Origin of the sequence: Agrobacterium burrii (assembly GCF_017313405.1) — a bacterium.
GTDB lineage: Bacteria > Pseudomonadota > Alphaproteobacteria > Rhizobiales > Rhizobiaceae > Agrobacterium > Agrobacterium burrii.
This window is the reverse complement of sequence record NZ_JAFLNA010000005.1, coordinates 284394-382187: the sequence shown is the minus strand read 5'-3', so window position 1 is coordinate 382187 and position 97794 is coordinate 284394. Positions and strand designations below refer to the sequence as shown.

Sequence of the window (97794 nt, the reverse complement as noted above, 5' to 3'; positions counted from 1 at the left end):
AAACTTGTTCGTTGTCTTGCTCATATCGGCTCCACTCTCTCAGAAGTTGGAGCCTCTGGCAAACCCGGTGCGGTTCAGGTTTTCGGACTTCTCGACGGCGAGGCCTCCGTATCCTACAATGGCTACGAAAAGTTTAGGGAATGTATCGATCCGTTTTTCGATGTGGAAAACCTCGAAGGAATTATGTTCCTAGCTGAGCACGAAGCCGAAAATATCCTGATTAACTACGCTGACATCGTGACGTATATCGAGAATGACGTGTCACTCCATGGTTTGGGCAAACGCTCGGCGTCGGACATCGACGACGGCATAGAAGAAATAGTGTACCCGCAATACTGGGCCGCTTTGTGCAAATACGTCAGCTATGAGAGGCACAAGGCGAAGCTAATGAGCGGCGCACTTGCCAACACGTTCTATGCAGATGCGTCCTCCTGGCGATCGATGAAGTCGATCAAGGATGCTGTAACTTCTAAGAACGGTGATTGGCGCGATTTCATGGTCCGGTTCAAAGAGATGCGCAATAGGACGGAAGGCTATCTGAACCAACTCGGCGATGAGGAGCGGAAGAAGGCTAGGCGACGTCTGGCAGACGGAAAAATCGCGCTGGCTAAGATTCAGAGCGTTTTTGGCCTTAAGGCGACATGGCAGGGCCATCTGGTTAAGGAGGTAGCTGCGAGTGCTTATTCAACCGACTTCCGCAAAAGCCTGTTCGACAAAACTGGAATAAAGACTTGAGGTGACAGCAAAGGCTGCCTGCCGCCTGTCAGAAGCCAATGATCGTTCGCTAGCACCGTGCCTCTTCTCCGCACTGACGTCGGTGCTGGTCGGACGTTTGCATCCTCCCAATCGAAACCAAAACCTTCGTTTCATAAACTGGACGTGCATGTCCGCAAGGTGCAACAGCGGGTCACATAAGGGTATACCTTCATGTGACGAGTCGGTAGTTACAGCCACCCATGTAACATCTGGGTTGACAGCGACTATTTGTGACAGGGTAGCGTCAAGCCTAAAGCTTGAGGTGACACATGGCTCGTATAGGGTACGCCCGCGTTAGTACGCTCGATCAGGATCTAGAAATTCAACAACAGCGGCTTATAGCCGAAGGCTGCCAAATCGTCCGGTGCGAAAAGGTTTCCGGTGAAAGCCGTCAAGGCCGAACCGAGTTGGCAACAATCATCGAGTTCTTGCGCGAAGATGACGAACTGATCGTCACACGCCTTGATCGCCTCGGCCGTGACACCCGTGACGTTTTGAATATCGTCCACGAATGCGAACAGCGCGGCGCATACGTCACTGTCCTCGAGCCACACGTCTCAACAAAAGGCGAAATGGGAAAAGTTATTTTGACCGTGCTCGGCATGGTGGCTCAGATGGAGCGACGATTCATCAAAGAGCGACAGCGCGAGGGCATCGAACGCGCGAAGAATCTTGGTATATACAAAGGTGGCAAGACACGTATCGACAGCAACCTCGTTGTGCAACTTCATAAACTTGGCGCTGGGCCAACTGCAATAGCGCGGGAGGTAAAGTGCTCACGCATGCAGGTATACCGGATACTATCGTCTTTAGTGCACCTCTGAAGGTGGCAAATCCGTTCCGCAAAACTAGACGCATGCCGTTAAGCAACGAGAAAGTGTGCCTGTTATTTTTTTGTACTTTTCAAGGTTGTATTTGTTTGCTATGGCCGCAGAGAATACACCCTGAAGATGCTAGTTTACTAAAAAAACAGGTTCCGGATGAATTCTCAGTTGCCCGCCCTCTCTTTTCAGACAAGCTTTACCTGCGTCCATCATCACAAGGGTTTGACGACAGGACTCAGGGTTCCCTCCTTTTTCGCTCGAATCGCATTTACCTTGGTTATGGCGGGTACAATTTCATTCGCAACCGTTCCGAGCTGGGCGCAAGAACCAACGACTAAAGGGCAAACCGACATTCGTGCCCCTTCCGATGTTCGGGTCGAGCATTTCGACGACTGGACGTTGCGATGCGTTGCACCGCCTGCGACAAATGGAAAACCAGCAACGTCACCCGCCTGTGAAATCGCTCAGCAACTCATGGTCAGCCAGAATGGCAAGCCTCTTGAGGTCCTAAACCTTGCCGTTTCCCGCGCCAACGACAAAGCAGGAAAAGCGGATTGGGCGCTGGTGGTTTTAACGCCGCTCGATGTTCATCTCGCATCGGATTTTGGTTTCGCGGCCGGCACAGCGAAACCTTCCCTGTTGAAATACCGCAACTGCAATCATCTTGGTTGTTTCGTCATCGTTCCGCTAGACCGCGACCGCCTCGCCCAGATGAAAAAAGCAGCCGACGGAACCGCCTATTTTCGCTTGCTCAACAGCCAGACCGTGAAGGCGTCTTTCTCACTGAAGGGGTTCACCAAAGCATTCGATGCACTGGCGTCGGGAGCAGTTCCTAGCACACAGGCGGTGAATGACGATAAGACTGCTCCTTCCAAGGCCGTGGATGGCGGCAATTGAAGGTCTTGCGTAGCTCCAGCCGTTTTTCCGGCCTTGCGTTATCCGCCGCGCTGCTTTCGCTCGCCGTGAAAACAGCGCCTGCCCATGCGCAAGGCGTTACAAACGACGCGGCACGTCAGGCGAACCAGATCGAAAGACAGCAGGCCGAACAGGATCGGCTTCGACAAGAAGAAATGTTGCGCAAGACCACGCGTGCGCCGCAGGGAAGGCCGACAACCGCTCCCGATACCGCCTCCTCCGCCCCCGGCGAAACTTGCCTGCCGGTCAGTCGTATTTCGGTAAGTGGAACAACGCTCGTCCCCGCCGCGACCGTTACGCACACTATACGCCGGTGGGAAGGACGATGCCTCGGGCTTGCCGAACTAAACAGCGTGCTGGAGGCACTGACCTACCTTTACGTCGAACGCGGCTATATCGCCTCGCGCGCCTATCTGCCGGAACAGGATTTGTCCGACGGTTCACTGGATATTTCCGTGATCGAAGGGAGCCTCGAAGATATCACCTTGAATGGCAAGGCACCCAGCGATAACCGCATCGCGACCGCATTTCCCGGCATACGTGGCGAGCCGGCCAATCTGCGCGATATTGAACAGGGCCTCGACCAGATCAATCGGCTACGCTCCAGCAAGGGCAAGATCGCGCTGCAATCCGGCAAGGGTCAGGGGGGCTCGGTTCTTGATGTGGCTGTAGAGCAGGCGCGTCCATGGCATGTAAGCCTGTCGGCGGACAATCTCGGCGGCAATGCGACCGGCATCTATCAGTCACGTGCGGATTTCGGGCTGGATAACATCTTCGGTGTCAACGACGAATGGCTCTTCGGCTACCAGCGCTCGATGGATCACCATCCGCTTTTTCTGTCGAGCGATCGTCCCAACAGCAACACGCTGACAGCAGCCGTTTCCGTACCTTACGGCTATTGGACTTTTGGGATCAATGGTTCCTGGAGCAACTACCACTCTACCCTTCAAGGGCCGCTATCCGCCATCGAGACATCCGGTGGTTCGCATTCGGTGGCTCCCTACGTCTCGCGCGTCCTTCACCGGGATCAGACATCGAAGACGTGGATGACCGGGCGTCTGACATGGAAGGAAACTGAAAACTTCCTGCTCGGTAGCCGCATCGACGTCTCAAGCCGTGTGCTTTCCGTCGCGACGGTGGAGCTTGGCCACTCCCGCCAGCTCCTCGGGGGACAGGCAAGCGTCAGCTTCGGCTATAATCGCGGTCTGGATATTTTAGGTGCATTCGACGATTCCACCGCACCTGCAGGTTCCCCGAAAGGCCAGTTCGAGACGCTTTCAGCTTCGCTCGGATATTTCCGGACGCAGGAGCTCGGGGCGGCGACGATGATCTTCAACACCAGCGTTACCGGCCAGTGGACCGACGACCTGCTGTTTGGCTCAGAGCAAATGTCGCTTGGCGGTTATTCAACAGTACGGGGTGCGCGCGAGGCAATTCTCTATTCCGGCAAGGCAATCCTGATGCGCAACGAACTTTCGGTTCTGTTACCGGAACTCAACGATGCCGAGGCCACCCGGATCATCGGACGATTGGAACCTTACGTCGCGCTGGATCTGGGACATAGTGCTGCCGACCCGTCCGGAACCGCACTCGGCGGAAATATCATCGGTGGTGCGATCGGTCTCCGAAATCGCGGCGGCCGCATCAATTTCGATGTGTCCTATGCCGACATTCTTTCCATGCCCGACCTGCCCAGTAGCCTTCGCCCGTCGTCAGGACTGGTACAGGCACGCCTGTCGGTTTCATTTTAGACTGCGAACTCTGCGCGTTCGTTCACTAGCCACCTTAGTATGGAGCAATGGCATGCCAAAATCGAAACTCGAAAAGCAGCGCAGAGTTGAACAACCGAACTCGCGTAGTTTGCGGTTTGGTATCATCGCCCGCAAATCCGTTGCGCTGACACTTAGCGCTATTCTTGCAACACAGCCGCTGATGTTGAAAGCGCAGGAAATCCGGGCTGATCAGGCAGCGGGCTTCGCAAACCAGCCCGGTATCGGCGCAACCGGCAATGGCGTTCCGCTGATCGATATCGTCACACCGAACGCTGCCGGCCTGTCTCACAATAAGTATGGCGACTTCAATGTCGGCCCGAATGGTGTCATCCTCAACAACTCCAATCAGGATTTGTTGCGCTCACAGCTTGGCGGCCTCATCCAGGGCAATGCCAATCTGCGCAATTCCGGCCCGGCCAGTGTCATTCTAAACGAGGTAACCGGCTCCAACCGCTCGCTTCTGCAAGGAGCTGTGGAGGTCCACGGCGGCGGTGCCAATGTCGTGATCGCCAATCCGAATGGGCTCACCTGCAATGGCTGCGGCTTCATCAATACACCACGCGTGACCCTATCGACCGGCACGCCGGAACTGGGACCAGACGGATCTTTGTCCGGTCTACGCGTAAATGGCGGTGACGTCCGCATCGGCGCAAATGGTGCCGACCTCGGCTCGGTCAATATCTTCGATATCGTTTCGCGCAAGATCGCCGTCGATGGCCCGGTCAGGGCTGGCGGCGAACTCAATCTCGTTGCGGGCCGCAACAGCTACGCCTATCAATCCGGGCTGGTGACACCAATGGCATCCGATGATGACGAACCGGCAATCGCCATCGATTCCTCGCTGCTGGGCGGCATGTATGCCGGCAGCATCAAGATCATTTCCACCGACAAAGGTGCCGGCGTCAAAATGTCCGGCGATATGGCCGCCAATGCCGGGGCAATGACGCTCAGCGCCGACGGCAAGCTCACACTCGGAAAAGCGCAAGCCAAGCAGGCAATCACAGCCAGATCCGCCAAGCAGGCGGTTACGGTTGAAAGCACGCTGTTCTCAGACGAAGCCATCGTGCTCGAAGGGTTGAGCGGCGTAAAACTGGCCGATAACGCCCTTGTCATCAGCAAAGGCAACGTCTCACTCAAGGGGGAGACCGTGTCGCTCGGCACGGATGCACTCGCGGCATCGGGAACTGACAGCGCCGGGCAGCAAACAGCCACCGGCACCCTGAACGTCGTGGCTTCGACACTAGAGGCAGGGAAGGGTCAACTTGCTGCCGGGGGTCTGCTGACAATCAAGGCTGATAACATCAATCTGACGCGCACAACCGATACCGGGCGCGACACGCTTCGGTCACTCTCTGACATCACGCTTGAGACAGATAACATTGTTGCAGTAAACGGGCGCATCACGGCTGGCGGCAATCTCACCGTTACATCAGTCGACCGTCTGACGATCAATAGCGGCCGTTACGTTTCGGGCGGCGCGCTTCTCGCAGAAGCTGCAAGCCTCACCTCCAGTGCCAGCCTCGCGGCGAAATCGTCGGCAACACTCAGAACTATAAGCGGCAATCTGGCAAATTCAGGCGAAATCGCCGGAAACGACGGTGCCATCCTCTCGTCAAAAGGGGACATCGAGAATTCGGGGCGCGTCGTTTCCACGGACAAGGTCACACTGACGGCGGATGGCGCGCTTCGAAACACGACGGCCGGACTTGTTGCCGCCAATGCAGGGGTGAAAGCGTCCGCCGGATCGATCATCAACGACGGTTCCATTGCCGCACAGGGAGGCACGCTCGACGTCGCCGCACAAACCGACATTACCAATGCCGGTACGCTGTTAAGCACCGCCTCCGCAACCGTCTCAGCCGGCGGGAATATCGGCAGTTCGGGTGAATTGCTGGTCGAAGATGCACTTTCATTGCAAGCCGCCAGTGGAACGATCACTAGCAACGGCACCATCAACGCCGGACGCGTGGATATGGAGGCGGCAGGGCTTGTTAATCAGGGTCTTTTGACCGCTCATGACCAGTCAATCGTCGCCGCTCTTTCCGGCAACTTCCAAAACTCCGGGAAAATCTCCGCGCGGAACGGGATCGGCCTTTCTATCGATGGCGATGCCACCATTTCCGGCAAGATAGAATCAAATGGCGCGCTGACACTAACGGGCCGAAACGATGGCCGGGCTGGAAACGTCAATGCTCAGGCAGGTGCGGTGCTTAACGGCAGCAGCGGGCTGGCGCTGCGGGCGGCATCCCTTGCCAATGCAGGTTCGGTCGGCTCAGCGAACGGGCCACTTCTCGCCGAGCTTGCGGGCAACCTTTCCAATACCGGACTGCTCTATTCCGGCACCTCCTCGGCCTATTCTCTGGATGGCAGCTTCACCAACATCAATGCCGATGTGCTGTCAGAGACCGATCTTGTCATCAAAGGTCTGACCGGCCTGCGCGCTGGTGCTTTGGACAACCGTTCCGGCACAATCGAGGCGGTGTCCGGTAACATGGCCCTGAACGTCGCTTCGCTCACCAACCGGAGGGAGGGCCTGACCGCGACCATTGATGAGACATCGCAATCCTCGGCATCCGGATCAACCACGACGACCACCGTTACAAAACGGGAAAAAGCAACGGCGAACGGACCCGCCTCCCAGCTTCTGGCGGGAGGCAAGATCGAAATCGACACTGGAGCGCTGACCAACAGCTACAGCCAGATCGCTGCCAATGGTGATATCGCGATTACGGCTGCTTCGATCATGAACGAAGGTCGTGACCTGATCGAAACCATCGAAACGACGGCGGTGACAGAGCACTCTGAACGCTATTGCGCGCGAAGAATTCTCGGCGTCTGCGTCGACCGCAAGACGCGTTACTGGACGACCACAGAGTCAGGCACATCCTCACGCACCTACGATTCCGTGTTCGGGACCATCGAGGCCGGCGGCACTCTCAGCGCCAATGTCAGCGGGTATCTCAACAACAACGCCGTGCGCGGTCAGGCAAGCCAGATCGGGCTTTCATCCGGTGATCGGGCATTGTCGGTCGCCGACGTCGCTTTCGCCTCGCAGGCAAGCAATCTTGCAAACATCTCGGCGCTTGATGTCAGCGTCAATTCGTTGATCGGACGGCAGGCCACGTTCCAGACGATTGCGGCTCCCAACATGCCGTTCCTGATCGAAACCCGATCCGAGTTCATCGATGCTTCCAAGTTCCTTGGTTCCGATTACTTCCTCAGCCACATCGGCGGCTACAATCCTGACCTGCCACTGAAGCGACTGGGCGATGCTTACGTCGAATATCGCCTTATCCGCGACCAGATATTCAATCTGACCGGTAGCCGCTCCTTCGGTTCCAGCCTCGATCCCTATCAACTCATACAGGCGCTCTATAACAACGCCATCGATGCCCAAAAGGAATTGGGGCTTACCTTCGGCGTCGCGCTGACACCGTCACAGATTGGTGCGCTGACCAAGGACATCGTCTGGCTGGAAAAGCAGACGGTGAATGGGCACGAGGTCATGGTCCCCCGCGTCTATCTGTCCCATTCGACTGCGGCCAACACCAGTCTGGCCAGCGCGCAGATCAAGGCCGGTCAGGCGACAATCGAAACGGCGGCGCTGACAAACTCGGGAACGATCTCCACCGTCGGCAACCTCTCCATCGATACCTCGGCGGCCCTCTTCAACAATGGAGGAAGCCTGTTTGCGGGCGCTGATATCGTCATCGATGCCGGCAGCATCTTCTCTAACCGTTCCGGCACGGTTTCGGGCCGCAACGTCACCGTTGAGGCAGACGCCGTCGTCAACGACACGGCGAAGGTTCGTGATGTCTATGCCAACGGTTTTGCCGACCGTGCCCAGCAAACGGCTCGTATCGAGGCACGTGAGGACCTGCTTCTCAAGGCATCCGGGTCGATCGTTTCCGAAGGCGGACAGTTTGTTGCCGGCGATGACATGACGCTGGATGCGGGCAGCGCGATCGAGATATCGGCGCTCGAACTGGAACGGTCCCGCGACGACAAGATCAAGGGCGGGTATGACCGGGCCTATAGCCTGACCAACACGCTGGCGGAACTACAGGCGGGCGGCAATCTCCTTATCGATGCCGGTGACGATCTCGCCCTTCGAGGCGTGACGGTGACGGGTGGCGAAGACGTCACCGTTCAGGCTGATGGCGACGTGACCATCGCCTCCGTGCAGAATCGCGAAAGCCGCGACCTGAAGCTCGACATCAAGACGGGCGGCTTCCTCGGCACCGAAACCAATATTCGTCGCCAGTCCTCTTCCGTGGACACCGAAGCGACGACGATCACGGCAGGAGGTGACCTCTCCGTTATCTCGGAAACCGGCGATGTGACGTTGCAGGCACCGCAGATAAAAAGCGGCGGAGAAACCCGCCTCGAAGCGGAAGAAGGCAAGGTCGCCCTTCTCACAAACACCGACCAGAGCTTCAAGCAGGATTTTAAGCGTGAGGAAGATCTGTTCTGGTGGAACGAGCGTGATCAGGGCAAGGCCGAAGAAACGATCCGCCATGTCGAGATCGAGGCAGGTGGCGGCCTGAAGATCGATGCCGGCAACGGGATTGTCATCGAATACCACAAGACCGGCAATCTAGAAGCCTCGCTCGATCAACTCTCGCAGTCCCCCGGCCTTTCCTGGGTCGGAGATATCCGCAACGACCCGGCTCTCGCCGGCAAGGTGGACTGGAAGGCCGTCGATGCTCAGTTCCAACAGTGGGACTACAAGTCTCAAGGACTGACTGAGGCCGGTGCGGCGCTGGTGACACTCATCACGGCCGCTCTCACAGGACCAATGACGGGCTTCACGTCAAGCCTTACCAGTTCCGTTGCCGGTTCACTTGGCTTGGCCGGCAATGCAGTTGCCGAAGCGGCTATTCAGGCGGGACTTCAAACGCTCATCAACAAGAGCGCAGTGGCACTGGTCAACAATCAGGGCGACATCGGTGCGGCCCTAAAGGAACTCGGTTCGTCTGCCAATATCCGCGCGTTGCTCACCTCCATGGTGGCTGCAGGACTGACGGTTCAGCTGGCCGACATGGCTGGTCTTGGGAATGAGCTCCCGGCAAACGCACCGTTGGCCGACCGGATCACCCAGGACATTCAGCAGGGCCTTATTCGCGCCACCGTCAAGGCGGGTGTTTCTACCGCCATCGAAGGCGGCAAGCTCGACCGAAACCTGCTTGATGCATTCAGGCTCGAAGCCGCAGCGGTTCTTAGCGAAAACATCGCGCAGGAAATCGGCAAGGCGTATCATACAGGAGAAATCGATAAGGTTTCCCAGATGATCGCACATGCGGCGCTTGGTTGTGCGGCTGGTGCAATTGCCGCTGGCGACTGCAAGTCTGGAGCGATCGGCGGCGTTGTCGGTGAAGTTACCGCAGAGCTGATTGAAAAGAGTATCCACAATGCGTTGACAGAACGCGATCTAACGCGTGACGAAGCGATAGTGCTCGTCAACAATTGGCGTGCAAGCGGCGTGGATGTCGCACGCGTCGCTGCTGGTCTTGCCGCCGCCCTTGCCGGAGGTAATGTTGATACCGGAGCCGACGCGGGCGGAAATGCCGCCGAAAACAACGCCTTCTGGATCCCTGTCATAATCGTAATTGGCGTTATATTAGAGGTGACCGACAAGGTTCTTGTGGCGTCGGATGCCGTTGATATCACCGTCGCAACGTACCAGTGCAACGCTGGCAGCCAGTCCGCATGCGATCAAGCCGTCTCCATGGCAAAACAGGCAGCGGTAGATGCAGGCATAGAGCTAACAATCGGTAGCGTCATTCCTGGGTCGAAGGCGGGTGCTGATCTACTGCGATGGGTTCGAAAAAATGCTGATGCCGATACGGTAAGAGCAATTGAAACTGCAACCGAAACAGCGTCAGCAAGTATCGGGGGTAAAACATGCGTTTACAGTTGCGTTGTAGATGGCGCGACAAGATATGTTGGCATCACAGATGATATCGCGCGCCGAGGCGCAGAGCATCTGCGCGAAAAGGGAATAAAGATCACGGAAATTCGCGGCTTGTCGAACCTTTCACGGGATGATGCCAGAGCAGTTGAGCAAACCCTCATTAATTATTACGGTTTAGGCAAAAATAATGGCGACCTGCTCAACAAAATAAACTCGATTTCGAAAACAAAAAATCCAACGGCCTACGAGCAAGCCCTAGTCCGTGGCAAAGAGCTTCTCGACAGAGTCGAATACCAATGGACGAAATAGATATGTTGCAACGTAAAACAGTGAAAATCGGCGATGTCTTCCAAATTCTGACTTCAGAAGGGATTTGTTATGGGCAGGTTACCCACACCCATCCGAAATGGAAATTTGTTGTCGCTGTCTTTAGACAGTTCTTTGCAAAAGAGCCGGAGGATTTTTCTTCTTTGGTCTGCCAAGATCCGCAATTTATCACAACATTTCTTATACAAGATGCAGTTCGACAAGGGCTATTTACGCTAGTCGCAAATGTTCCGGTTTCAGAAAAATTAGAGAATTTCCCGATTTTTCGTGGAACCAATAATCTCAAAGGGGACGATACTCTTTGGTTTTTCTGGGATGGAGAAAAAGAATGGCGGGTAAAACGCCCTCTCACGAACGAGGAAAAGAAATATCCAGAAGGACCTTCTCTTCCTAGCGCTCCACTACTCATCGAGATGATTGAGAAAAACTATCGAGTTGAAAAAGACTACATATAATTTACTTTTTCGACTGCCAGATGAAATTACAACTACGACCGGAGAAATATCAATGTCGGTGTAGCTTTCACTTTCTCGCCTTGAACCCTCAGCAAGGCCTCTCAAACATTCAACGATGCAAACTTGCCAATTGGTCAGAGCTTTTAGTGTCCGCTCGCGCCTTATCGAGAACGTCGGCCCACCACTGCATCATCTTCACTCGCTCGTCCCAATATGTGGCCCGATTGTAGATACGTCTAACGGCCCGCGTATCGAGATGCGCAAGCTGAGCTTCGATAGCATCGATGCTGAACTCTCCAGACTCGTTCAATATGCTGCTGGCGGAAGAACGAAAGCCGTGCGCGGTATGCTGGGCCTCAGTCACCCCCATGCGCCGCAGAGCTGAATTCATGGAGTTCTCGGATAGAACCTTCTTGCCGGACATCATTGAAGGGAAGACATAGGGCTTATCGTCAAACAGCTCCTTCATCTCCGTGAGAACTTCCACTGCTTGTGTTGAAAGCGGCACATGATGCTCTCTGCGCATTTTGGTTTTCTGTGCGGGTATGGTCCAAACTAACTTATCAAAATCTAACTCCGTCCACTCCATCGAGCGCGTCTCACCGGGATGGGCAAAACACAAGGCTTGGATTTTCAATGCGGCAACCAAAGAAGGCCAGCCCTCGTAACCGTAAATCGCACGCATCAGGCCGCCCATCTCAGCCTTCGTCGTTAATGCGGCATGGTTGACCGGCACGTGGCGTTGGAGAGCCCCCCGTAGCGCCGACGTCGGGTCGTTCTCGGCCCTTGACGTTGCGATGGCATATCGGAACACACGACCAATGGCAGCGCGCGTTGCCAATGCACTTTCCACTCGCCCGCTCTTTTCGATGGTGGTCAACACCGCAAGAACATCACGCGCGGTAATCTGGGTGACCGGATAAGGTCCAAGCTTTGCTGCGAGATCCTTCAACATCCATTTATTCTTCGTGATGGTCGGCTCTGCACGCTTGTCGCGTTTCAGCTTCTCAATGAATTCATCCGCAATGACACCGGTCCAAACCTTCAGCCAGCTTCTTCTTGGCCTCGTCGCGCAATCGACGGGCATCCGCCAGCCCAACCGTTGGGTACGCCCCAATCGTAAGAGTTTTTCGCTTTCCGAAAAAATCGTAATCGAAGCGCCAAGACTTTCCCCCAGCAACCGAAATGTAGAGGTAAAGCCCCTTCTCATCAGACAGCTTGCACGGCTTGCTGTCGGCTTTGGCATTCTTAAACCTGAATGTCTGTCAGTGCCATTTTACGGTATCGGCTTCCCACCACGATGACGAATACCGTGATTTTTACCGACAAAATTGCTGGATGTCACTGCATACCGTTGCACGATCTTACGCGCACACGAGGCAAAAGCGCTGAAAAATCAGCGCTTGTTGGACGTCGTTGATCTTGTTGGAAAGGTCGCTGGAGCGGGTGAAGGGAATCGAACCCTCGTATTCAGCTTGGGAAGCTGCTGCTCTACCATTGAGCTACACCCGCACCGTGAAATAAGACATCGGACAGTTCGCATCGGGTGTCAAGCACCCGGCAGGCTCATTATTCCGCGCGGAAATGCTTGGAAAGTTTCAGGCCCTGCGCCTGGTAGTTGGAGCCGAGACCCGTGCCGTAGAGGCCCTCTGGTTTGTGCAGCATGTGCTCGTAAACCAGACGGCCGACGATCTGGCCGTGTTCGAGGATGAAGGGCACCTCGTGGCTGCGCACCTCCAGCACGGCGCGGCTGCCGGTGCCGCCGGCCTGCGCGTGGCCGAAGCCGGGATCGAAGAAGCCGGCGTAGTGCACGCGGAACTCGCCCACCAAGGGGTCGAAGGGGGTCATTTCAGCCGCGTAGAGCGGAGGAACGTGCACGGCTTCGCGCGAAACGAGAATGTAGAACTCATCCGGATCGAGGATCAGTTCGGCGCGGCCGCGCGCATAAAGCGGCTCCCAGAAATCGAGCACGTCGTGCTGGGCCTTTTTGTCGACATCCACCACCGCCGTGTGATGCTTGCCGCGATAGCCGATCAGCCCATTGTCGCCAAAACCCTTGAGATCGATGGAAAGGGCGATGCCGCCACCGGTGACGTTGGGCGTTTCGCTGGCAACCAGCGTTTCCGTTTCGTGCAGCTTCAGAAGCTCATTTTCGTTGAGCAGCGAATGGCCGATGCGGAAGCGGATCTGCGACAGGCGCGAGCCGCGGCGCACCACCACTGGGAAGGTGCGCGGGCTGATTTCCAGATAAAGCGGGCCGGCATATCCCGCCGGTATCTTGTCGAATTCCTGCGCGTTGTCGGTCATCACGCGGGTGAAAATATCGAGACGACCGGTCGAGCTTTTGGGATTGGCCGAAGCCGACATCTCCGCCGGCAGTTCCAGGCTTTCCATCAGCGGAACGATATAAACGCAACCGGTTTCCAGCACTGCGCCGTTGCTGAGGTCGATCTCGTGCAGGCTGAAGCGGTTGAGCTTGTCGATGACGCGGGTTCCAGGGCCGGGCATGAAGCTGGCGCGCACGCGATAGGCTTTTGAACCCAACCGCAGATCGAGGCTGGCGGGCTGCACCTGGTCAATATCGAGCTCGGCCTCGCTTTTCAGCTTGCCGCCCGCAAACAGCGCCCGGATAGCGCCATCCGCCAAAATGCCCGTGGTTCTCGTCATGGTCATCATTCCTTTTGACCGCGACAAAACCAAAAGGAAGGCATTGACGCAAGCGGGTAACGGCAGTATGGCAATCTTATCCCGTGGTGATTTGGCCGGTCGGCTTGCAGCCACGTTAAATAAGTGGCTAAAAAGACCGGGTGCTTGGAACCGGTCTGCTTTTGCGGCCGGTTTTTTTGTTTTGAAGGTGATCACATGAGCAATAAATGGCGCCCGGCAACCCAGCTCGTTCACGGCGGTACGCTACGCTCCCCCTATGGTGAAACGTCGGAAGCAATCTATCTGACCCAGGGTTTCGTCTACGAAAACTCCGAAGCCGCCGAAGCGCGCTTCAAGGGTGAAACGGACGGCTTCATCTACGCCCGTTATGCAAGCCCGACCAATGACATGTTCGAAAAGCGCATGTGCCTGCTGGAAGGTGCGGAAGATGCGCGCGCGCTTGCCTCCGGCATGGCCGCCGTCACCGCCGCCATCATGTGCCAGCTGCGCGCCGGCGACCATATCGTTGCCGCACGCGCCCTTTTCGGCTCCTGCCGCTGGGTGGTTGAGACGCTTGCTCCGAAATACGGCATCGAATGCACGCTGATCGACGGCCGCGATCTCGGCAATTGGGAAAAGGCGATCCAGCCGAATACCAAGTTGTTCTTCCTTGAAAGCCCGACCAATCCGACACTCGAAGTGGTGGATATTGCCGGCGTGGCGAAGCTTGCCAACCAGATTGGCGCTAAAGTCGTGGTCGATAATGTGTTTGCGACGCCGCTCTTCCAGAAGCCGCTCGAGCTCGGCGCCCATATCGTGGTTTATTCGGCGACCAAACATATTGATGGTCAGGGCCGTTGCCTCGGCGGCGTGATCCTTTCCGACAAGAAGTGGATCGAGGAAGAGTTGCAGGACTATTTCCGCCACACCGGTCCGGCCATGTCGCCGTTCAACGCGTGGACGCTGCTGAAGGGCATCGAGACCCTGCCGCTGCGCGTCAAGCAGCAGACGGAAAATGCCGCAAAGATCGCCGATTTCCTCGCCGATAGCGGCAAGGTCGCCAAGGTCATCTATCCCGGCCGCGCCGATCACCCGCAGGCCGATATTATTGCGCGGCAGATGTCCGGCGGCTCGACACTGGTGGCTTTCGAACTGAAGGGCGGCAAGGATGCGGCTTTTGCGCTGCAGAACGCGCTGGAGATCGTCAAGATTTCCAACAATCTGGGCGATGCCAAGAGCCTGATCACCCACCCCGGCACCACGACGCACAAGAACCTTTCCGATGAGGCGCGCGCGGAACTGGGCATTTCCGGTGGAACCTTGCGTCTTTCCTGCGGTATCGAGGATACGGACGACCTGCTGGAAGATCTGGCGAAGGGGCTGGCAGCCGTTTCCGCCTGAAAATTCAATCCATAAGCGCCATGGCCCTACCCTGCGTCGGGCCATGGTGCAGCCGGCACCGCAAGGGGCAAAATCCTGTGGCGGGCAACCAATATTTACCTTTACCGTTATCCCTAACGGTGGAAAACGGCGCAACAACAGGTGGCGCCTGCCCGTCAAGCCATTCATTTTCTTGACGATCGCCAGAGCCTATAGTGTAGGATAATGGCAGCAGGCATAATATCGAGGTGTGGCGCGTATGTATCGTGCTCTGACAAGGGATATCGAGGTAACGGTCGATCCGTATTATCTCGAAGAACAATCCGACCCGGATGACGATCGTTACGTCTGGGGCTATAAAGTCGTGATCTCGAACAACTCCGACATGACGGTGACACTCGTCAATCGCTATTGGCATATCACCGATCAGAACGGCCAGGTGGATGAAGTATACGGACCGGGCGTCGTCGGCGAGCAGCCGCACCTGAACCCCGGCGACAGCTATGAGTACTCCTCCGGCTGTCCGCTGGATACGCCTTCAGGCCTGATGTTCGGCCATTATGAAATGGAAACGGAAAAGGGCGAGGTGTTCAATGTCACCATACCCGCCTTTTCGCTGGATTCGCCCGGGCTTTTGCGGGTGTTGAACTGAGACTCCCGAGCAGTTGAGAAGCCGCACCTTTTAAGGGCGCGGCTTTTTTATTCAGACGTTTTCAAACTCGCTGACATCGTAGCGATAGGTGGTGGAGCAGAACTCGCAGGTCACCGCGATTGCGCCGTCTTCCTCACTCGCCTTGATCTCTTCAGCGGTGAAGCCGGACAGAACGCCCTTGATCTTGTCCCGCGAACAGCTGCAACGATCGAAAATGACCTGCGGATCATAGATGCGCACGCCACTCTCATGGAAAAGCCTGTAGAGCAGACGCTCCACCGGCACCTGCGGATCGGTCAACTCGTCGGTATCCACCGTGTTCAGCAGCGACACCGCCTCAGTCCAGGCATCGTCCTCCGCCACGTCGTAATTGCCCTCGTCGCCGTCGCCTCCGTGAAGGTCGCGCATGCGCAGACGCTCCGGCGCCTGGGGCAGGAACTGGGCAATCACGCCGCCGGCACGCCAGCCATGGCGCGGCTTGCCTTCACCGTCACGGTCGAAGAACTCGGCAACGCCGAGGCGCACGCGGGTTGGAAGCTGTTCCGACTGACGGAAATAAACCCCGGCGATTTCTTCCAGCGACGAGCCATCCAGTGGAACGATGCCCTGATAGGGCTGCATACCCATACCCTGATCGATCGTGAATGCGAGAATACCGTTGCCCAGCAATTGCTCGGGCGAGGTGGCGTCGGCAGCGATCGCCTCGGCCAGTCGCTCTTCATCAAAACGGGCATAGGCGCGCATGCTCTCCGGCGCGGTAAAATCCGCCACCAGAAGATCGACCGGGCCATCGCCCTTGGTCTGCACGGTCAGCTTGCCGGAAAACTTCAGGGATGTGCCGATCAGCGCCGTCAGAACCGTCGCTTCCGCCAGCAGGCGGGCGACAACTGTGGGATAGTCGTGCCGTTCGAGGATGGCGTTCAGCAGCGGCCCGACCTGCACGGCGCGGCCGCGCACATCCAGACCTTCGACCTGAAAGGGTACGACCTTGTCGTCGCCAGCAAGAACGAGATCGTCCAGTTCAACCGTTACATCTGCCATATCATAACTCCCTGGCGCAGCCGTTGCGCCGCTACCGTCCAAAAGTCCGGCTTTTTGAATGTGCTTTTTTCGCTTGTCGCACAGAGATCCGGGAAGCGAAACCGCCTCCGGGGGAAATCCTGCAAATCTTGATGATGGCCCGCCAGCAAAAAACCGACGAGCCTCTTCGAAGTCCCACAGATGGTAATGTATGCAGCCAAGTTCAAGCACCCGGCCAGGCCTCGGTCGAAACCGGCGCTGGTCGTCAGATGACGCCCATGCACCAGGCGATAACGGACTTCTGTGCATGGAGCCGGTTTTCCGCCTCATCGAAGACCACCGATTGCGGCCCGTCGATGACGCCATCCGTCACTTCCTCGCCACGATGCGCCGGCAGGCAGTGCATGAACAGCGCATCCTTATCAGCCTTGGCCATCAGCGCTTCATTCACCTGATACGGCTGGAAGATGTTGTGGCCGCGCGCCTTGTGTTCCTGATTCATGGACACCCAGGTGTCGGTGACGATACAATCAGCCCCGGCAACCGCCTTGTCGGCATCATGATAAAGCGCGATCTCGCCGCCATTGTTGCGCGCCCAGTTCAGGAACTTGTCGTGCGGCTCAGAGCCCATGGGCACCGCCATATTCATGCGGTAACCGAAGCGGGCCGAGCCTTCAACGAAAGAATGCAGCACGTTATTGCCGTCACCGGTCCAGGCGATTGTCTTGCCTTTGACCGGGCCGCGATGTTCCTCGAACGTCAATATGTCCGCCATGATCTGGCAGGGATGGGTGTCATCCGTCAGGCCGTTGATAACAGGCACGGTCGCGTGTTCGGCAAGCTCAAGCAGGCGCGAATGATCCGTGGTGCGGATCATGATGGCGTCGACATAACGCGACAGTACCTTGGCCGTATCGCCGATCGTTTCGGCGCGGCCGAGCTGCATTTCCGTGCCCGACAGGAAGAGTGTTTCGCCGCCGAGCTGGCGCATGCCGACATCAAAGGAGACGCGGGTGCGGGTGGACGGCTTTTCAAAGATCATCGCCAGCATCTTGCCGGCAAGCGGCTTTTCAGCCGTGCCGGCCTTGGTGGCAATCTTGCGCGTGTGCGCATCATCAAGAATCGCCCGCAAATCCTCCGACCCGACGGCCGAAAGGTCTAGAAAATGTTTTGGTGAAGCCATTTCAAACAGTCCCATGCTCGCGAGCCTCCGGAAAGAGGCCCGCCCTTGATTGGTTTCAGGCGATTTTCGCCTGTTTCGCTGTCAGGGAGGCGGCAGCCGCTTCCACTCGCGCCAGCCCTTCGCGGGCCTCTTCCGCCGTGGTGACGAGCGGCGGCAGAAGACGGATGACGTTGTCACCTGCCGGCACGCCGAGCAGGTGCTCCGCGCGCATGGCCTGCAGCAAATCGCCCGAAGGAACCTTCGCCTTGATGCCCATCAGCAGGCCTTCGCCACGGATTTCCTCGATCACATCAGGATAACGATCCTTGAGCGACGCCAGCCCCTGACGGAAGACCAGCGCGACATCACGAACCTTTTCCAGAAAACCGTCGGCCAGAACGACGTCCAGCACGGCATTGCCAACTGCCATAGCCAGCGGATTGCCGCCATAGGTGGTGCCGTGCACACCCGCCGTCATGCCAGAGGCGGCGTCCGCTGTCGCAAGGCAGGCCCCTAGCGGGAAACCGCCGCCGATACCCTTGGCAACCGCCATGATATCCGGCGCAACGCCGGTCTGCTCATAGGCAAACAGCTTACCTGTGCGGCCGACACCTGTCTGGACTTCATCGAAAATCAGGAGCAGGCCGTGCTCGTCGCACAATCCACGCAGGATTTGCAGGAATTCCTTGCTCGGCGCGCGAATACCACCCTCGCCCTGAATAGGCTCGATCAAAAGCGCTGCCGTCTCAGTCGTGATGGCGGCCTTCAAGGCATCGATATCGGCGAAAGGAACCTGATCGAAACCTTCGACCTTGGGGCCAAAACCTTCGAGATATTTCTGCTGACCGCCGGCAGCGATCGTCGCCAGCGTGCGGCCATGGAAGGCGCCTTCGAAGGTGACGATGCGGAACTTTTCCGGATGACCCTTTGAATAATGATAACGGCGCGCCGTCTTAATGGCGCATTCCAGCGCTTCAGCACCGGAATTGGTGAAGAACACCTTGTCTGCGAAGGTTGCCTCCGTCAGCCGCTTGGCGAGCTTTTCCTGCCCCGGCACTTCATAGAGGTTCGAGACGTGCCAGACCTTCTCGGCCTGCGTCTTGATTGCTTCCACGAGGTGCGGATGGGCGTGGCCCAGCGAATTGACCGCAACACCGGCTGCAAAATCCAGATATCGTTCGCCACTCTCCGTGAACAGCCAGACGCCTTCACCGCGCTCGAAGCGCAGGGGGGCTCTTGAAAACGTATCAAACAATGGCGCGCCGGCTTCGGCCATGGCTGTATCACTCCTTGCGCGGATGCGCTGTCATAAGGTTGTCAATAGGCTCGCGGGGTTATCCCTCGCCTGAAAATCAAAAATGCCGCCTCGCGGCGGCAGGGGCACTATTGTCAGTTCGTTTGCCGATGTCAACAAAAGTCCGCGTTTCCCGGGCTTCTCAAGCACTAGTAGGCAGCCGCGGGAGAGCCCCAAGGTGTTGCCTTTCTGACTCAACACCCCAGCAAGTTGGGGAAAACCGGAAAATCGATTCCAGATGATTCCCGCGACTCTTGCCACGGAGTCGGGCTGGCACTAGGTTAATCGCTAATTACTAGACTGCATTGCGGCGGAACTAGTCACCTAAAATCCGGTAGGAACCACGCTTGCGGCACACCCGCGAGACGGAGATGGATTCTGCCGAAATATACGCGACAAGCGGAGAAGCGGCATGAACTGGACAGACGAGCGGGTCGAGAAACTCAAGAAATTGTGGGCCGAAGGACTTAGCGCCAGCCAGATAGCAGCACAGCTGGGCGGCGTCAGCCGTAATGCCGTGATTGGCAAGGTCCACCGTCTCAATCTGCCGGGACGCGTCAAGGCTGGCGGACCGGTCACTTCGGCACGCTCCGCGCCCAAGCGCACAGCAGCACCTGCCCCGCGCGCGACAAATTTCGCGGGCCGCGTCAATGCGGCGCCGGCCCGAATTCTCACCCGTTCGAACGCGGCAACAGCGCTGCACGAAGAAATCGGCATCGAGACCGCCGAAGTTCTCGACTACGTTCCTTCTTCCAGAAATGTCGTTACGCCGATTTCCCGTCGCCTGACGCTGACGGAACTGACGGAGCGCACCTGCAAGTGGCCGGTCGGCGACCCGTTGAAGGATGACTTCCACTTCTGCGGTTGCGAGGCGCTGGAATCCTCGCCCTATTGCAAGTTCCATGCGAAGCTCGCTTATCAGCCGGTCAGTGAGCGCCGTAAGGCTTGAGTGTTGCGGCACGCATTCAGCACTCAAAAACTACGGGCCTTCTGGCCCGTTTTTTTTGACAAAATCAGGCCGGTTGGGAAATACGCCAGTGGCATGCCTGACCGTTTCCGCCATCACCGCCGTGTCTTGCCACACAATCCGGATACCCGCGGGCCGTCGATTGGCCGTTCAACGGATGGAGTTTCATTTTTAGGGAATGTTCAAAACCGAAAGGCCCGAAACCGGAATGGTGTCGGGCCTTTTTGATTTTTGGTCGGATTTTGTGCTCACTGAAGCTGCAAACCCGGCTTCGCTCAAGCTTCCATCGAATACCCGGCACCGCGGACGGTGCGGATGACATCCTGCATGTGAGAAAAATTAAGCGCCTTGCGCAGGCGTCCGACGTGAACGTCAACGGTGCGCTCATCGACATAGATATCATGACCCCAGACGCCGTCCAGCAACTGCGAGCGGGAGAACACCCGACCCGGAGATGTCATTAGGAATTCCAGCAGGCGGAATTCCGTCGGCCCAAGACGGACTTCGCGGCTTTTGCGGTGAACACGATGGGTTTCGCGATCCAGTTCGATATCGCCGCATTTCAGCACCGATGAAAGAACCTCGGGACGGGCGCGACGCAGCATCGCTTTGACCCGGGCCATAAGTTCCGGCGTCGAAAACGGCTTGACGACATAATCGTCGGCGCCGGTGGCAAGACCGCGCACCCGCTCGCTTTCTTCACCGCGCGCTGTCAGCATGATGATGGGCAGGCGTTCGGTTTCGGGCCGCATTCTCAGGCGCCGGCACAGCTCGATGCCGGAAACGCCGGGCAACATCCAGTCCAGGATGAGAAGATCCGGAATACGCTCCTGCAGCCTGATTTCCGCCTCGTCGCCACGGGGTATCGTGTCGACGTCATATCCCTCAGCCTCGAGATTGTAACGAAGGAGGACGCTCAACGCTTCCTCGTCTTCCACAACTGCAATCTTGGGCACCATATGCTGAACTCCGCAAGCTTCTGCTTGTCTGTTATTCGGTCACAGAACCGAGTGTGTTGGAACTATCGTCCTTCGGACGCTCGCCCTCCGGCTGGCTGCCGGTGGCCATGTAATAAATTGTCTCAGCGATATTCGTCGCATGATCGCCGATACGCTCAATGTTCTTGGCGCAGAACAAGAGGTGCGTGCAGGTGGTGATGTTGCGCGGATCTTCCATCATGTAAGTCAGAAGCTCACGGAAGAGCGACGTGTACATGGCGTCGATTTCCTCGTCACGCTCGCGGATGGCGTTGGCCTTCTCGGCGGAACGCGTGGAATAGACGTCAAGTACTTCCTTGAGCTGCACCAGCGCCAGTTCCGACAGATGTTCGAGACCGCGGGCAAGCTTGCGTGGCACGCCGGTGCCGGCAACCGCGATAACGCGCTTGGCAGTGTTCTTGCCAAGGTCGCCGACGCGCTCGAGATCGCCGGCAATACGCAGCGTGCCGATGATTTCGCGAAGATCGGCCGCGACAGGCTGCCGTCTGGCGATGGTGACGATGGCCTTGTCGCCGATCTCGCGCTCGGAATGATCGAGGATCGCGTCGTCGGAAATAACCTTCTGCGCCAGCGCAGCGTCGGAATTGACCAGTGCGCGCACGGCATCCGCGCACATCTGCTCGGCCAGACCGCCCATTTCGGCGATGCGGCGGGTCAGGAACTTCAATTCGTCGTCATAAGCGGACAGAATATGCGAATGGGTCGTTGTCTGTGTCATGGTCTAATCCTCCGGCTTGGCCTTCATGCACGTACACGCCAGCGGGGCACGGCAAAGGCACCAGTCTTGTTCGGTTTCGATAAAGCGCCGGCCGGAAATCAGCCGAAGCGGCCCATGATGTAGTCCTGCGTGCGCTGGTCGTCCGGATTGGTGAACATCTTGTCCGTTTCGTTTTCTTCGACAAGATGACCAAGGTGGAACATGGCGGTCCGCTGGGAAACACGTGCTGCCTGCTGCATGGAGTGCGTGACGATAACGATCGTATAGTTGGCGCGCAGTTCGTGGATCAGTTCCTCGACCTTGGCGGTTGCGATCGGATCGAGCGCCGAGCAGGGCTCATCCATCAGGATAACTTCCGGGCTGACGGCAACCGCGCGCGCAATACACAGACGCTGCTGCTGACCACCGGAAAGGCCGGTGCCGGATTCATGCAGTCGGTCCTTGACCTCATTCCACAAACCAGCCTTCTGCAGGCTCTGTTCGACGATCTGGTCCATATCCGCCTTGTTGCGGGCAAGACCGTGGATGCGCGGACCGTAGGAGATGTTCTCGTAAATCGTCTTCGGGAACGGGTTCGGCTTCTGGAACACCATGCCGACGCGGGCACGCAATTCCACGACGTCGATCGCCTGGTCGTAGATATCGTCGGTGTCGAGGGTGATCTTGCCGGTGACCCGGCAGCCATCGATCGTGTCGTTCATGCGATTCAAGGTGCGCAGGAAGGTGGATTTACCGCAACCGGACGGACCGATGAGCGCAGTCACCGTGTTCTCGCGGACATTGAGGTTAACGTCGTAAAGCGCGCGCTTTTCGCCGTAAAAAACCGAAACGTCCTTGCCGATCATCTTGTATGTAACTTCATTCATTTTCTTGTCCAGCGCCTTTTCAACTGCTGCTTCCGACAACATGTTCATTGCTCAATCTCCCTCTACCAACGCCGTTCGAAGCGGCGACGCAACAGGATTGCGCCAACATTCATGACGATGAGGAACAAAAGCAGGATGATGATAGCGCCGGATGTTCTTTCGACAAAGGCACGTTCAGCTTCGTTCGCCCACATGTAAATCTGCACCGGCAGCGCCGTGGACGGATCCATCGGCGTTGTCGGATAATTCGCGACGAATGCCACCATGCCGATCAAGAGCAGCGGCGCCGTTTCGCCCAGCGCATGGGCAAGGCCGATGATGGTGCCGGTCAGAATGCCCGGCATTGCAAGCGGCAGGACGTGATGGAAGATCGTCTGCATCTTCGAGGCGCCAAGACCGAGTGCTGCAGCGCGGATCGACGGCGGCACGGCCTTCAAAGCGGCGCGGGTCGCGATAATGATCGTTGGCAACGTCATCAGCGTCAGGACGAGGCCGCCGACCAGAGAGGCCGAGCGTGGAAAGCCCATGAAGTTGATAAAGACGGAAAGGCCAAGCAGACCGTAGACGATCGAGGGAACAGCCGCCAGATTGTTGATGTTCACTTCGATAAGGTCAGTCAGGCGGTTCTTCGGGGCGAATTCCTCGAGATAGATCGAGGCTGCGACACCGATCGGCAGCGAAAGCACCAGCACGATCATCATCATGTAGAAGGAGCCGATGAGGGCAACGCCGACACCCGCCGCTTCCGGACGGCTCGAATTGCCGTTGACGAAGATCCCGGTATTGAAATGTTTGCCGAGCTGGCCGCTTTCGGCAAGCTGGTTCATCCAGCCGAGCTGCTGGTTCGAGATACGGCGGTTGGCTTCATCCACCGTCAGATCGACCTGGCCCTTGAAGGCGCTGTCGACATCGCCCGATGCCAGAAGCGTGACAGTGCGCGTGGTACCGATGACGGCAGGATCAGCAATGACGATGTCGCGCAGCTGGGTGCGGACGCTGTCGGAGATCATGACGTTAACGGCGCGAAGTCCGGCCCGGTCCGTTGGCGCGACGCCGAGAACCTTGGCGACCGCATCGCGGGCGAGGACGGGATAATTGGCCGTCATCAGCTTTGCGGGATTTGCGGCCCGTTCATTCTTCGGATCGATGATCTGTTCGGAAAATTCTACCGGAACGGTGATCATCGTCTGCTGGAAGGCGGTGTATCCTTTGGATACAACCGAAAAGAGCAGAAGAAACAGGAAGATAAGGCCGAACGAGATAGCTGCCATTCCATAAGCACGGAAACGGCGTTCGGCGGCGTAGCGGCGCTTGATGCCGATATCACGGCGCGTGGCCCGGTTCGCGGCGGCAGCGCCGGTTGTGGGAGAAACGATGTCGGTCATTCATATTGCTCCCGGTATTTGCGCACAATGTAAAGCGCGTAGATATTCAGGCAAAGCGTGATGGCGAAAAGCGTGATGCCCAGTGCGAAGGCGACCAGCGTCTGCGGCGAGGTGAATTCAAGGTCGCCGGTCAGCTGGCTGACGATCTTGACCGTCACGGTGGTCATGGGTTCGAAGGGGTTGATCTGCAGGCGGGCAGCAACGCCGGCGGCAAGAACCACGATCATGGTTTCGCCGATCGCACGCGACGCCGTCATCAGCACAGCACCGACGATGCCGGGAAGTGCCGCGGGAACAATGACCCTCTTGATGGTTTCAGAGCGCGTGGCACCGAGACCGAGAGAGCCGTCGCGCAGCGAGCGCGGTACGGCGGTGATGATATCGTCCGACAGCGAAGAGACATAGGGGATCAGCATGATGCCCATGACGAAGCCGGCGGTGATAACGCTCTGCGCCTGGATGAAGTTGGCGTAGTTACCGGTCGCGATGCCGCTGATCTGCGTGGAAATGTCTCGCAGGAAAGGACCGACCGTCGTCAACGCAAAGAAGCCATAGACGATCGTCGGAATACCGGCGAGCACCTCGAGCAGCGGCTTGACCACGGAGCGAACGCGCGGCGTCGCGTATTCCGACATGTAGATCGCCGCGAACAGTCCGACCGGCACGGCGACCACCATGGCGACGAGACCGATATAGAGCGTGCCGGCGAGCAGCGGGATCAGACCGAACTGGCCGGAGGAATCCGTTGAGCCAGCCGCCGCAAAACGCGGATCCCACACCGTTCCGAAGAAGAACTGGTGTGCCGGAACCATGTTGAAGAACTGGATGGCTTCCGTCAGCATCGACAGGACGATACCGATCGTCGTCAAAATCGCGATAGACGATGCGACGAGCAGAGAGGCAAGAATGACCCTTTCGACCTTGTTTCGCGCCCGGAAGCGCGGAGCGATCGAACGCAGCGCATAAGCGGCGCCACCGAACGCGGCCGCCAGCACGACGGCGATCATCGCAATGCGGCTGGTGGAGGTCATTGCATTCAGCGTGTGGGCGGCCTCGATCATGAAGCGTTCGGGATCGCCGGCAATCGCCACACCCTTCGATGCCAGAAGCGGCCTTACCGCAGCCGTATCCGCATCGACCTGCGCGGTTTCTTCCGTTGTCAGGCGCTGAAGACCACGGGCGATGGAGCTCACCATGCCGTAGGTCAGGCTCTGCTGCGCCTCGGACTGGGCACGCACGTCTTCAGGGAAATCGCCTCGTACCGCCGAAGTGACGACCAACGGGCTGATAACAAGCCAGATACAGAGAATGAACGCCGCGGGCAGCACCGCCCAGACGACAGCGTAAGAACCGTGATAACCGGCACGGGAATGCATGCTGGAGGGACGCCCGCCAGACAAAGCAATGGCGCGGCGGCTACCGAGCAGATAACTGCCGATGCCGATCAGCGCCAGTATCAGCAAAAGGATCGATGTGTTCATTAGAATTCCCTCGGCGTGCCTCAAGAGCACGGTGCGATATCGGGCAAATCAAAAAGTCATCAAAACGAGACCGCTGGACCATCCAGAGATGCCTGCCTTTTGACTGTATCAAAGTCTGGCAAGCGTCAAGGTTGATACATCCTATCCATCTGTAATCCATAAACAATTATGTGGATGGCGATGAATCGGAACTGTCAACCGGAGACAATCGCCGAAGCGGAGAGGCACCGGGCGGAACAAGGGGCGCGGCAAGCCGCGCCCCTCATTTTTATTACATGGAAGCGCCGGCCGTGAACTTGGCGCGGATTTCTTCGCGCTCCTTGTCCGGAGCGGCAACCAGGCCGTAGTTGGCGAGCGGGGACTCAGGGCCGATCATCGCGTCAGAAACGAAGAATTCGACATATTCCTTGAGGCCCGGGATGACGCCCAGGTGAGCCTTCTTCACGTAGAAGAACAGCGGGCGCGAAACCGGGTACTTGCCGCTGGCAACGGTTTCCGTGGACGGAACGACGCCCGAAACAGTGGCGACCTTCAGACGGTCAGCGTTGTTTTCATAGAAAGCAAGGCCGAAAACGCCGAGGCCGGTCTTGTTGGCGTCGATGCGGGCCAGCGTTTCGGTGTAGTCGCCGTCGATGTCGACTGCAGCGCCGTCCTTGCGGACTGCAACGCACTTTGCAGCAGCCTGCTTGGCATCGGTAACAATCTTCTTGATGGCGTCGGTGGCGCCGGCTTCCTTGCAGCCGTCAGCCATGATCTTCTCTTCGAAGACTTCGCGGGTGCCGTGCTTGGAACCCGGGATGTAAGCGGCGATCGCTACATCAGGCAGTTCCTTGTTGACTTCCGACCACTTCTTGTTGGGGTTGGCAACGAGCTTGCCGTCCTTGACGATTTCAGCGGCGAGCGCAAGGTACAGGTCCTTCGGCTCAAGCTTGATGTCCTTGTTGGAAGAGTCCATTGCGAAGACGATACCGTCGTAACCGATCTTCACTTCCTGAACGTCGGCAACGCCAGCAGCCTTACAGGCGGCCAGTTCGTCGCTCTTGATCGGGCGCGAAGCGTTGGCGATGTCGATGGTGCCTTCACCAACGCCGGAGCAGAACGCCTTCAGACCACCGCCCGTGCCGCCGGACTCAACAACCGGAGCCTTGAAGTTCGGGAAGGTTTCGGCAAAGGTTTCAGCAACGATCTTGGCATAGGGCAGAACCGTGGAAGAACCGGCAACCTGGATCTGGTCGCGAGCAGCGGCGGCGCCAGCGAAGGCGACAGAAGCCACCAGAGCTGCTGCGGAAAATTTAAGGATGTTCATTTGTCTCTCCCGTCGTGGGCTTGTTTGTGGACGCGGCCGATAGCGGCACTCGCTCAAAGCATGCGCTCGGCGATCTTTTCTTAACCACCGTAGCCACATCCTTTTATGTCACTTCCGTGAAAGATTTGTGACAGTCTAAATTATTGATTTAATTTATAGAATTTTACGACATTAAAAGCAGACAGATATTTTATGTCAGAATCTGACCGTGAAGTCCGTGCCGTTGCCCAATTCCGATTTAATGATGAGGCGAGCGCGGTGGCGGGTGAGGATGTGCTTGACGATGGCAAGCCCCAGACCCGTTCCCTTTTTGGAGCGGCTATCGGCGACACTGACGCGATAAAACCGCTCCGTCAGACGTGGCACATGTTCGGCGGGAATGCCTGGCCCCTTGTCGATGACGCTCACTTCCACCGGCTTGCCGGGTTCGGCGCGCAGCCAGACATCCACGACCTTGCCCTCCTGCCCATATTTACAAGCATTTTCAACGAGGTTCTGAAATACCTGCACCAGTTCGTCGCGGTCGCCCTGCACTTCCGCCGGCCGATCAGGCAGATGCAGGGTGATCTCCACATCCAGTTCATTGGCGAGCGGCAACAGCGCGTCCCGCACATGACCGATCACCGAGACCAGATCGACCTTCTGGTCCGGCGCGATATTCGCTCGCAGCTCCAGCCGTGAAAGCGACATCAGATCATCCACCAGCCTGCTCATGCGGGTTGCCTGATCCAGCATGATGGCGAGGAAACGTTCCTGTGCTTTCGGGTCGTTGCGAGCCGGACCCTGCATGGTTTCGATGAATCCGCGCAGCGAGGCGAGCGGCGTGCGCAATTCATGGCTGGCATTGGCGACGAAGTCGCTGCGCATCCGGTCGATGCGGCGAAGCTCCGACACATCGCGGAACGACAATATGTAAAATGGCGGGCCGGCCACCTCCCCCGCATCCGCGCGAGCAATGCGAACGATGAAGACCCGCTCGGATGGAAAACGCTCCGAATGCTCGACCTGATTGGGCTGGCCGGTGGTGATGGTTTCGCGGATGACATCCAGCAGGCCCGGAGATCGCAGGCGGGCGGAAATATGCGCGCCGGGCGGAAGCAGGCCGAAAGCCCGTTCCGCCGCACCGTTCTGAAACAGCACGCTGGCATTCTTGTCGAGAATGAAGACCGGCGTATCCAGCACCGCAAGGCCAGCCCTGACGCCGGAAATGACACTTTCCGCCGGCGCTTCCGGTTCATCCGTTTCCGTAATCGCATTTTCATCCGTCTTCGGGGCCGCCGGCCGTTCCCGAACGGCGAGAATGGCGATGATGGCGCAGAGCCAAAGGACGGCCGGCATATAGGGCGTATGCAGTTCCGAAACGGCCACGATGGCCAGCATGCTGACGACGAGAACGGGCAACCAGTTTCGGCCAAGCTTTCGTCCCAAAAGCTTTAATCCACGATCGCCTTCCATGACTGCCATTTCAGCCTGCTTTCCACTTTCACCTGACAGCGCATCGAATTCTCATAGGCCAGCTTCATGACAGAGATTCATCACCGCGCATTTTTCACAACGTATATGCGCAAAATCTGTGCCGCAATCGTCGCCGATGCCGCACCATGGCCAGCCCCTGCTCTTTCTCTTGAATTCTGCCGGTGGATATGAACTCATTGGCGGTGAGTTGCCTTTACACAACAATAGCCGGAGAACAAATATGGCCGAAGACACCAAGAAGCGATCGGTGGAGCTTACCATTGGCGGCAAACCGCGCAGCTTCGACATCGACGATCCGGTTCTTCCCGACTGGGTGGAGGACAAAAAACTCTCCGCCGGCGACTTTCCCTACGACAAGAAGATGAAACGGGAAGACTACGATGCCGCGCTGGAGGCGCTGCAGGTGGAGCTGGTGAAGGTGCAGTTCTGGCTGCAGGCCACCGGCAAACGGGTGATGGCGGTTTTCGAAGGCCGCGATGCGGCGGGCAAAGGCGGCGCGATCTTCGCGGCCCGGGCCTATCTCAACCCCCGCTACGCCCGCGTCGTGGCGCTGACCAAACCGACGGAAACCGAACGCGGCCAATGGTATTTCCAGCGCTATATCTCACATTTTCCGACTGCCGGTGAATTCGTTCTCTTCGACCGTTCCTGGTACAACCGCGCAGGCGTCGAGCCGGTCATGGGCTTCTGCACCCCGGAAGAACACAAGCGCTTCCTCAAGGAAACACCGCGGCTGGAAAAGATGCTGGTGCATGAGGACATCCATCTTTTCAAGTTCTGGCTCGACATCGGCCGCGAGACGCAGATCGAACGCTTCCATGATCGCCGCCACAGCCCGCTGAAATGCTGGAAGCTTTCGGACATGGACATAGCAGCGCTGACGAAATGGGATGATTACACGCAAAAGCGCGACGAGATGCTGGAAAAGACCCACACCGACGCCGCTCCCTGGACGGTGGTGCGCGCCAATGACAAGCGCCGCGCCCGGGTGAACCTCATCCGCCACATTCTCGATGCGCTTGACTATGACGGCAAGGACAAGAAGGTGATCGGCGAGATCGACGGCAAGATATTGGGGTCGGGTCCGGAGTTTCTTAAATAGAACAGGAAGACGATGGCAAGCGCTCCTGACGGCGGCGCTTGCCATTCTTCCTATAAGTTATACATTGATCGGTGTTTTTATACATTGATCGGTGTTTTCGATGGAAAATATTATTTTATTGATACTCTATGTATGTGTGAACACGTACTTTTTTGTATCCATTACAATATCTGACATTCGAGATATTATGTTTTACAGGAAGCACAATTGGGACTTTAGTATTGATAGCCAGCCGAAATGGAAGTTGTACGAAGGGGAGTCAGATAAGCAGACTTCAAACAAATCAAGAGTAATATTTTCGCTTCCAATTAATATTTTATGTTTAATTTTTAATTGTTTTGGAATTTATTTTCTAATAAAAGAATACTTATAAATATAAAATATACATACGATGCTATCTAATAGTATTGGAAAGAATTTCAGTTGGAATCATAATAAAGACTATCCTATCCTAATTTACTGACCAGGCAGAATCCGCACCGAGTAAAGATTGACCGGGCGGCTGTTGCCGTCGATATCGCTGTTGATGAAGATTTTGCCGGGTGCGTTGGGCGCGAGCGAACGCTCGAATGTCGCGTTCAGCAACATATCCGCCCGTTCAGCCGTGGCCGTAAAGCGGTGGCGTGAGCAATCTCCAAGCGTGGCGAAATCGCAGGCGACGGAAACCTGCGTCTGCCGGTCGCTGGATGATTGCAGCGTAATGGATATGGTCGAGGACTTGCCCGCCATGTCACGCATGACTTCCACCGGAACCTCGACGCTGACCGCACCATCCTGCGAAACACTTCTCGACGTTACTTTTATCGCCTTGCCGGCAGGTGTGGCGATGTTTTCGACCGTCGCACGCGGGCCTGCCGAAACTCCGGCACTGCCGCGCTCGGCATTAAAGAGTTCCACCCAGTCGTCGGAAAAACCACGGCCGGCGGAGAGGCTCGGTGCGGGCTCCGCGCCGTTGAAGTCCTCTGCCTGGACCTGGGCCGGCGGATTGGGCACGCTGGTATCGCGCTGCGCGGGCGACAACAGCAGGCCGGACGAATAGACCCACCAGGCGCCAAAACCGATAAAGGCGAGAAGCGTCACGTATATGAAAAGCCTTGCAAAAAGCCCGCGGCGCTTGCGGCGGCCAACAGCGCCTTCCGGGCGGAAAGCAAGCGAGGCATCGCCTGCGCTGGAGCCTCTCTTTGATGGCTTTGCATTGCGCAGACCGGCGCTTGGAGGCTCCACGGCAGCGGTGGCGCCCCGCCGCGCGTCACGCGTTTCGCCACGCAGTTCCGGCTCGATGGCCATATCGCCGTGGTGCTGCGACTGCGAAACGGGATCGACCGAGGGTTCATCATGGGCGACACTTTCCGGCAGTGGCGGCCGCAATTGCTGCTCCACCCTGTCCAGAAGCCGGTTGCGCTCTTCATTCTCAATCACATGAATGAGGCTTTCGAGCCGCTGACGTTGCTGGGCGACGACCTGTGGTTCGTCTATGCCCTGCTTGCGCAGGCCCGCTTCCAGCGCCTGGCGGGATGATTGGTAAATCCGTGCACGAACTTCGGCGTTCGATCTGTCCGATTTTTCCAGAGCATTTCTGATTGCCGTTTCCAGTCCGCTCACGACCGATCCTTGTTCTATGCGCTTTGCAAAAATATGCGGCGCTGCGTCATTGGTTTACGATTCGGTAACGGCTATGCCGCGCCTCCGCAAGCATCGTTTGATATAAAGACCGGATTGCCTTGGGGAAAATCGATCCATTGTGGCGCTGCGACCGCAGGTTTGCGACGCTGGTACGGCGCCGTTTTCGCTTTCAATCCGTCGCCGAACACGATATTAGCTTACGTGCGCGTAAACGTAATTCATGGGAGGAAACATGCTGCCGTCCGTGCTGAAAGACAATCTGCGTCTTCCGGTCGTAGCGTCACCGCTATTCATTATTTCGCATCCGCAATTGACGCTGGCGCAATGCAAGGCGGGTGTCATCGGCGCTTTCCCGGCGCTGAACGCGCGGCCTGAAAGCCAGCTGGACGAATGGCTGGCGATGATGACCGAAGAGCTTGCCGCACACAACAGCGCCAACCCCGATCGTCCAGCGGCGCCCTTCGCAGTCAACCAGATCGTGCATATGTCCAACCGCCGGCTGGAACACGATCTCGGCCTCTGCGTCAAATATAAGGTGCCGGTGGTGATCTCCTCGCTCGGCGCCGTGCCGGAAGTTAATGCGGCCGTCCATTCCTATGGCGGTATCGTGCTGCACGACATCATCAATGATCGCCACGCCCGCTCCGCCATCCGCAAGGGCGCGGACGGGCTGATTGCGGTGGCGACCGGCGCTGGCGGACACGCCGGCACGCTTTCGCCCTTCGCCCTCGTGCAGGAAATCCGCGAATGGTTCGATGGCCCGCTGCTGCTGGCCGGCGCCATCGCCAATGGCGGCTCCATCCTTGCCGCACAGGCCATGGGCGCAGACATGGCCTATATCGGCTCGCCCTTCATCGCCACGCAGGAGGCACGCGCTTCCGACGGCTACAAGCAGGCGATCGTGGATGCCCAAGCGAAGGACATCGTCTATTCGAATTATTTTACCGGCATACACGGCAACTACCTGAAAAGCTCCATCGTCGCCTCTGGCATGGATCCCGACAACCTGCCCGAAGCGGACCCTTCCAAGATGGATTTCGAAACGGCAACCGGCGGCGCAAAGGCCTGGAAGGACATCTGGGGCGCCGGCCAGGGTATTGGCGCGGTCAAGGCGGTGGAACCGGTGGCGGATCTCGTCGATCGACTGGCACGCGAATATGAGGCGGCCAGACACCGCATCTGCGCGAAAGCCTGAGGCATTCATAAACAACGGACAGGCAAAGCTTTTTCTCGGAATTTTCAAAACCAGCACATTCAAGGCTTGAAATCCGTCGGCATTGCCTGTATCAGCCCGCCATGAAGCTGATCCGTAACAAACGGGTCACAATCGGGCCGCTTTAGCTCAGTCGGTAGAGCACGTCATTCGTAATGACGGGGTCAGGTGTTCGAGTCACCTAAGCGGCACCATTTTCCGAATAAACAAGAAACCTTATCCCATCGATAGGCTCGACGGCCCCGATTTCGCACGGCTTCACGTGGCGATTGAGGCTGCTCAGAAGTTCTGATGACCATTGAGGATTGTCGCCCGCCGGATTTTGTCACTCAGACCTCTTCAGCCAATTATTGACTGCCGGTCCGACGATGTGTATCAATACACATATGAAAAGTGGCGATATCATTTCGGCATTGGCGGCAGATGGCTGGTATGAGGTGAGCACCAAAGGTAGCCACGTCCAGTTCAAACACCCAGCCAAACAAGGCCGCGTGACCGTTCCTCACCCGAAGAGGGATTTGCCGATCGGCACACTCAAAAGCATTGAAAAACAATCCGGACTGAAACTGAGGTAGAACCATGAGTAATTATATCGGACTGATCCACAAGGACGGTGATAGCGATTACGGCGTTTCTTTCCCTGACTTTCCGGGCGTTGTGACCGCAGGCACCGATCTTGATGATGCGCGCCGCATGGCGGAAGAAGCTTTGGCGTTCCATGTTGAAGGTATGATCGAGGATGGTGAAGCCATTCCCGAACCATCTTCTCTCGATACCGTCATGGCTAACGCGGAAAACAGTAATGGCGTCGCCATCCTGGTCGCTCTCAAGGCGGAGAGCAAGAAGTCTGTTCGTCTCAACATCACACTCCCGGAAGACGTTCTGAAAGAGATTGACGCGTTCGCGGAGGCCAAAGGGCTGACGCGGTCCGGCTTCCTGGCGCGGGCAGCTAAACATGAGATGTCGAACGCAAGCCGCGACGATCATCGGTAGGTCCGTTTGGCTGACGTGCGATCGTCACGGCAAAAGTGTTTGAAACCAAACAGCCCGCCACACGTTGATCGGCAAGTCACTCTCAACCAGAAAGCCAGATATCGTGGACGTCATTCGCATTCTTATCGCCATCCTTCTGCCGCCCGTCGGTGTGTTCCTTCAGGTCGGGCTTGGCCTGCAGTTCTGGCTCAATATTCTCCTGACGCTGTGCGGTTATGTCCCCGGCATCATTCACGCCATCTGGGTGATCTTGCGGAAGTGAAATTCCGGCCCGCGATGGGACGTCCTCAACATTTTAGTACGTGATTAAATTCACATTATCTCCGGAACCTCGTCTTCTCCCTCACGTTAAGGTGATGACAAGCAGCCAAGGAGAAAATCATGAACCAGATCATCTACATCGTCGGCCTCGTCGTTATCGTACTGGCGATCCTGTCGTTTTTCGGCTTTCGTTGATCCCCGTTGTCAATTCACTCGCTTGCGCATATTCTAAACAGCAGTGACACACGGCCGCGCTCATGGGTTGCTCCGCTGTCGGGTGTATTTCGGGATCGCGTTGCTCTGGGAGGTGCACGATGAAGAACGAGAGATGGACAGAACCGGTCGAGGTCAATCTTGAGGCGAACGGCAAGAGTGTCGTCGCCGGCCCCTCTGAAGCACTGACTTTGCTCACGGAAGGCTGGCCGAAGATTGGTGGGTTGAGCTTCGTGAGAGCCAGAAGCGCCTGCCGCGCCGCCCTTGACGGGCGCAAATCGCCGGAGGAAGCGCGCAAATGTTTCACCGATGCGGTTTCCGAGATGCAGAAAAACCCGCATTAAATTGAGATAAAACGAAAAATGGCTCCGTCATGGAGCCGTTTTTCCGTATGTCGCGCTTCCGGAAATTGTCCGGAAACGCTTTGTCTTGGGTGCGATCAAAAGCCGCTGCCTCTTACATCCAGTAAGGCGCGACGCCGTAATAGTCATGAACCTTGCGGTCCTTGGCGGTCAGCAGATCGTTATCATCGAGATTGGCGAAATGCGGCGCGTTTTCGATCTCTTCCTTGGTGAGATCGATGCGGTAGCCATCAAGCTCCTCGTCATAGTGCAATTTTTCCCAGGGGAGCGGATAATAATCGTCGCCAATGCCGAGGAACCCGCCGAAGCTCAAGACCGCATAGGCAACACGGCCGCCGCGCTTTTCCAGGAGGATGCGCTGGATCGAGCCGATATGTTTGCCGTCAGCACCATAAACGCGGGTGCCTTCGACCTTGTCGCTGGCGATCAGGCTCAGTGTATCCTTGACATAGGGGTCCTGTCCGGCGCGGGGTTCCTGATGCAATGTCATCTCTTCCTCCTTGATTTTCCTCGTTGGTGTCACGTCCTGTAAACCCTGCGACGGGGAAATCGTTCCGAGGTGTTTCAAGCGCTGCGGCAGGTATTTTTTTGAAAGAGGACGGAACAAAAAGGCCGCCTATTGGCGGATTTTTTGCCAAACTGAGGGGGAAACCCCGACCATCTTGCGGAAGACGCGGGAGAAATGCGCCTGATCCGAAAACCCGCTGGCAATGGCGATGTCGGTCAGCGCCATGTCGGTTCGCATCATCAGTTCCTTGACGCGATCAATGCGCGCCTGCATCTGCCATTGATGCGGTGGCACGCCGGTAGACGCCTTGAAGGCGTGGCTGAAATGAGATTGCGACAGGTTGGTGAGTTCCGCCAGCTCCTCCAGCCGGATCGACCGCAGGCAATGTTCGCGGATGTAATCGGTCGCCGCCCTTAATTGCCAGGCGGCAAGCTTGCTGCGTTTCTTGACCGGCTCCCGCTTCACCTTGAGGAAATCCGTCAGCAGCGCCAGCACGAGGCTCTCGCCATAAAGGTCATGCAGGGGGTCTGGATTATCGCATTCGGCGGCGATCAACCGCGCCAGCGCCAGCAGGCGCTCATCCTCGAACATCAGATGCGGATCGAGCAGGCCGTGCGGGTCAAACCCCTGCACCAGCCGCGCGCCCAGCAAACCCGCATCGAAATGCAGATCGAGATGGCGCACGAAGGACACATTGCTAAGTTCCGCATGCACATCCAGATCGGCGGGCACGAAGGAAATCCGGTTCGCCTTGGAGGAACCGTAATTGTCGCGGCGGGAGCGGTTCATCATGAACCGGCTGTCATCGCTCCCGTCCATATCCAGCAGGAAAACAAACCGCGGGTCCTTGCCGACATAACGGCCGCCCGCTTTCGGGGCGCAGCGCACGTCCCAGAGATCGGCGACGATGCCGTTCCATACCCTGGAGCGCGGGCCGCCGATGACGGCAAAGCCCTCGATCTCATTTTCCATCCGCACGCGGAAAGCCATGGCCTCTTGATCCCGCAAGGCGCAAAGGCGCCTCTATAAACATGATAAATCTATTCATGTTTATAGAGGCAAACTATATTTCCCGCAACTCTTCGCCGTTGAAGGCAGTTTACCACTTCTTGGCAAGCTTGAAGGTGATGGTACGGCTGTCGCCCCAGCCGCAGACCGAGACACCGGCGCAGCTCTTGACATATTCCTTGTCGAAGACATTCGCGACGTTGACGGACGCCGTCCAGTCGTTCTTCTCGTAGCGGATTGCGGCATCGAAGACCGCGGCATCCGGAACGCGCAACGTGTTTGCCGCATCCGCCCAGGATTTACCCTGATAGCGCACACCACCGCCGATGCTGAGGCCTTCAAACGTATCATCGGTGAAGGCGTAGTCCACCCACAGGGACGCGGTGTTGGCGGGCACGATCCATGGGGATTTGCCGATCAGGTTGGGATTGGCATCACGGGTAATCTCAAGATCAGTATAGGAATAAGAAGCAAGGGCCTTCCAGTTGTCGGAAAGATTGGCCTTGGCTTCCAGCTCGAAGCCGGTGGATTCCACCTGTCCGAACTGCCCGCTCGTGGTCACGCCGCCAGTCGTATAGGACACGATGGCATTGTCCTTGACCAGCTTGAAGACGGAGGCAGTGATGCTGCCATCAAAGAAAGTTGGCTCGTATTTGATACCTGCTTCGAACTGGTGCCCCTCCTCCGGTGCGGCCGGGGTGCCATCGCCAAGCGTATCGATCAGCGGATTGAAGAAGGTGGCCCCCGAGACATAGGGTGTCAGGCCATTGTCGAATTCATAAGCGAGGCCGGCCCGGCCGCTCAGCGCATCGTCATTGGAGCGGAAAGAAGCGCCTGCCGGCAGCCTGTTGTTCAGCTCCGTATCGACATAATCGTAACGACCGTTCAGCGTCACCAGCCAGCCATCACCGAAACGCAGCTGGTCCTGCGCGTAGATGCCGATCTGCTGCTGGGTCACGACATTGTCTGCATAAACGAAATTCGTTCCCTGCGTCGAGCCATAGACCGGCTTGAGCGCGCCGATCGCATTCGATCCGCAGCAGGCCTGCACCTGATCCAGCTTGTAGTATTTATAGTCGAGACCAACGAGCAGCGAATGGCTGACCGCACCGGTTTCAAACTGGCCTTCAATGCGGTTGTCAACGCCGAAGCTGTCCGCCTTCGACAGGCCGTCATAACCAAAGCGGGTCAGCATATAGTCGTTGGTGGTGGCATCGAGGATCGGCTGGCCGTTAGCGTCGGCATTGGCCCAACCGCCCGGATAGGGTCCGGTCTCGTGCTTGTAGAGGTGGCCGTAACGGGCGTTCTGGCTGATCTTCCAGCCATTGTCGAATTCATGGCTGACTTCGTAACCCACCATGGACTGGTAGACGCGGCCATTGTCGAGGTCCGGTTCGCCATAAAAGGCCTTGCGGTCGAGCTTGCCGAAAGGCGCATCGACCACGGTGCCAACATAGGGCAGGAAGCCGTTGCCGACATGCACCTGATCGAGCGCCGAGAAATATCCGTAGAGCGTGGCGCTTGTCTGCGCATCCGGCTCGAAGGTGATCTGCGGCATGATGAAGCCGCGCAGGTCCTCTGAGTAATCGGTGTAATTATCGCCGCCGGAAACCTTGCCGGTGACGCGGTATTTCCACACGCCCTCAGCATCTACCTTGTCGCCGAGATCGAAACCAAAGAAGGCATTGCCGAAATTGTTGATGCCGATTTCCGTTTCACGAACCGGCGTATCCTGGGTCTGCTTGCGGACCAGCTGCACGATACCGCCGGGATTGGCGCCGCCATACAGCACCGAGGCCGGCCCTTTGAGAACCTCCACCCGCTCCAGACCATAGGCATCCATCTGGAAACCGCCGAAACCATAGCTGAACAGGTTGAGCCCATCGAGGAAAACGCCGGTCTGGGTGGCCTGAAAACCGCGAATGTAAAACCAGTCGGTATCCGGATCGGTGCCGAAGGGCTCCGCCGTCACACCGGGCGTATAGCGCAGCACCTCGTCGATTTTCGTCACGGCGCCGCGATCATCCATTTCCTTGCGGCCGACGACGGATACGGATTGCGGAATGTCTTTCGTTTCCGTGTCGGTCTTCGAACCGGTGGCGCTTTTCTTCGCGACGTAACCCCGGACCGGACCCGTGGCATTTTCCGCCCCCTGCCCTTCGACGGTGATTTCCCGCAGAACGGTCGTTTCCTGTGCGTGGCCCATCACCGGCGCCATCAAAACAACGGCAGCCGTTCCCAAAGCCAGGCGGCCCAAAAACATCCTATGCAAATTTTTCAAGATATGCCCCGAAACAGATCGCGGACGACGGTCATAGCCGGCAGGCCGCAGCACTTCAATTAAGATGAGTATTTACATCAGGATTAAGGCGGGATGCTTGTCGTTTTCCGGGAGGATTTGAAGCTTATTGGCCTCTCGCACTGTTTTGTGCCCGTCATCTATGTGGCGAGACCCAGCCATCAACCTTTGCGTCGGCCGATCCTTGCAAGCAGCATGACGGGAAGGATGCCGATGACGACAATCGCCAGTGCGGCGATTGCCGCCTCTTCATAGGTGCCGCGCGCCGCTTCGCCGTAGAGATGGGTCGCGAAGGTCTCGAAATTGAGCGGCCGCAATAACAGCGTGGCGGGGAGTTCCTTGACACAGTCCACGAAGATCAGCAACGCCGCTGCCGCAAGCGATGCCTTCGAGAGTGGTAGGTGGATCTGGCGGAATGTCTGGGTTGCGGATCGCCCGAGTGTTCGCGAAGCATGATCGAAGGATTGCGGGATACGGCTCAAGCCCGCATCGACGCCGCCGGCTGCAATGGTGAGGAAACGTGCCGAATAGGCATAGATCAGGGCTGCACCGCTGCCGATGAAAATAAGGCCGGTGGAGATGCCAAACCAGTCGCGCATGGTCTGGTCGACAAACCTGTCGAAACCACCGAGCGCAATCAATACGCCGATGGCAATGACCGTGCCGGGGGCTGCATATCCCACCGTGGAGAGGCGAAAGGACCAGAGCGAGAGACGCCCCGGAGCAAGGCGCATCGCGTAAGCAACTGCAAGGCCGAGAATGAGGGTGATTATCGTCGCCATCCCGGCAAAGACGATGGTGTTCAAAGCCTCCTCGGTAAAACGGGCCGACAGGCCGCTGAAGCGGAATCGTTTCCATGCTTCGATGACGAGATAGCTCGCCGGCGCCACAAAACCGATCAGGACCGGCAGGCTGCCGAGTGTAAAAGCGCCGCAGGCCTTGAGGCCAGTAAGGCGCACCGGCTCCAGCTCCCGGCTTTTCTGCGCGGAAACCGAATAACGCTGCTTGCGCCGCGCCCAGCGTTCAAACGCCACGAGTGCGACAACGATGAATAGCATGGAAAGCGCGATCTGCGCCGCACCCGGCAGATCGGATTTCGTGACCCAGGTGGTATAGACCGAAACGGTGAGGGTGCGGACGCCCAGAAATTCCGACGCGCCGATATCGTTCAGCGCTTCCATAAGGGCAAGGCTGACACCCACCGCGATTGCCGGGCGCGCCAGCGGCACCGCCACTTTGAAAAAAGCCGCCCGTCTGGAAACCCCAAGCGTGCGGGCGGCCTCCAGCAGATTGCCAGCCTGTGTGAGGAACATGGCGCGGACCGGGATATAGACATAGGGAAACAGCACGAAGCCAAGCAGGATGATACAGCCCGTCATCGACCTTATATCTGGCAGGCGGAATTCACGCGGGCTGGAATAACCGAGCAGCCAACGGATCACCCCCTGCACCGGCCCGATGGGGTGCAGAATATCCAGATAGGCATAGGCGACAATATAGGTGGGCATGGCCAGCGGCAGCAGCAACGCCCATTCCAATATCCGGCGACCGGGAAAATCATAAGCGGTGACCAGCCAGGCCGAACAGGTTCCGATGATACCGGCCAGCAGGCCGACACCGGCCAGAAGGATGACCGTGTCCGGCAGGGCGGTCAAAAGAACGCTTGCGCCGAGATGCGCCCACAGGCCTGCCGAACCCTGCACAGCCTGGGAGACGAGCGCAACAACCGGCACCATGGCGCCGCAGACCGCCACCATGGACAGGAACAGCCACCAGAAGGCGGATGAAAACCTTGGTCTCGCGCGGGACGTCAATGGCTGGACGGCGTGTGGATTCATGAGCTTCTTGAAAATACAGGGAAAGGCGCCCGCGGGTGCGAACGCCTTCCATCTTGTTGTTGCCAAGTGGCCTTTACTTGTCGAAGCCGACCTTGTCGACCAGCTCGCTCGCCTGCTTGCGGTGCGAGACGATTTCCGTCAACGGCTTGTTGTCGATCTTCAGGGTGCCGAAGGAGGCGACGATCTCGTTGAGAGCCGCACCCTGCTTGACCGGATATTCGTAGTTGGCTTCAGCATAGATCTTCTGGGCTTCGTCAGAGACGAGATATTCCAGAAGCTTGACGGCTTCAGCCTTGTTCGGAGCGTTCTTGGCCACAGCCGCGCCCGAGATGTTGACCTGCGTGCCGCCATTCTTGAACGTCGGCAGAACCACCTTGATGGCGTCGCCCCACTTCACCTGCTCTTCGCCGCCCTTGCCCGAGCGCATCAGGCCGACGTAATAGGAGTTGGCGATACCGATATCGCAAATGCCGCCGAGGATGTCCTTGGCAACGTCACGGTCGCCGCCGCCTGCCTTGCGGGCCAGATTGTCCTTGACGCCGGCAAGCCACTTTTCAGTGTCGGCTGCGCCATAATGGGCGATGTAGTCGGCGAACAGTGCTGTGTTGTAAGGGTGCTGGCCGGCGCGAATGCAGACCTTGCCCTTCCACTTTGCGTCGGCGAGATCTTCATAGTTGAAGGATGCGAGATCGACATCCTTCGCCGCATAAAGAACGCGGGCGCGCATGGAAAGCGCGAACCAGTGACCCTTGGCGTCGCGAAGTTCAGCCGGGACAGCCTTGGTCAGGGTTTCGGATTCGACCGCCTGGGTAACGCCCTTTTCAGCGAGATCAACGAGATTGCCGGCATCAACCGTCATCAGGACGTCAGCAGGCGAGCTTGCGCCCTCGCTCAGAACGCGCTCAGCCAGACCGTCCTTCAGGAACACGGTGTTGACCTTGACGCCGCTCGACGCGGTGAAGGATTCCAGCAGGGGCTGGATCAGGCCCGGCTCTCTGGTGGTGTAGATGTTGAGTTCCGCAGCGCTGACCGAACCGGCTGCAAAAGCAACGGTGCTGGCAAGCAGAGCAAGTTTGGCAAATTTCGTCATGGTCGTCTCCCTCTTCGATTGCAGGCAATATAGAGGGAGCAAACATCATACATGATGGATCAAATCAAGTTTTATTTAGCCGTTTTCAGGCGGGATTTGATCACCAAGAGTTGAAAATAGAGCGGAAATAAACATGCAAATCCGCTCATTCAACTTCAAGTAAATATCAGGACGCCCTTGGGATCGATGCCGAAACGCACGGCACTCGTTTTGGCGCGCGTGCGCTGCATCGTCCTGACACGCAGGTCTCCCGGCAGGCCTGGCACGGCGATGCCGAGTTGCTCGATCTCGCCGAGGAAAACGCGGCTCGATATTTCACCCGCGATCCCCTCTTTCGCCGTGCTGTCCTCGATGATCGAAATTGCGTTGGGGCGCACGTAGGCGACGGCGGCAAGACCTTCCGGCAGGTCGGAAGCGTCGCCCAGAGGCCCAAGCGGCGTTTCAACGCGCCCCTGCCTCACCCGGCCTTCGATCTTGTTGAAGGCGCAGAAAAAATCGGCGGCATAGCGGCTTTTGGGATGGTCGTGGATTTCGTAACCCGTGCCGCTCTGCACGATACGCCCGCGCTGCATCAGCACCACACGGTCGCCTGCGGACAGCGCCTCTTCCGGATCATGGGTGACCATGATCGCCGTCGTGCCCAGTTGCCGCAACAGACCCAGCGTCTCCTCGCGCACATTGTCGCGCAATCCCCTGTCCAGATTGGAAAAAGGTTCGTCCATCAACAAAAGGCCGGGCTGCGGCGCAAGCGCGCGGGCAAGCGCCACACGCTGCTGCTCGCCGCCCGAAAGCGTATGCGGGTAACGTTTTGCAAGCTCCTGCAGATGAACATGTTCAATCATCTCGGCGGCGCGGCGGCGGGCTTCCGTCTTTGGAAGGGCTCTGAGGCCGAACATCACATTCTGCTCGACGGTGAGATGCGGGAACAGCGCATAGTCCTGAAAGACAAAACCGATATTGCGTTTTTCCGGCTCAACGAAAGCAGTCGAACCGGCAACGACCGCACCATTCAAAGAAACGCTGCCATGGTCTGGCGTCTCCACACCCGCAACGATGCGCAGCAAGGTCGATTTTCCACAGCCCGACCGACCAACCAGACAAATAATTTCGCCGCGTTCGACGGACAGGTCGATATCGGACAAGACCTCCGTATCACCGAATCTTTTCCCAATCGATTTCAGTTCAAGCGCTGCGCTGCCTGCCATGTCCAATCCTGCCCTGCTTTGCGAATTATGTTGATCGCTCAAATCAGGATTAAAGTCAAAAAATCGCACATAACCCCTTTCCATTCACGAGGGCGCGAGATGTGCGGCAGCAATATTGACGTTTACGTTAGAGTTAAATAGGCTTTACCGATATGATGGACGTCAGGGGATTCCGCGTCTATCATTCGTCACCGGGGAGCGGGAGGAGCGGTCGATCCGGTGGCGCACATGTGGTTCCTTCTATCTCGCCGATATGCGGCTGGTTGCGGGAGCTTCATGATCATCACGAAGCCTAAAGCGCCCTTGATGCATTCCACCGAATGCACGGCGCGAAAAAGACTCTGGGAGGAGAAGCATGAGTGAATTGTCCCTGGGACAGCCGGAAAATGTCAGCGTAGAAAAGCGTTGGCTGTCGTCCTATCCGCCGGGCGTCCCTTCCGAGATCCCCGTATCGGCCAACGCCTCGCTTGTAGACCTTCTTGAAAAGAGCTGCGTAAAATTTGCCGACCGCAAAGCCTTTTCCAGCATGGGGAAATCGCTGACCTACCGGGAGCTGGACGCTCAAACCCGCGCCGTGGCCGCCTGGCTGCAATCCAGAGGGCTGGAAAAGGGCGATCGGGTTGCGGTGATGATGCCGAACATCCTGCAAAATCCCGTCGCGGTTTACGGAATCCTGCGGGCGGGCATGATCGTGGTCAACGTCAATCCGCTCTACACACCGCGCGAACTGGAACACCAGCTGAAGGACTCCGGCGCAAAGGCGCTGTTCGTGCTGGAAAACTTCGCCCATGTGGCGCAGCAGGCGGTGCCGAAAACCGCCGTGCGGCATGTCGTCGTCGCAGCCATGGGTGATCTTCTCGGCTTCAAGGGACATATCGTCAATCTTGTCGTTCGCAAGGTGAAGAAGCTCGTGCCCGCCTATGCGATCCCCGGCTCGATCAGCTTCAAGGCGGTGTTGAAGGAAGGCCAGGGATTTTCCCTGAAGTCCGTCGGCCTCACGGCTCAGGATATCGCCTTCCTGCAATATACCGGCGGTACGACGGGCGTCTCCAAAGGCGCGATCCTTACCCACGCCAATCTTCTGGCCAACAAGGCGCAGATCAGCCTGTGGCTGGACGCCGCCTTCAGCAGCCGCAACGATCGTCCCGAGGTTCTCAACTTCATCTGCGCGCTGCCGCTATGCCACATTTTCGCGCTGACGGTGAATTCGCTGATGGGTATCGCGCTCGGCGGCCACAATCTGCTGATCGCCAACCCGCGCGATATTCCCGGCTTCGTCAAAGAACTGTCGCATTATCAGCCGCATATTTTTCCGGGCATCAACACGCTTTTCAACGCGCTGATGAACAATGAGGATTTCCGCAAGCTCGACCTGTCGTCGCTCATCCTCGTTCTCGGTGGCGGCATGGCCGTGCAAAGACCGGTCGCGGAACGCTGGCTTTCCGTGGTGGGCTGCCCGATTGCGGAAGGCTACGGTCTCTCCGAAACATCGCCAGTGGCGACGGTCAATCGCCTCGATTCCCAGGAGTTTAGCGGCACAATCGGCCTGCCGCTTTCATCGACGGAGATCGACATTCGCGACGACGATGGCAACAGCTTGCCTATGGGTGAAGTTGGCGAGATTTGCATTCGCGGCCCGCAGGTCATGGCCGGTTATTGGCAACGGCCGGATGAAACCGCAAAAGCCATGACCGCCGACGGCTTCTTCCGCTCCGGCGACATGGGGTTCATGGACGAGCGCGGTTACACCAAGATCGTCGACCGGAAGAAGGACATGATCCTCGTCTCCGGTTTCAACGTCTATCCAAACGAAGTGGAGGAAGTGGCGGCCAGCCATCCGGGCGTGCTGGAATGCGCCGCAATCGGTGTTCCGGACGAACATTCCGGCGAAACCGTCAAGCTTTTCGTCGTCAAGAAGGATCAGTCGCTGACGGAAGCGGAACTCAAGGCCTTCTGCGCCAAGAACCTGACAAACTACAAACGGCCAAAGATCATCGAGTTCCGCACCGAGCTGCCGAAATCCAATGTCGGCAAGATTTTGCGGCGCGAATTGCGCAATCTGAACTGAGCGCTTGAAGCGAATGACGAGAGCCGGGCGACCGGCTCTTTTCTTTTATGCCCGCCCTTTTCTTTATCAAAGTCGCCTTGATTTGGCCGCCTGAAAAAGAATAGTTTCCTCATCCTTCCACGGAAGCCGAGGAGCACATGATGCAGGCCACCATCGAAAAACTCAAAGCAACGGCAAGCAGCACAGCCGCAACCGATCTTCGCGCCGCGTTTGCGGCCGACGACAAGAGATTCAGCCGTTTCAGCGCCAAATTCGATGACCTGCTGATGGATTATTCCAAATGCGCCGTCAACGAGGAGATCGTGACGCTTCTCGAACAGCTGGCCCGCGACGGCGGCGTCGAGGCCAAGCGCGAGGAGATGTTCTCCGGCAAGGAGATCAACTTCACCGAAGGCCGCGCGGTTCTCCACACCGCCCTGCGCAACCGTTCCAACCTCCCCGTTCTGGTTGACGGCAAGGATGTGATGCCTGACGTGAACGGCGTTCTGGCCGCCATGGGCAAGTTTGCCGATGCAATCCGTTCCGGCTCCCTGAAAGGTGCTACCGGCAAGAAGATTACCGACGTCGTCAATATCGGCATTGGCGGCTCCGATCTCGGCCCCGTCATGGTGACGCTGGCGCTTGCGCCTTTCCATGACGGTCCTCGGGCACATTTCGTTTCCAACATCGACGGCGCACATATTGCCGATACGCTGAAGCTGCTCGACCCGGAAACCTCGCTCTTCATCGTCGCATCGAAGACCTTCACCACCATCGAAACGATGACGAATGCCGCCACCGCGCGCCGCTTCATCGCCGAGAAGCTGGGTGAAGAGGCCGTAAAGCACCACTTCGCCGCCGTTTCCACCGCGCTGGACAAAGTCGCCGCCTTCGGTATCGAAAGCGACCGCATCTTCGGTTTCTGGGACTGGGTGGGTGGTCGTTATTCGATCTGGTCGGCAATCGGCCTGCCGTTGATGATCGCCATCGGGCCGGACAATTTCGGCAAGTTCCTGGATGGCGCGCATGCGATGGACAAGCATTTCCGCGAGGCGCCAATCCGCGAAAACCTGCCGATGCTGCTCGGTCTCATCGGGTTTTATCACCGCAACGTGCTGAATTATTCGACACGGGCGATCCTGCCCTATGACCAGCGGCTGTCGCGTTTCCCCGCCTATCTGCAGCAGCTCGACATGGAATCGAACGGCAAGGGTGTTACCATCGACGGCACGCCGGTCGAAGGCCATTCCGGCCCGGTTGTCTGGGGCGAACCCGGCACCAACGGCCAACACGCCTTCTACCAGCTGATCCATCAGGGCACGAGCGTCATTCCGGCGGAATTCATGATCGCCGCCAATGGTTTTGAACCTGAATTGCGCCACCAGCATCAGCTTCTCATCGCCAATTGCCTGGCGCAATCGGAAGCCCTGATGAAGGGCCGCACGCTGGCCGAAGCCAAGGAGCAGCTCACCTCCAAGGGCATGGACGACAAAAAGGCCGATTTCATCGCGCCGCACCGCGTCTTCACGGGCAACCGCCCCTCCATCACCTTCGTCTACGACACACTGACGCCTTTCGCGCTTGGCCGCCTGATCGCGCTTTATGAGCACCGCGTCTTTGTGGAAGGCGTGCTGTTCCGCATCAACTCCTTCGACCAGTGGGGTGTGGAACTCGGCAAGGAACTGGCGACCGGCTTGCTGCCCGTCGTCGAAGGCAAGGAAAGCGCTGCCGGCCATGACAGCTCGACGCAGGGTCTGGTAAAGGTGCTGGCCGGTCTGGCGGGGTAAAATCCCCGCACACTTGATCTCAGGAAAGCCGGAAGGACACTTCCGGCTTTTTTAATGCGGCGGCTTCAAATATAAAGCGCCGCCATCTTGCGCCACGCACCCGCCCGGTGGGCGCGCCCCTCCCAGACATGCATCTGATGGCCCACCTGCTTGTCGGATAGAACCCGGCTCAGATGATGGTTGTTGTCCAGAAACGGGTCTGCATCGCCGATGGTGAACACCATGTCGATGCGGCGCAGGTGTTCGAGCCGCCGCGGGCAGGCAAGTCCCGGCAGGAAATGGCTTGGCATGTGGAAATAGACGTCATCGTCGTAATAGCCGTCGAACAGGTCGCCGAAGGACTCCACCTTCATCGTCAGGTCGTAACGGCCGGAAAAGGCGACGAGTTTGCGAAACAGATGCGGGTGGCGAAAAACGAGACTGGCGGCCTGAAACGCACCGAGGCTGCAGCCATGAACGATGGTATCGGTATGGGAATTTTTCTCGGCCATCAGCGGCAGTACCTCGCTGAGAATATAGTCTTCGAAGGCGGCATGACGGCGGATGCGGTCGGCCGGGTGATGATGGGCCGCATAAAAGGTCTCTGTGGCCAGCCCCTCAATGCAATAAAGCTGGAGATGGCCTGCCTCCAGCTTGTCGGCCAGACTACCGACAAGCCCCAGTTCTTCATATTCGAAAAAACGCCCGTCCCGGGTGGGAAACATCAGCACCTTGGCGCCGGCATGACCGAATATCAGGAGCTCCATGTCGCGATGGAGCCTGTGACTAAACCAACGGAGATATTCGCGTTTCATGGCACCTTGAAAAACCGTCTGACCTTGTCCTTATGGACCGCATCTTGCGATGCGCTGTCAGGGTAATCGAAATGCCCGGCGTCGAGGATGAAGATTTCATTAAATTTTGAGTGCGGCAGCGCATTGGCCACTGCGAACTGGCAGGGCGGGGCCACCGATGGATCGAAAAGTGCCGGCGCAACCAGCATCGGCACTTTTATGCGGGCGGCGGCACAGGCGGCATCGAAGAAACGCAAGGTTTCGAGGACATTCGGATGGGCCTTCTGGTATGACTGAACCGAATTCGCACTGCCAACGGTGGGCAATGTCAGCCAGAACGGCCTATGCCCGAATGTCGGCACCACCAGATGGCCGCGGTCGATGCGCTCATCAAATGGTATCGCCAGCGCTCCGATGCCGCCGCCGAAACTGATGCCGCTATACCCCACCTGCCCTTCCAGCCAGGGGTAAAGGCTCACGAGCGTCGAAACGGCAACCCACAGATCATCGACACAACCGCCGATGATGTAATCGTCTTTCCTGTCGATATTGTAGAGAACATGAAGCGCCGATTCCGAAGAAATCGGCGGACAGGCGCTTAGCGAGAGCCCGCGAAAACAAAGAAACAGCACGGCCGTTTCTTCCACCGGCACTTCGAAATCAGGCTCGGAGCGCCCACCATAACCATGGCCGACGACGAGGCCGCGGCGCACCTGGCCTTCGCGCGGCAAAAGCATCCAGCCACCGATGCGGAAACCGCCGGTGGAGGTGTAGGTGACATCAAGCACATGCCAGCGCGGATGGCTGAGCCTGCTTTTGCGCAGCACCGGCCGCGGATCCGTGGCGAGCGCGCGACGATAACGCTTCTGCCAGAAGTCATCAAAACCCGGTGGCGCTTCGGGCGGGGTGATGGCCAGCAACTGTTCGCGCTGCATGCCGTAGCTTGGGTCGAAATCGAAAGGATGGATATTGGGAACACTCATGCGACGCATGTTTCGCGAAAAACCGGCGGACACAAGGTTTTTGATCTTCGAATACCGGTTTTTTAGGGTATTGATCGCGCGCACAGCGGCTGTGCCGAAAATGCCCCGCCTCAAACAGCGACATCCTGACCTTCGGGCAAGGTCCAAAGCTGTGGGTCCGCATTGATTGCGGCTACAACCGCCAAAGCTCTTTCGCGGCATCCGGGCGTTTCACCAAGGGCCATATGTTCGGCCTCGATTCCCACCAGATAATCGGCGACTTCAGCGGCAGCGATACCTCTGCGCAATTGGCCTGCGGCCGCAATCAGGTAGTTGTCGTATTCATCCGCAAAACACAGGTTGCCGGCGTCGTTCCAGCTTTCTCCCGCCGGCATAAGTCCAATTGGGTCCCACACGGACCAACCAATATCCCGCAACCGCGAAAGCCTGATCCTGGGTGGTGGGGTCAACGGAGCCATAGTCTCATCCGCGGCGATGCAAATTGGGACGAGAATACGCCCCCGTCCTCAGAACCACAATATTCCGGACGCAGATCAAGCGTTAGACAGCCATGCTCAAAGCCCGATTTCATGCGCAAAAGGCGGATTTGCGCCAGCCCGCGAGACAGTGACCGCAGCGGCTTTTGCACCCAACGCCAAAGCCTTCCTGATCTGCTCTTCATTGAGCGCGGCAACCTGCGCCTTGGTCAGAAGGCCCTGCATTTTCAGCGAGGCGAGAATGCCGGCGTCGAAAGTATCACCGGCACCGACGGTATCAACGACTTCGACCCGTTCGGAGGCCACTTCCACCTTGAGATTGGCAGTATAACCCACAGCCCCCTTGGCACCCCGGGTGACGACGACCAGTTTCGCGCCATGATGCAGCCAGTGGCGGGCGAGCGTATCCTCATCGCCTTCCAGACCGAACCAAGCGAGGTCCTCATCCGAGAACTTCACAATATCCGACATGGCGGCCATACGGCGGATGCGGGCCATATGCGACTGCTTGTCCTTGATGAAACCGGGGCGGATATTCGGGTCGAGCGAGATGACGCGGCTTTCATGCTCGCGCGTCATCAGCGCCTCATAGGTGCTGCCGCAGGGTTCGGGAATGAGGCTGATCGCGCCGAAATGCAGCGCCTCGCAATCGGCACCCAATGCCGGAAGCTCCGCCTCGGTGATCATCCGGCCGGCGGTATTCTCGTCATAAAAAGCGTAGGTGGCATGGCCATCGATCAACTTGACGAAAGCGATGGTGGTCGGCCGCGACAGCGTTGCGCAATAGCTGAAATCGACATGGCTTGCCCGCAGGGTTTCCCGCAGGATATCGCCCATCATGTCATCGGAAAGACCCGTAAAGAAAGCGGAAGGGACGCCGAGACGCCCCAGCGCAATTGCCGTGTTGAAGACCGCTCCGCCTGCATAGGGGGCAAAACCCGCCTCACCCAGCGTCGTCTGCCGGGGCAGCATGTCAATCAGGGCTTCACCACAACACAGGATCATTACGGTCCTCCTCAAAACAGCAAATCAAATGAACTTAAATCGATTTAGACGAAGATCGATCGGAAGGCCAGCCACAAGCCGACTGGCCGCATCCGAAATCACGATTGCGGCAATTCGCTGACGCCGCCGTGCTTCGCCGACCACGGCAGCGGGTTGTCGAGGAAGGCTTCAACCCCCGACAGCGTCTTTTCATCGAACAGTTTTTCAGCCCGTGCGACAGCCAGAACATCGCGCCAGGTCGTCAGATAGTGCAGCTTGACATTGCCATTGGCGAAGCGCGCTTCGGCCTCTTCAAAGATGCCGTAATAAAACAGTGCAATGCCGTGATCGACAATGCCACCCGCCGCGCGAATGGCGTCGATGAAGGTGAACATTGAGCCGCCGGCCGTCGTCAGATCTTCAATGACGAGAACGCGGGCGCCTTCCGGCATGTGGCCTTCGATCTGGGCGTTGCGGCCGTGGCCTTTCGGCTTCTTGCGGCAATAGATCATCGGCAGGCCAAGGCGCTCAGCAAGGAAAGCGGCAAAGGGAATGCCCGCCGTTTCACCACCGGCGACACAGTCGAATTTCTCGAAGCCGGCCTCGCGCATGACAGCCGCCGCCGCGAAATCCATCGCCGCCGAGCGGATGCGCGGGAACGAGATGAGCTTGCGCATGTCGATATAAACAGGGCTCTTCATGCCCGAAGCGAAGGTATAGGGGCTTTCGGAATTGAAGTGGACCGCCTTGATTTCCCACAACATCTTCGCAACCAGTTCCGCGACGACGGTGCGGTCGGTGAATGTGAAATGGTTCATGGGCGTTCTCCTTTTCGGCCTTGGTTTATCGCTCCGAAAACCGGGGCTGGTTTTCGGAAGCACAACATCTCGGTTCAGCATTGCAAGCATCCTCGGGCGGCACCGGAATTTATGGGCGGATGCCAGAGGACCATAACAAAACCGCCGGCAATGCCGGCGGTTTTCAATAAATCAACTTACGTCCCAATGGAGCGGGAACATCGGGTCGAATACGGTCACCGGCCCGGCGCCCGTCTCGATCTTTTCGGGGAAGGAAACCGCTTCCTCACGTTTCACCAGCGTGATCGTCTCCTCATTCGGCGCGAGCCCATACCAAGCGGGACCGTTGAGCGAGGCGAAGGCTTCCAGTTTGTCGAGGGCATTTTCGTCCTCGAAGACATGGGCAAGGCAGCTCATGGTGTTGATGGAGGTATAGATACCGGCGCAGCCGCAGGCGCATTCCTTCAGCGGATCGACATGCGGGGCGGAATCCGTGCCGAGAAAGAAGCGCGCATCGCCCGAAGTCGCGGCTGCACGCAGCGCCAGTCGGTGCTCCTCGCGCTTGGCGACCGGCAGGCAATAATAATGCGGCTTGATACCGCCGACCAGAATGGCGTTGCGGTTGATGATGAGATGGTGGGTGGTGATGGAACCGGCCAGATTGGCCTTGGACGACTTGATGTAGTCCACGCCGTCGCTGGTGGTGATGTGCTCCATCGTCACCTTCAGTTCCGGCAGGCGCTGGCGCAGGGGCTCCAGAACCGTATCGATGAAGACCTTCTCGCGGTCGAAAATATCGACCTCCGGCGTCGTCACCTCGCCATGCACGCAGAGCGGCAGGCCGATCTTCGCCATGCGTTCCAGCACCGGCATCGCCTTGTTGAAATCGCGCACGCCACCGTGAGAATTGGTGGTCGCACCCGCCGGATAGAGCTTCACGGCGGTGATGAGGCCGCTTTTTTTGCCCTCTTCCACATCGTCGGCAACAGTATCCTCAGTGAGGTATAGGGTCATCAGCGGCTCGAAACGATCACCCGCCGGGATCGCCTTGACGATGCGTTCGCGATAGGCGCGGGCATCGGCGGTGGTGACGACCGGCGGCACCAGGTTCGGCATGATGATGGCGCGGGCGAAATGACGGCTCGTATCCCCGATCACCCCTTCCAGCATGGCGCCATCACGCAGATGCAGGTGCCAGTCATCAGGGCGGCGCAGGGCGAGCGACTTCATCGGGATACCTCGGAGCATGATGGAATTGCGCCCGCTTAGCATCTTTTGTCGCGGGAAAACAGCCGCCAGAGGTCATCGGGCGGCTGTAAATATCATTTTTTTGAAGCCTGCCTCAGATGCCGCCCGCTTCAGGACCCCATACATCCGTCATCGCGAACCCGTCCGCAAAGGGGTCGAAGGGATCGAGACCGACCTGATGAAGGCCGAAGGTAAAGCCACGCCCGGCAATGGTGGGAATGACGGCTGGACGGCCCGCCACCTCGGTGACGGCGGAGAGGCCGACGTCGAATTCCGAACCGATAATCGAACGGGATTTATATTCGTCTCCCACCTTCACCTTGCCGCGCGCATAAAGCGTGGCGAGATTAGCGGAATTGCCGGTGCCACAGGGGGAGCGATCCGCCCTGCCCGGCCACATGGTGGTGCAGGTACGGATCGAACCATCGGCATCCACATCGCGGAACATCACATAGGCAACGCCTGATATGGCGGGGATTTCCGGATGAACGACCGTCATTTCACGGTTGACGAGGTCCTTCAGAGTCATGCCGGCGGCAACGAGTTTCGCGGCATTGGCCTTCTCGATGGTGAGGCCGATCTGGCGAACATCGACCAGCGCGTAAAAAATACCGCCATAGGAAATATCCATCGTTACCTTGCCCCATTCGGGGGTGTCGATGCTGACATCCAGCTCATGCACGAAGGACGGCACCATGGTCAGCTTGACCTTTTCGCAGCGCCCGTCGCGGCAGGTGGCCGTGGCCTTCACCAGACCGGCCGCCGTTTCCAGAATGATGACGGTTTCCGGTTCCTTCATCTCCACCATGCCGCTTTCCAGCAGAGCTGTGGTGGCGCAGATGGAATTGGAGCCGGAGCTGGCATGCGCCTGATCCGGCTGGAGAATGACGAAAGCGGCATGTGCATCCGGATGCTTCGGCGGCAGGAGAAGGTTGACCGAGCCCATTGGCGTGCCGCGCGGCTCCAGCGTCAGGAAGCGGCGCAGCGCCTCCCCCTGCGGGTCCGTATTCATCCAGTGAAGTTGCTCAGCGACGGTGTTGCCGGGAATTTTCGGTGCGCCACCAGTGACGACACGGCCGATTTCGCCTTCGCAATGGACATCGAGAAGCTGAAGGGTGCGTTTCCAACGCATGGGGTCTTACTCCGGAAGTTGGGTGTTGACGCGACCATACAGATAAAAATACAAGCTGTATACAAATCTGCGGGAGCGTAATGACAAAAACGCTTAGCGTTTTCGTCGCCCTCGCACGCATCGTAGTTTATCGGTTCCGGCACTCTGTCCGATTGCGATTGGCGGCGGCATCGCAATTCACTCTCGAACTCTGAACCGTCTGATCATCCACCACGGAGCCGGCGGTATCGCCCACCGATCCGACGGTATTTTCGACGGAGCGGCCAAGCCGCTCGACCTGCCTGCCGTAATTTTCCCGCGTGCGCGGATCGAAGACCGCAATCGGTGCGCTGACCACCACGCTGGCTGCCGTTCCGACGGTTTGCGCAGCACCGATGCTGACCGCTCCCAGCGCCTCACCCAGACCGACATCGGAATCCGTCACCGTCTGGCCGGCGATGAGGCGGTCGCCGATCAGGCGCACGACCTCGGGGCTTTCGGCGAATTTACCGTGGTTCAGGCGGTCGCCGGATTGCAGCTTGGTCAGATCGAGAACGGTGATGCCGGCCTTTTCCAGCTGGCTACGATAGGGCTCGACGGAGGGATCGATCTGGCCGAGACGATCGACATTGCCGGAAATGCGGCGCGACAGGCTAAGCGCGCGGTCATCCTGCGACACGAAAAGGGTGAATTTCGGTGGCGTCTTGCCGAGACTTGTGAACTGCCGGCTGAACACGTCCACATCGAGATCCGGCGCGGCCAGAATGACATTGCTGATCTTCGGATCGACGCGACCGTTGCGGATGGCCATCTGGCGCAACGCTTCCACTGCAAGCCAGGTGCCCATGGAATGCGCCATGACGGTGACCTCGCCGATGGACTTGTCCTTGGCCAGACGCGTCAGCATCTCTTCCAGCGCATCGCGGGAGTAGTTGGTGCTTTCCTTGTCGTAATTATAATCGAAAATGCTGGCTCGCGACGGCCAGGTGAACACCACTGGCACGACATCCGTGCCGGAATCATGGACGATCTGGGCGAAACGGTAGACGGAATCCTCGTAACGATTATTGAAACCATGCACGAAGACCAGCACGCGGCGGTCCTTCTGGATATGTTTGTTGATCCAGCTTTTCGTCTCCGCTTCGGAGCGAATGGGCTCCACCGCCACCGTGGTGAAGTCCTTCAGCGGGTTTGGCGGCAGCTTCTTCGGCCATTGCACCTGCCCGACCTTGCGGTTGGCGGCGGGCGGAATGGAAACCGTTACCGCATCGACCTTCAAACCGGTCCCACGCTCCCCGCCGAAAAGCACGGCGGCGTTTTCCGAAGGTGCGCGCGTGGTGGCGACCAGAAGGTTCACCGATGAAGTTCCCGCCACCGTCTGCCCGGTCGGCGTCATGACCCCGATGGGACGCCCGCCGCAACCGGCGAGCAGGGCGACAATCGCAATTACGGCCACGAAGCGAATGGGCATCACATCACTCTCCTACAACCCAGAGGCAGCCGGATAACAGCCAGGGGGAGAGAATTTTCTACCGGAGGCGGAACTGCCGCGCCAGCAACCAAAGCGGAGCAGCGGACACTTTCCGCCCCGGTGTGTCCAAACAGACCCAATTGCCGGCCGACAGGCCGGAAACTCGACGGCCGGCAAGAGCGCGGGACCTATTACTGCGGCAGCATCGTTCCTCTTTCCCGAAGCGCATTGTGCCAGGACAGCGCCTCCTCGATGAGATGCGGCGTGTGCCCGCCCCGTGCCGCCGCCCGCTGGTAATAATCCGTCAACGCATCGCGATAGCTGGGATGCACGCAATTTTCGATGACCACCGTCGCCCGCTCACGCGGAGCCAGCCCGCGTAGATCGGCCAGACCGATTTCGGTGACGAGAATATCCACATCGTGTTCGGTATGATCGACATGACTGACCATCGGCACAACGCTGGAAATCGCCCCGCCCTTGGCGATCGACTTGGTGACGAAGATCGACATATAGGCGTTGCGGGCGAAATCCCCCGAGCCGCCAATGCCGTTCATCATGTGCGTTCCGCCGACATGGGTGGAATTGACGTTGCCATAAATATCGAATTCCAGCGCCGTGTTGATGCCGATGATGCCGAGGCGGCGGATGACTTCCGGGTGGTTGCTGACCTCCTGCGGGCGAAGGATCAGCCGGCTCTTGTAGTCGGCCAGCCGTGGCATGACCCGTTCGTTCATGGCGGAGGAGAGTGTGATCGACGAACCGGAGGCGAAGGTGAGCTTTCCGGCATCGAAAAGCTCGAAGGTCGAATCCTGCAGGACTTCCGAATACATTTTGAGATCGTGAAACGGCGTATCGATGAAACCATGCATCACCGCATTGGCAATGGTGCCAATGCCGGCCTGGAGCGGCTGGAGTTCGTGGGTCATACGGCCATGACGAACCTCGTTCAGCAGGAATTCGGTGAGATGGCCGGCAATCGCCTTGGTTTCGTCATCCGGCGGCAGCACTGTCGAAAAGCTGTCGCTCTTGTCGCTCAGCACGATGGCAGCGATCTTTTCCGGCGGCACCGGAATGAATGGCAGGCCGACACGGCTATCCGTCGCCACGACGGGGATGGGCATGCGGGTCGGGCGTTTGGCGGGAATGAAGATGTCGTGCAATCCCTCCAGCACTTCGGGCTGCGACAGGTTGATCTCAACGATGACCTTATCGGCCAGAATGGCGAAGCTCGCGGAATTGCCGACCGAGGTGGTGGGGACGATGCCGCCTTCCGCCGTGATTGCCACGGCCTCGACAATGGCGACGTCAACGCCGTGAATCTGGTCGCCTCGCAGTTGTTCGACTGTTTCGGAAAGATGCTGATCGATGAACATCACCCTCCCGTCATTGATCGCCTTGCGCAAAGCCGGATCGGACTGGAAAGGCATGCGGCGCGCCAGCATGCCGGCCTCGACCATGGTCTTATCGAGATCGTTGCCGAGGGAAGCGCCGGTCATCAGGGTGATCTTCATGGGATGCGACTTGGCGCGTTCGGCGAGCGCCAGCGGCACCGCCTTGGCTTCGCCGGCGCGCGTGAAGCCGCTCATGCCGACAGTCATGCCATCCTGAATGAGACTGGCGGCCTCTTCAGCGCTGACGATCCGGTTCAAGAGGGACGCGTTGCGGATACGCTTTTCAAGCATGCACTTCTCCATGATCTGCACTCACGATGGCACGTCATCAAGCTGGCCACCTCTTGGGCGACTATGGCGTGCAGTTTCATCGATGAAACTGACATAGATCAAGGGCGCGGCCGGGACTACGGCCTTAGTCCATCAATCTTGCGCAACAAACCGCAAGTGGTGCATCGGCGCTACAGGCTGCGGGGTCTTCGCGACATCGCAGCCTCGCCAATCGGCGAGCCTTCCGCAGCATCGTATCGGCGGCGAAACAGGATGAGGCGGGCGACCGCCCCGTCCTGTCGCCAAAAATCCCTCGCGATCAGGGGCCTTCGCAGATGGGTGCCTGACCAAGCACAACCTGCCCCACTTCGGCATCATAGGCGCGCAGGCCGAATGTACCCGTTGTGATGACCCGGTAACAGGGGTTGCCACCCGTCCACAGCGGATCGAGAACGTCGATATCGGTGATGAAACGGTGGGCGCAGGCCTGACCCGAGCTGTAGGCTATGCCGTCGGCTGTCGTGCCGGCCATAGGCACATGGATATGGCCAAAGATGATATGACGCACACCGGCCGGGTGAGCCGCGAGGCGGCGCATGATGGCGCCATCATCATGCATGCCGATATGTTCGAAATGGCGGATGCCGCAATCCATCGGCGGGTGGTGGATGAACACCGTGACCGGCAGTTCGCCCGCGCTTTCCAGCGCGCTCTCCAACCATGCCAGACGATCCGCGCCATACCTGCCGCCGATGACATCGGCTTCGTGGCTGTCGAGAAACAGCAGGCGGCCGAATTCGGTATCGATGAATGACTGGATATAGCCATTGTCGTCGCGCGGCTGTTCCGGGAAAGCTGCAACGAATTCCGGACGACGGTCGTGATTGCCGAGCATCAGCCGCACGGGGACGGAGACGGGTGCGAGGATGCCGCGCAGCAGCTCATAGGCTTCCGGCTCGCCGTAATTGCAAAGATCGCCCGTCATGACAAGAAGATCGGCGTCGGCGTGTTTTTCAACAATATCGGCCACTGCAGCGCGCAGCTGCTTTTCCGGGTCGACGCCGTTTACGGCAATGCCGGGCGGCACGAGATGGGTGTCGGTGATCTGGATGATCTTCATTGTCAGTCTTTCTGCGCAAAATGGCTGCGGGAACGGATTTCCCCGCAGCCTCTTTCAGGGGGCTTATTTCAGCAGGGCGTTTGTCTGTTCGACAACCTGCTTGAGACCGGCTTCCGGCGTCACCTCACCGCGCATGACGGTGCCGATGATGTCGCGCTGGGTGCGCCAGATACGAACGGAATCGCCACCCGGATAACCGGCCCAGGGAAGCGAACGGTCAGCCTGCAGCGAAGCGGTCTTCACATTCGGGTTCTCGACATAATAGGGAGCGAGGAAGTCCGGACCCGTTGCCAGCTTGTTGGTGGGCAGGTAACCGGTGATGCGAACGATGGTGTTCTGCGCTTCCGGACCGGTGATCCACTTCAGGTATTTCCAGGCAGCATCCTGCTTGGCTTTTTCCTGCGTCAGGATAACGGCAGAGTTGCCGCCGGTCGGCACGCCGCCCTTTTCCTTGTTGTCGAGCGGGAAGGTCGCCGTCTTCAGCTTGAAGCGGTCGCCAACCAGACCCTGGATCGTCTGAACGTGGGCCGGGGTAGAGAAGATGAAGCCGGTGAGGCCTGCACCGAACTGCTGGCGGGACTGATCCCAGTCGAGCAGGTTCTGGCCACCTTCGGTAACGAACTGGCGAGCCATCTTCAGGGCGTTGAGGCCGATCTCATTGTCGAAGGCAACGGTCTTGGTCTTTTCGTCAACGAGCTTGCCGCCCTGTTCGAACACCAGCGCCTGCCACAACCAGTCATCCGGCCAGCCGTTGATGTCGTAGCTCATGCCGGCAAACTTGGCATCGAGAGCCTTGATCTTCTTGGCGAGAGCGATGAGCTCCGGGAAGGTGGTCGGCATCTTGTCCGGGTCGCCACCAGCCTTGGTGACGAGGTCGGCGTTGATGTAGATGATCGGCGAGGAAGCGTTGACCGGCAGGCCGTACTGCTTGCCGTCGATCTGGCCGAGAGCGGCCATCTTCGGGCTGTAGTTCTTGTCGAGGAAAGCCTGACCGCCTTCAGCCTGAATGAACGGGCCGAGATCGGTGATCTGGTTGCGCGGTGCGAGCGTGTGAACCAGTTCCGCCGTCAGGTTGTAACCCGAGAAATAAACATCCGGCAGATTGCCCGTGACGGCGGAGCGCAGAACCTGCTGCTGACCTTCGTTGTAACCGGCAGCCGGGGCAAGGAAGTTGATCTTCACGTCCGGGTTCTTCTTCATGAATTCATCGGCCAGCGGCTGATGGAACTTGGTGAAGCCCGGCAGGTTGTAGAGAACGTTCAGCGTGATTTCATTGGCCAGAGCCGGCTGTGCAAGGCCTGCAAAAGCCATGCCGAGGGCCAGACCGCTTACCACAGCGCGTCGGTTGAGTTTCATATCAGTCTCCAGAAAGGTTGGGAGGAGGAGTGTGAACGGCGTCACTTGACGCCGGTCATGGTAATACCGGCGATGAAGTGCCGCCGTGCGAGGAGGAAGCACAGCACCATCGGCGCGGTAATCAGTGTGGCGCCCGCCATCAGCGCGCCGTAGTTCGCGCCGGATTCAACATCGGCAAAGAACATCATGCCAAGCGGCGGCGGGGCGAGATTGGTGTCGGAGACCACGATCATCGGCCAATAAAGGTCGTTCCAGTGGGCAACGAGCGAGAAGACCGAGAAAGCGGCAAGCGAAGGCAGCGAGCCACGCAGGACGAGCCCCCAGCAAATTTCCATTTCCGAAAAACCATCCATGCGTGCCGCCTCGATGATTTCATCCGGGTAGCTGCGGAAGGACTGGTTGAACAGGAAGATGGCGAAGACCGAGAGAAAGAACGGCATCATCATCGCGAAATAGGTGTTGAGGAGCTGGGTTTTCGCCAGCCCGACGAAAAGCGGCAGCGCCAGCGCCTGAATGGGAACGCAGAGCGCCGCGATGACGAGGCCCAGGAGCAGCTTGCGGCCCGGAAACCTGAGCTTCGCCAGTGCATAGGCCGCCGGAACCGAGGTCAGCACCTGAACAATGAGGATGCCGACGCAAACGATGACGCCGTTCAGCATGAAGCGCGCCATCGGCACCTGACCCGCCGCCCGGGCATAGTTTTCCACCGCGTCGAATTTTTCGGGGATCGGCCAGAGCGAGACGTTGAATATTTCCGCCGGTGAGCGGATCGACGTCAGCATCATCCAGTAGAACGGCAGGAGCATCACGAATGCGCCGAGCGCCAGCACCAGATGCGGGAAATATTTGCGGAGAGCGGCCATCAGTAATGCACCTTCCGGTCCATATGCAGCGTCTGGCCTATCGACAGGACCAGCACGATTGCGAGGAAGATAATGGTCAGCGCCGCCGCATACCCGGTGTTGGAATATTCGAAACCCTCAAGATAAAGATCGAACAGCAGGGTTTCCGAACCGAAACGGCCCTTGGTCAGCACAGCCACCGTCTCGAAGACCTTGAAGGCCGAGATGGATGTGGTGACCACCACGAACATGGTCGTTGGCCCAAGCATCGGCCATGTCACCGTCAGGAACCGGTCTATGGGGTTTTTCGCGCCGTCAAGCCGCGCCGCCTCGTGCAGATCCTTCGAAATGGCGGTGAGGCCGGCAAGGAACAGCACCATGTTGAAGCCCAGAACCTGCCAGATGCCGATCAGCGCCATGGTGGGAATGAGGAGGACGGGATTGGAAAGGAAGGCGACGGGTTCGAAACCCAGCCATTTGATCGCCGCATTCACCGGGCCAAGCGAAGGGTGCAGCAGGAATTGCCACACGGTCGCCATGGCGACGAGGGTTGCAGTAACGGGAAGGAAATAGGCGACTTCCCAGAAGGCACGGCTGCGCTTGCGATTATAGACGAGCAGGGCCACGCCAAGCGCCAGAAACACGCCGAAGGGGATGACGATGACCGCGTAGATGGCCGTGTTTGTCAGAGCGCGCAGGAAAACCGGGTCCTGAAATGCTTTTACAAAGTTGTCGAGGCCGACGAAACGCGTGGAGAGCGCGCCGAGCTGGTAATCCGTGACGGAAAAACCGGCGAGAACCAGCATCGGAACAATATAGATGGTCAGAAGCAGCAGGCTTGCGGGGGCGGCAAACATCAAGCCGCGCCAGATCATCCGCCGGTCCGTCTTCGACAGGCTCGGACGGGATTTGGCACGCACGGTCGTGGAAGCATCAACAACCGTCATGCCGGCACCCGTTCACGCACCGTCGTCTTGCGGCGCAAGCCATCGGCGGCGAAAAGATGAGCGCGTTCCGGCGCAAAACCGAGGTTCAGCACACCATGCGCATCGGCCTCCAGCGCCTCACCGGCACCCTGACGCAGGGTGATGGCGACCGTCTCGTCGCTGAGAAGACGGCAGCTGACGAAGCGATCCGCCCCATGGGTTTCGCTGCGGACCACCCGCACGGCAAAACCTTCGGCACCCGGACGCAGATCTTCGGCGCGCAGGCCGAGGGTGGCCGGGCCAGCGTCGCGACCTGCGGTGTCGATGCCCAGATCACGACCGAAAGCGGCGATCTTGCCGAGCGTATCGATTTCGACCGGCAGCAGGTTGATCGACGGCGTACCGATGAAGCGAGCGACGGTCAGCGTTGCAGGCTTGCGGTAAAGCTCATCCGGCGTACCGAGCTGCTCGATGCGGCCTTCCGACATCAACGCGATGCGGTCGGACATGGTCATGGCTTCGATCTGGTCGTGGGTGACGTAGATAAAGGTCGCACCCAGCCGCCGATGCAGCCCGGCAAGTTCCTCACGCATATGGGCGCGAAGCTTGGCATCGAGGTTGGAAAGCGGCTCGTCCATCAGGAATGCAGCAGGCGAACGCACCAGCGCCCGGGCAAGCGCCACGCGTTGACGCTGACCACCGGAAAGCTGCGCCGGTCTGCGCTCCAGCAAATGCGCGATCTGCAGGGTCTCAGCCGCCTGTTCGACAGCGGTACCGATCTCGCGGAGCGTTTCAGCCGGTGCTACCAGCCGTCCGATCAGCGGCAGGCGAGCGGCGAAAGGCAGACGCCGCATGCGCAGCGGCGTCGCAATATTCTGGCGGACATTCATATGGGGGTAAAGCGCGTAGGACTGGAACACCATTGCCAGATTGCGGTCGCTCGGATCGATCTCCGTCACGTCCTGCCCGCCGATCGAGACCGAACCGCGATCCGGCGTTTCCAGCCCCGCGATGATGCGCAGCAGCGTGGACTTGCCGCAGCCAGACATGCCGACGAGGGACAAAAACTCTCCGGGACGGATGGAGAGATCGATCTCTTTCAGAACATCGTCAGCCCCGAAGCCTTTGCCGATTCCTGAAAGCTCAAGTGATTGTGGCGTCATTCTGCGCTCCTTTTCTGAAGCGCATATGCTTATATTGTATGACAATATGACGAAGGTTTGGGGAAAGTTCGGTGACATCAAAAAGCCCGGCAAACCCGGGTCGCTGCCAAGCCTTGCAGTATAGGCTTTCACTAAAACCACTAATATTTAGGGGTTTATTCCCAAATATCCGAATTCGTAGATTATCCGGCTGAAAACCAGCTTCGCCGCGCCCGTGTGCCCGGCGTTTAAACCGTGGCGAGAATCACATGTGCCTGAATTTTGGCGGCGACCTCGCCGCTGCCATGCCGTGCTTTGATTGCAGATGCGGCGCAGTTTGTCGCAACGTCCAGTTGTCCCGGCGCTCTGGCTTCTATTTCAGTGCGAAGAACAGTTCCGTGACAATAGGCCATGGCCGGAATACGCGATGACGAGGCGCGGCTTTGCGCCGCTATCGTCTCGATCACCACCCGAGAAAAACCGGCATTTTCCAACTCGCGACGTATCAAGGCCGTATCGTGATAACCATGGGGAGTGCGGACCATGAAACGCGGCGGATCGTCGGGAAACATCTCCGCAAGGGCGTTCGTCACGTCATTCGCCAGATGATTCTCCTCAATGCGGTCCCACACGTTAAATAAATAATGTCCGCCGGGCTTCAGCACTCTCATCGCTTCGCGGTAGGCGGAAAGGCGGTCGGTGAAAAACATCGCGCCGAACTGGCAGAAGACGAGATCGAAAGCCGCGTTTTCAAATGGCAACGCCTGAGCATCGACCTGCCGCCAATGAATGCGGTTGTCGGCCGGCTGTCGCGCCGCGGCAAAATCAAGCATCGGCTGGTTAAGGTCTGTAACGACATAGTTTGCGGCGGGGGGCAATCTGGGCGCCAGTTCGCGGGTGACAACCCCGGTACCGGCAGCGACTTCCAAAATATCGATTGGCATCAATGCCGCCGCCCGCCGCGCCAGATCACGGGCGAACGGCTCGAAAATCAATGGCACCATATAGCGGTCGTAGTTTTCCGGGATAGAGCCGGTAAATACCTTGTCCGTTTCCAACATGGCTTTCACCTGAGGTCATCTAGCGACCTGCGACTTTAGCACATTTTCGGGAAATTCGGAATCTGCGAGCTTCTAAGACGGTGACGAAGATGCCGGTCCTGCGCCATGCGACAAAGTACCAGCGGGCACCGGGCGTATCATTATATTTTATGGGAAGAGAAATGGCGCACCCGAAGAGATTCGAACTCCTGACCCCCAGATTCGTAGTCTGGTGCTCTATCCAGCTGAGCTACGGGTGCGTGCCGTTCCGGTCGTTTCCGGTGGCGTGGCGATCCTCTAAAACGTCCTCATTCCGATTGCAAGCGATTTCGTTTCGAAATTGTCATTTTTCCGCAGCAATTCATTTATGTCATTGATTATAAATGAAATTCCATAGGGACCGTTTTTGAAGCGGCGCACACCGACCTTTTTCCAGCGAGCGCGCCGATGACTGAGACTCGTTGGCTCAGGGAGTTTTCAGGCGGTTCTGGCCGCCTGCACAGTGGCGGCGCGGTCAGTGATCTCAATGCGGAACTGCGTGCCTGGGCCGGGCTTCTCGACAAGCGCTATGGTGCCGCCATGGGCAAGCACCAGTTCGCGGGCGATGACGAGGCCGAGGCCGGTACCGCCGGAGCGGGCAGACCCGCGGAAAGCGGAAAACAGGTTCTCTTTTGCTTTACGCGGCATTCCCGGCCCGTTGTCGTCGATGACGATGCTGACGACACTGCCGGCCCTTTGAGCAGCAATGGACAGATGTCGTGGCGCGGCGTTTGTCGCATCCGATTGCAGGGCCTGAACGGCGTTGCGACAGAGATTGTGGATCACCCGGAACAGTTGCTCGCCATCCGCGTCGACGGTCAGATCGGTGGGCACGCTGTCGTGAAACTCGATGCCGCTTTCCGGCTCGAGCGCCAGAATATCGCGCACATCCCTGACCAGAAGGCATAAATGAACCGTCTTGCGTTTCGGCGCACCCTCCGTTGCCTGCCCATAGGCCAGAACTTCACCCGTATAGGCCACGGCGCGGTCGATGGTGCGCAGCAGTTTCGGGGCAAAACTGCGGACCATCGGGTCCTTGGCATCCACCAGACGGTCCGACATGAGCTGCGCGGAAGAGAGGATATTGCGCATGTCGTGGTTGATTTTCGAAACGGCGAGGCCGAGATCGACGAGGTTCTTCTGTTGACGCAGGGTTTTCTGCAGTTCCGTCTGCATGTCGGCGAGGTGACGTCCCGCAACCGACAGTTCGTCAGTTCCTTCTTCCGGCACGAAGATACGCTCCGGATTGCCCGGATCTTCCGAGAAATGCTGCATGCCAAGCGTCAGCCGGCGTATAGGCCGGATCATGATGCGGTTGATGGAGATAAAGATGAGGCCTGCCGTGACGAGTGACAGGACGATGGAGATCAGGAACACATTGCGGGCATAGGCGAGCATGGCCGCCCGCAGCTTGTTTTCACCGAGCACCAGTTCGATGATGGTGTCACTATCGCCGACGACGTCGAAAACGCGGATGACGCGGTTGCCGCCGAACAGCAATGTGGAAAACGCATCCCGCACCGCTGCCAGCTGCGAAACATCGGAAAGATCATATTGCTCGTCCACCCCGGGCGGCGTTTCCGCCACCGCGAGCAGGCGCGAGGTGCCGTCCTTGCGCAGCGCAATAAGCTTTGCCCCGGTTGCCATCAGCGTGTCGTTCTGCACGCTTCGTGGCAATTCGGCCTGCAAGCCGTCAATCACCGCGCCGGCGGCAGCCGCCGTATTCAGGCGGTCGCGCAGCCATGAAAGTCGCATATTGGCGACGGAAGGCACAAAGATCAGCACTTCGGCGATCATCACGAAAATGACCGTGAGCAACAGCAGGCGCCCCGAAAGACCAGCGGTCAACCCCGGCATGCAGTGCACGGGATTGTCCTCTGTGCGGTCCAAGCTGTCTACGCCTTTAGATAACACCTGGCCCTTATCCTATGCGCGCCGCCGCTTCGGTTGAACGGCTGGGTTTATATGCACGCATGATAATAGGACCTAACTGACATTTTTCCAATGCACTGCAAAATAAACGTTTTCATCGTCGAAAAAAAACAAACGCCGCCCAAAGGCGGCGTTTTAAATATAGGGGGCCTTACGAGAAACAGTCGATCGGCTTTCTCAGAATTCCTGCCAGTCGCCATGCGCCGGCGTGGCGGCCGGCTGGGCATTGAGGGCGCGGCTGACGCTGTTCATCAATTTGCGGGCCGGAGAGGCCACGGCCGCCGCTCTGCCGGATACCGCCACAGGTCGCATCGGCTGCTCGATCCGCGTGCGGAGCGGAGCATCCTCAGCGCCGACCTTGAAGCGTGACACAAGGGTCACGAGATGTCCCGCTTCATTGCTCAGCTTGTGGGTTGCGGCCGACGTTTCTTCCACCATGGCGGCATTGCGCTGCGTCACCTGGTCCATCTGGTTGATCGCCGTATTGACCTCGTGCAAGCCGGTGGACTGTTCCCGCGCCGCCGTGGCAATCGAATGGATGTGGTCATTGATGGCGAGGACACGGGTCTCGATCTCGCTCAAGGCGCTACCCGTTTTCTGCACCAGCGATACGCCGCGTCCCACTTCCTGGCCGGATTTGGTAATCAGCGCCTTGATGTCCTTTGCGGCGGTTGCGGAACGCTGCGCCAGTTCGCGCACTTCCTGGGCGACGACGGCAAAGCCCTTGCCCGCCTCGCCAGCGCGGGCGGCTTCCACGCCCGCATTCAGTGCCAGAAGGTTGGTCTGGAAGGCGATCTCGTCAATAACGTTGATGATCTGGCTGATCTCACGGGAAGCATGCTCGATACGATCCATGGCGGAGACGGCATCGCGCACGACATTGGCGGATTCTTCCGTCTTCTGCTTGGTCTCGGCCACCATGGTGCTGGCTTCCTGCGCACGATCAGTGGAATTGCGAACAACGGCGGTAATCTCGTCCAGAGCGGCGGAAGTTTCCTCCAGCGCTGCAGCCTGCTGTTCCGTCCGCTTCGACAGGTCGTCGGCCGCAGAGCGCAACTCGTTTGCGTTGCCGCTGATGCCTTCCGTGCTGCTACGCACCTCGCGCATCGTTTCCCGCAGCTTCGATAGCGTCTCGTTGACGTTGGCCTGCAGTTCGGCAAACACGCCGCGGAACTCACCGTCCATCTTTTCCGTCAGGTCGCCGCGTGCCAGACCCTCGATGACACGGCTGGTCTCGGAGACGCCATTGTCGACGCCGGTGAGCAGCGCGTTGATCGTTGCAGCGAAACGGTTGAGGTTTTCGTCGCCGTAATCCTTGTTGATGCGGCGGCTGAAATCGCCTCCCGCAGCTGCGTCGACGACGATGGCCATGCCGGCCTGCAGATCGTCGCTCTTGGCGCGCATGGCGGTCTCCTGCGCATTCATGCGGCGCATTTCGAGGCCGTTCTTCTTGAAGACTTCAACGGCCGCCGCCATTTCGCCGATTTCATCGTTCCGGCCGAGATAGGGCACATCCGCATCCAGATTTCCGTCCGCCACGGCGTTCATCACTTCCGAAACACTGCGGATGGGCGCGCTCAGCTGCCGCGTACCGATATAAAGACCGAAGGCCGCGCCGGCCAATATGCCGCTGCCGGTGACGATGATGACCAGCCAGAATGTCGTCGTTACAAAACCATCGATGCCGGCCTCGACAGCCTCAAGTTCGGCAATGTCATTCTTTACGACTGCATCGATTTCCGCCTGATAGGCTTTGCGGTTGGCCCGGTTTGCGTCGTTGTTGCCCTGCAGGTTGGCCGCCTGTGGGCTGGCCTCACGGGCAAGCCGCGCGGTTTCCAGGCGAAACGTCTTGAATTCCTTGAAGCGACTGGAGAGGTTATCAAAGGTCGCCTTCTGTTCCGCCGGAACGAGAGGGGTCCATGTGCCGATCAGCTTTTCCATGGCGTCGAGGTTCTTGACGATGCCATCCGCGAAGGGCGCGGCCTTTGTTATATCGGGGGCGGCATATACGCCGCGCGCCTCCATAACGACCGCGGTGACCAGCCGGTTGAGGGCCTCGCCCTTATAGGCGCGCTCCGCCGCCTTTTCATATGCGACCGTACGCACCCGGAATTCGCTGACGGCATAGATGGACAGTCCACCGATGGTGCAGGCCACGAGGCTCATCAGCCCGACAAGAAGATTGATACGACCGCGAATTCTCAATTTCATTCCCCCAACACACGCCAGCCGCACGACGAAAAACAGGAAGCTGGCATAACTTTTCGCATCACAACATTTATCAATGCTGCGTTAAGAAAGAATTTCGGATTTTACCGATTGCGCGTTGGAATCAATCTCTATTGACAGTCGGCGAAGGAGATGGCGGTGTGTTTTCCGCAAAAGGTGAACTGCGAAAACCCCTTCGGCAATTGACTTTGCTCGGCCTATGCCCTTATAAGCCGCGCACGCTCGGCCATTGAAAGCTCGCCCAGGCGGGGTTAGCCGTGCAAAAAACGAAACGCTCTTGCAAATAATTGCAAATTCAAGAAGGGCCGCACACCGCGGTATTAAATAAATGTCGAAGCGTACTTACCAACCGTCCAAGCTTGTTCGCAAGCGCCGTCATGGTTTCCGTGCCCGCATGGCTACTGCCGGCGGCCGCAAGGTTCTCGCAGCTCGCCGCGCACGCGGCCGCGCAAGTCTGTCGGCTTAATTGCCGAGCCTGTGGCCCGATGAAAGTCGCGGGCACATGAGCGAGACTAAAAAACAGCCCGGCCGGCTTAAAAACCGGTCGGAGTTTCTTGCCGTTCAGGCGGGGGAAAAACGGCGGGGAGGCACCTTTCTTCTGGAAGTGCTTGACCGGAAAACCCCGGAAACCGAACCTCGGGTCGGTTTTACCGTAACAAAAAAACAAGGCAACGCGGTCGAGCGAAATCGCATGCGCCGCCGTCTCAAGGAAGCCGTCAGGCTTTCCGCCGGGGTCGCAATGAAGCCCGGTCATGACTATGTGATTGTCGCCCGCAGGGACGTGCTTAGTACGGCCTTCCCGAAACTTCAGTCTCTCCTTACCGAGCGCATTGAAGGAACGGCGAAACCGAAACGGTCCCAGGAGACCCGCTCCAGGAAAGAATGATGGAAAAGAACCGCAATTACTTCATCGCGATAGCCCTTTCGGTTGTCATCGTCCTCGCCTGGCAATTCCTTTACATGAATCCGCGCATCGAGCAGCAGCGCCGCGCCGAAGAGGCCCGCCAGGCGCAGCAGCAGACGACGCAGCAACAGCCGGCACCCGGTGCCGCACCAGGCGCAACTGTAGAAGGCGCGCCGCCCGCCTCCTCCACGCAGGCCGCCGCCACGGCGACCCGTGAGGAAGCGATCGCCAAGACCCAGCGCGTCGCCATCGACACCAACGCCATCGCCGGTTCGATCAACCTGACCGGCGCCCGCTTCGATGACATCCGGCTCAAGGGCTACCATGAGACCGTCGATGACTCGAGCCCGATCATCACGCTGTTTTCGCCCTCCGACACCAAGGACGGTTACTTCACCGAGCTTGGTTATGTCGGCGCTGCCGAAGTCGGTGGCGTTCCCGGCCCGACGACGGTCTGGACGCTTGCGAGCGGCGACAAGCTGACGGAAACCACACCCGTCACGCTCACCTACACCAACGAAAAGGGCGTCGTTTTCTCCCGTACCGTGTCGATCGACCCGCATTACATGATCTCGGTCGCCGACAAGGTCGAGAACCCCGGTCAGGCGGCTATTTCCTTCGCCACCTACGGCCGCGTGACGCGCAACAACAAGCCGGCGATCCCGCCCGTCTTCGTTATCCATGAAGGCTTTCTCGGTGTCTCGGGCAAAGATGGCAGCCTGACGGAAGAGAAATACAAGGACGTTGAAGAGGCGCCGGTAACGGTTGCCAAGGCGACCGGCGGCTGGCTCGGTATCACCGACAAGTACTGGGCGGCGGCCATCGTTCCGCCGCAGACGACGCCGTTCGAAACCCGCTATTCGCATATCACGGGCAATCAGCCGAGCTATCAGGCCGATTTCAAGAGCGACACGATGACGGTCGAACCCGGCCAGTCCATCGAGCTGAAGAGCCTTGTCTTCGCCGGTGCCAAGGAAGTGCCGCTGGTCGACCGTTATGAAACCGAATATTCCATTCCGAAGTTCGACCTTCTGATCGACTGGGGCTGGTTCTACTTCATCACCAAGCCGATGTTCAAAATGATGGATTTCTTCTTCCGTTATTTTGGCAATTTCGGCGTGGCGATCCTGCTCACCACCATCGTCGTCAAGGCGCTCTTCTTCCCGCTCGCCAGCAAGCAATATGCTTCCATGGCGAACATGAAGCGCGTGCAGCCGAAGATGGAAGAACTGAAGGCCAAGCATGGCGACGACCGCATGGCCATGCAGCAGGCGATGATGCAGCTCTACAAGGAAGAGAAGATCAATCCGGTGGCCGGCTGCTGGCCGATGCTGCTGCAGATCCCGGTCTTCTTCGCGCTCTATAAGGTCATCTACGTCACCATCGAAATGCGGCATGCGCCGTTCTTCGGCTGGATCCACGACCTTTCCGCGCCCGACCCGACGTCGCTGTTCAACCTGTTCGGCCTTCTGCCCTATGACGTGCCGCACTTCCTGATGATCGGCGTCTGGCCGTTGATCATGGGCATCACCATGTTCCTGCAGATGCGCATGAACCCGACACCGCCCGATCCGACACAGGCGATGATCTTCACCTGGATGCCGCTGATCTTCACCTTCATGCTGGCTTCGTTCCCGGCTGGTCTGGTTATCTACTGGGCATGGAACAACACCTTGTCCATCAGCCAGCAGGCCCTCATCATGAAGCGCCACGGCGCCAAGATCGAACTGTTCGATAATCTCAAAGGGCTGTTCAAGCGAAAGTCGGTGCAATCGAAATGAGTGACACCGGCCCGGCAACCGAAAAGCCCCTTTTCGGGCGACCCTGGATATTCATTCGCGGCGTTCCCGCGATGAAGTTCCTGCCGCCCGAAGGCCCGCCGGAGATTGCATTTGCGGGACGTTCGAATGTCGGCAAGTCCTCGCTCATCAATGCATTGGTGGGCCACAAGGGACTTGCCCGCACCTCGAATACACCCGGCCGCACGCAGGAACTGAACTATTTCGTTCCGGAAGGGTATTCCGGCGAGCCCGGCGACCTGCCGCCCATGGCGCTGGTTGACATGCCCGGTTACGGTTACGCGCAGGCACCCAAGGACCATGTCGATGCCTGGACGAAGCTCGTCTTCGATTATCTGCGCGGCCGTGCAACGCTGAAGCGCGTTTACGTGCTGATCGATTCCCGCCATGGCATAAAGAAGAACGACGAAGAGGTTCTGAGCCTGCTCGACAAGGCAGCCGTATCCTATCAGGTCGTGCTGACGAAGACCGACAAGATCAAGGATGTCGGCGTTCCCCGGCTGATCGGTGAGACACTGGAGAAAATCCGCAAGCGCCCCGCCGCCTATCCAGAGGTTCTCGCCACCTCGTCGGAAAAATCCTTCGGGCTGGACAGCCTGCGCGCCGAGATCGTCAGAACCGTCTCGCTTTAAGAGGCTCGGCCCTTATCTTCAGGCGATGGTAAAAAGCAGAACGGCGGTCCACAGCATCGCCGTCAACGCCAGAAGCCGCCAGAAGCGCACCGAATGCCAGACCTCCAGAAGCATGGCGGCGAACATGCTGCCATTGCGCAGCGGTTGGGCTCTGAAGGGCAAGCCCAACCGGGCCGGATCCCTTTCAAGCAATGCGGCGACGGTCACCTTTTCCCGATACTCGGTTTCCGCCAGATTATCCCGCCAGCGCCTGACCATCGCGGCGAACTGGCGGTCGCGTTTGACGCGTTTGGCAAGCTCCGCCATGCTTTCCGGCGGCAGCGCGCCCAGCACATATTCGCCAGCGAGCACTTCGTCCCGCAAACCGCTTTGCTTGTCTCGATCCGGTGCCGTCATAGGTCTTCAAACTCCTCGGTCGTCCAGGCAACATCGTTTCACGATGCGCGACACATCCCTGTCGCCCTGCTGAATAACCCCTCCCCTGCCGCAAACAAGGCTGGTCCGATTGGTGCTTTATGTCAATCTTATTACGCGCTTTGAGCCGCCCAAAAACAGAATTTTACCAGGGGCCGACACAATGTGGCCCGGAGGTTATTTCATTCGTCAAAAGCAGACATCCGCCTGTCCTTGCAAAGGCGCCGGCATGTCCGATCCATGCATCCTGCACTGCAAAAATCGATTCCGATTTCTGCACCGATGCTGTAGAGCGATGAAAGGCTCTTTTGGGCCGCAACCACAGACCGAGGTTTTTCCATGACTTCTTCCGAAAGCGAAACTCAGGCGCGGCTGCTTGCACAGGCTCTGCCCTTCATGCAGAAATATGAGAACAAGACCATCGTCGTAAAATATGGTGGTCATGCCATGGGGGATTCGACACTCGGCAAGGCTTTCGCGGAAGATATCGCCCTGTTGAAGCAGTCCGGCATCAACCCCATCGTCGTCCATGGCGGCGGCCCGCAGATCGGCGCGATGCTGACCAAGATGGGCATCGAATCGAAATTCGAAGGCGGCCTTCGTGTCACAGACGCCAAGACGGTCGAGATCGTCGAAATGGTTCTGGCCGGTTCGATCAACAAGGAAATCGTCGCGCTCATCAACCAGACGGGCGAATGGGCGATCGGCCTGTGCGGCAAGGACGGCAACATGGTCTTCGCCGAAAAGGCGAAAAAGACCGTCATCGATCCCGACAGCAATATCGAGCGTGTTCTCGATCTCGGTTTCGTCGGAGAAGTCGTGGAAGTTGACCGCACGCTGCTCGACCTTCTCGCCAAGTCGGAAATGATCCCGGTCATCGCCCCCGTCGCTCCCGGCCGAGATGGCGCTACCTACAACATCAACGCGGATACCTTTGCCGGCGCCATTGCCGGCGCGCTCAATGCGACGCGACTGCTGTTCCTGACCGATGTGCCGGGCGTTCTTGATCGCAACAAGGAACTCATTAAGGAACTGACGGTTTCGCAGGCGCGCGCGCTCATCAAGGACGGCACAATTTCCGGCGGCATGATCCCGAAAGTCGAGACCTGCATCGAGGCCATCAAGGCCGGCGTGCAGGGCGTGGTAATCCTCAACGGCAAGACCCCGCATTCCGTGCTTCTGGAAATCTTCACGGAAGGTGCCGGCACGCTGATCGTGCCCTGATGCTATTTAATGTGGCGGACGGCCAGCCTGTCCGCCACAGACGACATTTCAGCCGAACACCAGAAGCGACAGCACACCGACGACAATCAGCAGGCAGCCGGAAAGTTCGAGCCTGTTGATCTTTTCCTTGAAGAACAGCACGGTCGAGGCGAAGGCGAAAAGCATTTCCACCTGCGCCAGCGCCTTGACCACGGCGGCCTGTTGCAAGGTCATCGCCGTGAACCAGCCGAAAGACGCCGTGGCACCCACGAAACCGACCGCAAGCGACGGTTTCCACGCCTTTGCGATGCGCCGCAATTCGTCCCTCTGCCGCCAGACGATCCACAAGAACATCGACACCGTCTGCATCACGATAACGATGACGAGGGTATAGCCCGCCTGCACCACCGCATCCGGCGTTGGCAGGCTGGGCGCAAGGGACAGCGATGCCGAACGATAGGCAACCGATGACAGGCCAAAAAATGCGCCCGAGGCGAGGCCTATACCAGCGGTGCGGCTGAAGATGGAGGTGAGAATGGAAGCAGGGGTCACTTCCGTGCGCGCAACCGAAATCAGCATGACGCCGGCGACCGAGACGGCGATAGCCACCAATGTCCCGCTATTGACGCTTTCACCGATAAAAATAAGCGCAAACAGCGCTGCCTGCGCTGGCTCCGTGCGGGAATAAGCCGTTCCGACAGCAAAATTGCGGAAGGAAAACAGGTGGACCAGCAGGAAGGTGGCGGCGATCTGCGCCATGGCGCCGACCGTTGCCCATACAGTGAAAGACATGTTCGGCACAGGCAGCGGCCGGCCTAAACCGAGATGCAGAAAGGCGAGATAGGCGAGAGCAAAAGGCATTCCGAACAGGAAGCGCACAAAGGTTGCGCCCGTAGTGCCCATCATGCCCTTGAGGTGCTTTTGCAGGGTCGAGCGCAGGTTCTGCAAGAACGCGCTTGCGAAGGTTATGCCTATCCAGAGTTCCATGCTCTTGGCGGTATCATGCGCTGGAGGCCCCAGCCAAGCCCGATTTTCTCAGCAATCGTCGTCTTTTCGATTTTCTTCGGCATTCGAAACGGGCATAAAGCAGGCCATGGACACAAAGCCGAAAAACCTGCCCGATGCCGCCGATTTCGCCCATGTGAGCGAATGGGTCTTCGATCTCGACAACACGCTCTATCCGCATCACGTCAATCTGTTTTCCCAGATCGACCGCAACATGACGGCCTATGTGGCGGAGCTTTTAAAGCTCGATCCGGAAGAGGCTCGTGTGCTGCAGAAGCGTTATTACCATGATCATGGCACCACGCTTCAGGGGCTGATGATCAATTACGGCATTAGCCCGGACGAGTTTCTGGAACGCGCGCATGCCATCGATTATTCGGCGCTGCAACCGCATCCGGAACTTGGCGAGGCGATCAAGGCGCTGCCTGGCCGCAAGTTCATCCTGACCAATGGCAGCGTCAAGCATGCACAGGCGGCCGCCGGCGCACTCGGCATTCTCGACCAGTTCGAGGATATTTTCGATATCGTCGCTGCCGGTTATCTGCCGAAGCCGGCCAGCGCGACCTATGAGAAGTTCGCAGCACTTGCGAAACTCGACACGAAAAAAGCAGCCATGTTCGAAGACCTGCCGCGCAATCTTGCGGCTCCCAAGGCGCTCGGCATGAAGACCGTGCTGCTCGTTCCCTCCAATCTCGAGGGTGTCATCATGGAGCGCTGGGAAATTCCCGTCGAGACCGATGCGCATATCGACTACATCACCGACAATCTAACCGGCTTCCTGACGAAAACCATCGCCGGCTGACCGCGGTAGCGGAGTTACATCGCAACATTACCGAAGCTTCATCCACCTTACCGATGTTTAAGTGGTGAGGCTCGGTGGAGGTCACTATCTTTTCTTCAGGGACACCAAAGAAAGGTAATGACGATGATGACCAAGCGAAAAATCGCCCTCTCTGCTCTTGGCGCAGCCCTTGTGCTCAGCACGGCCGCGACGGCCAGTTTTGCCGCACCCGGCAAAGGCCATAAGGATCGCATGCCGATCCGCCAGGAAGTCGCCTTCGTTCACCTCTTGAAGATTGCCGATACCAACAAGGACGGCAAGATTTCGAAGGAGGAATTCGCCGCACGGCAGGATGCGCTTTTCACCGAGATCGACAAGGACAAGGACGGTTCGATCACGCCGAAGGAAATGCGTGAATATCGCCAGGCGAAAATGGAAGCTTTCCGCGCCGCCAATCCGCGCCCCGAGCGTGAGAATGCCAAAGCCGACGAAGGCAAAGGCCCCGAAGGCAAGCGCGCCGAACGCGAACATGGCGGCCGTTCCGGTCATCAGGGCTGGGGCAAGCATGGCGGCAAGGGTGCAGGCCTGGGGATGCTCCGCTGGGCCGATACCGACGAGAACGGTCAGGTCAGCAAGGCCGAGTTCACCGCAGCCGGCGAGAAAATGTTCGAACGGCTGGACAAGAACAAGGACGGCGTCATCTCCATTGATGACATGCCGGACCGCCCGTTCCTTTGATCCGATAATAATAAAGCCCGCTCAAAAGGCGGGCTTTTATCTTTGTTTTGTCGCATCTCCGGACGTAAAACCGCTATGCACTTTTACTGGAAATGCTTCAACTGTTTGTTTTTACGCATTTCCGGACGGAAAACCGCTACGCACTTTTCCTGGAAATGCTCTAGTGCAGGCTGACGGTTTTGAGATCGTCTTCAGCCGCCTTGAAGAACGTGCTGGAACGGTTATCGGTCAGGAGGATCGGCGTGCCATCCGCGCCAAACAGCGCCCAGAGATCCAGCTGCGGATCGAGATCAGGCGCTTCCGGGAAACAGCGGCTGACGTCTTCCGCACGGATCTTGCGGATATATCCCACTTCTCCCTCGCCGATATGGGCGAGCTGGGACCGGGTGAGACGCGCATGCGCTTCTTTTAAAAGCATATTTCAGCCTCCTTCTTCACGCCGAGAGATTCATGTCCGATTCCGGCGTTCACGTTCTACTCTGAGACGGAAATATTAATTTTCTTTACCACGTTCGAAATTTCAGGCCGCACCAGATCGATGGAAAGAAGGCCGTTGCGCATGCGCGCTTCCCTGACCTGCATGCCATCGGCAAGCACGAAGACCCGCTGGAACTGGCGCGCCGCGATACCCCTATAGAGAAAATCGCGCTTTTCCTGCTCCTGCTGGCGACCGCGAATGACAAGCTGGTTGTCGGCCGTCGTCACATCCAGATCGTCCTGCGAGAACCCGGCAACCGCGATGGTGATACGCAGCCGCTCCGGCACGTCTTCGCCGCCGGGTAGTCGTTCGATATTATAGGGAGGGTAGCCGTCATTGGCCTTCGCCATACGCTCCAGCGTTTTTTCCATGGCATCAAAACCCAGCAGAAGCGGGTGGGTGAATGGCGTCATGCGGCTCATATCTTTTCTGTCCTTGCAACCAAGCGACGTTTCCCGGTCCCGCTTTCGGCAACCTTGCCGGTTAGTCGCACCGGCTGAAACAATATGGGAAGCCGAGCCGCGATGCGCAAGACGGACAGCCGATGCAATGGCAGGTCCCGAGGAATGAGGCTTGACAAGTGAGTATCCGCCGCTCGAAAAAAGCACTCATCTCAACGGCGGGCAAGACATGGCAGAACGCAGAAAAATCATCATCGACACCGATCCGGGCCAGGACGACGCAGCGGCAATCATGCTCGCTTTCGCAAGCCCGGATGAAATCGACATTCTCGGATTGTGCGCCGTTGCCGGCAACGTCCCGCTGAAACTGACCAGCCGTAATATCCGCATCATCTGCGAATTATGCAACCGCACCGATATTCCCGTTTATGAGGGCGCGGAAAAGCCGCTGGTGCGCAAGCCCATCACCGCCGAGCATGTTCACGGCAGCACCGGTCTCGACGGCCCTGATCTCGATGAGCCGGCAATGGAGGCACAGAAGCAGCACGCGGTCGATTTCATCATCGAAACGCTGATGCGGGAACCCGCGGGCACGGTGACGCTCTGCACGCTCGGCGCGCTCACCAATGTGGCGCTGGCGCTGCTGAAAGCGCCTGAGATCGCCGACCGCATCAAGGAACTGGTGATGATGGGCGGCGGCTTCTTCGAGGGCGGCAACATCACGCCCGCGGCCGAATTCAACATCTATGTCGATCCGCAGGCAGCCGATATCGTCTTCCGTGCCGGTATTCCTGTTGTCATGATGCCGCTCGACGTCACCCATAAGCTCCTGACCACCAAGGCGCGGGTCAGCCGCATTCGTGACATCGGCACACGTCCGGCCATCGTCATGGCGGAAATGCTGGAATTCTTCGAACGTTTCGACATCGAGAAATACGGTTCGGACGGCGGCCCGCTGCACGATCCGTCCGTTATTGCCTATCTCATCAGACCCGAGCTGTTTCAGGGTCGCGAGTGCAACGTCGAAATCGAGGCCACTTCCGAACTGACCATGGGCATGACGGTGGTGGACTGGTGGCGCGTGACCGAACGCCCCGCCAATGCCCGCGTGATGCGCAACGTGGATGCGGACGGTTTCTTCGAATTGCTGACGGAACGTTTTGCCCGGCTCTGAACGGAACGCGGGCATGAAAAAAGGGCCGCGGGTATCGCCAGCGGCCCTTTTTATTTGAAGTGGGAAAACCCGTCAGAATTCCGTCCAGTCATCCTGCGCCAGTGCGTTTGCACCGCTGGTTCTTGGGCGGGGACGCGATGCCGTCGAGCGGGCCGGTGCTGCGGCCAGAGCCGAGGGGGCACGCATGGCAGCAGCCGCGGAGCGCAACTGCTGGCTGGGTTGACCACCGGACACGGCGAAACCGGCAACAAGCGATTTCAACGTTTCGGCCTCGCCATTCAGCGTCACGCTGGCCGCCGTGGTTTCTTCCACCATCGCCGCATTCTGCTGGGTGACCTGATCCATCTGGGTAACGGCAGAATTGATTTCCTTCAGACCTACCGCCTGTTCGCTGGCGGAAGCGGAAATCTGCCGTATCAGCTGGTTGATCTGCAAAACCTGATCGGCGATATTCTTCATCGTCTCACCGGCCTTGCCAACCAGCTGGACGCCCTCGCCCACCTGCCTTGCCGAGGTGTTGATCAGTCCCTTGATCTCCTTGGCGGCGGTTGCAGACCGTTGCGCCAGTTCGCGCACTTCCTGCGCGACTACCGCAAAGCCCTTACCGGCATCACCCGCACGGGCCGCTTCCACACCGGCATTCAACGCCAGAAGGTTGGTCTGGAAGGCGATCTCATCAATCACCCCGATGATGCGGGAAATTTCCGCCGAGGATTGCGCGATGCCCTGCATGGAGTTGACGGCCTGCTGTACCACTTCGCCCGACGTGCCGGCATCATCGCAGGCATGGCTGACGGCTCCGGCGGCCTGCGCGGCATTTTCCGCGCTGGAATTGACCTGCGCTGTCAGCTGGTTGAGGGCGGCTGCGGTTTCTTCCAGACTTGCGGCCTGCTGTTCCGTGCGGTGCGAAAGGTCACTGGCGGCGCGGGTGATCTCACCGGTGCCATTGCCGATGGTGACAACCGTCGCATTGACCGTGGAGACGGTTTCCTCGAGGCTTGCCAGCGCCGAGTTGAAATCGCTACGTAGTTTCGCATAGTCGCCGGGGAACTCGTCCTCAATCCGGTAGGTCAGGTTGCCCTGCGAAAGCGCGTTGAGACCGGAGCCAAGCACGCTGACGATATGCTGCTGCATGCGGCTGTTCTCCGTGCGCTCGGATTCCGATCGCTGACGCGCCGTTTCCGCATCACCACGCTGGACAGCGGCATCCGCTTCCATTTCACGAATGCCGGCGAGTTTTGCGCGGAAGCCTTCCAGCGCGGTGGCCACGGCCCCCGTTTCATCCCTGCGGTCCTGCCCGGATACCGGCGCATCGTAACGGCCTTCGCTCAGCGTCCGAACATCCTTGACCAGCGAGGCGAGCGGGTTGCCGACGAAGTGACGCACGGCGAAATAAAGCGCGGTGATGACGGCGGCGAGAATGACGAGCGCACCGATGATCATCATGTAGGTCTGCTCTTCCACCGGCGCGTTCAGTGCCTGATGCGGAATATCCACCAGCACGACCCAGGTGGCGTTGAGGCCGGGAACCGCGAAGGGATAGACGAGGCGGTTATAGGGCGCGTCGGTATCGAGGCCGAGATTTTCAATGAGACCCTGCTTGCCGGAAGCGAGCGCCGCCTGAACAGCGCTGACGCCGTCTCCGTTATAGGCCTTCATATTCTGCTCGGGCGTCGGCGGCACCAGCCACTGGCCGCCCTGCGACACGAGCGTCACGCGGCCGGTCTCGAAAGGACGCAGCGCCTGCAGCTTCTGCGACAGCGCGGCAAGAGAAATATCGACGCCGGCGACGCCGATCATCTTGCCGTCCGACATGACGGGATAGGCAAGCGAGGTCATGGTCGTGGGCACTTCCGTGCCCTGCGCGAGATAGGGCTGGGTGATGGCGCCCTTGCCCGTCTTGGCGGCAAGCGCCCACCATTCAGCGGCGTAGTCATTATCGAAAGTCGAGAACTGGATGTCACCCTTCTGGGTCTTCGACCAATAGGGGGCGAAGACGCCATTTTTATTGGTGCCGAGATCGAGCCTGTTGGCAATCTCGGTGCTCTGGCCGTCGAAAAGGCCGAGCTGCTCGCAGAACCAGCTTCCGAAAGCGAAAGTATTCTGTTCGACATTGGCCTTGAGGATGTTGACGATGCCGGGGCGATCCATCGATTTCGCCTGATGCGCACGGCCGATGACACCGGCCATGGAGCGCGCAGCGCTGCCGAGTTCGCCCACATCGGCGGCGATGACGTTGGCGATGGCGCGCGCCTCGGTATTCGCCTGATCCATGGTCAGCGCATGCACACGGTCGCTGGTCTGGGAAATGAGGAAGGAATTCGATGCGACCAAGACCGTGGTGATGGCACAGCCGGTTACGAGAATAAGCTTGGTCGCAAGCGACTTCACTTTGAAATTGAACATTTTGGCCTCGATCAAATCGTCTGCCGGGAGGCTGACGTCAACGGATGATAAATCTCCGTCATGGAGGCCCGTCCACATGGACAGTGCGCTGCAGCGCGACGAGGCAAAATTAGAGTATCTTTGCTAATTAAGCCCTAAAATTACTTCGTCGCACCAAGCAGAAATCAGTGTTCGTAGTGGTCCGAGATGATTTTCCACGCGTCATCCGCCGTTTCAGCGAAATTCAGCAACTTCATATCTTCCGGCGCGATGGTGCCGAAATCCGCCAGAAACTCGAAATTGATCACGGATCGCCAGAATTTCTCTCCGAACAGGATAAGCGGAATCGGCTCCATACGTTTGGTCTGAATGAGGGTCAGCGCTTCGAAAAGTTCATCCAGCGTACCGAAACCGCCGGGGAAAATTACCACGGCCTTCGCCCGCATCAGAAAATGCATCTTGCGGATGGCGAAATAGTGGAAGTTGAAGCTCAGCTCCGGCGTAACATAGGGGTTGGGCGCCTGCTCGTGCGGCAGAACGATGTTAAGGCCGATCGACGGGCCGCCCACATCGGCAGCACCACGATTGCCCGCTTCCATGACACCGGGACCGCCGCCGGTGACCACGACATATTCGAGATGATCGGATTTCGCGCCGTAGTCGGTGCAAATCCGGGCGAATTTGCGCGCCTCGTCGTAATAGACCGATGATTGTTCGAGATTGTGCTTCTGCGTCTCGTTACGCGCTGCCCAGGCCTCGCCGCCGGGTTCGGGAATGCGGGCACCGCCAAACATGACGACGGTGGATTTGATCCCACGCTCGGTGAGCGCCATTTCCGTCTTCAGAAGTTCCAACTGCAACCGGACGGGGCGCAATTCCTCACGGCAGAGGAAATCCATGTCCACATAGGCAAGCCGGTAGGACGGAGAGTCCGACTGCGGCGTCTTTTGAACGACCTCGGCCTGCTGCTTGTCCGCAGAGCTGCGTTTCAGGGGATCCCACACCCCGTCCTTACGCCGCAATTTGCCATTTTTCAGTCGTGTCATTTCCATGCCTTTCGTCTGACGCGCCAAATCACCCAAATCACATTGACGCCTTTCCAACACTCCCTTAGATCAAATGGCCAAAGCCTTCCAGCGGCGCGGGACCTTCCGTGACCAAGACCACACGCGACTTTAAGGAATTTTCCATGAGCCTTACGGATCTCACCTCCCTCGAAACCATCATCGAAACCGCCTTCGACAACCGCGATGGTGTGAACGTATCGACGAAGGGCGAGGTTCGCGACGCGGTGAACACATCTCTTCAACTTCTCGACAGCGGCAAGGCGCGCGTCGCTGAAAAGCAGGCGGATGGCAACTGGAAGGTGAACCAGTGGCTGAAAAAGGCCGTGCTCCTTTCCTTCCGTCTGAACGATATGGAGATCGTGACCGGCGGACCGGGCGAATCCACCTGGTGGGACAAGGTGCCGTCGAAGTTCGAAAACTGGGGTGAAAACCAGTTCCGCGCCGCCGGTTTCCGCGCCGTGCCGAATGCCGTCGTGCGCCGTTCGGCTTACGTGGCGAAGAACGTCGTGCTGATGCCTTCTTTCGTCAACCTCGGCGCCTATGTCGATGAAGGCACGATGGTCGACACCTGGGCAACCGTTGGCTCCTGCGCGCAGATCGGCAAGAACGTGCACCTGTCCGGCGGCGTCGGCATTGGCGGCGTTCTGGAGCCGCTTCAGGCCGGCCCGACCATCATCGAGGACAATTGCTTCATCGGCGCCCGCTCGGAAGTCGTCGAAGGCTGCATCGTGCGCGAAGGCGCGGTTCTCGGCATGGGCGTGTTCATCGGCAAGTCTACCAAAATCGTCGACCGCGCCACCGGCGAGATCACCTATGGCGAAGTGCCGCCCTATTCCGTCGTCGTTGCGGGCACCATGCCAGGCAAGCCTTTCCCGAACGGCGAGCCGGGCCCGAGCCTTTATTGCGCGGTCATTGTCAAGCGCGTCGATGAAAAGACCCGCTCCAAGACCGGCATCAACGAGCTTCTGCGCGACTGATAAAAGCGACTGCCATGACCACGACCGATCCCGTTTCCAACCTCGCCGCCCTTATTCGCTGCCCTTCGGTGACGCCCGCCGAAGGCGGTGCGCTTTCGCTGCTCGATACGCTGCTTTCACCGCTTGGTTTTGCGGTAGAGCGCGTAATGGCAACGGAAGAGGGAACGCCTGACGTGGAGAACCTCTACGCCCGGCTCGGTAGCGAGGGTCCGCATCTGATGTTTGCGGGCCATACGGATGTCGTCCCCGTGGGCGACGAGGCCGCGTGGAGCCATCCGCCCTTTGCCGCCAACATTGCTGGCGGAGAAATGTACGGTCGCGGTGCGGTGGACATGAAAGGCGGTATCGCCTGTTTCGTCGCCGCCATTGCCCGCCATATCGAAAAACACGGCAAACCGCAGGGATCGGTTTCCTTCCTGATCACTGGCGACGAGGAAGGCCCGTCGATCAACGGCACCTCCAAGCTTCTGGAATGGGCCGCCGCCAAGGGCGAGACATGGGATGCCTGCGTGGTGGGCGAGCCAACCAACCCCGACCAGCTGGGCGACATGATCAAGATCGGCCGGCGGGGATCGCTCTCCGGCCGGATCACGGTGCACGGCGTGCAGGGGCATGCCGCCTATCCGCATCTCGCCGACAATCCCATTCGCGGACTGCTGCAACTGACCCACGCGCTGATGCATCCGCCTTTCGATCACGGCACGGATAATTTCCAGCCATCCAATCTGGAAGTCACGACCGTCGATACAGGCAATGCCGCTACCAATGTCATCCCCGCACGAGCGACGGCGGCCTTCAACATCCGTTTCAACGATACCTGGACCGCGGAAAGCCTGCGGACAGAAATCATCCGCCGTCTGGATGCCGCTGCAGCCGAAGGCGAGCTTCGGCCTGACCGCGGCCCGGTCAAATATGAGATCGTCTGGGCCGACCGTCCGGCTCACGTTTTCCTGACGCGCAACAACGCGCTCATCTCGTCGCTATCAGGCGCGGTTGAGGCCGTGACTGGCAAGGAACCCAAGCTCTCGACCACCGGCGGTACCTCGGATGCGCGCTTCATCAAGGATTATTGCCCGGTGGTGGAGTTCGGTCTCGTCGGACAGACCATGCATATGGTCGATGAACGTGTGGCGGTTGCCGATCTCGAGACGCTGACGCGTATTTACGAGACCTTTATCGAACGCTGGTTCGCCCATGCCGACGGCAAGTGAAATAAGGCTTTATCTGAAGGGCCTGTGGCTGCTGCTGCTCGGCGACCACACCGGTGCGCGCTATCTGGATCTTTCCGAGCGCGGCATGTGGCGCTCCTTCTATTCCGCCCTCTGGTGCCTGCCCGCCATGCTGGTGTCCTGGCTGTGGCTGCGTGCTACGTTCCTGGCCAGCTATCCGCCCGGAACCGGAACAGGGTTCATCTTTTTCTTCCGCCTGGCGATGGTCGAGGCCATCTGCTGGATCGTGCCGCTGCTGTTGATCGGCATGCTGCTGTTCGCCTTCGGCGCACGGGAAAAATTCGCGCCACTCGTCACCACCATGAACTGGCTGTCGCTGCCGTTTTCCTATGCCTATGCGGTTCTGATCCTGATCGCATTCTTCCTGCCGCCCTTACAGGGGCTGATCGCCATTCTGTGGCTGGCGCTGCTCCTGTCGCTGGTCTTCGCCTTTTCGCGGATCGTGCGGTTTTTCATCCGCGACCAGTCGCTGCTCGCCTCGGCCATCGTCATGACACTGCTCGTTCCCGCCATGCTTCTGTCGGAGGCGCTGCAGCGTTTTCTCGGCGTTTATCCGGCCTGAGCATTGAGATGGACTTCCAAGTCAGTCTGCGTCCTCGGCCGTTTCGACTTTTGAATAGACACGCGGCGGAATGACATCAGGATAATCAACCTGCATGAAATAAAGACCGTCCGGCGGGGCGACAGGGCCGCAGGCCTTGCGATCCCGTGCCTCCAGTGCCGCGCGCACATCCTCCGGTGTCATGGCGCCTTCACCGGCCATTTTCAGCGTACCGGCGAAAGAGCGGATTTGGTTATGCAGGAAACTCTGCGCCGTCGCGCGGATTTCGATGAGGTCGCCGTTGCGCGTCACATCCAGCCGGTCGAGTGTCCGGATCGGGCTGTTCGCCTGGCAATGAACCGAGCGAAAGGTGGTGAAATCATGTCGGCCGACGAGCATCTGCGCAGCTGCATGCATGCGCTCATGGTCCATGTCTTTCGACACCCACCATGCGCGTTTGTGCTCCAGCGCCAGCCGAGCCTTCCGGCAGATGATGCGATAGAGATAATGGCGGCGGGTGGCGGAAAAACGGGCGTCGAAATCTTCCGTCACGGCAGCGACGTCGAGAACCGAAACGGCCTCTTTCGCCATGGCCAGATGAGCGTTGATAGCATTGCGAAGCTTATACGGCTCCCAATCGCGCGAAAGATCGGCATGGGCCACCTGCCCGACAGCGTGTACGCCGGAATCGGTGCGACCCGCGCCGCGAATGGAAACGGTCTCCCCGGTCAGCGAGCGGATCGCTGCCTCTAGCGCGCCTTGAACAGAGGGGCCGTTCTCCTGTCTCTGCCAGCCGAAATAGGGTGAGCCGTCATATTCGACGGTCATGCGGAAACGTGGCATCAGCCAAGCCTCGTTGTGGGGGGAACCGGCGTGCCGCGAACGAAATCGGCAGCCGACAGCGGCTTGCCCCCCGCCTTCTGCAAGCGGGTGAGCCGCACCGCACCGCTGCCGCAGGCGATGGTGAGAGCGTCGTCGAGCACCGCGCCCGCTTCCCCCATGCCGCTCGCCAGTTCGGAGGCCAGAACCTTCACGCGCTCCGCCTTGCCGCCGATTTTCATCTCCAGCCACGCGCCCGGAAAAGGCGAAAGGCTGCGAATATGATTATGCACATCCTGTGCCGGCCGGGAAAAATTAATCCGGGTCTCGCCCTTGTCAATCTTGGAAGCGTAAACAACGCCCTCTTCCGCCTGTGTGACGAGGGGCAGGTCGTCTGCTTCCAGTCTGTCCATCGCCTGCCGCATCAGCCGCGCGCCGGCGAGCATGAGACTGTCGTGCAATTCGCCGGCGGTCATGTTCTCGCCGATCGCAACCTTCGCCGTCAGTGCGACGGGGCCGGTATCCAGCCCCTTTTCCATTTTCATGACCATCATGCCGGTCTCGGCATCGCCAGCCATGATCGCCCGCTGGATGGGCGCGGCACCCCGCCAGCGCGGCAGCAACGAGGCGTGGCCATTGTAGCAGCCAAGGCGCGTGCCGGAGAGGATCGCTTCGGGCAGGAGCAGGCCGTAAGCCACGACGACCGCGACATCGGCGTTGAAGTCCCGGAACTGCTGGCGATCTTCTTCCGCCTTGAAATTCACCGGCGTCAGAACGGGAAGCCCCAGCAATTCGGCAGCCTGATGCACCGGCGACTTCTGCAGGTCGAGGCCACGGCGACCACCGGGACGCGGCGGCTGCGTATAAACGGCAACGACCTCGTGACCCGCTTCCACCAATGCACGTAAGGTCGGAACGGAAAAATCCGGTGTACCCATGAAGATGATGCGAAGAGCCATCGTCGCCCCCTGCCCTTTCTGCCGTTCCGTCTCATGCTAAGGAGGACGAATCAGACCTTTGCGCGGGCCGCTTTGGTGAATTTCTTGATGACCATGTCGCGCTTCAACCGCGAAATATGGTCGATGAACAGAACACCGTTCAGGTGATCGATCTCGTGCTGCAAACAAGTCGCCAAAAGACCATCCGCCTCGACAGTCACCTGCTTGCCGTCACGACCGACATATCGGACCGTCAGCGCCGCAGGACGCTCCACTTCGGCGTAATAATCGGGAATGGAAAGGCAGCCTTCCTCATAGGTCGAAATATCATCCGACACCTTGAGGATTTCCGGATTGATGAAGACGACGGGGGTCTTTTCTTCACCTTCACGCGCAACGTCGATCACCAGCATCCGCCGCGCAACGCCGACCTGAATGGCGGCAAGACCAATGCCCGGCGCGTCATACATGGTTTCCAGCATGTCGTCGGCGAGACGCAGCACTTCGGCATCCACCTGTTCGATGGGTTTCGATTGCTGGCGCAGCACGGGATCGGGCAAAATGATAAGCGGTTTGATAGTCATGGCTTCCCATAACGTATCTCTTGCGCGGAGGAAATAAAAAACACGAGCGGTCAAACTGCGCCGGGCTTCCGCTCTCCCGGACTCATTTCCGCCGCAGGAATGTTCTTGTTTTGATCTTACGAATCACAAGAAATCTGCTAGATTTAATCATGAGCATAGATTTATCCGTTCTCCTCGATCCAGCATTGCGGGCCGGTTCCGTCGATATCAGCTTCGGCGCGCTGCTCGCGGCTCTGGTTTTCGGTCTGACGATCACATGGTTGATCACGTCAAACCGCGTGAAAAAGCCGGGAGCCGATGGTGAAATCTCCGATCTGCTGAAAACCCAGTCCGAACTGCACGGCCGTATCGCCGCCATGGCGGAGACGCTTGGCACACGCCAGACCGAGATGAGCCAGACGCTGAACCAGCGTCTCGACGGCATGTCGCAGCGGCTGGGCGAAACGTTGACGGAACAGACACGATCAACACACGAAAATCTCAGCCGCCTGCAGGAACGCCTCGCGGTCATCGATGCCGCACAGGGCAATATTCAGGATCTGGCCAAGGATGTCGTCGGGCTGCAGGCGATCCTCTCCAACAAACAGACCCGCGGAGCTTTCGGACAGGCGCGCATGGAAGCACTGATCGCCGATGCCCTCCCCGCCGGCGCTTTCCAGCTTCAGCCGACGCTTTCGAACGGTTACCGGCCGGATTGCACGATCAAGATGCCGAATAATGCACCATCCCTCGTCATCGACGCCAAGTTTCCGCTGGAAGCGTGGAACGCACTGAAAGCAGATGAATCGCCGGACGCCAAACGCGCCGCCACCCAGCAATTCCGCCGCGATATGGAAGTGCATATTCGCGACGTGGCGGAGAAATATCTCATTCGCGGCGAGACGCAGGATACGGCCTTCATCTTCGTACCCTCCGAATCAATCTTCGCCGATATTCACCAGCATTTCGAATATCTGGTGCAGCGCGCCCACCGTGCCCGCGTCGTCATCGTTTCGCCGTCGCTTCTGATGCTGTCGGTGCAGGTCATCCAGTCGGTACTGAAAGATCAGCGCATGCGGGAGCAGGCGCATCTCATTCAGGGCGAAGTGGCGCTGCTGATGGACGATGTGCGGCGGCTGGACGACCGGACACGCAAGCTGCAGGCCCATTTCGGGCTGGCGCAGAAGGACGTCGACATGATGCTGATTTCCTCCGACAAAGTGTTGGCGCGCGGCCAGAAGATTGAAGGCCTCGATTTTTCTCCGACGGAGAAAGAAGCTTCACATGGAGAAATCGAGCAGGCGCGTCGCTTTGCGGAGAACAGAGCCGGTGCGGCAAAGTTGCGGGTGGTTGACGACGAGTGATCGTCTCGGGCAAAGTCGCCGCCTTGCTTGAATTTCATACGGACACGCCGCCCATGATTACTGTTTTTGGCTCCATCAACATGGACCTCATCGCCACCGCCAAGCGCCTTCCCAAGCCCGGTGAAACCGTGACGGGAGAGAGCTTCTCCACCGCGGCGGGCGGAAAGGGAGCCAATCAGGCGCTTGCCGCAAAGCGGGCAGGCGCCACGGTCAAAATGGCTGGCGCTGCGGGCGACGATACGTTTGCCGCACCGGCACTGACCTTGCTGCGTGATGCCGGGACCGACCTCTCGCTCGTCAAGGCCGCGCCCGGCCCGACCGGTACGGCGATGATCCTTATCGGTGAAGGCGGGGAAAACATGATCTCGGTCATTCCTGCCGCCAATGGCGAAGTTTCCGCATCCGACGCAGCAAAGGTCGTGGCGGAGATGTCGGCGGGCGATATTCTGATGCTGCAGTTCGAGATACCAGCGCCTGCCATCGAAGCCGCACTGGCGGCCGCAAAGGCGAAACGCATCACCACCGTCATCAATACCGCGCCGCTGACCGCCGACGGACCACGCCTCGCTGGCCTTGCAGATATCGTCATCGCCAATGAAACCGAGTTCGAGCTGCTGATCGGCAAGAACGGGCTTTCCGATTCGGAGCGGCAAAACGAACTCAAGGCCCTGCATGAGAAGACCGGCCAGACATTGATCGTGACGCTTGGTGCGGACGGCGTCATCGCCATTCGCAATAGCAAGCTTTACCGGGCGGCCGGTCTGAAAATCGTGCCAGTCGATACGGTTGGCGCGGGCGATACCTTCTGCGGTTATCTCGCCGCCAGCCTCGATCAGGGCATGGATTTCGAAAAGGCGCTGAAGCGCGCCGCTGTCGCGGGTTCGCTCGCCTGCACCCGCGCCGGCGCCCAGCCTTCCATTCCGCTTGCGGCGGAAGTGGATGCGAATATCTGAGACTTCAGCCGCTCAGCGACGAATAAAAGTGAGATAGGCCGAGCTGCGGCCTTCTCTTTTCGCCTTGTTCTCATAACGCGTCCCGGGCCAGTTGGCATAGGGCGTGCGCCAGTCGTCAGCGCTCGTCGCCGTCCATTCGAAACCACCATGGCGAGCGCAATGCTGCAGCGTCCAGTTGACGTAGGTATCGATATCCGATGCGAAGCAGAACTTGCCGCCGGGTTTCAGCACCCGGTAGAAGCGGGCGAGATTGACGTCGGAGACGAAACGGCGTTTCCAGTGCTTCTTCTTCGGCCATGGGTCGGGATAGAGAAGATCGATGTGATCGATCGACCCCTCCGGCAACCAGTCCAGCAGTTGCGTCGCGTCATCATCGTAAAGGCGGATATTCATCAATTCGCCTTCGCGCACGCTTGCCAAGAGCTTGGCCATGGAATTGACGAATGGTTCGACCCCGATGAAACCCGTCTCCGGGTTCTCAACCGCACGATGGGCAAGATGCTCACCGCCGCCGAAACCGATCTCAAGACGGACAGATTTCACATCCGCCGGAAAGAGAGCCACGAGATTCTGCGGTGGCGCGCTCTCCAGATCGATTTTCAGCAAAGGCAGCAGGTTTTCGATCGTGTCGATTTGCTGGTTGCGCAAAGGCTTGCCCTTGCGTCTGCCAAAAAACGCTTCCGTTGCGCGTGAGCGCCGCTCTTCCGTCATCTCATACTCTCAAGAACAAATAGACTTAACCCGCACAGAGCCACGTGAATGGCCGCTGTGCGGGTTACAAATGGTGCAAACGGTATCTCTCAATCGCCGTCGAATGACAAGGCTTGGAACAAGCCCCCGCATTTTCCGGACGTAAAACCGCGATGCACTTTTACTGGAAATGCTTCAAGCGCTCAAAGCTTCCTTGAGCGGCTTTACCAGATCGAGCTTCTCCCAGGAGAAGGAGCCGTCACGGCCGGCCTTGCGGCCGAAATGGCCGTAAGAGGACGTCTTGGCATAGATCGGCTTGTTGAGATCGAGATGACGGCGGATGCCCGACGGCGAGAGGTCCATGACCTTGCGGATCGCGCCTTCAACCTGGTCTTCGCTGACCTTGCCCGTGCCGTGCAGATCGACATAGATCGACAAAGGCTGGGCGATGCCGATCGCATAGGCGATCTGGATGGTGCAGCGCTCGGCCAAACCGGCAGCAACCACATTCTTGGCGAGGTAGCGGGCGGCATAGGCGGCAGAACGGTCGACCTTGGTCGTGTCCTTGCCGGAGAATGCACCGCCACCGTGCGGGGCAGCGCCACCATAGGTGTCGACGATGATCTTGCGGCCGGTCAAGCCGGCATCGCCATCGGGACCGCCGATGACGAACTTACCCGTCGGGTTGATATACCACTGGCAATCGTCGGCGATCTTCAGGTCGCCCAGAGCTTCGCGGATATAGGGCTCGACAACGGCGCGAACCTTCTTCGAATCCCAGCTTGCATCGAGATGCTGCGTTGAAAGAACGATGGACACGGCTTCCGAAGCCTTACCATCGACGTAACGAACGGTCACCTGGCTCTTGGCATCCGGCCCGAGCTTTGCCGCTTCGCCTTCGCCGCTCTTGCGGGCGGTAGCGAGAAGCTGCAGGATACGGTGCGAATAATAGATCGGGGCCGGCATCAGGTCCGGCGTTTCCTTGCAGGCATAACCGAACATGATGCCCTGGTCGCCAGCACCCTCATCGCCCTGCTTGTCGGAAGCGCTGTCGACGCCCTGCGCGATATCCGCCGACTGCGGATGCAGGAGAACGTCGATCTTGGCCGTCTTCCAGTGAAAACCGTCCTGCTCGTAGCCGATATCGCGGATCGCCTTGCGGGCAGCGGACTTGAATTTGGAAGGATTGATGACCGGATGGCCGGCGGCGTCCTTGACGACCTTGCCGTCCTTGTCCTTCTTCAGCAGGGTATCGGGAACCCGAACCTCACCGGCGATAACGACGCGGTTGGTCGTCGCAAGCGTCTCGCATGCGATGCGCACGGTCCATGGGTCAACACCCGTCTTGGACGCTTCACGATAAATGAGATCTACGATTTCATCGGAAATACGGTCACAAACCTTGTCCGGATGACCTTCGGCCACGGACTCGCTGGTGAACAGGTAATTGGCACGCATGCGGGATTCCCCTCAAAGAACGGTCTTCGAGTTTGTTAGTCATTTCGACCACGAAAGACAAGGACACAACCACATAAATATATCTTTATGTGAGAATTCCTTTCTAATCTGGCACAAAAAAACGGCCCTTGCGGACCGTTGAGTGTCCGGCGCCCTTGCCGGAAATTATGGGCATCGCTGTCGAGACTATTCCGTGTCTCCTTCGGCGGCGAGCGCCTTGACGAGATCAACGAGACGGCGGCGAACCTTGGGATCGGCGATTTTCACAAAAGCGCGGTTCAGCTGCAGACCTTCAGCCGAGGACAGGAAGTCAACCACGTAGTTGGAGCTGGAGGCTTCCGCCATGCCTGTCGCGCCGCCAACCTGATCGCCAGGAGCGTCTTCGAAAAAGAAGGACACCGGAACGTTGAGGATCGCGGAAATATTCTGAAGGCGGCTCGCACCGACGCGGTTCGTGCCCTTTTCATATTTCTGGATTTGCTGAAAGGTAATTCCAAGGCTTTCACCCAGCTTTTCCTGGCTCATGCCGAGCATGGTTCTGCGGAGACGAATTCGGCTTCCGACATGAATGTCGATGGGGTTAGGCTTTTTCTTATTCTCGGTCATCATGCGGTCCTGACACTCGGAAAGGGTTGATATCTCGCTTCATTACTATTCGAAGAAATGAGCCGGCATTTCGACAGCGTCTAAACTTGTTTTACGACTGACGTATTCACTATGCAATTGCGGGAGTTCCCGGTCAATTCTGACGCCGGGCAAAACTCCAGGCAGGAAATACCGCAACGATTAGCATGATTGAAAAAATCAACCAGAAATACGTCCGATGTGTGTCGTAAGTAAATGCGTCGTTTGACCCACCACTCAAAGTGGCGTCAACAATTCCGACCCGACCGTAATCCAACCCGGCAATAATGCGCCCATAGGGGTCGATGACGGCGGAAATTCCGGTATTGGCGCCGCGAATCACCGGCACTCCCGTTTCCACAGCCCGGACTCTCGCCTGCAAAAAGTGCTGATAAGGACCAGGCGTGTTGCCGAACCAGCCGTCATTTGTCACGTTCAGTATTGCTGCCGAACCCGCCAGACCCGGCGTCATCTCACCGGGAAAAATGATCTCGTAACAGATCAGGGGATAGAAGGTCTTGCCGGAAGGCAGCGTCAGGGGCGTGCGCGACGAGGCGGCGGAGAAACCACCCGGCAGGCTGATGACATTGTCGATGCCGAACTCCCGCAAAATGCCTTCGAAGGGAACATATTCGCCAAAGGGCGTCAGGTGAACCTTGTCGCTTGCGGCGATGATTTCGCCCTGGCTGTCGATTGCATAGACTGAATTGTAATAACGCGGCGGTCGGCCAGCACCTTGATCTTCCATTCGGACAGCGCCGGTGAACAGGATTTGCCCGTCCTCCAGCGTCTTTGCGATTTCCGCCAGAGCGTCCGGGTTCTGCGTCAGGATGAAGGGCACGGAGGTTTCCGGCCAGACGACGATATCGGGGCGCTTTTTCCCTTCACCGGGCGGCAGCGCCGTCAGCCGCAGATGTTCGCCGAAAATCTCTGCCCTGTCGGCGTTCAGCATTTTACGGGACTGATCGATGGAGGGCTGTACGATCCTGACGGTCAGCGCATCCGCCGGTGTCTCCACCGGTGTCTGAAGGCGATAGAAGCCATAACCGAAATGGCCGGCCAGCAGCAGGCCCGCCAGAGCAAGGCACGGCCACATGCCTTTTTTCGTGCCAATCAGGGCCGGCGAGGCGAAAATGAAGACAGCAAGCGTGGTGACGCTGAAAAGCCCGAGCAGATGGGCGGCCTGCATCATGACGGGGATAGGCATGATGCCGTAACCGATGGCGTTCCAGGGAAATCCAGTCGCAAGAAAACTGCGCAGCCATTCAAAAAAGCCGAATGCGGCGGCAAGGGCGGCAATACGACCGAGACCATCCGACCAGACGATGTTGGCGGCTGCGACCGCAAAACCGTAAAACAGCGCAAGAAGAGCCGGAAGGCCGATGATGGCAAGCGGCAGCGCCCAGGCGAACTCGTCTGCCTCCAGCAAAAGGGCATTGCCCAACCACCAAAGACCCGCCACGAAATAGCCGAAGCCGAAACACCAGCCGATGCCAAAAGCGGGCAGGATGCGGCTGAAGATGCCGCCGCCCGGCTTGCCGGTGCAGCCATCCACCAGCCAGACAAGCAGGGTGAAAGAGAAAAACAGCGCCGCGAAAAAACCGAATGGAGGCAATGCTAGCGCTCCGACCGCGCCTGCGGCAATTGCCATCACTGCGCGGCTTTTGCCACCCGCCAGCATTACCCTGCCTGCAAGACGCTCCATGCCATCTCCGTTTTATGCGCGCCCGGAAAAGCCCGCCCCGACAAGGCCGCGCCACGGAATTTTCCCTCAGACCCGGAGTAACGGAAAAAAGATTCGCAGTCCACAGGAGTGGAGAACGCCCTGATGACCGGGTGTAGTTTTCGTCGGCCAACAGAAGCATTCAAAGCTGCCGGACCGACATTCAAGCAGCGAACCGACGGGATTACCCCGCCGGTCCTCTTCAGTCGGCATTCTGCTGGTGCGTGATGAGACGAACATCCGGCGCGGGCAGCGCAATCACCTCATTGTCGCGGGCATCGCCCGGTGCGCGATCATCCTGCCCTTCCGAGCCGTGATCACGGACGATGCGAACACCCTTGATACGCCTTGTATCCGCATCGAGAATCTGGAACTCGAAACCGGGCACGGCCCTGACCACCTCGCCCTTGGCCGGTATGCGGCCGAGCGCGAAGAAGATGAGACCGCCGAGCGTATCGATTTCTTCCAGATGTTCGCGGACATCGAATTCCGGGCCGATCGCCTCGGCAAGCTCGGTGAGTTCGGCGCGGGCATCGGCCACGAGCACGTCGGGGGAAAGACGCGAAAACATCGTCTCGTCCTTGTCGTGCTCGTCATCGATATCGCCCACGACCATCTCAACGATGTCCTCATGGCTGACGAGGCCGTCCGTACCGCCATATTCATCGATCACGAGCGCGAGCTGTGTTCTCTGCGCCTGCATGGTCTTCAAGAGATTGGAGGCGAGCATGGAGGGCGGCGCGAACAGAATTTTACGCACCAGCCCGGCATCGGCAACCGTCTGTTCCAGATCGACCCGCGCCAGGTCGAAATTCGGGCGCGGCGAACGCGGCGCTTTCGCTTCGCCATAAGCCACGCTGCGCGAGCCGGCCCGCCGCTTGTTGCGCGCCTGCTTGGCGACATAGGCCAAGAGATCACGAATGTGGATCATGCCCTTGGGGTCATCCAGCGTTTCATCATAGACCGGCATACGGGAGCGGCCGGTTTCCTCAAAGAGGATCAGCGCCTCGCCGATGGTCATGTTCTGGTCGAGACCGTCAATATCCACCCGCGGGATCATGATATCTTCGACCCGAACTTCCCGGAAACGCAGGATATTGTTCAGCATCGCCCGCTCTTCGGGCGAAAAGGCAGCACCGATTTCGGTGTCGGCCATCAGCGCGTCGGTCAAATCCTCGCGCAGGCGCTCGCCCTGTGACGGTTTCAGCAACCGTGATATGCGTGACCAGATCGTCGATCTCGGCTTTGCAGGAGAGTCTTGACGTAAGTGACTACTGCCTTCCTCCGAAGAGGACTGCTCGCCGTTTTCTCTGCCCTCATTGGCAGGTCGTGCAGAATGTTCGTTCATGGCTCCAGACAATATTCAAAGCGGTTCTTGACCCGCGTATGGATCAGATAGGCCAAGCACCGCCAAAATGCGAGTCTCAAGCGACTCCATTTCTTCCGCTTCTTCCTCGTCCATGTGGTCATAACCAAATAAATGCAGGAACCCGTGAACGAGAAGATGGGTCAGATGATCCTCGAAACTCTTGTCAAGTTCAAGGGCCTCGCGCTCAACCGTCTCGCGCGCGATGACGATATCGCCCAGCATCGGGCCGGGCATACCGCCCGGTTCCAGCGGAAAAGCGGGGAAAGACAAGACATTGGTCGCCTTGTCCTTGTCGCGCCATTCGGCATTGATTTCCCGAATATTTTCATCATCGGTAAAGACCAGCGACAGTTCCACCGGCATTTTCGGGAAGGGTTGCTCCTCTTCCCGCTTCAGATAATCGACCGCCGCATCCAGTACCTTGGTGGCGAAGGCAGCCAAGTCCTCTTCCGAGGACCAGCCTTCGGCCTCGACGCTGATTTGAATATCAAGAGCTGTCATTGTCTTTACGTCAGTTGCCCTTCGGAAGGCTCTCATCCGGCACCGCGGTGTGGGACTCGTAGGCCCGGACGATGCGCGCCACCATAGGATGACGGACAACGTCGACGTCCTTGAAGCGCACGACGGACACACCTTCCACATCGGGGAGGATTTGCAGAGCCTCGACAAGGCCGGATTTCACACCGCGCGGCAAGTCCACCTGGCTCGGGTCTCCGGTCACGATCATGCGACCGTTTTCGCCGAGACGGGTCAGGAACATCTTCATCTGCATGGTCGTGGTGTTCTGGGCTTCGTCCAGAATGACGGCGGCGTTGGCAAGGGTCCGGCCACGCATGAAGGCGAGCGGTGCGATTTCGATGACGCCCGCCTGAATGGCGCGCTCCACCTTGTCACCCGGCATCATGTCATAAAGCGCGTCATAAAGCGGGCGGAGATAAGGATCGACCTTTTCCTTCATGTCACCCGGAAGGAAGCCGAGACGTTCACCCGCTTCGACGGCAGGACGCGACAGGATGATACGGTCAACCGCGCCGCGCTCCAGCAGTTGCGCCGCATGTGCAACGGCAAGATAGGTCTTGCCGGTGCCTGCGGGGCCGACGCCGAAAACCAACTCGGATTGTTCCAGCGCCCGCATATAGACATCCTGCGTCGGCGTGCGGGCAGCGATCGTCTTCTTGCGGGTGGAAATTTGCGCCATGGAAATCTTTGCTTTGCGCTCCATCGTCGGCAAGGTCAGCTGGTCGTCGGCGGCCATGGCCATACGGATCGCCCCTTCCACATCGGAAACTTCGGCGGTTCCGCCCTTGAGCAGGCGTTCGTAAAGGAAATCCAGCGCCCGGCGGGCCTGATTGGTGGCGACGACATCGCCGGTAATGGCAACGGAATTGCCGCGCGGGCGGGCATCGATGTTGAGGCGCTGCTCCAGCAGCTTCAGGTTCTGATCGAACTGACCGAATAGCTCTCCCGCTATCCTGTTATTCTCGAACGTGAGGACGAAGTGATTGGCGTCGGTCGCGGCTTGGCGTGGCTGGCGCGATGAAGGTGATACCAATTCATGTGCGTTCAAGCGGTCAGGCTCCTGTCCCAATCAGTGTCGGCTCCTCACTCTAACTCCCTGCCACCTCGGCAAACAAGCTGTTTGGACCCGTTGCGGTGATTCGTACATTAACAATGTCACCGATTTTCAAAGTCTTTGCATCAAGATTCACGGATTGCAGCCAGGGAGAACGACCTATCAACTGTTCAGGCATGCGGCCGGGCTTTTCCAGCAACACATCCATCGTCTTTCCGACCAGCGATTCCGCAAATTCCTTCTGCTGCCGCAGCAACAGAGCCTGTAATCTCTCCAGCCGCTCGGCCTTCACCTCTTCCCCAACCTGATCGTTAAGATCAGCACCCGGCGTGCCCGGACGGGTGGAATATTTGAAAGAGAAGGCCTGCGCATATTTCACCGTCTCAACCAGCGCCATCGTGTCTTCGAAATCACGATCCGTTTCACCGGGGAAGCCGACAATGAAGTCCCCCGACATGGCAATATCAGGGCGGGCGGTGCGGATTTTTTCGATAAGCTGGATGTATTCCTCGCCCGTATGGCGACGGTTCATCGCTTTCAGAATGCTATCCGATCCTGACTGTACCGGTAGATGCAGATAGGGCATGAGAATACGCAGATCGCGATGGGCGCCAATCAGGCGATCGTCCATGTCGCGCGGGTGGCTGGTGGTATAGCGAAGCCTTGCAAGCCCCGGAATTTCCGCCAGCCGGTAGAGAAGTTCGGCGAGACCCCATTTTGCGCCGTTCGGGCCTTCGTTCTGCCAGGCATTGACGTTCTGGCCGAGCAGCGTGATCTCGCGCACGCCGGCATCAACCAGCTTCATCGCCTCATCGACGATCTGGCGCACCGGGCGAGAGACTTCGGAGCCGCGCGTGTAAGGTACGACACAGAAGGTACAGAACTTGTCGCAGCCTTCCTGCACCGTTAAAAACGCGGTAACGCCGCGTGTGCGCAGCGTCGCCTTTTCGGCAATCGGCAGATGCTCGAACTTGTCCTCGACCGCATATTCGGTCTCGATGACGCGTTCGCCGCCGCGTACCCGCTTCAGAGCCTCCGGTAGGCGGTGATAAGTCTGCGGGCCAATGACGACATCGACGGCGGGCGCGCGGCGAAGGATTTCCTCCCCTTCCGCCTGCGCCACACAGCCGGCAACGCCGATCATGAGTTCACGGCCCTGCTCTTGCCGCGACTTTTTCATGTCGCGCAGGCGGCCGAGCGCCGAATAGACTTTTTCAGCCGCCTTTTCGCGGATATGACAGGTGTTCAAGAGAACCAGATCCGCCTCGCCCATATCCTCCGTCTGAACGTAACCGTCCTTCGCCAGCGCATCGCTCATGCGGACGGAATCGTAGACGTTCATCTGACAGCCATAGGTCTTGATAAAGACCTTGCGGCTATTCGAGCCCTCGCGGGTGATCAATTCGGGGACGTCGAGGCTAATGGTTTCCTGGGTCATGGCGGCTATCTAGTGTCTTTCCGAGCCAGATTAAATAGAAAAATGCCAGAAAAGCTATGATGGCGCTATTTCCGCCAGCCGCCGCGCAGGCTGAACGCCAGCATGTTACGGATCGCAGCGGCGATATCGGTGGAAAGTCGTTTGCGGTTATCCGTGCTGTGGAATGGGACACTCTCGCCGAAGGTCACGTCCACATCAATGGCGCCGGCCTTGATGATGCCAAGCAGATGCGGCACCAGCGTTATGCTGCCCGGCCAGGCGGCAATAACCCGGTGGTAACGGCCCATGGCCATGCCATGCACCCGCGTATAGGCAATCGCAACCGGCTGCACGTAAACGAGCTTGCCCGGCACCTGTTCAGCGGCGGTGGAAGCGGCACCGAACAGCGATGATTTCACCGCCAGCATACGGTTGCCATCCGAAGTGGTTCCTTCGGGGAACAACACGACGATCTCGCCATCCGCCATGCGGGCGGCGATCTCGCTGACCTGCGCACCGGTGCTGCGCTTCTGCTCGCGTTGAACGAAGATGCTTTTCTGCAGACGGGCGAGCCAGCCGAAGACGGGCCAGTCCCGCACTTCCGTCTTGGCAATGAACACCACGTCGGCAATGCTGCCGAGAACGAGGATGTCCTTCCACGAGGCGTGGTTGACCGCCAGCATCAGCGGTTTTGCCCGCTCCACCTCTCCGTGGACATGCACACGAATGCCGAGAACATGACAGGCAATGCGATGCCAGATGCGCGGAATACGGCGACGCAGCCGCCAGTCGAAGGCAAGGCCCAGGAGTTGCAGCGGCAGCAGGATGAGCGTGACGATCAGGAGAACGATCGCGATATAGGCTGTGCGCAGCCACATCATGAGTGAAACACCCGTTTTGTCACCGGCGTCTCAGCGTTCGTCGGGCTTCAACGGCACGCCGTAAAGTTCCAACCGATGATCCACCAGCTTGAAGCCGTGCTCGCGGGCGATCTTTTCCTGAAGCGCTTCGATTTCCGCCGAGTGAAACTCAATGACCACGCTGTTCTTCAGATCGATCAGATGATCGTGGTGCTCTTCGGGCACCGTCTCATAACGCGAGCGGCCATCGCGAAAATCGTGACGCTCGATGATGCCGGCGTCCTCGAACAGCTTCACCGTTCTGTAAACGGTGGAAATGGAGATACGCGGATCAACAGCGGAGGAGCGGTGGTAAAGCTCCTCGACATCGGGGTGGTCGGCTGACTCCTGCAGGACGCGGGCAATGACACGGCGCTGGTCCGTCATCCGCATGCCGCGTTCGGCACAAAGCTCCTCCAGCGTTTTCGAAAGGTCTATCACGTCTTCTGGCCTTTTGAGTATTCCGGTTGAATTTTGCGGCTTTCGCCGAAAAAATGCCTGTCGCAGGGAACTAGCGAAGATCGCGGCGCATGACAAGCGCCGTCGACTTGGTTCCATCCCTGGATGTGTAATAGGCCTTGCGCTCCGCAACCGTCTTGAAGCCGAGCTTTTTATAAAGCCCGAGAGCGGAGGCGTTGCCGTTGTCCACCTCGAGAAACATGGTTTCAGCGCCGCGCATCATCGCTTCACGTACCGCCGACTGCATCAGGCGCCAGCCGAGACCGGTGCGTCCGAACTTGTCAGCCACGGCGACGGTCAGGATTTCCGCCTCGCCCGCCACTTCCCGCGCCAGCACGAAACCGCCAAGTGGCTTGCTGAAGAACGCGTTGGTCTGGCGCGCTACCGCGCCGAAAACCGAGCCCTGCGTCAATAGCCCGGAAAATTCACCGTCATTCCAAGGGCGCGGAAAACGCAGCGCATGCAGTTCCGCCACCGCGGCGCAATCCTCATGCTGCATCGGCACGATCTCGAAATAGGGTTTCCAGCTCAGATATTCGTCAAACATAATAGGAATCTGGCATCACAAGAATCGGGCATTACAGGAATCAGTCACGGGCATGGGCAAATGCCCTATCAGGCAACGTCCTGACGTGCCAGCGCAAAACCGGTTTGCGGCCGGGCATCCGGACCGCGCAGATAAAGTGGTGCAGGTTTCGGCTGACCCGCGGGCTTGCGCGCCGCAGAGCGCGCAACAGACGCAATCGGGAAATGGTCCGGCCCGGAGCCGATTTCCTCTCCTGCAAACAGCGGTGCGGCCGAGCCAATCACGGCACCATCGAAACCGGAGAGAACACCCCTGGCGTCATCCAGAGACAAAAGCGTCGCCTCAGCCAGCGGCGATCCATCTGCCGCGAAAGTCTGGAGATAGGCTTCGCCACGTTTGGCATCCAGCCCGACGGCCACGGGCCGGCCGGGAGTTGTCAGCAGATGATGCAGGGCGAGCGTTTCAAGCGTGGTGACGCCGACTGCCTCGACGCCAAGCGACAGGGCAAAGCCACGCGCGGCGGCAACACCGACGCGGATGCCAGTGAAGGACCCCGGACCGATGGTCACGGCGATGCGCTCAACCTTCTGCAGCGGAAGTCGCGCCTGCTGCAGGGCGCGATCGATCACGGCCATCAACCTCTCGGCATGACCCTTGCCGATCATTTCGCACACCTCGCCGAGCACCCTGTCGGC

General features: G+C 58.5%; 88 protein-coding genes, 3 tRNA genes and 1 riboswitch (1 of these 92 cut by a window edge). Of the genes, 31 read left to right on the top strand and 60 right to left on the bottom strand.

Annotated features, from left to right (window positions below):
• The 6 genes from JZX89_RS12680 to JZX89_RS12655 all read left to right on the top strand — a co-directional run.
• The coding region (locus JZX89_RS12680) for a hypothetical protein (RefSeq protein WP_207134220.1) at window positions 1-735 on the top strand (735 nt) is incomplete at its 5' end.
• Window positions 736-1025: 290 nt separating this feature from the next.
• Window positions 1026-1580, top strand: a complete 555-nt coding sequence (locus JZX89_RS12675) for a recombinase family protein (RefSeq protein WP_207134219.1) — start codon at window positions 1026-1028, stop codon at window positions 1578-1580.
• A gap of 156 nt (window positions 1581-1736) precedes the next feature.
• Window positions 1737-2477 carry an invasion associated locus B family protein gene (locus tag JZX89_RS12670; protein WP_207134218.1) on the top strand — a complete coding sequence of 247 codons (741 nt, stop codon included), beginning with the start codon at window positions 1737-1739 and terminating at the stop codon, window positions 2475-2477.
• Window positions 2474-4246 carry a ShlB/FhaC/HecB family hemolysin secretion/activation protein gene (locus JZX89_RS12665; protein WP_174374187.1) on the top strand — a complete coding sequence of 591 codons (1773 nt, stop codon included), beginning with the start codon at window positions 2474-2476 and terminating at the stop codon, window positions 4244-4246. The genes JZX89_RS12670 and JZX89_RS12665 overlap by 4 nt, the downstream gene beginning before the upstream one ends.
• 52 nt (window positions 4247-4298) lie before the next feature.
• Window positions 4299-10490 (top strand): two-partner secretion domain-containing protein, encoded by a 6192-nt coding sequence (locus JZX89_RS12660; RefSeq protein WP_207134217.1) that lies wholly within the window; start codon window positions 4299-4301, stop codon window positions 10488-10490.
• A complete protein-coding gene (locus JZX89_RS12655; RefSeq protein WP_153515146.1) occupies window positions 10478-10963 on the top strand; it encodes an Imm26 family immunity protein in 486 nt (161 codons plus the stop codon). Before JZX89_RS12660 ends, JZX89_RS12655 begins: the two co-directional genes overlap by 13 nt.
• 109 nt (window positions 10964-11072) lie before the next feature.
• Here JZX89_RS12655 and JZX89_RS28965 read toward each other — a convergent pair whose 3' ends face one another.
• From JZX89_RS28965 to JZX89_RS12640, 4 genes are all read right to left on the bottom strand, one after another.
• Entirely contained in the window at window positions 11073-12050 is a 978-nt protein-coding gene (locus JZX89_RS28965) for a tyrosine-type recombinase/integrase (protein ID WP_371418871.1), read from the bottom strand.
• Window positions 11980-12150, bottom strand: coding sequence for an Arm DNA-binding domain-containing protein (locus tag JZX89_RS28550; RefSeq protein ID WP_336510802.1), 171 nt, complete (start codon window positions 12148-12150; stop codon window positions 11980-11982). The genes JZX89_RS28965 and JZX89_RS28550 overlap by 71 nt, the downstream gene beginning before the upstream one ends.
• A gap of 251 nt (window positions 12151-12401) precedes the next feature.
• A tRNA-Gly gene (locus tag JZX89_RS12645) sits at window positions 12402-12475 on the bottom strand.
• Between the two features lie 57 nt (window positions 12476-12532).
• The gene (locus tag JZX89_RS12640; protein WP_153515147.1) at window positions 12533-13630 is read right to left on the bottom strand and encodes a 2'-deoxycytidine 5'-triphosphate deaminase; all 1098 of its coding nucleotides are present in this window, start codon (window positions 13628-13630) and stop codon (window positions 12533-12535) included.
• 73 nt (window positions 13631-13703) lie between these two features.
• A riboswitch (SAM riboswitch) is annotated at window positions 13704-13782 on the top strand.
• Window positions 13783-13825: 43 nt separating this feature from the next.
• Between JZX89_RS12640 and JZX89_RS12635 the strand changes: the two genes are divergently transcribed.
• Window positions 13826-15010: an O-succinylhomoserine sulfhydrylase gene (locus JZX89_RS12635; RefSeq protein WP_149898477.1), complete on the top strand. Its 1185-nt coding sequence runs from the start codon at window positions 13826-13828 to the stop codon at window positions 15008-15010.
• A 238-nt stretch (window positions 15011-15248) separates the two neighbouring features.
• Window positions 15249-15641 (top strand): Co2+/Mg2+ efflux facilitator ApaG/CorD, encoded by a 393-nt coding sequence (apaG, locus tag JZX89_RS12630; RefSeq protein ID WP_046799401.1) that lies wholly within the window; start codon window positions 15249-15251, stop codon window positions 15639-15641.
• A 51-nt stretch (window positions 15642-15692) separates the two neighbouring features.
• On the opposite strand, the gene JZX89_RS12625 is transcribed toward apaG, so the two are convergent.
• From JZX89_RS12625 to JZX89_RS12615, 3 genes are all read right to left on the bottom strand, one after another.
• The gene (locus tag JZX89_RS12625) at window positions 15693-16682 is read right to left on the bottom strand and encodes an Hsp33 family molecular chaperone (RefSeq protein WP_207134216.1); all 990 of its coding nucleotides are present in this window, start codon (window positions 16680-16682) and stop codon (window positions 15693-15695) included.
• A gap of 244 nt (window positions 16683-16926) precedes the next feature.
• A complete protein-coding gene (gene argF, locus JZX89_RS12620; protein WP_149898475.1) occupies window positions 16927-17844 on the bottom strand; it encodes an ornithine carbamoyltransferase in 918 nt (305 codons plus the stop codon).
• 55 nt (window positions 17845-17899) lie between these two features.
• Window positions 17900-19099: an aspartate aminotransferase family protein gene (locus JZX89_RS12615; RefSeq protein WP_153515148.1), complete on the bottom strand. Its 1200-nt coding sequence runs from the start codon at window positions 19097-19099 to the stop codon at window positions 17900-17902.
• A gap of 430 nt (window positions 19100-19529) precedes the next feature.
• On the opposite strand from JZX89_RS12615, the gene JZX89_RS12610 reads away from it, so the two are divergent.
• A complete protein-coding gene (locus tag JZX89_RS12610) occupies window positions 19530-20066 on the top strand; it encodes a GcrA family cell cycle regulator (RefSeq protein ID WP_149898472.1) in 537 nt (178 codons plus the stop codon).
• A gap of 293 nt (window positions 20067-20359) precedes the next feature.
• Here JZX89_RS12610 and phoB read toward each other — a convergent pair whose 3' ends face one another.
• The 7 genes from phoB to phoR form a co-directional block, all read right to left on the bottom strand.
• Window positions 20360-21043 carry a phosphate regulon transcriptional regulator PhoB gene (gene phoB / locus JZX89_RS12605; RefSeq protein ID WP_003493692.1) on the bottom strand — a complete coding sequence of 228 codons (684 nt, stop codon included), beginning with the start codon at window positions 21041-21043 and terminating at the stop codon, window positions 20360-20362.
• A gap of 31 nt (window positions 21044-21074) precedes the next feature.
• A complete protein-coding gene (gene phoU / locus JZX89_RS12600) occupies window positions 21075-21800 on the bottom strand; it encodes a phosphate signaling complex protein PhoU (protein WP_142840984.1) in 726 nt (241 codons plus the stop codon).
• A gap of 98 nt (window positions 21801-21898) precedes the next feature.
• Window positions 21899-22714, bottom strand: a complete 816-nt coding sequence (pstB, locus tag JZX89_RS12595) for a phosphate ABC transporter ATP-binding protein PstB (RefSeq protein WP_149898471.1) — start codon at window positions 22712-22714, stop codon at window positions 21899-21901.
• A 14-nt stretch (window positions 22715-22728) separates the two neighbouring features.
• Window positions 22729-24051 (bottom strand): phosphate ABC transporter permease PstA, encoded by a 1323-nt coding sequence (gene pstA / locus JZX89_RS12590; protein WP_153515150.1) that lies wholly within the window; start codon window positions 24049-24051, stop codon window positions 22729-22731.
• The gene (pstC, locus tag JZX89_RS12585) at window positions 24048-25532 is read right to left on the bottom strand and encodes a phosphate ABC transporter permease subunit PstC (RefSeq protein ID WP_153515151.1); all 1485 of its coding nucleotides are present in this window, start codon (window positions 25530-25532) and stop codon (window positions 24048-24050) included. The genes pstA and pstC overlap by 4 nt, the downstream gene beginning before the upstream one ends.
• Window positions 25533-25803: 271 nt before the next feature.
• Window positions 25804-26838, bottom strand: coding sequence for a substrate-binding domain-containing protein (locus tag JZX89_RS12580; RefSeq protein ID WP_149898468.1), 1035 nt, complete (start codon window positions 26836-26838; stop codon window positions 25804-25806).
• Window positions 26839-27033: 195 nt separating this feature from the next.
• The gene (phoR, locus tag JZX89_RS12575) at window positions 27034-28302 is read right to left on the bottom strand and encodes a phosphate regulon sensor histidine kinase PhoR (protein WP_207134215.1); all 1269 of its coding nucleotides are present in this window, start codon (window positions 28300-28302) and stop codon (window positions 27034-27036) included.
• A gap of 232 nt (window positions 28303-28534) precedes the next feature.
• Between phoR and ppk2 the strand changes: the two genes are divergently transcribed.
• Window positions 28535-29416: a polyphosphate kinase 2 gene (gene ppk2, locus JZX89_RS12570; RefSeq protein WP_149898466.1), complete on the top strand. Its 882-nt coding sequence runs from the start codon at window positions 28535-28537 to the stop codon at window positions 29414-29416.
• 456 nt (window positions 29417-29872) lie between these two features.
• Here the strand turns inward: ppk2 and JZX89_RS12565 are convergent, their stop codons facing one another.
• Complete coding sequence (locus JZX89_RS12565) at window positions 29873-31018, bottom strand: hypothetical protein (protein WP_207134214.1); 1146 nt, start codon at window positions 31016-31018, stop codon at window positions 29873-29875.
• A 253-nt stretch (window positions 31019-31271) separates the two neighbouring features.
• On the opposite strand from JZX89_RS12565, the gene JZX89_RS12560 reads away from it, so the two are divergent.
• The 6 genes from JZX89_RS12560 to JZX89_RS12535 all read left to right on the top strand — a co-directional run bounded on the left by JZX89_RS12560 (window position 31272) and on the right by JZX89_RS12535 (window position 34063).
• A complete protein-coding gene (locus JZX89_RS12560; RefSeq protein ID WP_207134213.1) occupies window positions 31272-32234 on the top strand; it encodes an NAD(P)H-dependent flavin oxidoreductase in 963 nt (320 codons plus the stop codon).
• Window positions 32235-32370: 136 nt separating this feature from the next.
• Window positions 32371-32446, top strand: a tRNA-Thr gene (locus JZX89_RS12555).
• A 192-nt stretch (window positions 32447-32638) separates the two neighbouring features.
• Entirely contained in the window at window positions 32639-32827 is a 189-nt protein-coding gene (locus tag JZX89_RS12550; RefSeq protein ID WP_207134212.1) for a type II toxin-antitoxin system HicA family toxin, read from the top strand.
• 4 nt (window positions 32828-32831) lie between these two features.
• Window positions 32832-33245: a type II toxin-antitoxin system HicB family antitoxin gene (locus JZX89_RS12545; protein ID WP_207134211.1), complete on the top strand. Its 414-nt coding sequence runs from the start codon at window positions 32832-32834 to the stop codon at window positions 33243-33245.
• Window positions 33246-33348: 103 nt separating this feature from the next.
• A complete protein-coding gene (locus tag JZX89_RS12540; RefSeq protein ID WP_149898461.1) occupies window positions 33349-33507 on the top strand; it encodes a YqaE/Pmp3 family membrane protein in 159 nt (52 codons plus the stop codon).
• Window positions 33508-33820: 313 nt separating this feature from the next.
• Window positions 33821-34063, top strand: a complete 243-nt coding sequence (locus JZX89_RS12535; protein WP_046799388.1) for a DUF982 domain-containing protein — start codon at window positions 33821-33823, stop codon at window positions 34061-34063.
• A 112-nt stretch (window positions 34064-34175) separates the two neighbouring features.
• On the opposite strand, the gene JZX89_RS12530 is transcribed toward JZX89_RS12535, so the two are convergent.
• The 6 genes from JZX89_RS12530 to JZX89_RS12505 form a co-directional block, all read right to left on the bottom strand.
• Window positions 34176-34571 (bottom strand): PRC-barrel domain-containing protein, encoded by a 396-nt coding sequence (locus JZX89_RS12530; protein ID WP_207134210.1) that lies wholly within the window; start codon window positions 34569-34571, stop codon window positions 34176-34178.
• 126 nt (window positions 34572-34697) lie between these two features.
• Complete coding sequence (locus tag JZX89_RS12525; RefSeq protein ID WP_207134209.1) at window positions 34698-35579, bottom strand: helix-turn-helix domain-containing protein; 882 nt, start codon at window positions 35577-35579, stop codon at window positions 34698-34700.
• Between the two features lie 109 nt (window positions 35580-35688).
• The gene (locus JZX89_RS12520; protein WP_207134208.1) at window positions 35689-37878 is read right to left on the bottom strand and encodes a TonB-dependent siderophore receptor; all 2190 of its coding nucleotides are present in this window, start codon (window positions 37876-37878) and stop codon (window positions 35689-35691) included.
• Between the two features lie 179 nt (window positions 37879-38057).
• A complete protein-coding gene (locus JZX89_RS12515; protein ID WP_207134207.1) occupies window positions 38058-39734 on the bottom strand; it encodes an ABC transporter permease in 1677 nt (558 codons plus the stop codon).
• A gap of 73 nt (window positions 39735-39807) precedes the next feature.
• Window positions 39808-40824: an extracellular solute-binding protein gene (locus tag JZX89_RS12510; protein WP_149898457.1), complete on the bottom strand. Its 1017-nt coding sequence runs from the start codon at window positions 40822-40824 to the stop codon at window positions 39808-39810.
• Between the two features lie 155 nt (window positions 40825-40979).
• Complete coding sequence (locus tag JZX89_RS12505) at window positions 40980-42029, bottom strand: ABC transporter ATP-binding protein (RefSeq protein WP_207134206.1); 1050 nt, start codon at window positions 42027-42029, stop codon at window positions 40980-40982.
• A 355-nt stretch (window positions 42030-42384) separates the two neighbouring features.
• On the opposite strand from JZX89_RS12505, the gene JZX89_RS12500 reads away from it, so the two are divergent.
• Both JZX89_RS12500 and pgi read left to right on the top strand, forming a co-directional pair.
• Complete coding sequence (locus tag JZX89_RS12500) at window positions 42385-44097, top strand: long-chain fatty acid--CoA ligase (protein ID WP_149898455.1); 1713 nt, start codon at window positions 42385-42387, stop codon at window positions 44095-44097.
• Window positions 44098-44237: 140 nt separating this feature from the next.
• A complete protein-coding gene (gene pgi / locus JZX89_RS12495; protein ID WP_207134205.1) occupies window positions 44238-45863 on the top strand; it encodes a glucose-6-phosphate isomerase in 1626 nt (541 codons plus the stop codon).
• Window positions 45864-45928: 65 nt separating this feature from the next.
• On the opposite strand, the gene JZX89_RS12490 is transcribed toward pgi, so the two are convergent.
• From JZX89_RS12490 to JZX89_RS12405, 18 genes are all read right to left on the bottom strand, one after another.
• Complete coding sequence (locus JZX89_RS12490; RefSeq protein WP_153515163.1) at window positions 45929-46657, bottom strand: esterase family protein; 729 nt, start codon at window positions 46655-46657, stop codon at window positions 45929-45931.
• Window positions 46654-47619 (bottom strand): acetylxylan esterase, encoded by a 966-nt coding sequence (locus JZX89_RS12485; protein WP_207134204.1) that lies wholly within the window; start codon window positions 47617-47619, stop codon window positions 46654-46656. Before JZX89_RS12485 ends, JZX89_RS12490 begins: the two co-directional genes overlap by 4 nt.
• Window positions 47620-47729: 110 nt before the next feature.
• Window positions 47730-48077 (bottom strand): hypothetical protein, encoded by a 348-nt coding sequence (locus JZX89_RS12480; RefSeq protein WP_149898451.1) that lies wholly within the window; start codon window positions 48075-48077, stop codon window positions 47730-47732.
• A 96-nt stretch (window positions 48078-48173) separates the two neighbouring features.
• On the bottom strand, window positions 48174-49100 hold the full coding sequence (locus tag JZX89_RS12475; RefSeq protein ID WP_149898450.1) for a carbohydrate kinase family protein: 927 nt from the start codon (window positions 49098-49100) through the stop codon (window positions 48174-48176).
• A 98-nt stretch (window positions 49101-49198) separates the two neighbouring features.
• Complete coding sequence (locus JZX89_RS12470; protein WP_006310650.1) at window positions 49199-49897, bottom strand: orotate phosphoribosyltransferase; 699 nt, start codon at window positions 49895-49897, stop codon at window positions 49199-49201.
• A gap of 171 nt (window positions 49898-50068) precedes the next feature.
• Window positions 50069-51106 (bottom strand): dihydroorotase, encoded by a 1038-nt coding sequence (pyrC, locus tag JZX89_RS12465; RefSeq protein ID WP_207134203.1) that lies wholly within the window; start codon window positions 51104-51106, stop codon window positions 50069-50071.
• A gap of 112 nt (window positions 51107-51218) precedes the next feature.
• Window positions 51219-52256, bottom strand: coding sequence for a 4-hydroxyproline epimerase (locus tag JZX89_RS12460; protein ID WP_174374170.1), 1038 nt, complete (start codon window positions 52254-52256; stop codon window positions 51219-51221).
• Window positions 52257-52383: 127 nt separating this feature from the next.
• Complete coding sequence (locus JZX89_RS12455; RefSeq protein WP_149898447.1) at window positions 52384-53706, bottom strand: alpha/beta hydrolase; 1323 nt, start codon at window positions 53704-53706, stop codon at window positions 52384-52386.
• 191 nt (window positions 53707-53897) lie between these two features.
• Entirely contained in the window at window positions 53898-55391 is a 1494-nt protein-coding gene (gene scpC, locus JZX89_RS12450; protein WP_207134202.1) for a succinyl-CoA:acetate CoA-transferase ScpC, read from the bottom strand.
• Window positions 55392-55689: 298 nt separating this feature from the next.
• On the bottom strand, window positions 55690-56490 hold the full coding sequence (locus JZX89_RS12445; RefSeq protein ID WP_207134201.1) for a phosphodiesterase: 801 nt from the start codon (window positions 56488-56490) through the stop codon (window positions 55690-55692).
• A gap of 63 nt (window positions 56491-56553) precedes the next feature.
• Entirely contained in the window at window positions 56554-57846 is a 1293-nt protein-coding gene (locus JZX89_RS12440; protein ID WP_046799372.1) for an ABC transporter substrate-binding protein, read from the bottom strand.
• Window positions 57847-57887: 41 nt separating this feature from the next.
• Window positions 57888-58709 carry a carbohydrate ABC transporter permease gene (locus tag JZX89_RS12435; protein ID WP_142840961.1) on the bottom strand — a complete coding sequence of 274 codons (822 nt, stop codon included), beginning with the start codon at window positions 58707-58709 and terminating at the stop codon, window positions 57888-57890.
• Window positions 58709-59635, bottom strand: a complete 927-nt coding sequence (locus JZX89_RS12430) for a carbohydrate ABC transporter permease (RefSeq protein WP_207134200.1) — start codon at window positions 59633-59635, stop codon at window positions 58709-58711. The genes JZX89_RS12435 and JZX89_RS12430 overlap by 1 nt, the downstream gene beginning before the upstream one ends.
• Window positions 59632-60777, bottom strand: a complete 1146-nt coding sequence (locus tag JZX89_RS12425; protein ID WP_188355946.1) for an ABC transporter ATP-binding protein — start codon at window positions 60775-60777, stop codon at window positions 59632-59634. Before JZX89_RS12425 ends, JZX89_RS12430 begins: the two co-directional genes overlap by 4 nt.
• Window positions 60778-61004: 227 nt before the next feature.
• Window positions 61005-61817, bottom strand: a complete 813-nt coding sequence (locus JZX89_RS12420; protein ID WP_207134199.1) for a class I SAM-dependent methyltransferase — start codon at window positions 61815-61817, stop codon at window positions 61005-61007.
• A gap of 162 nt (window positions 61818-61979) precedes the next feature.
• Window positions 61980-62056 (bottom strand) — tRNA-Arg (locus tag JZX89_RS12415).
• A gap of 217 nt (window positions 62057-62273) precedes the next feature.
• A complete protein-coding gene (locus JZX89_RS12410; protein WP_207134235.1) occupies window positions 62274-63692 on the bottom strand; it encodes a sensor histidine kinase in 1419 nt (472 codons plus the stop codon).
• A 252-nt stretch (window positions 63693-63944) separates the two neighbouring features.
• Window positions 63945-65972 carry a methyl-accepting chemotaxis protein gene (locus JZX89_RS12405; protein ID WP_207134234.1) on the bottom strand — a complete coding sequence of 676 codons (2028 nt, stop codon included), beginning with the start codon at window positions 65970-65972 and terminating at the stop codon, window positions 63945-63947.
• Window positions 65973-66324: 352 nt separating this feature from the next.
• On the opposite strand from JZX89_RS12405, the gene rpmH reads away from it, so the two are divergent.
• The 4 genes from rpmH to yihA are packed head-to-tail and all read left to right on the top strand — an operon-like array spanning window position 66325 to window position 69331.
• A complete protein-coding gene (gene rpmH / locus JZX89_RS12400; RefSeq protein WP_052675362.1) occupies window positions 66325-66462 on the top strand; it encodes a 50S ribosomal protein L34 in 138 nt (45 codons plus the stop codon).
• 36 nt (window positions 66463-66498) lie between these two features.
• The gene (rnpA, locus tag JZX89_RS12395) at window positions 66499-66882 is read left to right on the top strand and encodes a ribonuclease P protein component (protein WP_153515357.1); all 384 of its coding nucleotides are present in this window, start codon (window positions 66499-66501) and stop codon (window positions 66880-66882) included.
• Window positions 66882-68681, top strand: coding sequence for a membrane protein insertase YidC (gene yidC, locus JZX89_RS12390; RefSeq protein WP_174374163.1), 1800 nt, complete (start codon window positions 66882-66884; stop codon window positions 68679-68681). The genes rnpA and yidC overlap by 1 nt, the downstream gene beginning before the upstream one ends.
• A complete protein-coding gene (yihA, locus tag JZX89_RS12385; RefSeq protein ID WP_142840946.1) occupies window positions 68678-69331 on the top strand; it encodes a ribosome biogenesis GTP-binding protein YihA/YsxC in 654 nt (217 codons plus the stop codon). The genes yidC and yihA overlap by 4 nt, the downstream gene beginning before the upstream one ends.
• Before the next feature lie 18 nt (window positions 69332-69349).
• Here yihA and JZX89_RS12380 read toward each other — a convergent pair whose 3' ends face one another.
• Complete coding sequence (locus JZX89_RS12380; protein ID WP_207134198.1) at window positions 69350-69727, bottom strand: hypothetical protein; 378 nt, start codon at window positions 69725-69727, stop codon at window positions 69350-69352.
• A 357-nt stretch (window positions 69728-70084) separates the two neighbouring features.
• On the opposite strand from JZX89_RS12380, the gene argB reads away from it, so the two are divergent.
• Window positions 70085-70969 (top strand): acetylglutamate kinase, encoded by an 885-nt coding sequence (argB, locus tag JZX89_RS12375; RefSeq protein ID WP_052820274.1) that lies wholly within the window; start codon window positions 70085-70087, stop codon window positions 70967-70969.
• 48 nt (window positions 70970-71017) lie between these two features.
• Here the strand turns inward: argB and JZX89_RS12370 are convergent, their stop codons facing one another.
• Window positions 71018-71935 (bottom strand): EamA family transporter, encoded by a 918-nt coding sequence (locus JZX89_RS12370; protein WP_207134197.1) that lies wholly within the window; start codon window positions 71933-71935, stop codon window positions 71018-71020.
• Between the two features lie 106 nt (window positions 71936-72041).
• Between JZX89_RS12370 and JZX89_RS12365 the strand changes: the two genes are divergently transcribed.
• Both JZX89_RS12365 and JZX89_RS12360 read left to right on the top strand, forming a co-directional pair.
• A complete protein-coding gene (locus tag JZX89_RS12365) occupies window positions 72042-72755 on the top strand; it encodes a pyrimidine 5'-nucleotidase (RefSeq protein ID WP_153515175.1) in 714 nt (237 codons plus the stop codon).
• Between the two features lie 126 nt (window positions 72756-72881).
• Complete coding sequence (locus JZX89_RS12360) at window positions 72882-73472, top strand: EF-hand domain-containing protein (protein ID WP_369809548.1); 591 nt, start codon at window positions 72882-72884, stop codon at window positions 73470-73472.
• 160 nt (window positions 73473-73632) lie between these two features.
• Here the strand turns inward: JZX89_RS12360 and JZX89_RS12355 are convergent, their stop codons facing one another.
• Both JZX89_RS12355 and JZX89_RS12350 read right to left on the bottom strand, forming a co-directional pair.
• Window positions 73633-73890 (bottom strand): BQ00720 family protein, encoded by a 258-nt coding sequence (locus JZX89_RS12355; protein WP_003493591.1) that lies wholly within the window; start codon window positions 73888-73890, stop codon window positions 73633-73635.
• Window positions 73891-73946: 56 nt separating this feature from the next.
• Window positions 73947-74372, bottom strand: coding sequence for an Hsp20 family protein (locus JZX89_RS12350; protein ID WP_153515177.1), 426 nt, complete (start codon window positions 74370-74372; stop codon window positions 73947-73949).
• A gap of 208 nt (window positions 74373-74580) precedes the next feature.
• On the opposite strand from JZX89_RS12350, the gene JZX89_RS12345 reads away from it, so the two are divergent.
• Complete coding sequence (locus JZX89_RS12345) at window positions 74581-75525, top strand: nucleoside hydrolase (protein WP_207134195.1); 945 nt, start codon at window positions 74581-74583, stop codon at window positions 75523-75525.
• 72 nt (window positions 75526-75597) lie between these two features.
• Here the strand turns inward: JZX89_RS12345 and JZX89_RS12340 are convergent, their stop codons facing one another.
• Window positions 75598-77931, bottom strand: a complete 2334-nt coding sequence (locus JZX89_RS12340; RefSeq protein WP_207134194.1) for a methyl-accepting chemotaxis protein — start codon at window positions 77929-77931, stop codon at window positions 75598-75600.
• A 164-nt stretch (window positions 77932-78095) separates the two neighbouring features.
• Window positions 78096-78962: an LOG family protein gene (locus JZX89_RS12335; RefSeq protein ID WP_174374159.1), complete on the bottom strand. Its 867-nt coding sequence runs from the start codon at window positions 78960-78962 to the stop codon at window positions 78096-78098.
• A gap of 137 nt (window positions 78963-79099) precedes the next feature.
• Between JZX89_RS12335 and dapD the strand changes: the two genes are divergently transcribed.
• Genes dapD through JZX89_RS12320 form a run of 3 tightly spaced genes read left to right on the top strand, consistent with a single transcriptional unit; the run spans window position 79100 to window position 81745 of the window.
• Entirely contained in the window at window positions 79100-79954 is an 855-nt protein-coding gene (dapD, locus tag JZX89_RS12330; RefSeq protein ID WP_046799357.1) for a 2,3,4,5-tetrahydropyridine-2,6-dicarboxylate N-succinyltransferase, read from the top strand.
• A gap of 14 nt (window positions 79955-79968) precedes the next feature.
• A complete protein-coding gene (dapE, locus tag JZX89_RS12325) occupies window positions 79969-81165 on the top strand; it encodes a succinyl-diaminopimelate desuccinylase (RefSeq protein ID WP_207134193.1) in 1197 nt (398 codons plus the stop codon).
• The gene (locus JZX89_RS12320) at window positions 81149-81745 is read left to right on the top strand and encodes a hypothetical protein (RefSeq protein ID WP_207134192.1); all 597 of its coding nucleotides are present in this window, start codon (window positions 81149-81151) and stop codon (window positions 81743-81745) included. Before dapE ends, JZX89_RS12320 begins: the two co-directional genes overlap by 17 nt.
• A 21-nt stretch (window positions 81746-81766) precedes the next feature.
• Here JZX89_RS12320 and truA read toward each other — a convergent pair whose 3' ends face one another.
• From truA to def, 3 genes are read right to left on the bottom strand one after another with little or no spacing between them, the layout of a single operon-like run.
• Window positions 81767-82567 (bottom strand): tRNA pseudouridine(38-40) synthase TruA, encoded by an 801-nt coding sequence (gene truA, locus JZX89_RS12315; protein WP_207134191.1) that lies wholly within the window; start codon window positions 82565-82567, stop codon window positions 81767-81769.
• A complete protein-coding gene (fmt, locus tag JZX89_RS12310; protein WP_207134190.1) occupies window positions 82567-83502 on the bottom strand; it encodes a methionyl-tRNA formyltransferase in 936 nt (311 codons plus the stop codon). The genes truA and fmt overlap by 1 nt, the downstream gene beginning before the upstream one ends.
• A gap of 50 nt (window positions 83503-83552) precedes the next feature.
• Window positions 83553-84065, bottom strand: a complete 513-nt coding sequence (gene def, locus JZX89_RS12305) for a peptide deformylase (RefSeq protein ID WP_149898424.1) — start codon at window positions 84063-84065, stop codon at window positions 83553-83555.
• A 149-nt stretch (window positions 84066-84214) separates the two neighbouring features.
• On the opposite strand from def, the gene JZX89_RS12300 reads away from it, so the two are divergent.
• Window positions 84215-85408 carry a DNA recombination protein RmuC gene (locus JZX89_RS12300; protein ID WP_174374155.1) on the top strand — a complete coding sequence of 398 codons (1194 nt, stop codon included), beginning with the start codon at window positions 84215-84217 and terminating at the stop codon, window positions 85406-85408.
• A 53-nt stretch (window positions 85409-85461) separates the two neighbouring features.
• Window positions 85462-86361 (top strand): ribokinase, encoded by a 900-nt coding sequence (locus JZX89_RS12295; RefSeq protein ID WP_207134189.1) that lies wholly within the window; start codon window positions 85462-85464, stop codon window positions 86359-86361.
• 12 nt (window positions 86362-86373) lie between these two features.
• On the opposite strand, the gene trmB is transcribed toward JZX89_RS12295, so the two are convergent.
• The 12 genes from trmB to tsaB all read right to left on the bottom strand — a co-directional run.
• Window positions 86374-87072: a tRNA (guanosine(46)-N7)-methyltransferase TrmB gene (gene trmB / locus JZX89_RS12290; RefSeq protein ID WP_207134188.1), complete on the bottom strand. Its 699-nt coding sequence runs from the start codon at window positions 87070-87072 to the stop codon at window positions 86374-86376.
• A gap of 174 nt (window positions 87073-87246) precedes the next feature.
• Window positions 87247-88509: a methionine adenosyltransferase gene (gene metK / locus JZX89_RS12285; protein WP_149898420.1), complete on the bottom strand. Its 1263-nt coding sequence runs from the start codon at window positions 88507-88509 to the stop codon at window positions 87247-87249.
• A 186-nt stretch (window positions 88510-88695) separates the two neighbouring features.
• On the bottom strand, window positions 88696-89115 hold the full coding sequence (locus JZX89_RS12280) for a helix-turn-helix domain-containing protein (protein ID WP_207134187.1): 420 nt from the start codon (window positions 89113-89115) through the stop codon (window positions 88696-88698).
• A 133-nt stretch (window positions 89116-89248) separates the two neighbouring features.
• Window positions 89249-90838, bottom strand: a complete 1590-nt coding sequence (gene lnt, locus JZX89_RS12275; protein WP_207134186.1) for an apolipoprotein N-acyltransferase — start codon at window positions 90836-90838, stop codon at window positions 89249-89251.
• A gap of 220 nt (window positions 90839-91058) precedes the next feature.
• Window positions 91059-92204 (bottom strand): hemolysin family protein, encoded by a 1146-nt coding sequence (locus tag JZX89_RS12270; RefSeq protein WP_149898418.1) that lies wholly within the window; start codon window positions 92202-92204, stop codon window positions 91059-91061.
• A gap of 15 nt (window positions 92205-92219) precedes the next feature.
• Complete coding sequence (gene ybeY, locus JZX89_RS12265; protein WP_153515189.1) at window positions 92220-92726, bottom strand: rRNA maturation RNase YbeY; 507 nt, start codon at window positions 92724-92726, stop codon at window positions 92220-92222.
• Between the two features lie 10 nt (window positions 92727-92736).
• Window positions 92737-93792 (bottom strand): PhoH family protein, encoded by a 1056-nt coding sequence (locus JZX89_RS12260; protein ID WP_149898416.1) that lies wholly within the window; start codon window positions 93790-93792, stop codon window positions 92737-92739.
• Window positions 93793-93832: 40 nt separating this feature from the next.
• A complete protein-coding gene (gene miaB / locus JZX89_RS12255) occupies window positions 93833-95236 on the bottom strand; it encodes a tRNA (N6-isopentenyl adenosine(37)-C2)-methylthiotransferase MiaB (protein WP_174374150.1) in 1404 nt (467 codons plus the stop codon).
• Between the two features lie 65 nt (window positions 95237-95301).
• Entirely contained in the window at window positions 95302-96096 is a 795-nt protein-coding gene (olsA, locus tag JZX89_RS12250; protein ID WP_207134185.1) for a lyso-ornithine lipid O-acyltransferase, read from the bottom strand.
• Between the two features lie 30 nt (window positions 96097-96126).
• Window positions 96127-96555, bottom strand: coding sequence for a Fur family transcriptional regulator (locus JZX89_RS12245; RefSeq protein ID WP_149898414.1), 429 nt, complete (start codon window positions 96553-96555; stop codon window positions 96127-96129).
• 70 nt (window positions 96556-96625) lie between these two features.
• Window positions 96626-97120: a GNAT family N-acetyltransferase gene (locus JZX89_RS12240; protein ID WP_149898413.1), complete on the bottom strand. Its 495-nt coding sequence runs from the start codon at window positions 97118-97120 to the stop codon at window positions 96626-96628.
• A gap of 68 nt (window positions 97121-97188) precedes the next feature.
• Window positions 97189-97794, bottom strand: partial view of a tRNA (adenosine(37)-N6)-threonylcarbamoyltransferase complex dimerization subunit type 1 TsaB gene (tsaB, locus tag JZX89_RS12235; RefSeq protein WP_153515191.1) — the 3' portion only. The gene runs 63 nt beyond the window's last position; the window shows 606 of its 669 coding nt (coding positions 64-669); its start codon lies beyond the right edge, outside the window; its stop codon occupies window positions 97189-97191.

Coding starts and splice junctions, on each gene's coding strand:
- JZX89_RS12635 (WP_149898477.1), top strand. CDS start 13,826: ATGAGCAATAAATGGCGCCCGGCAACCCAGCTCGTTCACGGCGGTACG.
- JZX89_RS12615 (WP_153515148.1), bottom strand. CDS start 19,099: ATGGCCGAAGCCGGCGCGCCATTGTTTGATACGTTTTCAAGAGCCCCC.
- olsA (WP_207134185.1), bottom strand. CDS start 96,096: ATGATGTGGCTGCGCACAGCCTATATCGCGATCGTTCTCCTGATCGTC.
- JZX89_RS12440 (WP_046799372.1), bottom strand. CDS start 57,846: ATGAAACTCAACCGACGCGCTGTGGTAAGCGGTCTGGCCCTCGGCATG.
- pstC (WP_153515151.1), bottom strand. CDS start 25,532: ATGAACACATCGATCCTTTTGCTGATACTGGCGCTGATCGGCATCGGC.
- JZX89_RS12470 (WP_006310650.1), bottom strand. CDS start 49,897: ATGAACCATTTCACATTCACCGACCGCACCGTCGTCGCGGAACTGGTT.
- pstA (WP_153515150.1), bottom strand. CDS start 24,051: ATGACCGACATCGTTTCTCCCACAACCGGCGCTGCCGCCGCGAACCGG.
- JZX89_RS12515 (WP_207134207.1), bottom strand. CDS start 39,734: ATGAATCCACACGCCGTCCAGCCATTGACGTCCCGCGCGAGACCAAGG.
- pgi (WP_207134205.1), top strand. CDS start 44,238: ATGCAGGCCACCATCGAAAAACTCAAAGCAACGGCAAGCAGCACAGCC.
- JZX89_RS12270 (WP_149898418.1), bottom strand. CDS start 92,204: ATGAACGAACATTCTGCACGACCTGCCAATGAGGGCAGAGAAAACGGC.
- JZX89_RS12505 (WP_207134206.1), bottom strand. CDS start 42,029: ATGGCAGGCAGCGCAGCGCTTGAACTGAAATCGATTGGGAAAAGATTC.
- JZX89_RS12425 (WP_188355946.1), bottom strand. CDS start 60,777: ATGACGCCACAATCACTTGAGCTTTCAGGAATCGGCAAAGGCTTCGGG.
- JZX89_RS12655 (WP_153515146.1), top strand. CDS start 10,478: ATGGACGAAATAGATATGTTGCAACGTAAAACAGTGAAAATCGGCGAT.
- rpmH (WP_052675362.1), top strand. CDS start 66,325: ATGTCGAAGCGTACTTACCAACCGTCCAAGCTTGTTCGCAAGCGCCGT.
- scpC (WP_207134202.1), bottom strand. CDS start 55,391: ATGCTTGAAAAGCGTATCCGCAACGCGTCCCTCTTGAACCGGATCGTC.
- JZX89_RS12455 (WP_149898447.1), bottom strand. CDS start 53,706: ATGCCCATTCGCTTCGTGGCCGTAATTGCGATTGTCGCCCTGCTCGCC.
- JZX89_RS12535 (WP_046799388.1), top strand. CDS start 33,821: ATGAAGAACGAGAGATGGACAGAACCGGTCGAGGTCAATCTTGAGGCG.
- JZX89_RS12675 (WP_207134219.1), top strand. CDS start 1,026: ATGGCTCGTATAGGGTACGCCCGCGTTAGTACGCTCGATCAGGATCTA.
- phoR (WP_207134215.1), bottom strand. CDS start 28,302: ATGGCAGTCATGGAAGGCGATCGTGGATTAAAGCTTTTGGGACGAAAG.
- JZX89_RS12610 (WP_149898472.1), top strand. CDS start 19,530: ATGAACTGGACAGACGAGCGGGTCGAGAAACTCAAGAAATTGTGGGCC.
- JZX89_RS12525 (WP_207134209.1), bottom strand. CDS start 35,579: ATGGCTTTCCGCGTGCGGATGGAAAATGAGATCGAGGGCTTTGCCGTC.
- pstB (WP_149898471.1), bottom strand. CDS start 22,714: ATGAACATGTTGTCGGAAGCAGCAGTTGAAAAGGCGCTGGACAAGAAA.
- dapD (WP_046799357.1), top strand. CDS start 79,100: ATGAGCCTTACGGATCTCACCTCCCTCGAAACCATCATCGAAACCGCC.
- JZX89_RS12445 (WP_207134201.1), bottom strand. CDS start 56,490: ATGAAGATCATCCAGATCACCGACACCCATCTCGTGCCGCCCGGCATT.
- fmt (WP_207134190.1), bottom strand. CDS start 83,502: ATGGCTCTTCGCATCATCTTCATGGGTACACCGGATTTTTCCGTTCCG.
- JZX89_RS12340 (WP_207134194.1), bottom strand. CDS start 77,931: ATGTTCAATTTCAAAGTGAAGTCGCTTGCGACCAAGCTTATTCTCGTA.
- phoU (WP_142840984.1), bottom strand. CDS start 21,800: ATGACACAGACAACGACCCATTCGCATATTCTGTCCGCTTATGACGAC.
- JZX89_RS12640 (WP_153515147.1), bottom strand. CDS start 13,630: ATGACGAGAACCACGGGCATTTTGGCGGATGGCGCTATCCGGGCGCTG.
- trmB (WP_207134188.1), bottom strand. CDS start 87,072: ATGACGGAAGAGCGGCGCTCACGCGCAACGGAAGCGTTTTTTGGCAGA.
- JZX89_RS12420 (WP_207134199.1), bottom strand. CDS start 61,817: ATGTTGGAAACGGACAAGGTATTTACCGGCTCTATCCCGGAAAACTAC.
- JZX89_RS12240 (WP_149898413.1), bottom strand. CDS start 97,120: ATGTTTGACGAATATCTGAGCTGGAAACCCTATTTCGAGATCGTGCCG.
- JZX89_RS12660 (WP_207134217.1), top strand. CDS start 4,299: ATGCCAAAATCGAAACTCGAAAAGCAGCGCAGAGTTGAACAACCGAAC.
- ybeY (WP_153515189.1), bottom strand. CDS start 92,726: ATGACAGCTCTTGATATTCAAATCAGCGTCGAGGCCGAAGGCTGGTCC.
- JZX89_RS12475 (WP_149898450.1), bottom strand. CDS start 49,100: ATGATCCTGTGTTGTGGTGAAGCCCTGATTGACATGCTGCCCCGGCAG.
- JZX89_RS12365 (WP_153515175.1), top strand. CDS start 72,042: ATGGACACAAAGCCGAAAAACCTGCCCGATGCCGCCGATTTCGCCCAT.
- metK (WP_149898420.1), bottom strand. CDS start 88,509: ATGCGTGCCAATTACCTGTTCACCAGCGAGTCCGTGGCCGAAGGTCAT.
- JZX89_RS12530 (WP_207134210.1), bottom strand. CDS start 34,571: ATGACATTGCATCAGGAACCCCGCGCCGGACAGGACCCCTATGTCAAG.
- JZX89_RS12360 (WP_369809548.1), top strand. CDS start 72,882: ATGACCAAGCGAAAAATCGCCCTCTCTGCTCTTGGCGCAGCCCTTGTG.
- JZX89_RS12295 (WP_207134189.1), top strand. CDS start 85,462: ATGATTACTGTTTTTGGCTCCATCAACATGGACCTCATCGCCACCGCC.
- JZX89_RS12435 (WP_142840961.1), bottom strand. CDS start 58,709: ATGGCCGCTCTCCGCAAATATTTCCCGCATCTGGTGCTGGCGCTCGGC.
- JZX89_RS12300 (WP_174374155.1), top strand. CDS start 84,215: ATGAGCATAGATTTATCCGTTCTCCTCGATCCAGCATTGCGGGCCGGT.
- JZX89_RS12580 (WP_149898468.1), bottom strand. CDS start 26,838: ATGAACATCCTTAAATTTTCCGCAGCAGCTCTGGTGGCTTCTGTCGCC.
- JZX89_RS12280 (WP_207134187.1), bottom strand. CDS start 89,115: ATGACCGAGAATAAGAAAAAGCCTAACCCCATCGACATTCATGTCGGA.
- phoB (WP_003493692.1), bottom strand. CDS start 21,043: ATGGTGCCCAAGATTGCAGTTGTGGAAGACGAGGAAGCGTTGAGCGTC.
- JZX89_RS12510 (WP_149898457.1), bottom strand. CDS start 40,824: ATGACGAAATTTGCCAAACTTGCTCTGCTTGCCAGCACCGTTGCTTTT.
- JZX89_RS12320 (WP_207134192.1), top strand. CDS start 81,149: ATGCCGACGGCAAGTGAAATAAGGCTTTATCTGAAGGGCCTGTGGCTG.
- apaG (WP_046799401.1), top strand. CDS start 15,249: ATGTATCGTGCTCTGACAAGGGATATCGAGGTAACGGTCGATCCGTAT.
- truA (WP_207134191.1), bottom strand. CDS start 82,567: ATGCCACGTTTCCGCATGACCGTCGAATATGACGGCTCACCCTATTTC.
- JZX89_RS12370 (WP_207134197.1), bottom strand. CDS start 71,935: ATGGAACTCTGGATAGGCATAACCTTCGCAAGCGCGTTCTTGCAGAAC.
- JZX89_RS12670 (WP_207134218.1), top strand. CDS start 1,737: ATGAATTCTCAGTTGCCCGCCCTCTCTTTTCAGACAAGCTTTACCTGC.
- pyrC (WP_207134203.1), bottom strand. CDS start 51,106: ATGAAGTCGCTCGCCCTGCGCCGCCCTGATGACTGGCACCTGCATCTG.
- dapE (WP_207134193.1), top strand. CDS start 79,969: ATGACCACGACCGATCCCGTTTCCAACCTCGCCGCCCTTATTCGCTGC.
- JZX89_RS12460 (WP_174374170.1), bottom strand. CDS start 52,256: ATGCGTTGGAAACGCACCCTTCAGCTTCTCGATGTCCATTGCGAAGGC.
- JZX89_RS12355 (WP_003493591.1), bottom strand. CDS start 73,890: ATGCTTTTAAAAGAAGCGCATGCGCGTCTCACCCGGTCCCAGCTCGCC.
- JZX89_RS12430 (WP_207134200.1), bottom strand. CDS start 59,635: ATGACGGTTGTTGATGCTTCCACGACCGTGCGTGCCAAATCCCGTCCG.
- yidC (WP_174374163.1), top strand. CDS start 66,882: ATGGAAAAGAACCGCAATTACTTCATCGCGATAGCCCTTTCGGTTGTC.
- JZX89_RS12500 (WP_149898455.1), top strand. CDS start 42,385: ATGAGTGAATTGTCCCTGGGACAGCCGGAAAATGTCAGCGTAGAAAAG.
- JZX89_RS12545 (WP_207134211.1), top strand. CDS start 32,832: ATGAGTAATTATATCGGACTGATCCACAAGGACGGTGATAGCGATTAC.
- lnt (WP_207134186.1), bottom strand. CDS start 90,838: ATGGAGCGTCTTGCAGGCAGGGTAATGCTGGCGGGTGGCAAAAGCCGC.
- JZX89_RS12490 (WP_153515163.1), bottom strand. CDS start 46,657: ATGAAACGCGAATATCTCCGTTGGTTTAGTCACAGGCTCCATCGCGAC.
- miaB (WP_174374150.1), bottom strand. CDS start 95,236: ATGACCCAGGAAACCATTAGCCTCGACGTCCCCGAATTGATCACCCGC.
- JZX89_RS12410 (WP_207134235.1), bottom strand. CDS start 63,692: ATGCCGGGGTTGACCGCTGGTCTTTCGGGGCGCCTGCTGTTGCTCACG.
- JZX89_RS12560 (WP_207134213.1), top strand. CDS start 31,272: ATGCTGCCGTCCGTGCTGAAAGACAATCTGCGTCTTCCGGTCGTAGCG.
- rnpA (WP_153515357.1), top strand. CDS start 66,499: ATGAGCGAGACTAAAAAACAGCCCGGCCGGCTTAAAAACCGGTCGGAG.
- JZX89_RS12350 (WP_153515177.1), bottom strand. CDS start 74,372: ATGAGCCGCATGACGCCATTCACCCACCCGCTTCTGCTGGGTTTTGAT.
- JZX89_RS12485 (WP_207134204.1), bottom strand. CDS start 47,619: ATGAGTGTTCCCAATATCCATCCTTTCGATTTCGACCCAAGCTACGGC.
- argB (WP_052820274.1), top strand. CDS start 70,085: ATGACTTCTTCCGAAAGCGAAACTCAGGCGCGGCTGCTTGCACAGGCT.
- ppk2 (WP_149898466.1), top strand. CDS start 28,535: ATGGCCGAAGACACCAAGAAGCGATCGGTGGAGCTTACCATTGGCGGC.
- JZX89_RS12625 (WP_207134216.1), bottom strand. CDS start 16,682: ATGGCAGATGTAACGGTTGAACTGGACGATCTCGTTCTTGCTGGCGAC.
- JZX89_RS12480 (WP_149898451.1), bottom strand. CDS start 48,077: ATGGCTCCGTTGACCCCACCACCCAGGATCAGGCTTTCGCGGTTGCGG.
- JZX89_RS12380 (WP_207134198.1), bottom strand. CDS start 69,727: ATGACGGCACCGGATCGAGACAAGCAAAGCGGTTTGCGGGACGAAGTG.
- JZX89_RS12335 (WP_174374159.1), bottom strand. CDS start 78,962: ATGGAAATGACACGACTGAAAAATGGCAAATTGCGGCGTAAGGACGGG.
- argF (WP_149898475.1), bottom strand. CDS start 17,844: ATGGCTTCACCAAAACATTTTCTAGACCTTTCGGCCGTCGGGTCGGAG.
- JZX89_RS28965 (WP_371418871.1), bottom strand. CDS start 12,050: ATGCCCGTCGATTGCGCGACGAGGCCAAGAAGAAGCTGGCTGAAGGTT.
- JZX89_RS12550 (WP_207134212.1), top strand. CDS start 32,639: ATGAAAAGTGGCGATATCATTTCGGCATTGGCGGCAGATGGCTGGTAT.
- JZX89_RS12345 (WP_207134195.1), top strand. CDS start 74,581: ATGGCAGAACGCAGAAAAATCATCATCGACACCGATCCGGGCCAGGAC.
- yihA (WP_142840946.1), top strand. CDS start 68,678: ATGAGTGACACCGGCCCGGCAACCGAAAAGCCCCTTTTCGGGCGACCC.
- def (WP_149898424.1), bottom strand. CDS start 84,065: ATGACTATCAAACCGCTTATCATTTTGCCCGATCCCGTGCTGCGCCAG.